This window comes from Streptomyces sp. NPDC001668 (assembly GCF_042893155.1).
Taxonomy (GTDB): domain Bacteria; phylum Actinomycetota; class Actinomycetes; order Streptomycetales; family Streptomycetaceae; genus Streptomyces.
Map to the genome: position 1 here is coordinate 57,237 of NZ_JBIAUQ010000013.1, position 111,328 is coordinate 168,564.

Annotated in this window: 110 protein-coding genes, 2 pseudogenes and 1 riboswitch (2 of these 113 only partly in view); of the genes and pseudogenes, 68 read left to right on the forward strand and 44 right to left on the reverse strand. The window is 71.3% G+C overall.

Going from position 1 to position 111,328, the window contains the following annotated elements; translation table 11 throughout:
- Nucleotides 1-181, reverse strand: partial view of a LacI family DNA-binding transcriptional regulator gene (locus ACFYZ8_RS31955; protein ID WP_359039265.1) — the beginning only. Its footprint begins 857 nt before the window's first position; 181 of the gene's 1,038 nt are visible here — the first part of the coding sequence; its start codon is at nt 179-181; its stop codon lies off the left edge, out of view.
- A 483-nt stretch (nt 182-664) separates the two neighbouring features.
- Here ACFYZ8_RS31955 and ACFYZ8_RS31960 point away from each other — a divergent pair, with 483 nt between their 5' ends.
- From ACFYZ8_RS31960 to ACFYZ8_RS32000, 9 genes are all read left to right on the forward strand, one after another.
- Nucleotides 665-2,020 (forward strand): ABC transporter substrate-binding protein, encoded by a 1,356-nt coding sequence (locus ACFYZ8_RS31960; protein ID WP_388538787.1) that lies wholly within the window; start codon nt 665-667, stop codon nt 2,018-2,020.
- Nucleotides 2,021-2,113: 93 nt separating this feature from the next.
- Nucleotides 2,114-3,109: a sugar ABC transporter permease gene (locus ACFYZ8_RS31965; protein ID WP_359039260.1), complete on the forward strand. Its 996-nt coding sequence runs from the start codon at nt 2,114-2,116 to the stop codon at nt 3,107-3,109.
- The gene (locus tag ACFYZ8_RS31970) at nt 3,106-4,008 is read left to right on the forward strand and encodes a carbohydrate ABC transporter permease (protein WP_388538788.1); all 903 of its coding nucleotides are present in this window, start codon (nt 3,106-3,108) and stop codon (nt 4,006-4,008) included. Before ACFYZ8_RS31965 ends, ACFYZ8_RS31970 begins: the two co-directional genes overlap by 4 nt.
- A gap of 56 nt (nt 4,009-4,064) precedes the next feature.
- Complete coding sequence (locus ACFYZ8_RS31975) at nt 4,065-5,570, forward strand: alpha-N-arabinofuranosidase (RefSeq protein WP_388538790.1); 1,506 nt, start codon at nt 4,065-4,067, stop codon at nt 5,568-5,570.
- 104 nt (nt 5,571-5,674) lie between these two features.
- Entirely contained in the window at nt 5,675-7,720 is a 2,046-nt protein-coding gene (locus ACFYZ8_RS31980) for an RICIN domain-containing protein (protein ID WP_388538792.1), read from the forward strand.
- A 92-nt stretch (nt 7,721-7,812) separates the two neighbouring features.
- Entirely contained in the window at nt 7,813-9,468 is a 1,656-nt protein-coding gene (gene araB / locus ACFYZ8_RS31985) for a ribulokinase (RefSeq protein ID WP_359039252.1), read from the forward strand.
- 20 nt (nt 9,469-9,488) lie between these two features.
- Nucleotides 9,489-11,009, forward strand: coding sequence for an L-arabinose isomerase (araA, locus tag ACFYZ8_RS31990; RefSeq protein WP_388538793.1), 1,521 nt, complete (start codon nt 9,489-9,491; stop codon nt 11,007-11,009).
- 28 nt (nt 11,010-11,037) lie between these two features.
- Entirely contained in the window at nt 11,038-11,766 is a 729-nt protein-coding gene (gene araD / locus ACFYZ8_RS31995) for an L-ribulose-5-phosphate 4-epimerase AraD (protein WP_359033411.1), read from the forward strand.
- A gap of 18 nt (nt 11,767-11,784) precedes the next feature.
- Entirely contained in the window at nt 11,785-12,021 is a 237-nt protein-coding gene (locus ACFYZ8_RS32000; protein WP_388538794.1) for a hypothetical protein, read from the forward strand.
- Here ACFYZ8_RS32000 and ACFYZ8_RS32005 read toward each other — a convergent pair.
- Nucleotides 12,002-12,376 (reverse strand): hypothetical protein, encoded by a 375-nt coding sequence (locus ACFYZ8_RS32005; RefSeq protein ID WP_359033406.1) that lies wholly within the window; start codon nt 12,374-12,376, stop codon nt 12,002-12,004. The two genes, ACFYZ8_RS32000 and ACFYZ8_RS32005, sit on opposite strands and share 20 nt — an antisense overlap.
- Before the next feature lie 381 nt (nt 12,377-12,757).
- On the opposite strand from ACFYZ8_RS32005, the gene ACFYZ8_RS32010 reads away from it, so the two are divergent.
- From ACFYZ8_RS32010 to ACFYZ8_RS32055, 10 genes are all read left to right on the forward strand, one after another.
- Complete coding sequence (locus ACFYZ8_RS32010; RefSeq protein ID WP_388538796.1) at nt 12,758-14,413, forward strand: FAD-dependent oxidoreductase; 1,656 nt, start codon at nt 12,758-12,760, stop codon at nt 14,411-14,413.
- Between the two features lie 146 nt (nt 14,414-14,559).
- A complete protein-coding gene (locus ACFYZ8_RS32015) occupies nt 14,560-14,925 on the forward strand; it encodes a hypothetical protein (protein ID WP_359033402.1) in 366 nt (121 codons plus the stop codon).
- Nucleotides 14,926-15,046: 121 nt separating this feature from the next.
- Nucleotides 15,047-15,739 (forward strand): class F sortase, encoded by a 693-nt coding sequence (locus ACFYZ8_RS32020; RefSeq protein WP_359033400.1) that lies wholly within the window; start codon nt 15,047-15,049, stop codon nt 15,737-15,739.
- Nucleotides 15,740-15,870: 131 nt separating this feature from the next.
- The gene (locus ACFYZ8_RS32025) at nt 15,871-17,028 is read left to right on the forward strand and encodes a SchA/CurD-like domain-containing protein (protein ID WP_388538798.1); all 1,158 of its coding nucleotides are present in this window, start codon (nt 15,871-15,873) and stop codon (nt 17,026-17,028) included.
- Nucleotides 17,029-17,097: 69 nt separating this feature from the next.
- Nucleotides 17,098-17,550: a cupin domain-containing protein gene (locus tag ACFYZ8_RS32030; protein ID WP_359033396.1), complete on the forward strand. Its 453-nt coding sequence runs from the start codon at nt 17,098-17,100 to the stop codon at nt 17,548-17,550.
- Complete coding sequence (locus ACFYZ8_RS32035) at nt 17,547-18,815, forward strand: beta-ketoacyl-[acyl-carrier-protein] synthase family protein (RefSeq protein WP_388538801.1); 1,269 nt, start codon at nt 17,547-17,549, stop codon at nt 18,813-18,815. The genes ACFYZ8_RS32030 and ACFYZ8_RS32035 overlap by 4 nt, the downstream gene beginning before the upstream one ends.
- The gene (locus ACFYZ8_RS32040; RefSeq protein ID WP_388538803.1) at nt 18,812-20,101 is read left to right on the forward strand and encodes a ketosynthase chain-length factor; all 1,290 of its coding nucleotides are present in this window, start codon (nt 18,812-18,814) and stop codon (nt 20,099-20,101) included. Before ACFYZ8_RS32035 ends, ACFYZ8_RS32040 begins: the two co-directional genes overlap by 4 nt.
- Nucleotides 20,098-20,355 (forward strand): phosphopantetheine-binding protein, encoded by a 258-nt coding sequence (locus ACFYZ8_RS32045; protein WP_388538805.1) that lies wholly within the window; start codon nt 20,098-20,100, stop codon nt 20,353-20,355. The genes ACFYZ8_RS32040 and ACFYZ8_RS32045 overlap by 4 nt, the downstream gene beginning before the upstream one ends.
- Before the next feature lies 1 nt (nt 20,356).
- Nucleotides 20,357-20,836: an SRPBCC family protein gene (locus ACFYZ8_RS32050; RefSeq protein ID WP_359033387.1), complete on the forward strand. Its 480-nt coding sequence runs from the start codon at nt 20,357-20,359 to the stop codon at nt 20,834-20,836.
- A 20-nt stretch (nt 20,837-20,856) separates the two neighbouring features.
- Nucleotides 20,857-21,189 (forward strand): TcmI family type II polyketide cyclase, encoded by a 333-nt coding sequence (locus ACFYZ8_RS32055; RefSeq protein WP_359033427.1) that lies wholly within the window; start codon nt 20,857-20,859, stop codon nt 21,187-21,189.
- Between the two features lie 64 nt (nt 21,190-21,253).
- Here ACFYZ8_RS32055 and ACFYZ8_RS32060 read toward each other — a convergent pair whose 3' ends face one another.
- From ACFYZ8_RS32060 to ACFYZ8_RS32070, 3 genes are all read right to left on the reverse strand, one after another.
- Entirely contained in the window at nt 21,254-22,282 is a 1,029-nt protein-coding gene (locus ACFYZ8_RS32060) for a methyltransferase (RefSeq protein ID WP_359033385.1), read from the reverse strand.
- A gap of 41 nt (nt 22,283-22,323) precedes the next feature.
- Nucleotides 22,324-23,400, reverse strand: coding sequence for a right-handed parallel beta-helix repeat-containing protein (locus ACFYZ8_RS32065; protein ID WP_359033383.1), 1,077 nt, complete (start codon nt 23,398-23,400; stop codon nt 22,324-22,326).
- 116 nt (nt 23,401-23,516) lie between these two features.
- Nucleotides 23,517-24,551 carry a medium chain dehydrogenase/reductase family protein gene (locus ACFYZ8_RS32070; protein WP_388538808.1) on the reverse strand — a complete coding sequence of 345 codons (1,035 nt, stop codon included), beginning with the start codon at nt 24,549-24,551 and terminating at the stop codon, nt 23,517-23,519.
- 103 nt (nt 24,552-24,654) lie between these two features.
- Here ACFYZ8_RS32070 and ACFYZ8_RS32075 point away from each other — a divergent pair, with 103 nt between their 5' ends.
- The 5 genes from ACFYZ8_RS32075 to ACFYZ8_RS32095 all read left to right on the forward strand — a co-directional run bounded on the left by ACFYZ8_RS32075 (nt 24,655) and on the right by ACFYZ8_RS32095 (nt 28,676).
- Nucleotides 24,655-25,314: a TetR/AcrR family transcriptional regulator gene (locus tag ACFYZ8_RS32075; protein ID WP_388538810.1), complete on the forward strand. Its 660-nt coding sequence runs from the start codon at nt 24,655-24,657 to the stop codon at nt 25,312-25,314.
- Between the two features lie 350 nt (nt 25,315-25,664).
- Entirely contained in the window at nt 25,665-25,868 is a 204-nt protein-coding gene (locus ACFYZ8_RS32080) for a cold-shock protein (RefSeq protein WP_359033377.1), read from the forward strand.
- A gap of 178 nt (nt 25,869-26,046) precedes the next feature.
- Nucleotides 26,047-27,516 (forward strand): DEAD/DEAH box helicase, encoded by a 1,470-nt coding sequence (locus ACFYZ8_RS32085; RefSeq protein ID WP_359033375.1) that lies wholly within the window; start codon nt 26,047-26,049, stop codon nt 27,514-27,516.
- 68 nt (nt 27,517-27,584) lie between these two features.
- Entirely contained in the window at nt 27,585-27,839 is a 255-nt protein-coding gene (locus tag ACFYZ8_RS32090; RefSeq protein ID WP_359033373.1) for a CBS domain-containing protein, read from the forward strand.
- Nucleotides 27,840-28,325: 486 nt separating this feature from the next.
- The gene (locus ACFYZ8_RS32095) at nt 28,326-28,676 is read left to right on the forward strand and encodes a MerR family transcriptional regulator (RefSeq protein ID WP_359033371.1); all 351 of its coding nucleotides are present in this window, start codon (nt 28,326-28,328) and stop codon (nt 28,674-28,676) included.
- A 49-nt stretch (nt 28,677-28,725) separates the two neighbouring features.
- On the opposite strand, the gene ACFYZ8_RS32100 is transcribed toward ACFYZ8_RS32095, so the two are convergent.
- Nucleotides 28,726-29,466, reverse strand: a complete 741-nt coding sequence (locus ACFYZ8_RS32100; protein WP_388538813.1) for a DUF4232 domain-containing protein — start codon at nt 29,464-29,466, stop codon at nt 28,726-28,728.
- 188 nt (nt 29,467-29,654) lie between these two features.
- Between ACFYZ8_RS32100 and ACFYZ8_RS32105 the strand changes: the two genes are divergently transcribed.
- Complete coding sequence (locus ACFYZ8_RS32105; RefSeq protein ID WP_388538814.1) at nt 29,655-30,977, forward strand: helix-turn-helix domain-containing protein; 1,323 nt, start codon at nt 29,655-29,657, stop codon at nt 30,975-30,977.
- 19 nt (nt 30,978-30,996) lie between these two features.
- On the opposite strand, the gene ACFYZ8_RS32110 is transcribed toward ACFYZ8_RS32105, so the two are convergent.
- Nucleotides 30,997-32,316 (reverse strand): phosphatase PAP2 family protein, encoded by a 1,320-nt coding sequence (locus ACFYZ8_RS32110; protein WP_388538816.1) that lies wholly within the window; start codon nt 32,314-32,316, stop codon nt 30,997-30,999.
- A 663-nt stretch (nt 32,317-32,979) separates the two neighbouring features.
- Between ACFYZ8_RS32110 and ACFYZ8_RS32115 the strand changes: the two genes are divergently transcribed.
- The 5 genes from ACFYZ8_RS32115 (at nt 32,980) to ACFYZ8_RS32135 (ending at nt 38,975) form a co-directional block, all read left to right on the forward strand.
- The gene (locus tag ACFYZ8_RS32115) at nt 32,980-33,183 is read left to right on the forward strand and encodes a cold-shock protein (protein WP_007383480.1); all 204 of its coding nucleotides are present in this window, start codon (nt 32,980-32,982) and stop codon (nt 33,181-33,183) included.
- 183 nt (nt 33,184-33,366) lie between these two features.
- Nucleotides 33,367-34,797 carry a DEAD/DEAH box helicase gene (locus ACFYZ8_RS32120; RefSeq protein WP_359033363.1) on the forward strand — a complete coding sequence of 477 codons (1,431 nt, stop codon included), beginning with the start codon at nt 33,367-33,369 and terminating at the stop codon, nt 34,795-34,797.
- Between the two features lie 121 nt (nt 34,798-34,918).
- Entirely contained in the window at nt 34,919-35,221 is a 303-nt protein-coding gene (locus ACFYZ8_RS32125) for an SCO5918 family protein (RefSeq protein WP_359033361.1), read from the forward strand.
- A gap of 177 nt (nt 35,222-35,398) precedes the next feature.
- Entirely contained in the window at nt 35,399-37,855 is a 2,457-nt protein-coding gene (locus ACFYZ8_RS32130; RefSeq protein ID WP_388538819.1) for a SpoIIE family protein phosphatase, read from the forward strand.
- A 28-nt stretch (nt 37,856-37,883) separates the two neighbouring features.
- Nucleotides 37,884-38,975: a DUF3533 domain-containing protein gene (locus ACFYZ8_RS32135; RefSeq protein WP_388538820.1), complete on the forward strand. Its 1,092-nt coding sequence runs from the start codon at nt 37,884-37,886 to the stop codon at nt 38,973-38,975.
- A gap of 486 nt (nt 38,976-39,461) precedes the next feature.
- On the opposite strand, the gene ACFYZ8_RS32140 is transcribed toward ACFYZ8_RS32135, so the two are convergent.
- From ACFYZ8_RS32140 to ACFYZ8_RS32150, 3 genes are all read right to left on the reverse strand, one after another.
- Nucleotides 39,462-40,700 (reverse strand): acyltransferase family protein, encoded by a 1,239-nt coding sequence (locus ACFYZ8_RS32140; protein ID WP_388538822.1) that lies wholly within the window; start codon nt 40,698-40,700, stop codon nt 39,462-39,464.
- Between the two features lie 135 nt (nt 40,701-40,835).
- On the reverse strand, nt 40,836-41,024 hold the full coding sequence (locus ACFYZ8_RS32145) for a hypothetical protein (RefSeq protein WP_389050165.1): 189 nt from the start codon (nt 41,022-41,024) through the stop codon (nt 40,836-40,838).
- Between the two features lie 251 nt (nt 41,025-41,275).
- Entirely contained in the window at nt 41,276-41,497 is a 222-nt protein-coding gene (locus tag ACFYZ8_RS32150; RefSeq protein ID WP_007383474.1) for a hypothetical protein, read from the reverse strand.
- Nucleotides 41,498-41,738: 241 nt separating this feature from the next.
- Here ACFYZ8_RS32150 and ACFYZ8_RS32155 point away from each other — a divergent pair, with 241 nt between their 5' ends.
- On the forward strand, nt 41,739-43,073 hold the full coding sequence (locus ACFYZ8_RS32155) for a hypothetical protein (RefSeq protein ID WP_388538826.1): 1,335 nt from the start codon (nt 41,739-41,741) through the stop codon (nt 43,071-43,073).
- Nucleotides 43,074-43,112: 39 nt separating this feature from the next.
- Here the strand turns inward: ACFYZ8_RS32155 and ACFYZ8_RS32160 are convergent, their stop codons facing one another.
- The 4 genes and pseudogenes from ACFYZ8_RS32160 to ACFYZ8_RS32175 all read right to left on the reverse strand — a co-directional run.
- Nucleotides 43,113-43,643 (reverse strand): TerD family protein, encoded by a 531-nt coding sequence (locus tag ACFYZ8_RS32160; RefSeq protein WP_359033349.1) that lies wholly within the window; start codon nt 43,641-43,643, stop codon nt 43,113-43,115.
- A 118-nt stretch (nt 43,644-43,761) separates the two neighbouring features.
- Entirely contained in the window at nt 43,762-44,565 is an 804-nt protein-coding gene (locus ACFYZ8_RS32165) for an inositol monophosphatase family protein (protein WP_388538828.1), read from the reverse strand.
- Between the two features lie 91 nt (nt 44,566-44,656).
- Nucleotides 44,657-45,577: pseudogene (locus tag ACFYZ8_RS32170) on the reverse strand (sensor histidine kinase); the annotation flags it as partial.
- 2 nt (nt 45,578-45,579) lie between these two features.
- Nucleotides 45,580-46,008 (reverse strand): annotated as a pseudogene (locus ACFYZ8_RS32175) (MMPL family transporter); the annotation flags it as partial.
- 239 nt (nt 46,009-46,247) lie between these two features.
- On the opposite strand from ACFYZ8_RS32175, the gene ACFYZ8_RS32180 reads away from it, so the two are divergent.
- A complete protein-coding gene (locus ACFYZ8_RS32180; RefSeq protein WP_388538829.1) occupies nt 46,248-47,861 on the forward strand; it encodes an alpha/beta hydrolase in 1,614 nt (537 codons plus the stop codon).
- Between the two features lie 52 nt (nt 47,862-47,913).
- On the opposite strand, the gene ACFYZ8_RS32185 is transcribed toward ACFYZ8_RS32180, so the two are convergent.
- Nucleotides 47,914-48,414, reverse strand: coding sequence for a signal peptide protein (locus tag ACFYZ8_RS32185; RefSeq protein WP_388538830.1), 501 nt, complete (start codon nt 48,412-48,414; stop codon nt 47,914-47,916).
- Nucleotides 48,415-48,729: 315 nt separating this feature from the next.
- Between ACFYZ8_RS32185 and ACFYZ8_RS32190 the strand changes: the two genes are divergently transcribed.
- The gene (locus tag ACFYZ8_RS32190; protein ID WP_388538832.1) at nt 48,730-51,549 is read left to right on the forward strand and encodes a hypothetical protein; all 2,820 of its coding nucleotides are present in this window, start codon (nt 48,730-48,732) and stop codon (nt 51,547-51,549) included.
- A 58-nt stretch (nt 51,550-51,607) separates the two neighbouring features.
- On the opposite strand, the gene ACFYZ8_RS32195 is transcribed toward ACFYZ8_RS32190, so the two are convergent.
- Nucleotides 51,608-52,042 carry an ATP-binding protein gene (locus ACFYZ8_RS32195; protein ID WP_359033339.1) on the reverse strand — a complete coding sequence of 145 codons (435 nt, stop codon included), beginning with the start codon at nt 52,040-52,042 and terminating at the stop codon, nt 51,608-51,610.
- A gap of 234 nt (nt 52,043-52,276) precedes the next feature.
- Here ACFYZ8_RS32195 and ACFYZ8_RS32200 point away from each other — a divergent pair, with 234 nt between their 5' ends.
- The 8 genes from ACFYZ8_RS32200 to ACFYZ8_RS32235 all read left to right on the forward strand — a co-directional run bounded on the left by ACFYZ8_RS32200 (nt 52,277) and on the right by ACFYZ8_RS32235 (nt 56,397).
- Nucleotides 52,277-53,128: a helix-turn-helix transcriptional regulator gene (locus ACFYZ8_RS32200; protein WP_359033337.1), complete on the forward strand. Its 852-nt coding sequence runs from the start codon at nt 52,277-52,279 to the stop codon at nt 53,126-53,128.
- Between the two features lie 10 nt (nt 53,129-53,138).
- Complete coding sequence (locus ACFYZ8_RS32205; protein WP_359033335.1) at nt 53,139-53,321, forward strand: DUF397 domain-containing protein; 183 nt, start codon at nt 53,139-53,141, stop codon at nt 53,319-53,321.
- 110 nt (nt 53,322-53,431) lie between these two features.
- Complete coding sequence (locus ACFYZ8_RS32210) at nt 53,432-53,659, forward strand: hypothetical protein (protein WP_359033333.1); 228 nt, start codon at nt 53,432-53,434, stop codon at nt 53,657-53,659.
- 43 nt (nt 53,660-53,702) lie between these two features.
- Nucleotides 53,703-54,161, forward strand: coding sequence for a DUF6879 family protein (locus tag ACFYZ8_RS32215; RefSeq protein ID WP_388539094.1), 459 nt, complete (start codon nt 53,703-53,705; stop codon nt 54,159-54,161).
- A 6-nt stretch (nt 54,162-54,167) separates the two neighbouring features.
- Entirely contained in the window at nt 54,168-55,019 is an 852-nt protein-coding gene (locus ACFYZ8_RS32220; protein ID WP_359033423.1) for a helix-turn-helix transcriptional regulator, read from the forward strand.
- A 273-nt stretch (nt 55,020-55,292) separates the two neighbouring features.
- The gene (locus tag ACFYZ8_RS32225) at nt 55,293-55,526 is read left to right on the forward strand and encodes a hypothetical protein (protein WP_388538835.1); all 234 of its coding nucleotides are present in this window, start codon (nt 55,293-55,295) and stop codon (nt 55,524-55,526) included.
- Between the two features lie 104 nt (nt 55,527-55,630).
- Entirely contained in the window at nt 55,631-55,855 is a 225-nt protein-coding gene (locus ACFYZ8_RS32230) for a DUF397 domain-containing protein (protein ID WP_359033329.1), read from the forward strand.
- A 74-nt stretch (nt 55,856-55,929) separates the two neighbouring features.
- A complete protein-coding gene (locus ACFYZ8_RS32235; protein ID WP_359033327.1) occupies nt 55,930-56,397 on the forward strand; it encodes a hypothetical protein in 468 nt (155 codons plus the stop codon).
- A 33-nt stretch (nt 56,398-56,430) separates the two neighbouring features.
- Here ACFYZ8_RS32235 and ACFYZ8_RS32240 read toward each other — a convergent pair whose 3' ends face one another.
- Entirely contained in the window at nt 56,431-57,033 is a 603-nt protein-coding gene (locus ACFYZ8_RS32240) for a phosphoribosylanthranilate isomerase (RefSeq protein ID WP_359033325.1), read from the reverse strand.
- Between the two features lie 127 nt (nt 57,034-57,160).
- On the opposite strand from ACFYZ8_RS32240, the gene ACFYZ8_RS32245 reads away from it, so the two are divergent.
- Complete coding sequence (locus ACFYZ8_RS32245) at nt 57,161-58,729, forward strand: carbohydrate-binding protein (RefSeq protein ID WP_388538836.1); 1,569 nt, start codon at nt 57,161-57,163, stop codon at nt 58,727-58,729.
- Nucleotides 58,730-58,784: 55 nt separating this feature from the next.
- On the opposite strand, the gene ACFYZ8_RS32250 is transcribed toward ACFYZ8_RS32245, so the two are convergent.
- The 3 genes from ACFYZ8_RS32250 to ACFYZ8_RS32260 are packed head-to-tail and all read right to left on the reverse strand — an operon-like array spanning nt 58,785 to nt 60,766.
- Entirely contained in the window at nt 58,785-59,105 is a 321-nt protein-coding gene (locus tag ACFYZ8_RS32250; protein ID WP_359033321.1) for an antibiotic biosynthesis monooxygenase, read from the reverse strand.
- Nucleotides 59,106-59,141: 36 nt separating this feature from the next.
- Complete coding sequence (locus tag ACFYZ8_RS32255; protein ID WP_388538838.1) at nt 59,142-60,140, reverse strand: CU044_5270 family protein; 999 nt, start codon at nt 60,138-60,140, stop codon at nt 59,142-59,144.
- Nucleotides 60,137-60,766: an RNA polymerase sigma factor gene (locus ACFYZ8_RS32260; RefSeq protein WP_388538840.1), complete on the reverse strand. Its 630-nt coding sequence runs from the start codon at nt 60,764-60,766 to the stop codon at nt 60,137-60,139. Before ACFYZ8_RS32260 ends, ACFYZ8_RS32255 begins: the two co-directional genes overlap by 4 nt.
- 71 nt (nt 60,767-60,837) lie before the next feature.
- Here ACFYZ8_RS32260 and ACFYZ8_RS32265 point away from each other — a divergent pair, with 71 nt between their 5' ends.
- Entirely contained in the window at nt 60,838-61,185 is a 348-nt protein-coding gene (locus ACFYZ8_RS32265; RefSeq protein WP_359033314.1) for a hypothetical protein, read from the forward strand.
- A 124-nt stretch (nt 61,186-61,309) separates the two neighbouring features.
- Here the strand turns inward: ACFYZ8_RS32265 and ACFYZ8_RS32270 are convergent, their stop codons facing one another.
- Together ACFYZ8_RS32270 and ACFYZ8_RS32275 are read right to left on the reverse strand one after the other, a co-directional pair.
- Entirely contained in the window at nt 61,310-62,404 is a 1,095-nt protein-coding gene (locus tag ACFYZ8_RS32270; protein ID WP_388538841.1) for a sugar ABC transporter substrate-binding protein, read from the reverse strand.
- Nucleotides 62,405-62,454: 50 nt separating this feature from the next.
- The gene (locus tag ACFYZ8_RS32275) at nt 62,455-63,165 is read right to left on the reverse strand and encodes a DUF4328 domain-containing protein (protein ID WP_388538843.1); all 711 of its coding nucleotides are present in this window, start codon (nt 63,163-63,165) and stop codon (nt 62,455-62,457) included.
- A gap of 139 nt (nt 63,166-63,304) precedes the next feature.
- Between ACFYZ8_RS32275 and ACFYZ8_RS32280 the strand changes: the two genes are divergently transcribed.
- Both ACFYZ8_RS32280 and ACFYZ8_RS32285 read left to right on the forward strand, forming a co-directional pair.
- Nucleotides 63,305-63,703: a luciferase family protein gene (locus tag ACFYZ8_RS32280; RefSeq protein WP_388538845.1), complete on the forward strand. Its 399-nt coding sequence runs from the start codon at nt 63,305-63,307 to the stop codon at nt 63,701-63,703.
- Nucleotides 63,704-63,710: 7 nt separating this feature from the next.
- A complete protein-coding gene (locus ACFYZ8_RS32285; protein ID WP_359033305.1) occupies nt 63,711-64,082 on the forward strand; it encodes a DUF6479 family protein in 372 nt (123 codons plus the stop codon).
- 679 nt (nt 64,083-64,761) lie between these two features.
- Here ACFYZ8_RS32285 and ACFYZ8_RS32290 read toward each other — a convergent pair.
- On the reverse strand, nt 64,762-65,214 hold the full coding sequence (locus ACFYZ8_RS32290; RefSeq protein ID WP_359033303.1) for a hypothetical protein: 453 nt from the start codon (nt 65,212-65,214) through the stop codon (nt 64,762-64,764).
- Nucleotides 65,215-65,365: 151 nt separating this feature from the next.
- Here ACFYZ8_RS32290 and ACFYZ8_RS32295 point away from each other — a divergent pair, with 151 nt between their 5' ends.
- Nucleotides 65,366-65,833: a hypothetical protein gene (locus tag ACFYZ8_RS32295; protein ID WP_388538847.1), complete on the forward strand. Its 468-nt coding sequence runs from the start codon at nt 65,366-65,368 to the stop codon at nt 65,831-65,833.
- A gap of 13 nt (nt 65,834-65,846) precedes the next feature.
- Here the strand turns inward: ACFYZ8_RS32295 and ACFYZ8_RS32300 are convergent, their stop codons facing one another.
- Entirely contained in the window at nt 65,847-66,533 is a 687-nt protein-coding gene (locus tag ACFYZ8_RS32300; RefSeq protein ID WP_388538849.1) for a DUF6445 family protein, read from the reverse strand.
- Nucleotides 66,534-66,784: 251 nt separating this feature from the next.
- On the opposite strand from ACFYZ8_RS32300, the gene ACFYZ8_RS32305 reads away from it, so the two are divergent.
- Nucleotides 66,785-67,546: a DUF4142 domain-containing protein gene (locus ACFYZ8_RS32305; protein WP_359033421.1), complete on the forward strand. Its 762-nt coding sequence runs from the start codon at nt 66,785-66,787 to the stop codon at nt 67,544-67,546.
- Nucleotides 67,547-67,554: 8 nt separating this feature from the next.
- Here the strand turns inward: ACFYZ8_RS32305 and ACFYZ8_RS32310 are convergent, their stop codons facing one another.
- Entirely contained in the window at nt 67,555-69,228 is a 1,674-nt protein-coding gene (locus ACFYZ8_RS32310) for a glycoside hydrolase family 13 protein (protein ID WP_388538850.1), read from the reverse strand.
- Between the two features lie 277 nt (nt 69,229-69,505).
- On the opposite strand from ACFYZ8_RS32310, the gene ACFYZ8_RS32315 reads away from it, so the two are divergent.
- Nucleotides 69,506-70,447 (forward strand): LAETG motif-containing sortase-dependent surface protein, encoded by a 942-nt coding sequence (locus ACFYZ8_RS32315; RefSeq protein WP_389050167.1) that lies wholly within the window; start codon nt 69,506-69,508, stop codon nt 70,445-70,447.
- 134 nt (nt 70,448-70,581) lie between these two features.
- Here ACFYZ8_RS32315 and ACFYZ8_RS32320 read toward each other — a convergent pair whose 3' ends face one another.
- On the reverse strand, nt 70,582-71,157 hold the full coding sequence (locus ACFYZ8_RS32320; RefSeq protein WP_359033293.1) for a dihydrofolate reductase family protein: 576 nt from the start codon (nt 71,155-71,157) through the stop codon (nt 70,582-70,584).
- A gap of 128 nt (nt 71,158-71,285) precedes the next feature.
- Between ACFYZ8_RS32320 and ACFYZ8_RS32325 the strand changes: the two genes are divergently transcribed.
- Entirely contained in the window at nt 71,286-71,522 is a 237-nt protein-coding gene (locus tag ACFYZ8_RS32325; RefSeq protein ID WP_359033291.1) for a hypothetical protein, read from the forward strand.
- Nucleotides 71,523-71,566: 44 nt separating this feature from the next.
- Complete coding sequence (locus ACFYZ8_RS32330) at nt 71,567-71,785, forward strand: hypothetical protein (RefSeq protein ID WP_359033289.1); 219 nt, start codon at nt 71,567-71,569, stop codon at nt 71,783-71,785.
- Nucleotides 71,786-71,862: 77 nt separating this feature from the next.
- On the opposite strand, the gene ACFYZ8_RS32335 is transcribed toward ACFYZ8_RS32330, so the two are convergent.
- Nucleotides 71,863-72,162: a hypothetical protein gene (locus ACFYZ8_RS32335; protein ID WP_388538853.1), complete on the reverse strand. Its 300-nt coding sequence runs from the start codon at nt 72,160-72,162 to the stop codon at nt 71,863-71,865.
- A gap of 149 nt (nt 72,163-72,311) precedes the next feature.
- On the opposite strand from ACFYZ8_RS32335, the gene ACFYZ8_RS32340 reads away from it, so the two are divergent.
- Complete coding sequence (locus ACFYZ8_RS32340; RefSeq protein WP_388538855.1) at nt 72,312-72,617, forward strand: hypothetical protein; 306 nt, start codon at nt 72,312-72,314, stop codon at nt 72,615-72,617.
- A 20-nt stretch (nt 72,618-72,637) separates the two neighbouring features.
- Here ACFYZ8_RS32340 and ACFYZ8_RS32345 read toward each other — a convergent pair whose 3' ends face one another.
- On the reverse strand, nt 72,638-72,985 hold the full coding sequence (locus ACFYZ8_RS32345; RefSeq protein WP_388538857.1) for an ArsR/SmtB family transcription factor: 348 nt from the start codon (nt 72,983-72,985) through the stop codon (nt 72,638-72,640).
- A gap of 81 nt (nt 72,986-73,066) precedes the next feature.
- Nucleotides 73,067-73,273: riboswitch (cobalamin riboswitch) on the forward strand.
- A 28-nt stretch (nt 73,274-73,301) separates the two neighbouring features.
- Here ACFYZ8_RS32345 and ACFYZ8_RS32350 point away from each other — a divergent pair.
- On the forward strand, nt 73,302-74,393 hold the full coding sequence (locus ACFYZ8_RS32350; RefSeq protein ID WP_359033281.1) for a HoxN/HupN/NixA family nickel/cobalt transporter: 1,092 nt from the start codon (nt 73,302-73,304) through the stop codon (nt 74,391-74,393).
- A 49-nt stretch (nt 74,394-74,442) separates the two neighbouring features.
- Here the strand turns inward: ACFYZ8_RS32350 and ACFYZ8_RS32355 are convergent, their stop codons facing one another.
- From ACFYZ8_RS32355 to ACFYZ8_RS32365, 3 genes are all read right to left on the reverse strand, one after another.
- Complete coding sequence (locus ACFYZ8_RS32355) at nt 74,443-75,405, reverse strand: nucleoside hydrolase (RefSeq protein ID WP_359033279.1); 963 nt, start codon at nt 75,403-75,405, stop codon at nt 74,443-74,445.
- A 51-nt stretch (nt 75,406-75,456) separates the two neighbouring features.
- Nucleotides 75,457-76,728 carry a threonine--tRNA ligase gene (thrS, locus tag ACFYZ8_RS32360; protein WP_388538860.1) on the reverse strand — a complete coding sequence of 424 codons (1,272 nt, stop codon included), beginning with the start codon at nt 76,726-76,728 and terminating at the stop codon, nt 75,457-75,459.
- Nucleotides 76,729-76,945: 217 nt separating this feature from the next.
- The gene (locus tag ACFYZ8_RS32365; RefSeq protein WP_359033276.1) at nt 76,946-77,332 is read right to left on the reverse strand and encodes a MerR family transcriptional regulator; all 387 of its coding nucleotides are present in this window, start codon (nt 77,330-77,332) and stop codon (nt 76,946-76,948) included.
- 62 nt (nt 77,333-77,394) lie between these two features.
- Between ACFYZ8_RS32365 and ACFYZ8_RS32370 the strand changes: the two genes are divergently transcribed.
- Complete coding sequence (locus tag ACFYZ8_RS32370) at nt 77,395-78,204, forward strand: alpha/beta hydrolase (protein WP_359033275.1); 810 nt, start codon at nt 77,395-77,397, stop codon at nt 78,202-78,204.
- The gene (locus tag ACFYZ8_RS32375; RefSeq protein ID WP_388538862.1) at nt 78,201-79,415 is read left to right on the forward strand and encodes an MFS transporter; all 1,215 of its coding nucleotides are present in this window, start codon (nt 78,201-78,203) and stop codon (nt 79,413-79,415) included. Before ACFYZ8_RS32370 ends, ACFYZ8_RS32375 begins: the two co-directional genes overlap by 4 nt.
- Before the next feature lie 92 nt (nt 79,416-79,507).
- On the opposite strand, the gene ACFYZ8_RS32380 is transcribed toward ACFYZ8_RS32375, so the two are convergent.
- Complete coding sequence (locus tag ACFYZ8_RS32380; protein WP_359033271.1) at nt 79,508-80,416, reverse strand: DMT family transporter; 909 nt, start codon at nt 80,414-80,416, stop codon at nt 79,508-79,510.
- 114 nt (nt 80,417-80,530) lie between these two features.
- Between ACFYZ8_RS32380 and ACFYZ8_RS32385 the strand changes: the two genes are divergently transcribed.
- Nucleotides 80,531-81,106, forward strand: a complete 576-nt coding sequence (locus ACFYZ8_RS32385) for a TetR/AcrR family transcriptional regulator (protein ID WP_388539098.1) — start codon at nt 80,531-80,533, stop codon at nt 81,104-81,106.
- Here ACFYZ8_RS32385 and ACFYZ8_RS32390 read toward each other — a convergent pair.
- Nucleotides 81,090-81,986: an aminoglycoside phosphotransferase family protein gene (locus tag ACFYZ8_RS32390; protein WP_388538864.1), complete on the reverse strand. Its 897-nt coding sequence runs from the start codon at nt 81,984-81,986 to the stop codon at nt 81,090-81,092. The genes ACFYZ8_RS32385 and ACFYZ8_RS32390 overlap by 17 nt on opposite strands.
- A 116-nt stretch (nt 81,987-82,102) precedes the next feature.
- On the opposite strand from ACFYZ8_RS32390, the gene ACFYZ8_RS32395 reads away from it, so the two are divergent.
- A complete protein-coding gene (locus ACFYZ8_RS32395) occupies nt 82,103-82,888 on the forward strand; it encodes a hypothetical protein (protein WP_388538865.1) in 786 nt (261 codons plus the stop codon).
- A 30-nt stretch (nt 82,889-82,918) separates the two neighbouring features.
- Here ACFYZ8_RS32395 and ACFYZ8_RS32400 read toward each other — a convergent pair whose 3' ends face one another.
- Entirely contained in the window at nt 82,919-83,809 is an 891-nt protein-coding gene (locus ACFYZ8_RS32400) for a GAF and ANTAR domain-containing protein (RefSeq protein WP_388538867.1), read from the reverse strand.
- A 212-nt stretch (nt 83,810-84,021) separates the two neighbouring features.
- Nucleotides 84,022-85,368, reverse strand: a complete 1,347-nt coding sequence (locus tag ACFYZ8_RS32405) for a tetratricopeptide repeat protein (RefSeq protein ID WP_388538869.1) — start codon at nt 85,366-85,368, stop codon at nt 84,022-84,024.
- Nucleotides 85,369-85,458: 90 nt separating this feature from the next.
- Between ACFYZ8_RS32405 and ACFYZ8_RS32410 the strand changes: the two genes are divergently transcribed.
- A complete protein-coding gene (locus ACFYZ8_RS32410; protein ID WP_359033429.1) occupies nt 85,459-85,665 on the forward strand; it encodes a hypothetical protein in 207 nt (68 codons plus the stop codon).
- A gap of 376 nt (nt 85,666-86,041) precedes the next feature.
- On the opposite strand, the gene ACFYZ8_RS32415 is transcribed toward ACFYZ8_RS32410, so the two are convergent.
- Nucleotides 86,042-86,593: a tellurite resistance TerB family protein gene (locus ACFYZ8_RS32415; RefSeq protein WP_359033259.1), complete on the reverse strand. Its 552-nt coding sequence runs from the start codon at nt 86,591-86,593 to the stop codon at nt 86,042-86,044.
- Nucleotides 86,594-86,873: 280 nt separating this feature from the next.
- Between ACFYZ8_RS32415 and ACFYZ8_RS32420 the strand changes: the two genes are divergently transcribed.
- Nucleotides 86,874-88,109, forward strand: coding sequence for an amidohydrolase (locus tag ACFYZ8_RS32420; RefSeq protein ID WP_388538871.1), 1,236 nt, complete (start codon nt 86,874-86,876; stop codon nt 88,107-88,109).
- Here the strand turns inward: ACFYZ8_RS32420 and ACFYZ8_RS32425 are convergent.
- Together ACFYZ8_RS32425 and ACFYZ8_RS32430 are read right to left on the reverse strand one after the other, a co-directional pair.
- Nucleotides 88,106-89,302, reverse strand: coding sequence for a hypothetical protein (locus ACFYZ8_RS32425; RefSeq protein WP_388538873.1), 1,197 nt, complete (start codon nt 89,300-89,302; stop codon nt 88,106-88,108). The genes ACFYZ8_RS32420 and ACFYZ8_RS32425 overlap by 4 nt on opposite strands.
- 70 nt (nt 89,303-89,372) lie before the next feature.
- The gene (locus ACFYZ8_RS32430; protein ID WP_388538875.1) at nt 89,373-90,518 is read right to left on the reverse strand and encodes a PP2C family protein-serine/threonine phosphatase; all 1,146 of its coding nucleotides are present in this window, start codon (nt 90,516-90,518) and stop codon (nt 89,373-89,375) included.
- Nucleotides 90,519-90,631: 113 nt separating this feature from the next.
- Between ACFYZ8_RS32430 and ACFYZ8_RS32435 the strand changes: the two genes are divergently transcribed.
- Nucleotides 90,632-91,060, forward strand: coding sequence for a hypothetical protein (locus ACFYZ8_RS32435; RefSeq protein WP_359033251.1), 429 nt, complete (start codon nt 90,632-90,634; stop codon nt 91,058-91,060).
- Between the two features lie 49 nt (nt 91,061-91,109).
- On the opposite strand, the gene ACFYZ8_RS32440 is transcribed toward ACFYZ8_RS32435, so the two are convergent.
- The gene (locus ACFYZ8_RS32440) at nt 91,110-91,616 is read right to left on the reverse strand and encodes an SH3 domain-containing protein (protein ID WP_388538877.1); all 507 of its coding nucleotides are present in this window, start codon (nt 91,614-91,616) and stop codon (nt 91,110-91,112) included.
- A gap of 140 nt (nt 91,617-91,756) precedes the next feature.
- Here ACFYZ8_RS32440 and ACFYZ8_RS32445 point away from each other — a divergent pair, with 140 nt between their 5' ends.
- A complete protein-coding gene (locus ACFYZ8_RS32445) occupies nt 91,757-92,587 on the forward strand; it encodes a hypothetical protein (RefSeq protein ID WP_388538878.1) in 831 nt (276 codons plus the stop codon).
- Here ACFYZ8_RS32445 and ACFYZ8_RS32450 read toward each other — a convergent pair.
- Nucleotides 92,496-93,824, reverse strand: a complete 1,329-nt coding sequence (locus tag ACFYZ8_RS32450) for a PLP-dependent aminotransferase family protein (protein WP_388538880.1) — start codon at nt 93,822-93,824, stop codon at nt 92,496-92,498. The genes ACFYZ8_RS32445 and ACFYZ8_RS32450 overlap by 92 nt on opposite strands.
- A gap of 73 nt (nt 93,825-93,897) precedes the next feature.
- Here ACFYZ8_RS32450 and ACFYZ8_RS32455 point away from each other — a divergent pair, with 73 nt between their 5' ends.
- The 3 genes from ACFYZ8_RS32455 to ACFYZ8_RS32465 are packed head-to-tail and all read left to right on the forward strand — an operon-like array spanning nt 93,898 to nt 97,541.
- Entirely contained in the window at nt 93,898-94,644 is a 747-nt protein-coding gene (locus tag ACFYZ8_RS32455; protein ID WP_388538882.1) for an alpha/beta fold hydrolase, read from the forward strand.
- Between the two features lie 10 nt (nt 94,645-94,654).
- A complete protein-coding gene (locus ACFYZ8_RS32460; protein WP_388538884.1) occupies nt 94,655-95,602 on the forward strand; it encodes an endonuclease/exonuclease/phosphatase family protein in 948 nt (315 codons plus the stop codon).
- Nucleotides 95,603-95,624: 22 nt separating this feature from the next.
- The gene (locus ACFYZ8_RS32465) at nt 95,625-97,541 is read left to right on the forward strand and encodes an FUSC family protein (protein WP_388538886.1); all 1,917 of its coding nucleotides are present in this window, start codon (nt 95,625-95,627) and stop codon (nt 97,539-97,541) included.
- Between the two features lie 47 nt (nt 97,542-97,588).
- On the opposite strand, the gene ACFYZ8_RS32470 is transcribed toward ACFYZ8_RS32465, so the two are convergent.
- A complete protein-coding gene (locus ACFYZ8_RS32470) occupies nt 97,589-99,658 on the reverse strand; it encodes a PhoX family protein (protein ID WP_388538887.1) in 2,070 nt (689 codons plus the stop codon).
- Nucleotides 99,659-99,929: 271 nt separating this feature from the next.
- Here ACFYZ8_RS32470 and ACFYZ8_RS32475 point away from each other — a divergent pair, with 271 nt between their 5' ends.
- The 3 genes from ACFYZ8_RS32475 (at nt 99,930) to ACFYZ8_RS32485 (ending at nt 104,111) form a co-directional block, all read left to right on the forward strand.
- A complete protein-coding gene (locus ACFYZ8_RS32475; protein ID WP_388538889.1) occupies nt 99,930-101,711 on the forward strand; it encodes a VWA domain-containing protein in 1,782 nt (593 codons plus the stop codon).
- 143 nt (nt 101,712-101,854) lie between these two features.
- The gene (gene metG, locus ACFYZ8_RS32480) at nt 101,855-103,564 is read left to right on the forward strand and encodes a methionine--tRNA ligase (protein WP_359033235.1); all 1,710 of its coding nucleotides are present in this window, start codon (nt 101,855-101,857) and stop codon (nt 103,562-103,564) included.
- A 70-nt stretch (nt 103,565-103,634) separates the two neighbouring features.
- On the forward strand, nt 103,635-104,111 hold the full coding sequence (locus ACFYZ8_RS32485; RefSeq protein ID WP_359033233.1) for a hypothetical protein: 477 nt from the start codon (nt 103,635-103,637) through the stop codon (nt 104,109-104,111).
- A gap of 76 nt (nt 104,112-104,187) precedes the next feature.
- On the opposite strand, the gene ACFYZ8_RS32490 is transcribed toward ACFYZ8_RS32485, so the two are convergent.
- On the reverse strand, nt 104,188-105,540 hold the full coding sequence (locus tag ACFYZ8_RS32490; protein WP_388538891.1) for a polysaccharide lyase family 1 protein: 1,353 nt from the start codon (nt 105,538-105,540) through the stop codon (nt 104,188-104,190).
- A gap of 464 nt (nt 105,541-106,004) precedes the next feature.
- Entirely contained in the window at nt 106,005-106,226 is a 222-nt protein-coding gene (locus tag ACFYZ8_RS32495) for a hypothetical protein (RefSeq protein WP_388538893.1), read from the reverse strand.
- A 93-nt stretch (nt 106,227-106,319) separates the two neighbouring features.
- On the opposite strand from ACFYZ8_RS32495, the gene ACFYZ8_RS32500 reads away from it, so the two are divergent.
- The gene (locus ACFYZ8_RS32500; RefSeq protein ID WP_388538894.1) at nt 106,320-108,278 is read left to right on the forward strand and encodes an FG-GAP-like repeat-containing protein; all 1,959 of its coding nucleotides are present in this window, start codon (nt 106,320-106,322) and stop codon (nt 108,276-108,278) included.
- A 135-nt stretch (nt 108,279-108,413) separates the two neighbouring features.
- On the opposite strand, the gene aspS is transcribed toward ACFYZ8_RS32500, so the two are convergent.
- A complete protein-coding gene (aspS, locus tag ACFYZ8_RS32505) occupies nt 108,414-110,177 on the reverse strand; it encodes an aspartate--tRNA ligase (protein WP_355750122.1) in 1,764 nt (587 codons plus the stop codon).
- 142 nt (nt 110,178-110,319) lie between these two features.
- On the opposite strand from aspS, the gene ACFYZ8_RS32510 reads away from it, so the two are divergent.
- Nucleotides 110,320-111,328: the beginning of a SpoIIE family protein phosphatase gene (locus ACFYZ8_RS32510; protein ID WP_359033228.1), read on the forward strand. Its footprint extends 1,121 nt past the window's final position; only the first 1,009 of its 2,130 coding nucleotides appear in the window; its start codon is at nt 110,320-110,322; its stop codon lies off the right edge, out of view.

Consider the following 111,328-nt stretch of genomic DNA (forward strand, 5'->3'; position numbering starts at 1 on the left):
GGCCGGAGGCGAGGTTGCGGGCCAGGATGTTGGGCTGGTAGCCGAGCTCGTCGACGGCCTTCTGCACCCGGGCCCGCATGGCCTCGGAGACCGGTGCGTAGCCGTTGACGACGTTGGAGACGGTCCGGCTGGAGACGCCGGCGAGCGCCGCGACGTCGCGGAGTGTGACGCCATTTGCCATATGCACACCTTCGTCCCGGATGTCGTTTTCAGCGCTGAAAGTTTCCTTCGAGTTACCCCTTGCAGCGCGGCAAGTTCTCGGTTAACACTTTTGCAGCGCTGCAAAGCGTAGCAGAACGGGGCCTGATCCAGCCGGGTCGGGAACCCAGGGATCGTGACGTCACCGCGTCACGGACCACATCCGTAGGAGCCGCAGTGGGAAGAGCCACGACGCAGGGGCCGGGAGCCGCACCGGCCCTGACAGGGCTTCACTCTTTACTCATGGTCGTCTGACAGCGCCCCCGCGCTGACCACCGAGCTGTCGCTCACCTCACCGACGTCACCTGCGCCCACCCTCCCGCGCCGGCCGGCGTCACCCCTCACCGGGCCGCGGTGCCCGCACACCCCGGCCCGTATACGACGGACCCGTGTGTGTCCGTCGTACCTCCGCTTTGCCTTCCCCAGCCCTGCCCTGCCCTCGGGCACCACACCCAGGAGATCGCTCATGTCCTCCACCAGCAAGCCCACGACCCGTACCCTCCGTCGGACCGCGGTCGCGGCAACCTCGGCCGCCCTCGCCGGCGTGCTCCTCGCGGCCTGCGGGTCGGGCGGCGGCAGCGGCAGCGGCTCCACCGGCGGCGGCCCGGTGCACATCAAGGTGTGGGCCTGGTACCCGCAGTTCAAGCAGGTCGTGGCCGAGTTCAACAAGACCCACAAGGACGTCCAGGTCGACTGGGTGCAGGCGGGCGTCGGCCAGGACGAGTACACCAAGCTGAAGACCGCGCTGAAGGCGGGCCAGGGCGCCCCGGACGTCGTCATGCTGGAGTTCCAGGAGCTGCCCACCATCCAGCTCACCAAGGGCCTGCTCGACATGGGCAAGTACGGCGCCAACGACGACAAGGGCAACTACGTCGACTGGGCCTGGAAGCAGGCCTCCGACGGCGACCACGTCTACGCGATCCCGGTCGACGGCGGCCCGATGGCGATGATGTACCGCGCCGACCTCTTCAAGAAGTACCACCTCAAGGTCCCGACGACCTGGGCGGAGTACAAGCAGGAGGCCGAAAAGCTGCACAAGGCCGACCCCAGCGCCTACATGACCGACTTCGGCAGCGACGAGACGGCCGCCGGCTGGCGCCAGGGCCTGACCTGGCAGGCCGGCTCCCGCCCCTACACCTACTCGGCGAGCAAGCTCCCGGACATCGGCGTCAAGCTCAACGACGACAACGCCAAGAAGGTCTACGAGTACTGGGGCGACCTGGTCAAGAACAAGCTGGTCGACACCCAGTCGTACGCCACCACGGACTTCTACAACGGCCTGAGCACCGGCAAGTACGCCACCTACATCGCGGCCGGCTGGGGTCCGGGCTACCTCTCCAGCGTCGCCGCGAAGACCTCCGGCAAGTGGCGGGTCGCCCCGCTCCCGCAGTGGACGGCGGGCGGCAACGCCCAGGGCGACTGGGGCGGTTCGAGCTTCTCGGTGACCTCGCAGACCCAGCACCCCAAGGAGGCCACCGAGGTCGCCCGGGAGCTGTTCGGCACCTCCCAGGCGGCCTGGAAGATCGGCATCGACCAGGCCTACCTCTTCCCGCTGGCCACCCCGACCCTCAACAGCGAGTACTTCAAGGACAAGAAGTACGACTTCTTCGGCGGCCAGCAGATCAACAAGGTCTTCGTGCCCGCGGCGAACGGCATCGGGGTCTTCGACTGGAGCCCGTTCCAGGACTTCGCCTACAACACCGACACCAGTGAGGTGGGCAAGGCCCTCCAGGGTCAGAACGCCTGGTCCGCCGTGAACGACAACGTCCAGGACCAGGTCACCTCCTACGCGGCCAAGCAGGGATTCAAGGTCAGCAAGTAACCGGCCCGTATCCCGCCCCCCACTGCCCCCGCCGGCGCCCGCGCGTCGCACCGCCCGCCGGCGGGGGTCCCGTAAGACGCGCAAGGAGATGTGATGAGCCTGCTCCGACAGCAGGGACCCGCGACGGCCGCGCCCCCGAGTACCGTCCGCACAAAGGGACTCCGCTCCCCTGTGACCGGATCGGGCGCGGGCCGCCGGAACGGACGGCAGTCCGCACACACCCGCCACCAGGCCATGGGTCTGCTGCTGATCACCCCGTTCGGGCTGCTCTTCGCGGCCTTCCTGGTGGCCCCGCTGGCGTACGCCTTCTGGCTGAGCCTCAGGACCTCGACCCTGGTCGGCGGTGACCACTTCAGCTGGTTCGCCAACTACCAGCAGACCTTCAGCGACCCGCACTTCCTGGCCGGTGTGCGCCGCGTGGCGGTCTTCGGCCTGGTGCAGATCCCGGTCATGCTCGGTCTCGCGCTGCTCGGCGCCCTCATCATCGACGAGGTCTCCAGCAAGCTCGCCAAGGTCTTCCGAATGACGCTGTTCATGCCGTACGCCGTCCCCGCGGTGATCGGCGCCCTGATGTGGGGCTTCCTGTACAGCCCCACCTTCGGGCCGGTGAACTCCCTCAGCCACGCGCTGGGCACCGGGAAGATCGACCTGCTGGGCCACAGCCTGATGCTGACCTCGCTCGGCAACATCGTGACCTGGCAGTGGACCGGCTACAACATGATCGTCCTGTACGCGGCACTGCAGGGCCTGCCCCGCGAGGTCTACGAGGCGGCCAAGCTCGACGGCGCCGGACAGATCCAGACGGCGCTGCGCATCAAGATCCCGATGATCTCCTCGGCCATGGTGCTCACGCTGATGTTCACCATCATCGGCACCCTGCAGTTCTTCACCGAACCGCGCGTCCTGGAGCCGACGGCGTCCTCCGTGATCACCCCGGACTACACGCCGAACCTCTACGCCTACAACCTCGCCTTCCAGTACTCGGAGTTCAACTACTCCGCCGCGATCTCCTTCTCGCTCGGAGCGGTGGTCTTCATCGGCTCCTACTTCTTCCTGTTCGCCACACGCAAAAGGAGCGGACTGAAGTGACCACCGCCGCAGCCCCCGCCCCCGCCGTCGCCGCCCCGGCGCCCCGCCGTACGTCCTCCGCCCGAGGGCGCGTCACCGTCAACGCGGTGATGGTCGCGATGATCCTGTACTTCCTGCTGCCGTTCTGGTGGCTGGTCGTCGCCGCCTCCAAGGACAACGACGCGCTGTTCTCCACGGCCGCCCTGTGGTTCCACTCGCCGGGCGCCTTCTTCACCAACATCCAGCAGCTGTTCACGTACAACGACGGCGAGTACCTGCGCTGGATGGGCAACACCGCGATCTACGCGGGCGTCAGCGGGGTCGGCGCCACCGCCGTGGCCACCTTCGCCGGGTACGCCTTCGCCAAGTACCGCTTCCCGGGCCGCAACCTGCTCTTCTCCAGCCTGCTCGGCGCCATCATGGTCCCGGCGACCGCGCTGGCCATCCCCACCTACCTGCTGCTGAGCAAGGTGGCGCTGACCAACACCATGTGGGCGGTCATCCTGCCCTCCCTGCTCAACCCGTTCGGGGTGTACCTGGTCCGGGTGTACGTGCAGGAGTCCCTGCCCGACGAGCTGCTCGAGGCGGCCCGGGTGGACGGGGCGGGTGAGCTGCGGGTGCTGTTCAACGTGGCGCTGCCGACGCTGAAGCCCGCGCTGGTGACGGTGCTGCTGTTCTCCATGGTCGGCACCTGGAACAACTTCTTCCTGCCGCTGGTGATGCTGAACAACGACAAGCTGTTCCCGCTGACCGTGGGCCTGCAGTCCTGGTACCAGGGAGCGCTGGTGCAGTCCGGCGCCAACACGCTGTTCACGCTCGTCATCGCGGGTTCCCTGGTGGCGGTCCTGCCGCTGATCGTCGCCTTCCTCCTCCTCCAGCGGTACTGGCGCGGCGGGTTGACCGTCGGAAGCCTCAAGTGACCTGACGCGCCCGCCCGTTCCCCCCTCTCCTTCGCGCACCTCCCGGAGCGACCTCCATGCTGCACGCCTCCCTGACCGTCGACCCCGCCTTCCGCGTCGCCGACGTCAATCCCCGTACCTTCGGCTCGTTCGTCGAGCACATGGGCCGCTGCGTCTACACCGGCATCTACGAGCCCGGCCATCCGCTCGCCGACGAGGACGGCCTGCGCCGTGACGTCCTGGACCTGGTGCGCGAGCTGGGTGTGACCGCCGTGCGCTATCCGGGCGGCAACTTCGTCTCCGGTTTCCGCTGGGAGGACAGCGTCGGCCCGGTCGCCGACCGGCCCACCCGCCTGGACCTGGCCTGGCACAGCACCGAGACCAACGCGTTCGGGCTGCACGAGTTCCAGCGCTGGGCCGAGAAGGCCGGCGTCGAGTCGATGATGGCCGTCAACCTCGGTACCCGGGGCGTGGCGGAGGCCCTGGACCTGCTGGAGTACTGCAACCACCCGGGCGGGACGACCTGGTCCGACCAGCGCATCAAGAACGGCGCCACCGACCCCTTCGGCATCCGCATGTGGTGCCTGGGCAACGAGATGGACGGCCCCTGGCAGACCGGCCACAAGACCGCCCAGGAGTACGGCCGTATCGCCGCCGAGACCGCCCGGGCGATGCGCATGGTCGACCCCAAGCTGGAACTGGTGGCCTGCGGCAGCTCCAGCTCCTCGATGCCGACCTTCGGCTCCTGGGAGGCCACCGTCCTGGAGGAGGCCTACGACCAGGTCGACTACATCTCCTGCCACGCCTACTACGAGGAGCTCGACGGCGACCTCGGCAGCTTCCTGGCCTCCGGGGTCGACATGGACCACTTCGTCGAGTCGGTGGTCGCCACCGCCGACCACATCCGGGCCAAGCTGGGCCGGAAGAAGCGGATCAACCTCTCCTTCGACGAGTGGAACGTCTGGTACAACACCCGTTTCGAGGCGCAGGACAAGCCCACCGACTGGGCCGTGGCGCCCCGGGTGATCGAGGACGAGTACAACGTCGCCGACGCCGTGGTGGTCGGCGGACTGCTGATCAGCCTGCTGCGCAACAGCGACCGGGTCACCGCCGCCTGTCTCGCCCAGCTCGTCAACGTCATCGCCCCCATCCGCAGCGAGGCCGGCGGCCCGAGCTGGCGGCAGACCACCTTCCACCCCTTCGCCCAGGCCGCCCGGCACGCCCGCGGCACGGTCCTGCGGGTGGAGCCGGTCGCGCCGACCTATGAGACGAAACGATTCGGCGAGGTCTCCGTCGTGGACGCCGTGGCCACCCACGACGGTGACGAACTCACCGTCTTCGCGATCAACCGGCACCAGAGCGACAACGTCGAACTCGCCCTGGACCTCAGGGCGTTCGCCGGTTACGTCCCGGTGGAGCACGCGGTCCTCAGCGACCCCGACGTGCGCGCCGTCAACACCCAGGACGACCCCGACCGGGTCCGCCCGTACACCGCCGACACCGGCTCGGTCACCGACGGACGGCTCACCGCGAGCCTGCCGCCCGTCTCCTGGAACGTCGTCCGGCTGCGCCGCGCCGGCTGACCACTCCCCCTCGGACACCCGCCGTTCCCGGTCTCCCCCTTTTTCTCCCCGGGAGCGGCGGGCCCCGCACCATCCCCTCTTCGGACATCCTCTGGGAGCCGCCCATGTCCACCACCAGGGAAGGCGCAAGACTCCGCGCCATACCCACCGCTCAGGCGATCACCCTGCTGCTGGCCCTGCTCGCAGCCGCCTTCGCCCTCGTCCTCCCCGCCTCAGGCCAGGCGCACGCGATCTCCCGCGCCTCGCAGACGATGTACACCCCGCCGTCGAACGCACCGTCGCCCGGCTCGCTCTACCCGCGCGCCATCCGCCTGCAGAACAGCGGATCGTCCAACGGCACAATGCTCGCCACCTTCGAGCAGTACAGCTCGGGCACCCCGGTCTTCCCCATCTACCGCAGCACCGACAACGGCAACAGCTGGAGCCAGATCTCCAGCATCAGCGACACCCACAACGGCTTCGGCAACCGCTACCAGCCGTTCCTGTACGAACTGCCCACCGCCATCGGCAACTTCCCGGCCGGCACGATCCTCGCCGCCGGCAACTCCATCCCGAACGACCTCTCCTCGACCGAGCTGGACCTGTACGCGAGCACCGACCACGGCGTCAGCTGGTCGTACGTCAGCTCCATCGCCCAGGGCGGCAGGGCCGACGTCACCAACGGCGAGACCCCGGTGTGGGAGCCGTTCCTGATGGTGTCCGGCTCGAAGCTGATCGTGTACTACTCCGACCAGCGTGACCCCAACCACGCCCAGAAGATCGTCCACCAGACCACCACCGACGGCATCACCTGGTCCTCCGTCGTGGACGACGTGGCCATGCCGACCTACACCAACCGCCCGGGCATGCCGGTCGTCGCGCAACTGCCCAACGGCAACTACGTGATGACGTACGAGTACGGGGGCGCATCCGAAGCCAACTTCGCGGTCTACTACAAGATCTCCTCCGACCCCGAGGCGTTCGGCTCCGTCACCGGCACCGTCCTGAGGTCCACCGACGGGTACGTGCCCACCAGCGCGCCGTACATCACCTGGCTTCCCACCGGTGGTCCCAACGGCACCCTGGCGGTCAGCGCGCAGAGCACCACCGACCTCTTCCTGAACACGCAGAACGGCGCGGCGGGCTCCTGGACGCGCATCGCCTCCACCGTCCCCCGCGGCTACAGCCGCGGCATGGTGCCCCTCGCCGACGGCCACAGCCTGGCAATCTTCAGCGCGGGCGTGGTCGTCAGCACCGGTGTCAACCCGGTCACCTACGGCACGATCGACCTGGGCGGCGGCATCTCGGACGGCGCCACCTACACGATGTCCAACGCCAACAGCCACCTGATGCTGGCCATCGCGGGCGGCTCGACCACCAACGGCGTCAACGCCACCCAGCAGAACGCCGACAACGCCACCGACCAGCAGTGGAAGTTCGTCCAGCAGACCTCCGGCTACTTCAAGATCTTCAACGTGGCCAGCGGCAAGGTCCTCGGCGTGCAGAACCAGTCCACCGCCAACGGCGCCAAGGTCCTGCAGTGGGACGACAACGGCACCCTGGACCACGAGTGGGCGATCGCCCCGAACCAGGCGGGCGGCTTCACCGCCACCAACCGGATCAGCGGCAAGTACCTGGAGATCCCCGGCGCCTCCACCACGGTCGGCACCGCCGCCGGGCAGTGGTCCGACACCGGCTGCGCCTGCCAGCGCTGGAACCTCGCCCAGACCGCCCTGCCGAACCTGGCGACCGGCCAGTACCGGCTGGTCAACAAGAACAGCGGCAAGCTCCTGGAGATCCCCGGCGCCTCCACCGCGACGGGCAAGCAGGCGGGCCAGTGGGTGAACACCGCCAACAACTGCCAGCTGTGGTCCTTCCAGTCGCAGAGCGGCGGGGCGTGGACCGTGAAGAACGTCAACAGCGGTCTGTTCCTCGACAACAACGGCTCGACCTCGGCCGGCGCGGCCGTCGTCCAGAACGCCTCCTCCACCGCGAGTTCCCAGAAGTGGACGCTCACGGACGCGGGCGGCGGCTACTACAAGCTCGTCAACTCCGGCAGCGGCCTGGTGGCGGACGTCGCCTCGGCCTCCACCGCCAACGGCGCGCTGATCGTCCAGTCGGCGGACAACGGCGCCGATGACGAACTGTGGCAGGTCGTGCGGGTCAACTGACCTGCCAGGGGGCCCGGTTCAGGCCGGGCCCCCGCTCTTCTGCCCAAGATCCCGAACAGTGACCGAAATACCGAACAAGAGAGGTGGCCGCCATGCCCGAGGAACCCTGCGTCGTAGGCGTCGACTACGGAACGCTGTCCGGCCGGGCCGTCGTCGTCCGCGTCCGCGACGGCGCGGAGCTCGCGTCGGCGGAGCACGTCTACCCGCACGCGGTCCTGGACCGCGAGCTGCCGGACGGCACCCGGCTGCCCCCGGACTGGGCCCTCCAGGTGCCCTCCGACTACCTCGACGTGCTGCGCATCGCCGTACCCGAGGCCCTCGCCCGCGCCGGAGTGGCGCCCGAGCAGGTCATCGGCATCGGCACCGACTTCACCGCCTGCACGATGGTGCCGACGCTGGCCGACGGCACGCCCCTGTGCGATCTGCCCGAGTACGCCTCCCGCCCGCACGCCTACGTCAAGCTGTGGCGCCACCACGCGGCGCAGGGCCAGGCCGACCGGATCAACGCGCTGGCGGAGGAGCGGAAGGAGCCGTGGCTGCCGCGCTACGGCGGGAAGATCTCCTCCGAGTGGGAGTTCGCCAAGGCACTTCAGGTCCTGGAGGAGGATCCGGAGGTCTACGGCCGCATCGAGCGGTGGGTGGAGGCGGCGGACTGGATCGTGTGGCGGCTGAGCGGGACGTACGTCCGCAACGCCTGCACCGCCGGTTACAAGGGCCAGTACCAGGAGGGCGTCTACCCGTCACCCGCCTATCTGGGCGCTCTGCACCCGGAGTTCGCCGGTTTCGTCACCGACAAGCTGGACCAGCCGATCGGACAGCTCGGCTCCCCCGCGGGGACGTTGACCGCCGAGGCCGCCGCCTGGACGGGGCTGCCCGAGGGCATCACGGTCTGCGTCGGCAACGTCGACGCGCATGTCACCGCCCCCGCCGCGGCGGCCGTCGAGCCCGGCCAGATGGTCGCCATCATGGGCACCTCCACCTGCCACGTCATGAGCTCCGACCAGCTCGGCACCGTGCCCGGCATGTGCGGGGTCGTCGACGGCGGCATCCTGCCGGGCCTGTGGGGCTACGAGGCCGGACAGAGCGGCGTCGGCGACATCTTCGCCTGGTTCGTCCGCACCGGCTTCCCCGCCGAGTACGCCGAGAAGGCCGCGGCGGCCGGGCAGACCGCGCACGAGTACCTGACCGAGCTGGCCGCCCGGCAGAAGGTCGGCGAGCACGGACTCGTGGCCCTGGACTGGCACAGCGGCAACCGCTCGGTACTGGTCGACCACGACCTCAGCGGCCTGATCGTCGGCCAGACCCTGTCCACCCGCCCCGAGGACATCTACCGGGCACTCCTCGAGGCCACCGCCTTCGGCACCCGCACCATCATCGACGCCTTCGAGTCCGCCGCCGTACCCGTACGGGAACTGATCATCGCGGGCGGCCTGACGAAGAACGCCCTGCTCATGCAGATCTACGCCGACGTCACCGGCCGCCCGCTCGGCGTCATCGGCTCCACCCAGGGCCCGGCGCTCGGCGCCGCGATGCACGCCGCCGTCGCCGCCGGGGCGTACCCCGACATCCGCGCCGCCGCCCACGCCATGGGCAAGGTCCACCGCGGCCTCTACCTGCCGGACCCCGAGCGGGCGGCCGCCTACGAGCGCCTCTACGCGGAGTACCGGGTGCTGCACGACTACTTCGGCCGCGGCACCAACGACGTCATGCGCCGGCTGCGCCGCCTGCGCACCGAAGCCTCCGCCTGACCCCCTCGAAAGGAACCCTCATGGAGAACAGCACCACCTACCCCTACCCGGACCAGGAGATCTGGTTTCTCACCGGCAGCCAGGGCCTGTACGGCGACGACGTGCTGAGCCAGGTCGCCAAGCAGTCCAGGAACATCGCCGAGATCCTCGGCGGCCCCGGGAAGGTCCCGGTGCGGATCGTGTGGAAGCCGGTCCTGACCGACGCCGAGTCGATCCGGCGGATGTGCCAGGAGGCGTCCGCGTCCGACACCTGCGTGGGCGTGATCGTGTGGATGCACACCTTCTCCCCGGCCAAGATGTGGATCGCCGGACTCAGCGCCCTCGACGTGCCGCTGCTGCATCTGCACACCCAGTACAACCTGTCGCTGCCCTGGCCCAGCATCGACATGGACTTCATGAACCTCAACCAGGCCGCGCACGGGGACCGCGAGTTCGGCCACATCGAGTCCCGGGTCGGCGTCGACCGCAAGATCGTCGCCGGTCACGCCACCGACCCGCGGGTGATCCGGCGGGTCGCCGCCTGGGCCCGGGCGGCTGTGGGCCGGCACGCCTCGCGCACCCTGCGCCTGGCCCGCTTCGGCGACAACATGCGCGATGTCGCGGTGACCGAGGGCGACAAGGTCGAGGCGCAGCTGCGGTTCGGGTTCTCGGTGAACACCTACGGGGTCAACGACCTGGTCGCCGTCGTCGACGCGGTCGAGGACAAGGCGGCCGCCGAACTCGCCGAGGAGTACATCGAGTCCTACTCCGTCGTGCCGGCCCTGCGCCCCGGCGGCATCCGCCACGACTCCCTCCTCTACGCGGCCCGCCAGGAACTGGGCCTGCGTACCTTCCTGACCGAGGGCGGGTTCACCGCGTTCACCACCAACTTCGAGGACCTGGGCGGCCTGCGCCAGCTCCCGGGCCTGGCCGTGCAGCGGCTGATGGCCGACGGCTACGGCTTCGGCGGCGAGGGCGACTGGAAGACCTCCGCGCTGCTGCGCACGATGAAGGTCATGGGCACCGGACTCCCCGGCGGCACCAGCTTCATGGAGGACTACACCTACCACCTGGGCCCCGGCACCCCGCGTGTCCTCGGCGCCCACATGCTGGAGGTCTGCCCGTCGATCGCCGCGGACCGGCCCAGCTGCGAGATCCACCCCCTCTCCATCGGCGGCCGCGAGGACCCGGTCCGCCTGGTCTTCAACGCGGCCGAGGGCCCCGCCGTGGTCGTCGGGCTCTCCGACCTCGGCGACCGCTTCCGGCTCACCGCCAACGCCGTCGACGTCGTCTCCCCCAGCGAACCGCTGCGCCGCCTGCCCGTGGCCCGTGCCGTGTGGAAGCCGCGCCCCTCCCTCGCGGAGTCGGCGGAGAGCTGGCTGCTGGCCGGCGCCCCGCACCACACCGTGCTCAGCTCCGCCGTCGACCTGGAGACCCTCACCGACTACGCCGCCATGACCGGCGTGGAGCTCCTCACGATCGACGAGCACACCACCACCGAGCAGTTCGGCAAGGAAATCCGCTGGAACGCCGCCTACCACCGACTCGCCCAGGCCCTGTGACCTCTCGCCGGCACGAAGGAGAACACCGATGACCACCACAGCCCGGGAGCGCCTGCGCCGGGAGGTACTGGAGGCGAACCTCGCCATTCCCCAGGTCGGTCTCGCGACCCTGACCTGGGGCAACGTCAGCGGAGTGGACCGCGAGGCGGGCGTGTTCGTGATCAAGCCGTCCGGAGTGCCCTACGAGACGCTGTCGATCGAGGACCTGGTGACGGTGCGGCTGTCCGACGGCGCCGTGGTCGAGGGCGATCTGCGCCCCTCCACCGACACCGAGACCCACCGCTGCCTCTACCGCGCCTTCCCCTCCATCGGCGGCGTCACCCACACCCACTCCACCCACGCCACCGCCTTCGCCCAGGCCCGCCGCGACATCCCCGTCCTGGGCACCACCCACGCCGACACCTTCAACGGACCCATCCCCGTCACCCGCGACCTCACCGCCGCGGAGTGCGCCGACGACTACGAGTACAACACCGGCGTCGTCATCGTCGACACCCTCGACAAGGACGACCAGAAGGCGGCCGAGGTCCCCGCCGCCCTCGTCGCCGGCCACGGCCCCTTCACCTGGGGCACCACCGCCCGCAAGTCCCTCGAACACGCGATCATCTGCGAAGCCGTCGCCGACATCGCCCTGCACACCCTGTCCCTGTCCCCGACCGCCCCACCACCCGCCCACCTCCTGGAACGCCACTACACCCGCAAACACGGCCCCGACGCCTACTACGGCAACCCGGAGGCAGCCCTCCCCCAACGGTGACCGAGGCCCCCGCGCCACATGAGCCGCGGAGCGGACGACCGCCAGGTCGTCTCGGTGGTGGACCGGCTGCTGGACACGTCCTCCGTGCAGGGGTTCCTGCGGCGTCTGGTCGACGACGCCGTCCACGTCTCCGGCGCCGACGAACTCGACCGGGGCATCGCCCTGGCCGTCCGCCAGGCGCCGTCAGTGACCGCGGCGGCGGAGCCGGGGCACCCGGTGGCGCCCCGGCTCCTGCTCACCGGTCGAAGTAGCTGAGATCGCCCACGGTCCACGCGCTGACGTCCTTGATGGCGACTCGGTACATGCCTCCCGTCTCCGGGATTCCGAGGCTGCCCTGCAGGATGCGGGCGAGGTGGAAGTGCAGATGGGTGGGCGCCTCGGCACGGTCGGGCCGGTCACCTCGGGGTTCGCCGGCGAAGACGTCGGAGAAGGGGCCGAGCCGGTCGGAGTCCTTGAGGACCTCCGCCACCCGCTCCCTCCACACGGCCTCGGGAGCCAGCCGGCCGGTGATGACGGCACCGCCGACGACCACGGTCAACGACATCTGATTGCTTCGCTCGGACTCCACCGCGGTGCAGAGGGCGACGAGCAGCTCGTCAGGGTTCGACATGAGAGCAGATCTTATTCAGTCCCGGAACCGCCGTGCGGTCCGGGCGGCAGTTTCCCGACCCAAAATCTACTTTTGTCAGACTAGACATCCTCACTCGACGTGATTACGCTTCATGTCGTAGACGGAGTTCAAATCCCTTCGGGGCCCTGGTGCCGCACGGCACCGGGGCCCCTCGACGTATATAGCGGCGTACCAGCAGCGGGGAGACGACCTGCGGGTCCAGGACGGAACCGCCCCCGGCCACCCGGCGTGCCCGCCGACTCGGGGAACCGCACGTGTTGAGCGGGTGAAGCTTGGGCCCGCGTTCGTGTCGCGGGGCATGCATGAAGCTCCCCGCCGTATCCGGACGAGTCGGCGGACACGACACGCTGGAGGCGACTTATGAACCACAAAGCGGGCCAAGCCGACCACACGGCCCTCCGGGTCCCGGTCCTCATCGTCGGCGGTTCCCTCGTCGGACTGTCGACCTCGGTGTTCCTGGGCCGGTTGGGCGTACGGCACACCCTGGTGGAACGGCACGCCGGCACCTCGATCCACCCCCGGGGCCGCGGCAACAACGTACGCACGATGGAGCTGTTCCGCACGGCCGGCGTCGAGCCGATGATCCGTCAGGCGGCCGCCACCCTGGCCGGCAACCACGGGATCCTGCAGACCCCCACCCTGGTCGGCGACGCGGGCGAGTGGCTGTTCCGGGAGATCGACCCGGGCGGCGGACTGGCCCGGTTCAGCCCCAGTTCCTGGTGCCTGTGCAGCCAGAACGACCTGGAGCCGGTACTGCTCGAACACGCCAGGCAACTCGGCGGCGACCTGCGGTACGGCACCGAACTGCTGTCGTTCGAGAGCGGGCCCTCGGGCGTCACCGCGATCCTCAAGAGCCGGGAGACCGGCGAGCACACCACCGTCCAGGCGGACTACCTCGTCGCCGCCGACGGCCCCCGCAGCCCCGTCCGCGAGCAGCTCGGCATCGGCCAGAGCGGTCCCGGCGACCTGTTCAGCAACGTCAGCATCACCTTCCGCTCCCGCGGCCTCGCCGAGGTCGTGGGCGAGCGCCGGTTCATCGTCTGCTATCTGACCGACCCGGCGGCCGACGGCGCCCTGCTGCCCGTGGACAACCGGGAGAACTGGGTCTTCCACGCCCCCTGGCACCCCGAACGCGGCGAGACACTGGAGGAGTTCACCGACGAGCGGTGCGTCGAGCACATCCGCCGCGCGGTCGGCGTCGCCGATCTCGACGTGGAGATCACCGGCCGGGCCCCCTGGCACGCCGCCCAGCGCGTCGCCCGGAGCTACCGCTCGGGACGGGTCTTCCTGGCCGGCGACTCGGCCCACGAGATGTCGCCCACCGGGGCGTTCGGCTCCAACACCGGTATCCAGGACGCGCACAACCTCGCCTGGAAGCTCGCCGCGGTCCTCGGCGGCTGGGCCGGGGAGGCGCTCCTTGACTCGTACGACGCCGAGCGCCGCCCGGTGGCGGAGGCGACCAGCGCCCGCGCCGCCGTCCGGTCGGCCGAGCACAGCCACCCCGGCTACGCGCCGCCCCCCGGCACCGGCGGCGGCCCGCAGCGCGGCATCCTCAACGTGGCCCTCGGCTACCGCTATCCGCAGGGCGCCGTCGTCGGCGCCGACCCCGCGACCCCGGTCGTCCCGGACCGCCTCGACCTGTCCGGTGAACCCGGCAGCAGGGCACCCCACCTGGCGGTGCGTCAGCAGGGTGAGCGGATCTCCACGCTGGACCTCTACGAGAGGTCGTTCGTCCTGCTCAGCGGCGCCGGGGCGGCGAGCGGCTGGCACGAGGCCGCCGTCCGCCTCGCCGGGGAGACGTCGGTCCCGCTGGCCTCGTACCGGCTGGGTGAGGGACCGGACGCCGAACTGGTCCCCGAGGGCGGAACGGACTGGTCGGCCGCCCACGGGACGACGCCCGAAGGAGCCGTACTCGTGCGGCCCGACGGGTTCGTGGCCTGGCGCTCCGCGGGGCCCGTCCCGGATGCCGGGCAGGAGCTGCGGCAGGTCCTGAGCACCCTGCTCGGGGCGGTCTGACACCCCGTTGGATCGGGCGGATTCACCCGGGTGACCGCCCCGAGTGGTGGCGGCGGCCGAACTGGCTGACGGTGGATCACGTCGGGGGCGGGCCACCTCAGCTGACGAAGCACCAGCTGCCCGGCCGCCGACGGAAGGAACGTCCCATGCACTCTGCCCGCATGATCCTGGCCACCGCGGCGGCCTCGGCCGTCCTCGCTCTCGGCGCATCCGGCGCCTACGCCGCCGCCGGCGACGACTGGGACCAGTCGGACTCCTCCTCCTACAGCAAGGAGCACAACCCGAAGCACGACCCGGAGACCTACAAGGACAAGGACAGCGAGCAGGGCGGCGGGAAGCACGACGGCGGCTCCTGGAGCGGCGACCACGAGAAGCCCAGCGGTGGCATGCACACCGGTGGCGGCGGTCTGGCCTCCCCGACGGTGACCGCGGGCGGGATCGCGATGCTGGCCGTCGCCGGCACCGGCCTGTACGCGGCACGCCGTAGGAAGCTCGCCGGAAGCATGGCCTGACCCATGCCGGACGCGATAGCCGCCGGGGCCGCCACGCGTGCGCGCCGCGTGGCGGCCCGGCCGGTCCTCCCCGTGCCCCGTCAGTCCGCTCTGCTGCCGTCCCCTGGTGAGGTGGTGTCCGATGGCAGTCCCTCCTTCTCCCCCCGCAGACAACCCGGGCCATGACGAACCGGCCCCGGCCGGGCAGGGATCCCCCAGCAAGCTGATGCTGGGCGCCGCGGCCGCCGTGGTGCTGGCCGTGGTCCTGTTCGGCGGGAACGACGACTCGGCCCCCGACGCCTCCCCACCCGCGCCGGCCGTGTCCGCGTCCGTGCGGGACGCACCGCCCGAGCAGGCGGCCGGACAGCCGGCGGGCAGGACCCTGCCGCGGTCGAGACCCGTGCGGCTGCTCATTCCGAAGATCTCCGTCGACGCCCCCTTCACGGACCTCTTCATCGGCCCCACGGGCCGCCTCGAACCTCCCCCCGGCTACGACACCAACCTCGTCGGCTGGCACGCCAAGGGCGTGTCCCCCGGAGAGGCGGGCACCGCGATCATCGCCGGGCACGTCGACACGGCCACCTCGGCCGCCGTCTTCGTGGAACTCGGGGAGCTCCGGAAGGGGGACGTCTTCCACGTCGACCGGGCCGACGGGCGCAGGGCGACCTTCACGGTCGACAGCGTCGAGACGTTCGACAAGAGCAACTTCCCCAGTCGGCGGGTGTACGCCGACACGCCCCGCGCCGAGGTCCGGCTCATCACCTGCGCGGGCGACTACGACCACACGGCAAAGGACTACACGGACAACCTCGTGGTCTTCGCCCACCTCGTCTGAGCCGGCCGGTCACCCCCACGGTGCATACGAGTCGCGCGCTTCCCGGGGCGGCCTGACGATCGAGGAACGCCGACGGCGTCCCCCGTGGCCGGCGTCCGTCCGCCTCTGCCCCCGAAGGAGTTGTGCCCAGGATGACCACCACCTCCGACCGTGTCTCTCAAGCGCCCACGCAGCAGGTGTCGCAGCGGGTCTCGCAATCCGTGTTCGACGGCTCCAGGCTCCGTGTCGTCCTGCTGGTGGACGTCTACGACGGGGCCCAGCAGCAGTTCCTGGAGGCGTACGAGAGTCTGTGCAGCCAGGTCGCCTCCGTCCCCGGACACGTCAGCGACCAGCTGTGCCAGTCCATCGAGAACCCCTCCCAGTGGCTCATCACCAGCGAGTGGGAGAGCGCCCCGCCCTTCCTCACCTGGGTCAACAGCGAGGAACACGTGCGGATGGTGGAGCCGCTGCACAGCTGCGTCCGGGACACCAGGTCGCTGCGCTTCCACATCGTCCGCGAGACCGGCGGCCCGGCGGTGCCGACCGGACCCGGGAAGCGCCGGCTCCAGGCCGCGCCCAGGATCGGTGACGGGCTCATCCGCCACGCGCTGACCTTCACGGTCAAGCCGGGCAGCGAGGCCACCGTCGCCGGGATCCTCGCCGGCTACACCTCACCGGAGCCGCGGGTCGACGACACCACCCGGCTGTGCCGCACCTCCCTGTTCATGCACGGCAACCGGGTCGTCCGGGCCATCGAGGTGCGCGGCGACCTGCTCGCCGCACTGCGCCACGTCGCCCGGCAGCCCGAGGTGCGGGCCGTCGAGGAGGCCATCAACCCCTATCTGGAGCAGGACCGGGACCTGGACGATCCCGAGTCCGCCCGGGTCTTCTTCACCCGCGCGGCACTGCCCGCCGTCCACCATGTGACGGCCGGCCAGGAGAGCCCGGAGGCGGAGCGGCACGCGCTGTACTACCCGGCCCGCGAGGGGTGCGGCATGCGGCTTGCCGAGCTGCTCGCCCGGCAGGACGAGGCGGCGGCGGACGACCCGCGCGGGCCGGTGCTGCGCAGCACCATCTTCCAGCGCGACGACGTGGTGATGCGGCTGGTCGACGTGCGCGGCGCGCTCGACAGCGACCCCGGCCCCGTGCTCGGTCTCACGGACCACGGCCGGGCATCCGAGCTGACGGAGCTCCTCGACGGCGCGGCCCTCGGTGTGGACGGCCCGGCGCTCAGGGACATCGCCCCCGCTCGTCTCCTCGCGGTCTCCCGCATGGACCTCGTCACCGACCGCCGCGCGCCCGACGCCTGAACCACCGGGTCCCCGGGCCGTGACCGGCCACGCCCTCATGTCGATGCAGCACCTGTTCGGAGGAACGTCGTGATCAAACGTCATCCCGGAGTTGTGGATCTCAGCGATGTCGCGCCCAACACCCGGCGCGGGGGCGATCTGCGCGCCATGCTCACCCCCGCCACGGTCGGCTCCACCAGCGGTTTCATGGGCGTGGCCATCGTGCAGCCCGGCGACCGCATCGCCGAGCACTACCACCCGTACTCCGAGGAGTTCATCTACGTGGTGTGCGGGCAACTGGAGGTGGACCTGGACGGTGAGCCGCACGAACTGCGGCCCGAGCAGGGGCTCCTGATCCCGACCCACATGCGGCACCGCTTCCGCAACGTGGGCAACGTGGAGGCCCGGCTGGTCTTCCATCTCGGCCCGCTGGCCCCGAGCCCGCCGCTCGGGCATGTCGACACCGAGGACGCCGACGGCGTGCCGATCCCTGAGGCGGTCCCCGCCGGCGGGGCGGCCGAGCGATCCGGGTTGCGCTCATGACCAGGCGCGTGGCGGTCACCGGCATAGGGATCGTCGCTCCGGGCGGCATCGGTGTCCCGGCGTTCTGGGATCTGCTGACCAGCGGCCGCACGGCGACCCGCGGCATCACGTTCTTCGACCCGTCCGGGCTGCGTTCGCAGATCGCCGCCGAGTGCGACTTCGACCCGGCGGCCCACGGACTGGACGCGGAGCAGATCGCCCGGTCCGACCGCTACCTCCAGTTCGCCCTGGTGGCCGGCGAGGAGGCGGTACGGGACTCCGGCCTCGACCTCGCCGCGGAGAACCCGTGGCGGGTCGGGGTCTCCCTGGGGACCGCGGTCGGCGGCACCACCCGGCTGGAACACGACTACGTCCTGGTCAGCCACGGCGGGCAGCGCTGGGACGTGGACCACCGGGAGGCCGGTCCGCATCTGCACCGGGCGTTCTCGCCCAGCACCCTCGCCTCGGCGGTGGCGGAGCGGTTCGAGGCCCGCGGACCGGTGCAGACCGTCTCCACCGGCTGCACCTCGGGCCTCGACGCCGTCGGGTACGCCTTCCACACGATCGAGGAGGGCAGGGCCGACGTGTGCATCGCGGGCGCCTCCGACTCGCCGATCTCCCCGATCACCATGGCCTGCTTCGACGCCATCAAGGCCACCTCCCCGAGCAACGACGACCCCGCCCACGCCTCACGCCCCTTCGACGCCCGGCGCAACGGGTTCGTCATGGGCGAGGGCGGCGCGGTGCTCGTCCTGGAGGAACTGGAGCACGCCCGGGCCCGGGGCGCGCACGTGTACTGCGAGATCGGCGGCTACGCCACCTTCGGCAACGCCTACCACATGACCGGTCTGACCGGTGAGGGCCTGGAGATGGCCCGGGCCATCGAGGACGCCCTCGGCCAGGCCCGGCTCGACCCCACGGCGATCGACTACGTCAACGCGCACGGGTCGGGCACCCAGCAGAACGACCGGCACGAGACGGCCGCGGTCAAGCGGGCCCTGGGCGCGCACGCCTACGACACGCCGATGAGCTCCATCAAGTCCATGGTGGGCCACTCCCTCGGCGCGATCGGGGCGATCGAGGTCGTCGCCTGCGCGCTGGCCCTGGCCCACCAGGTGGTCCCGCCCACCGCGAACTACGAGACCCCGGACCCCGAGTGCGACCTGGACTACGTGCCGCGCGTCGCCCGTGAGCGCAGGCTGCGCAGCGTGCTCTCGGTGGGCAGCGGGTTCGGCGGTTTCCAGTCCGCGGTGATCATGACCCTGCCGAGGGAGAAGACCGAATGAGCGCACCTCGTCCCCGGCGCGCGGCCGTCACCGGAATCGGCGTGGTCGCGCCCAACGGAACCAGCACCGAGGCCTTCTGGAAGGCCACCCGGGAGGGCGTCACCGTCCTGGACCGGATCACCCGTGAGGGCTGTGAGCACCTGCCGCTGCGGGTGGCGGGACAGGTCCGGGACTTCGATCCGCCGTCGGCGGTCGAGGAGCGCTACCTCGTCCAGACCGACCGGTTCACGCACTTCGCGATGGCCGCGGCCGACCTGGCCCTGGAGGACGCCGGACTCAGCCGGTCCGACACCGACACCGCGCCGTTCTCGGTGGGCGTGGTCACCGCCGCCGGTTCCGGCGGCGGTGAGTTCGGGCAGCGCGAGCTCCAGCAACTGTGGGGCAAGGGAAGCCGCTTCGTCGGGCCGTACCAGTCCATCGCCTGGTTCTACGCCGCGAGCACCGGCCAGATCTCCATCCGGCGCGGCCTCAAGGGGCCCTGCGGGGTGGTCGCCTCCGACGAGGCAGGCGGTCTGGACGCGCTGGCGCACGCGGCGCGGGCCGTGCGGCGCGGCACCGACGTGATGGTGGCCGGCGCGACCGAGGCGCCGCTGGCCCCCTACTCGATGGTCTGCCAGCTCGGGTACCAGGAGCTGAGCACCGTCGCCGAACCGGACCGCGCCTACCGTCCGTTCACCACCGCCGCCTGCGGGTTCGTGCCCGCCGAGGGCGGTGCCATGGTCGTCGTGGAGGCCGAGGAATCGGCCCGGGAACGGGGCGTGCCCGTACGGGCCACCCTGGCGGGACACGCGGCGACCTTCACCGGCGCCTCGCGCTGGGAGGAGTCCAGGGAGGGGCTGGCCCAGGCGATCCGGGGGGCCCTGGACGAGGCCGGGTGCGCGCCCGAGGAGATCGACGTGGTCTTCGCCGACGCCCTCGGGGTGCCGGCGGCGGACCGCGCAGAGGCGCTGGCGATCGCGGACGCCCTCGGCCCGCACGGCACCAAGGTGCCCGTCACGGCGCCGAAGACGGCCATCGGCCGGGCCTACGGCGCGGCGCCCGTGCTGGACGTCGCCGCCGCGGTGCTCGCGATGGAGCACGGGCTGATCCCGCCCACCCCCAACGTCTTCGACGTCTGCCACGACCTCGACCTCGTCACCGCCCGCGCGCGCGTCACCGAGGTGCGCACGGCGCTGGTCCTCAGCCGAGGACTCATGGGGTCGAACGCGGCGCTGGTGCTACGGCGCGGCGCACATCCCCCCACCCATCCCGACACCCGTCCCGACACAAGGAGAGCAAGCGCATGAGTGACCGCATCACCGTGGAAGAGCTGGCCGAGCTCATGAAGAAGGCCGCCGGGGTCACCGTCACCCCCGAGGAGCTCCAGCAGCGGTACGACTCCGGCTTCGACACCTTCGGCCTCGACTCGCTCGGGCTGCTCGGCATCGTGGGCGAGCTGGAGAACCGGTACAGCACCCCGATGCCGCCCGACGCGGAGAAGAGCAAGAGCCCCCGGCAGTTCCTCGAACTCGTCAACAGCGCGCTTCTGATGGGGGCCTGACATGACCGGACACACGCAGAACGAGATCACCATCGCGGCCCCGCTCGACCTGGTCTGGGAGATGACCAACGACGTCGAGAACTGGCCGCAGCTGTTCAGCGAGTACGCCTCCGCCGAGATCCTGTCCCGGGAGGGCGACCGGACGACGTTCCGGCTGACCATGCACCCCGACAAGGACGGCAAGGTGTGGAGCTGGGTCTCGGAGCGCGAGCCGGACCGCGACACGCTCACCGTGCGGGCACGCCGCGTCGAGACCGGCCCCTTCGCCTACATGAACATCGTGTGGCAGTACGAGAAGGTCGCCGAGGGCACCCGGATGGTGTGGACGCAGGACTTCGCGATGCGGCCGGACGCCCCGGTGGACGACGAGTGGATGACGGACAACATCAACCGGAACTCCAAGATCCAGATGGCCCTGATCCGGGACCGCATCGAGAAGGCCGCGAAAGAGCGCCGGCCCGTGCCGATGCTGTCCGACTGAGCGGGACGGAGCCCATGCCGATGCACCAGTCCCTGATCGTCGCCCGTATGGCCCCGGAGTCGGCCCTGGACATCGCCAAGGTGTTCGAGGAGTCGGACCGCGGAGAACTGCCGCACCTCGTCGGGGTCGCCCGGCGCAGCCTCTTCCAGTTCGACGACGTGTACCTGCACCTCATCGAGTCGGAGCGGGACCCCGGGCCCGCCATCGCGAAGGTGGCCGGGCACCCCGAGTTCCGGGACATCAGCGAGCGCCTCGCGGCGTACGTCACCGCGTACGACCCGGCGACCTGGCGTTCGCCGAAGGACGCGATGGCGCGCTGCTTCTACCGCTGGGAGCGGGACGCCGGCTCCTGAACCGGCCCCCGTTGAACCGCCGCCCGCCGGACGGCGGTTCAACGGAGCCCGTCCCCGGGCCCGGTCAGCCGGGGATCGTGCAGTCGAACGCGTGCAGATAGGGGTTGACCGGGCGGACGTCACCGATGACCAGCCCCGCCTGCGTCAGCCTGCCGGTCAGGGACTCGGTGGTGTGCTTGGCCCCGCCGACGTTGAGGAGCAGCAGCAGGTCCATGGCGGTGCTGAACCGCATCGAGGGCGAGTCGTCGACGAGGTTCTCGATGACCACGACCCGCGCTCCGGGCCCGCCCGCCTCGATGACGTTGCGCAGGGTGCGGGTCGTGCTGTCGTCGTCCCACTCCAGGATGTTCTTGATGACGTAGACATCGGCCCGGACCGGGACGGCCACCCGGCAGTCGCCGGGGACCAGGCGCGCCCGGTCCGCGAGCGCGCCGCCCGGGCGCAGCCGCGGATCGACGTTCTCCACCACCCGCGGCAGGTCGAGCAGCGTGCCGTGGAGCGTCGGGTACTTCTCCAGCAGGCTCGCCACCACATGCCCCTGGCCGCCGCCGATGTCGGCGACCGACGCGCACCCCGACAGGTCGAGGAACTGCGCGACGTCCCGCGCGGACTGCACGCTGGAGGTCGTCATGGCGCGGTTGAAGACGTCGGCCGACTCCGGGGCGTCCTCGTTGAGGTACTGGAAGAACTCCTTGCCGTACAGGTCCTCCACGACGTTGCGGCCGGAGCGCACCGCCTCGTCCAGCTGGGGCCACGCGTCCCAGGTCCACGGCTCGGTGCACCACAGGGCGATGGCGCGCAGGCTGTGGGGATCGTCCTCGCGCAGCAGCCGGGACATGTCGGTGTGCGCGAAGGTCCCGTCCCCCTGCTCGGCGAAGACGCCGTAGCAGGACAGGGCGCGCAGCAGCCGGCGCAGCGTCCTCGGCTCGGTCTTCACCGCGGCCGCGAGGTCCTCCACGGGCATCGGGCTGTCGTCGAGGGCGTCGGGGACGCCCAGACGGGCGGCCGCGCGGACGGCGGCCGCGCATGCCGCCCCGAACACGAGCTCCCTGAGCCGCATGGACGCCGGCGGAGTGGTCTGTACGGCCGTCATGGGCCGTCCTCCTTCTTCGAGTTGTTGGATGCCCACGGCCGTCAGCACAGCCCCGCGGGCTTGGAGGCCCGGCAGGTGTTGTGGTCGAAGGTGTTGTTGCCGGTGTCCGTGTTGACGAGATCCGCGGGGGAGTTGCCCTCGAGCACGTTGTCGGTGATCCGGTTCCGCTCGCTGGTGGTGCCCACGAAGCTCTTGAACAGGACGATGCCGCCCGACAGCGAGGAGGTGCCGGCGTTGCCGATGACGCGGTTGCGGGTCACCAGGGTGTCCTCGGCGCCGGTCAGCACGATGCCGGAGCCCTGCAGCGCATCCAGCCGCGCGGTCTTCGGGCAGGACTTGTTGTTCTTCTCGAGGGTGTTGTCGCGCACGGTCAGCGCGCCGGCCTTCGGCTTGTTCTCGTCGCCCACGACGAAGACGCCCGCGCAGTTGCCGGTGAGGTGGTTGCCCGCGACGGTGAGGTTCCTCAGGCGCCGGACGGTGATGCCGATCCGGTTGCCCTCCAGGCGGTTGTGTTCGACCACGGTTCCCCGGGTGTCCGCGGCGCCCGCCTCTTCCTTGATCGTGTTCGCCAGGAACAGGCCGGCGTCGCCGTTGTCCCGGGCGGTGTTCTTCCGGAACACCCCGCGCACCGAACGCTCCTGGGCGATGCCCCACACCCCGTTCTTCACCGCGGTCACGTTCCGCACGGTCAGACCGTCGGTCGCCATGGCGAACACCCCGGTCCCGGTGAAGCCGGTCACGGTGAGGGAGGCGACGGTGACGCCCTCGAGGTCGTGGTCCTTGGTGCCGACCACGCAGATGCCGTTGCCGTACTCGGCACAGCTGTTGGCGGCCTTCTTGGTGTCGGGCTCGATGACGGTGCTGCGGCCCATGCCGCTCAGGGTGATCCCGGGCGTGCTCACCTTGACGCTCTCGCGATAGGTGCCGGGGGTCAGCAGCACGGTGTCACCGGGCTCGGCGGCGTCCACCGCCCGCTGGATCGACTGCCCGGGGAAGACCAGGTGGGTCATCGGGGCGACGTGGGGCGTCTGGTCGGCGGCGACGGGCGGGGCGGCCCCGAACACCGCCCCGAGGATCGCCGCGGTACATGCCAGCAGGGAGATATGAAATCTCATCATATTCGGTACGGTATGACCCGAAAGGCCGGAAACAGGCTGGATAACCCATCCGGTGGCGTGTCACGGCCGGGCGGCACCCACCGCCCCTGGGAGTTGCAGCCACCTGCGCCAGGACGCTACGGGTTGATGATCACCTTCCCGGCGACGGTGCCGGACTCGGCCAGGCGCAGGGCGTCGGCGACGCGGGCCAGCGGGAGCTGGGCGGCGATCTGGGCGGTGACCTCGCCGCGCTGGAGGGCGGCGAAGACCTCGGTGAGGTCGGCGCGCAGGCGGGCCCGGAAGCGGTTCTTGGCCAGGGCGCGGCCGGCCCATATGTTGAAGAACAGGGCGCGGCGGCGGTTGGGCAGCGCGTTCCACACCCACACCCGGCCGAGCAGCTTCAGCACGGGCCACTGCTTGGAGCCCTCGGCGTCGCGGGTGGCGGCGCTGCCGTACGCGACGAGCGTGCCGCCGGGGGCGAGGAGGCGCCAGGAGTCGACGATGCCGGGGCCGCCGACGTGGTCGAAGACGGCGTGGACACCCTCGCGCGGGGCGAGTTCGCTGATCCGTGCGGCGAGGCCGTCGGCGCGGTAGTCGACGGGGACGACTCCCCGCTCGCGCAGGGCGTCGTGGTGGCGCGGGGAGGCCGTACCGATCACCTGGGCGCCCGCGGCCCGGGCGAGCTGGACCAGGACCGAGCCGACGCCGCCATTGGCGCCGTGCACGACGACCGTCTGCCCGGCGCGGACGCGGGCCTTGCGGTGCAGCATCTGCCAGGCGGTGACGCCGCTGACGACGAGGGTCTCGGCCTCCGCCGCACCGATCCCGTCGGGCACCGGCACCACGTCCGCCGCGTCGACGAGCACATGGCTGGCCCAGCCGCCGACCTTGACCAGCGCGGCGACCCGGGTGCCGGCCAGGTGCGGGTCGACGCCCTCGCCGGTCGCCTGCACGGTGCCGACGAGGTCGTAGCCGGGGACGAAGGGGAACGGCGGCTGGTCGAAGTAGCGGCCGCGGCGCATCTGCTGCTCGGCGAAGGAGACGCCGGTCGCCTCCATCCTGACCACGACCTGGCCCGGGCCGGCGGCCGGGACGGACCCGTGCCGGATCTCCAGCCCCTCGGGCTCGACCTTGCCCGGCAGGACGACCTCGACGAGTCCTTCGGTGTTCATGACGACCTCCACAGAGACGGTTGGTTACTCGGCCTCGCGTTCGTTAGAAGTTATAACTGCACGGCATCGAGAGTGTCAATAACTTCAGTGATACCCTCTAACTATGGTGAATCCGGAAGCGAAGACTCCCCGCGAGCGCTACCGCGCCCAGGTGCGGACGGAGATCAAGGACCGCGCATGGGAGCAGATCGCCACCGCGGGCGCGTCCGCGCTCTCCCTCAACGCGATCGCCAAGCAGCTCGGCATGAGCGGGCCCGCGCTGTACCGGTACTACGCCGGCCGCGACGAGCTGATCACCGAGCTCGTCAGGGACGCCTACCGCAGCCTCGCCGACACCCTCCGCGCGGCCTCCCGCCGACCCGGCGCCGACGTGGCCGCGCTGGCGCACGCCCTGCGCGCCTGGGCCCTGGAGGACCCCCAGCGCTACTTCCTCATCTTCGGTACGCCCGTCCCCGGCTACCACGCGCCCGACGACATCACCGCGATCGCGTCCGAGGTCATGGCGACACTCCTGGACGCCTTCGCCGCACTGCCGCAGAACGGCCCGGCGTCGTCGTTCGACGCCCACCTGGAAGAACACCGGGACTGGGCGGACGGCCACCCCGCCCCGACGGGGGCCCTGCGCCGGGCGCTGGCCTTCTGGACCCGGCTGCACGGCACCCTGTCCCTGGAACTCGCGGGCCACTTCGACGGGATGGGCTTCGACCCCGCGCGGTTCTACGCCGCCGAGCTGGACGAGCTGACCGGCGACGGCCCGATGTGATGTTCGTCGTGTCGGGCGCGTCCGGCGCCGGCCCCGGACGAGGACCGCGCATCTCCCGTCACAGGAGGTCACAGGGCTGCGGGCGGACGGCACGGGAGGAAGATCGCGCCCAGGGGGCGGCAATATCTGTGCCCACGAAATGAGAAATAGGTCCGGGGCCCGGCAAGTATTCCCGGAACACCGACCCGGTCAAGAATTATGGTCCGTGCGGGGCCGATCGCACCGTGCTACTGTCGATCTCAGTTGCAGGTGTGGTTGCCAGAAGGTTCATTTCCTTACGGGCTAATCAGCACGGCGACACGGAATTCACACAGGGTGGATTCTGATACCGCCTCCGAAGGAGAAATAAAATGGCATCTGGCACCGTGAAGTGGTTCAACGCGGAAAAGGGCTTCGGCTTCATCGAGCAGGACGGCGGCGGCGCCGACGTCTTCGCCCACTACTCGAACATCGCCGCCTCTGGCTTCCGTGAGCTGCTGGAAGGCCAGAAGGTGTCGTTCGACATCGCGCAGGGCCAGAAGGGCCCGACGGCCGAGAACATCGTTCCCGCCTGACGCTCGGCACCGCCGCGCATACTTCGCAGCTGGGGCCCGCACCTAGGGGTGCGGGCCCCAGCTCGCGGCATTTTTCAAGGCGCATCACACATCGCCTTCGGCTCGTTATCGCGATTCTCTGCGCCGTTCATCCGCTGCGGGAATTCCTTGATACGCGCCGCATCAAGGAAGGTTTCGCATGAATCGCACATACACAAACTCCACCCGTGGCCGCTCCAACGGTCCGCGCCGTGGTTCCAGGACGGCGTACGGGAACCGGCAGACCGTACAGGGCGAGTTCGCGCCGCCCAGGACGCTCACTCCCGCACTGCCCGCCGTCGAGACGTTCGCCGAACTCGCCATGCCCGCACAGCTGTTGGCCACGCTGGGCCATGAAGGCGTGACCGTGCCGTTCCCGATCCAGGCGGCGACCCTGCCGAACTCCCTGGCCGGCCGTGACGTCCTCGGCCGCGGCCGCACCGGCTCGGGCAAGACCCTCGCCTTCGGCCTCGCCACCCTCGCCCGTACGGCGGGACGCCGCGCCGAGCCGCGCCAGCCGCTCGCCCTCGTCCTCGTCCCCACCCGCGAGCTCGCCCAGCAGGTCACCGACGCGCTCACGCCCTACGCCCGCTCCGTGAACCTGCGGCTCGCGACCGTCGTCGGCGGCATGTCCATCGGCAGGCAGGCCGGCGCGCTGCGCGCCGGGGCCGAGGTGGTCGTCGCGACACCCGGGCGCCTCAAGGACCTCATCGACCGCGGCGACTGCCGGCTGAGCGAGGTGGCCGTCACGGTCCTCGACGAGGCCGACCAGATGGCCGACATGGGCTTCATGCCGCAGGTCACCGCCCTGCTCGACCAGGTGCGTCCGGGCGGGCAGCGGATGCTCTTCTCCGCCACCCTCGACCGCAACGTCGACCGGCTGGTGCGCACCTACCTGCACGACCCCGTCGTCCACTCGGTCGACCCCTCCGCAGGCGCCGTGACCACGATGGAGCACCACGTCCTCCACGTGCACGACGCGGACAAGCACCGGACGACCACCGAGATCGCGGCACGGGACGGCCGGGTGATCATGTTCCTCGACACCAAGCACGCCGTGGACCGGCTGACCAAGCACCTGCTGAGCAGCGGCGTCCGCGCCGCGGCCCTGCACGGCGGCAAGTCCCAGCCGCAGCGCACCCGGACGCTCGCGCACTTCAAGAGCGGTCACGTGACGGTGCTGGTGGCGACCAACGTGGCCGCCCGCGGGATCCACGTCGACAACCTCGACCTGGTCGTCAACGTCGATCCGCCCACCGACCACAAGGACTACCTGCACCGCGGCGGCCGTACGGCCCGTGCGGGCGAGTCCGGCAGCGTGGTCACCCTGGTGACACCCGACCAGCGTCGCGGCATGAGCCGGCTGATGGCCTCGGCGGGCATCACCCCCCGGATCGCCCAGGTGCGTTCGGGCGAGGCGGAGCTGAGCCGCATCACCGGCGCCCAGGCCCCTTCGGGTGTCCCGGTCGTGATCACCGCCCCGCAGCCGGAACGCCCCCGCGGCGCCTCCTCCCCGTCGTCGTCCCGAGGCCGGCGCGGCCGCCGGGGCCAGGCGGGTCAGGGCCGTCCCACCGGTGACGCGGCACGCCGCGGCGCACCGCGACGGACCGGGTACGGCTCCGCCGCCTAGGGCGGCCGGACCGACCGGCCCGCGCACCCGAACCGTTTCCCGTTTCCCGTCCCCCGCAGGAGGCACCCATGACGCCGACGCCGACCCAGACGCAGCACGTGGCCCTCGACCGGGGGGCGTCCGGACCCCGGGTCTGTGACGACATGACGGTCGAGGTGGCTCTGTCCCTCATGGCCGGTGCCCGTGTCGACCACCTCGTCCTGTGCGACGGGGACGAGCAGCGCACGGGCCTGGTCACCCTGGCCGGACTCGCCGTCCTCCGGGACAGCGCCGCCTACACGGACCAGCTCCAGCTGCGGGACGTACTGGGCCTCGCCCGCTGATCCACCCCCACAGCCCGGAGGGGCCCTGCCGACGCCCGTCGGCAGGGCCCCTCCGTCGTGGACGCCGAAAGATGTCTGCGTCCCCCGAACGCCAAAATCTCCTCTTGTCAGAGTAGACATTGGCTCCTGGCGTGGTTATTGTTTTTCCCGTAGACATGGTCAAGAGAGACCCGGCAGACACGAACTGCCGGGTAGCAGTCCCCGCAGTACCTGTTCACAAGGGTTGGTTCGTAGAAAGAACGGAGGAGCAGACGCCATCAGGATCGCCCGGCCCGTCGTTCTCGGACCGGGTACCGCAAGACCCCGGATTGGATGGTGGTCCCCGGTCACGCAGCCGCGATCCCCGCACCCCTCCCGTCACCGGGACGGGTAGCGGAAACAGAAGGTCGGCACAGCATGAGGGCCGACAGATGGTGTTGAATTCCCTTCGGGGCCCTGGTGCCGTACGGCATCGGGGCCCCTCGACGCGTTGCACGACGAGGTGACATGGCAGCAGATATCCCCCTGGGCGACCGCCTGGACGACGACGACTACCCCGCGTACACGATGGGCCGGGCGGCCGAGATGCTCGGCACGACCCCAGGCTTCCTCCGAGCGATCGGCGAGGCCCGACTGATCACCCCCCTGCGCTCGGAGGGCGGCCACCGCCGCTACTCCCGCTACCAGCTGCGGATCGCGGCACGCGCCCGCGAGCTGGTCGACAGGGGAACCCCGATCGAGGCAGCCTGCCGCATCGTCATCCTCGAGGACCAGCTCGAGGAAGCACAGCGCATCAACGCCGAGTACCGCCGCGCAGCGAACGCCACGTCCGACAACTCCGCCTCCCGCTCCGCCTGACCCGAACGGGCGGCGAGCGGGCGGGCGGGCCGCTGCGCGCGGTCTTCGCTCACCAGCTGACCGCGTCGTCCATCGACTGCTGCCAGTACGTCACCTTGAGGGAGTCGTCGACGTAGAGGCCCTTCGCGGGGAGCGAGGGGTGGGCGCCCGTGCCCACGCTCCCGCTGCCGGAGCGGCCCTGGAAGTAGACGGTCAGGGACTTCGCGGTGTGGCCGTTCGCGGCGCTGCCGTCGGTGGCGGACAGGTTCACGGAGGCGTACCCGCTCTCGCCCGGCGCGAGGGTGACGACCGCCTGGGGCTGCGAGTCCTCGATGACCGGGGGTACGGCCTGGGCCTCGCCGAAGCGGACGACCGGGTAGCCGTACAGATAGCAGCTCTTGCTGCCGGTGTTGGTCACCGTGAGCAGCATGTGGTTGACGGGGCGGGTCAGCGGGGCCGCGACCGTCTTGGTGACGGAGCCCTCGCAGGTGACCGGCTTGCCGGCGGAGGAGGGCGGCGTGGCCGCGGGGGTGTGTGCGGTGGGCGCCGCAGCGCCGCCCGCCGAGCCGCCGCCGGAGGAGGAGCCCGTGGTGGCCGCCGTCTCGGTGGAGGACGACTGGTCCGTGCCGGCCGAGGGGGCCGGGGACCCGGAGGCCGTGGCCGCAGACGAGGACGCGGAGGACGGGCTCGTGGAGGCCGCGCGGCCCTCGTCCTTCGTGCCTGTGCCGTTGTCGCACGCCGTCAGCGAGAGCGCGGCGAGGACGGTGGTCGCGGCGGCGGCGACGAGACGGACGCGGGAGGTGCTGGACATGTTCGTGTGCCCCTTCGGAGTTCGGGTGGCGGTGGTGATTGGATGACCGAAGCTTGTGAGGTGATCCGTCCCGACCGCCACGCCCAGCGGGCAGTTGGGGACACTGGAACGCCGAAACGGGCTCTGACCAGGAGGAACACAGTGACCCTGGAATGCGTGAATGGGACACGGGGGCTTGAGGGGAACGGGTGTCGGAGGCAACGGGGAACGAGCGGACCGAGGATTTCGCACAGCTGCTGCGGGAGCTCAAGGACCGCTCGGGGCTGAGTTACGGGACGCTCGCCAAGCGTCTGCACATGAGTACGTCGACGCTGCACCGCTACTGCAACGGCACCGCCGTGCCGGTCGAGTACGCCCCGGTGGAGCGCCTCGCGAGGGTCTGCAAGGCGACCCCGCAGGAACTGGTGGAGCTGCACCGGCGCTGGATCCTGGCGGACGCGACACGGGGGCGCAGGCCGGACCAGGTGACGGCGAAGGGTGCGGATGACACCAAGGCCGACGCGGCTACCGACGCCGAGGCCGAGACCGGCGCCGATACCGGGGCCGCGAACCGTGAGCCCGTCGTCATCCACGCGGCCGCCGAGGCCGAGCCGCCCCGGCGGTCCAGCCGGCTCCGTCATCGCCGTACCGCGCTGATCGCGGCCGTCGCGGTGGTCGCCGCGCTGGGTGCCGTCGCGTACGCCCTGCGGCCGACGGGAATCCGCGCCGGGGACGACACGGCGCCGACGATCGCCGGGACCTGGGACACCGGCGCCGGGCGGTCCTCCGCCGCCCCCTCCCCCGACGCGAGCCGGCCCAAGGCCTCCACCTCGGCGACCGGCACTCCGACCCGGACGTCCGGTACCGAGGGCGCCGGGGCCGCTCCCCCGAAGGGCGAGGGCGGACAGGACCCGGGCAGCGCCACCACCGGCGCCGTCCCGCTCACCGTGGGCGTCCGCCCGTACGTGTACGAGGATCCGTGCAGTCAGCACTTCCTCGTCGACAGCGAGCCCGAGCAGGTCGGCCCGCCGGCCACCGAGCAGGACGCGCGGCGCTGGGCCGCCGCGTACGGGGCGGTCTCCGGGGGCGAGCAGCGGATCGCGCTCACCGTGCAGGGCACCGGTGAGGAGACCGTCGTCCTGAACGCCCTGCACGTCCGCTTCCTCACCAAGGGCGCGCCGCTCGCCTGGAACGACTACTCGATGGGCGTCGGCTGCGGCGGCGGTGTCGGCACCAAGTCCTTCGACATCGACCTGGACAACGGCAGCCCCGCGGTCACCGCGAAGAACGGCCAGCGCGACTTCCCGTACAAGGTCAGCGAGTCCGACCCGGAGGTCTTCTACATCACCGCCCGCACCACGGCGCACGACGTGCGCTGGGACCTCAGCCTGGACTGGTCGAGCGGCAGCCGCAGCGGCACCGTCCACCTCGACGACGACGGCAGGCCGTTCCGTACCAGCGCGAACCTGGGCCGCCCGGGCTACGACTATCCGCTGGGCGGCAGCGAGTGGATCGAGCGGGTGGGCGGTTGATCCGGGGGTCCGCCGCGGGTCACAGCAGTTCGGGCTGCGGCTGCGGCTGCCGGGACGGCGCGGGCGCCCGCTCCCAGCGGGCGACGGTGCGCGTGTAGCCGTAGATCACCGAGACCATCGCCAGCAGGAGAAGCGGTCCGGCGAGCCAGGGGTACTCGGCCATCCGTACCGGCAGGAAGCGGTACGACACCAGCAGCGCGACGAAGACCGCCGTGCCGTAGGCGGTCAGCCGGAGTCCTGACCGGTCCCAGCCGCGGTCGTACGAGCGCAGTCCCGCCTCGATGGTGAGGGTGAAGACCACGCCGGCGACGAGGTCCACGCCGTAGTGGTAGCCGAAGCCCAGCGTGGCGCAGAGCGTGGCGATCAGCCAGAAGGCGCCCGCGTACCGCAGGAGCCGGGGGCCCTTGCGGGAGTGGATGAAGATCGCGGTGGCCCACGCCGTGTGCAGGCTGGGCATGCAGTTGCGCGGGGTGACCTCGTCGAACGGTATGGAGTGGGGGGTGGAGACCGTCGGCGGTGTCTGCGGCCACAGGTTCGCCACCGCCCAGTGCCCGTCGCTCGGTATCTGCGGCGACCACAGGGCGATCGACGCCCAGTGGTCGGTCCCGGTGCCGTAGGCGAAGACCGGCCCGACCACCGGGAAGAGCATGTAGATGCCGGGGCCGAGCAGCCCGATCAGCAGGAAGGTGCGCACCAGGTGGTGGCGCGGGAAGCGGCGCTCGGCCGCCACGTTGCGCAGCTGGTACAGCGCGACGACCACCGCGGCCACCGCGAGCTGGCCGTAGATGGTGTCGAGGAAGTTGAAGCCGACCGCTCCGGTGGCCGTGATGACCCGGCCCATCAGCCACGACGGATTGCCCAGGGCGTGATCCGCCATCGCGAGGTAGGGGTCGAGGACCTGCGGCCGGCTCTTCGCGGTGATGAGGAGCCAGGTGTCACCGGCCTTGCGGCCGGCGATCAGCAGCAGGCCCAGCCCGACGCCCTTCAGCAGCAGGACGCGTTCGGGTCCGGTGCGACGGGTGAGGGCGAGGACCGCGCAGCCCAGGATCACCCACAGGGCGCCGTTGCCGAAGGGGTGGCCGGGTGCCGCGTGGATGTCGAACACCCACCTGATCAGCGCGATGACGAGGTCGACGCCGATCGCGGCACCGAGCGCGAGGAACCGCTGCCGCCAGGTGAACACCACCATCATCAGGGCCAGGCCCGCGTACAGCAGGGGGCCCGACTTGGGCGGGCAGACCAGTTCTCGCACGTTGGTGGTGAGCGGTCCCGGCACGCCGTAACGACGCGCGGTGACCTCCAGCGCGATGAAGAAGCCGAGCGCTACGACAGCCGCCACGGCCCAGAGTCTCGCCCGCGGATGAATCTGCGGTGGCATATGTATCAATTTCGGCCAATTTCACTAGATGCTCGTCAAGGAACCGCCCGCCCGACTGAGAAAGAGGGAGGGATCGCGGTCCGGGTTCCTGTGTCCCCCCTGAGCAGCCCGGCTCACCGAAGATGCAGGGTATGACACGGCGGCCCGCCGGAACACCGGGCGGTGGCCGTCCGTTCGACACCAGGACGGAGGATGCGTCGTAGGTCACGGTGGGGAGCGGGGGGCTTTTCCGGATCTTCGCCGGGCGGTCAGAAGTCTGCTGTCGTGACGGCACATATGGGCGTGGATCGGCGCCAGGGTTGCGAGCCGCCACCGGCACTTGAGGGCGGTCGGCAGCCCGAGGGCGGGGGCGGGCACCGCGGCAGCCGAAAGAATAACTGTCGTGGCCGCAACAGATTCCTGCGCGGAGCGCGGAGAAGTTTTCGGACCGGCCGCCACGAGGGTTCCGGGCGACGTAGATCCGCCCACCTACCGTGTGTTACCGTGAAAAAAGTTGCAGTTTTGGTTTCCGGAGAATTTAGAAGTTCACCGGCGTCTTTCCGGATCTTCCGGAGGGGAGTCCATCGCGGCGACTCGGGGTCCGTACAGTGCGGGTCCCGGCACTGCCCCCTAGGGAGATTCAATATGGCATCTGGCACCGTGAAGTGGTTCAACGCGGAAAAGGGCTTCGGCTTCATCGAGCAGGACGGCGGCGGCGCTGACGTGTTCGCGCACTACTCGAACATCGCCACCTCCGGCTTCCGCGAGCTTCAGGAAGGCCAGAAGGTTACCTTCGACGTCACGCAGGGCCAGAAGGGCCCGCAGGCCGAGAACATCGTTCCCGCCTGACGCTGACGCGTCTTCACGGCTGGGGCCCGCACTCTTGGGGTGCGGGCCCTGTCCCATTCTCCCGAAGAATCTGCGTTCTTCGTTTCTCCCCGGCTCTTTCTTGCGAATTCTCGTGCGGTTTCGCCGCGCCCCGGAGGAATTCCTCGACACGTGCCGCACGCATCGAGGAAGGGTTCCCCTCCCATGAACCGCACCCGCCGTACCGGGAACACCGGGAACAGCACGTCCCGCCACCGCTCCCGCGGCGCGAGCCCCCAGCGCTCCCGCCCCGCCGCCGCTCCTCGCGGCGAGTTCACCCTCCCCACCACCGTCACCGAGGCCCTGCCTCCGGTGGAGGCCTTCGCCGACCTCGACCTGCCCGAGCGTCTGCAGGCCGCACTCCTGGCCGAGGGTGTGACCACGCCCTTCCCCATCCAGGCGGCGACCCTGCCGAACTCCCTGGCCGGCCGTGACGTCCTCGGCCGCGGCCGCACCGGCTCGGGCAAGACCCTCGCCTTCGGCCTGCCGCTGCTGGCCCGCCTGGACGGACAGCGCGCCGAGCCCCGGCAGCCGCTCGCCCTGGTCCTCGTCCCGACCCGCGAACTGGCCCAGCAGGTCACCGACGCGCTCACCCCCTACGCGAAGGCGCTGCGCCTGCGCGCGGCCACCGTCGTCGGCGGCATGTCGATCGGCCGGCAGGCGTCCGCGCTGCGGGCCGGCGCCGAGGTCCTGGTGGCCACCCCCGGCCGGCTCAAGGACCTCATCGAGCGCGGCGACTGCAGCCTGAGCCAGGTGACGATGACCGTCCTGGACGAGGCCGACCAGATGACCGACATGGGCTTCATGCCGCAGGTCACCGCCCTGCTCGACCAGGTACGCCCGGACGGCCAGCGGATGCTGTTCTCCGCCACCCTCGACCGCAACATCGACCTGCTGGTGCGCCGCTACCTGCACGACCCGGTGGTGCACTCCGTCGACCCGTCCGCGGGCACCGTCACCACCATGGAGCACCACCTCCTGCACGTCCGCGACGACGACAAGCACGCCACCGCCACCGAGATCGCCGCCCGCGACGGCCGCGTGATCATGTTCCTGGACACCAAGCACGCGGCCGAGCGCCTGGCCAAGCACCTGCTGTCGGTGGGCGTGCTGGCCTCGGCGCTGCACGGCGGCAAGTCCCAGCCGCAGCGCACCCGCACCCTGGGCCAGTTCAAGGACGGCCAGGTGACGGTCCTGGTGGCCACCAACGTCGCGGCCCGCGGCATCCACGTCGACGACGTCGACCTGGTCGTCAACTTCGACCCGCCGGCCGACCACAAGGACTACCTGCACCGCGGCGGCCGTACCGCACGCGCCGGCGAGTCCGGCACCGTCGTCACGCTGGTCCTGCCGCACCAGCGGCGCTCGGTGGACCGTCTGATGTCCGACGCCGGCGTCAGCGCGCGCACCACCCGGGTCCGCCCGGGCGAGGCCGAGCTGAACCGCATCACCGGCGCCCGCACCCCCTCCGGAGTGCCCGTCACGCTCCCCGCCCCCGCGCCCGCCGAGGCCCCCAAGCGCTCCGGGTCCGCGGGACGGGGCCGCAGCGGCCGCCCCGGGCGGGGCCGCCGCCGCTCCACCCCCACCAGCCGATAGCCGTACCACCCACTGACGGGCCGGCGGCCGCTCCGCCGGGGTACCCGTCGCGAAGGAGACGAACAGGGCCGCACCCTGACCGTCCTCACCGTCACGTCCCGACCGCCCCCGTGGAGGCACCATGCGCATCGTCATCGCACGTTTCCCCTTCGACCTGACCATGAGCGAGGTCGAGAGGTCGATGGACGGCGTCCAGCCCGAACCCGCCACCGGCCTGTGTGTGACCGTCGGCCCCCACGTCTACCCGGTCAAGCAGGTCGGCCAGGTCATCACCCGGCAGGACCGCCGCGACTTCACCGCCAACGAGGTGGGCCGCGCCCTGACCCGGCTCGGTTTCACCTGCCACGAGGTCCAGCCGCCCCGCCAGGAGGCCTTCAACGACCCGGCGGCCTCCCTTCCCTGGGCCGACAGCCCGCTGGGCTGACCTCCCCCTGCCTCTCCCTGCCGGGCGCTGCGCGCGGGACGGGACGGGACACTGGGATCATCCGTTCCGTTCCCCGCCCCCGCCGCCCCGTGCAAGACTGCGGCTCCCCACGGCAGTGCCGCCGTGTTCCTCCTGTCATCGCTTGAGCGGGGAGCTGCGCGGCGGGACGCTGGGAGCATGGACAGCAGGGGCGGCACACCCGGAGGCACCGTGGAGGGACGCGTACCCGAGGACCTGGCGGTCGTCGTCGACGCGGGCGGGACGATCACGGTGTGGAGCGCCGGGGCGCGTGAGCTGCTCGGATACGAGGCCGAGGAGGTCGTGGGACGTCCCGCGGCCGGACTGCTCGCCGCCGACCTGCCGGAGTCCGCTCGCCGCCACGTGGCCGTGGGCCGGCGCTGGGCCACCGAGGTCGCGCTGCGGCACCGCGGCGGCGGCCGGGTCGTCGTACGGCTGAAGGCGACACCGCTCACCGACGGCGACGGCGCGCGGCCGTGGCTGGTGACCACCGCCGCCCCGGAGCACATGGCCGGGCCCGCCGAACCGGACGCGGAGGCCCTGTGGGACCTCACGCTCGCGCAGCTGCCCGTGCCGGTGGCGGTCTACGACACCGAGGCCCGGCTGGTGTCGGCCAACGAGGTCATGACCCGGGTGATGGGCCGCAGCGTGGCCGAGATGCGCGGCCTGACCCTGTGGGAGATCGAGCCGACCCCGCCCTTCGACGAGTACGACCGTCTCCAGCGGCAGGTGCTGCGCACGGGTGAGCCGGTCTTCCACGAGAACTACGGACAGGCCCCCGGCGAGGTCCGCGGCCACGCCTGGTCGATGTTCCTGTCCCCGCTGAAGGACGGGAGCGGGACGGTACGGGGCATGTCCGCGGCCGTCTTCGACACCACCGAGCAGTACTGGGCCCGCCGCCGCCTCGCCGTCCTCAACGACGCCAGCCTGCGCATCGGCAGCACCCTGGACGTGGCCCGGACCGCCGACGAGCTGGCCGAGGTGGCCGTGTCGGGCTTCGCGGACTTCGTCACCGTGGACCTGCTGGAGTCGGTGGCGCTCGGCGAGGAACCGGAGCCGGTGCCGCCGGACCGGCCGGTCACCGTACGCCGTACCGCGCAGCGGTCGGTCCTCGGTGGCTGCCCCGAGTCGGTGGTCCCCACCGGCGAGCGGACGTTCTACCCGGTGGACACACCCCCGATGCGGGCCCTGATCGCCGGCCGCGGCACCCGGCCGGGGCCCTTGGCTCCGGGGATGCGGGAGTGGGTGGCCTCCTCCCCGGCCCGTGCCGAGTCCGTGGCCGCGTACTCGATCCACTCGGTGATGATGGTGCCGCTGCGGGCCCGTGGGGTCACCCTGGGCCTGGTGCACTTCCTGCGGCACCGTACGACGGAGTCCTTCAGCGAGGACGACCTGCTGCTCGCGGAGGAGATCGTCGCCAGGGCGGCGGTGAGCGTGGACAACGCCCGCCGCTACACCCACGAACGCCGCACCGCGCTCACCCTCCAGCGCAGCCTCCTGCCCGACCGACCGCCGGACCTCGCGGCCATGGAGGTGGCGTACCGCTATCTCCCGGCGGGCTCCGGCGCGGACGTGGGCGGGGACTGGTTCGACGTCATCCCGCTGTCCGGCGCCCGGGTCGCGCTGGTCGTCGGGGACGTGGTCGGCCACGGCGTCCACGCCTCGGCGACGATGGGCCGGCTGCGGACCGCCGTACGGACCCTCGCGGACGTGGACCTCGCTCCCGACGAACTCCTCACCCAGCTCGACGACCTGGTGGTCAGGCTGGACCGGGAGGTGGGCCCGGAGACCCGCGACGGCGGCACGTCGGAGGCCGCGCCCGCGGGCGAGGTGGGGGCCACCTGCGTCTACGCCGTCTACGACCCGGTCTCCCGGCGCTGCACGATGGCCCGCGCCGGCCATCCCCCGCCGGCCGTGGTCACCCCCGACGGCGAGGTCCGCTTCCTGGACCTGCCGACCGGGCCGCCGCTCGGCCTCGGCGGTCTGCCCTTCGAGTCCGTCGAGGTGGAGCTGGAGGAGGGCAGCCTGCTCGCCCTCTACACCGACGGCCTGGTCGAGGCCGCCGACCGCGACATCGAGGTCGGCCTGAACCTGCTGCGCGGGGCGCTCGCCGACAAGGCGGGCCCGCTGGAGGACACCTGCGACGAGGTCCTGCGCACGGTCCTGCCGGTGCGCCCGGCCGACGACATCGTCCTGATGCTGGCCCGCACCTCGGCCCTGGACACCGCGAGGGTCCGCACCTGGGACCTCCCGCGCGACCCGGCGGCGGTGGCCCGGGCCCGGAAGTCGGCGAGCGAACAGGTGACGGCGTGGGGCCTGGGGGACGCGGCCTTCGCGACGGAACTGATCGTCAGCGAGCTCGTCACGAACGCCGTCCGCTACGGCGACGATCCCGTCGTCCTGCGGCTGATCCGTGACTCGGCGCTGATCTGCGAGGTCTCCGACGGCAGCAGTACCGCTCCGCACCTGCGGCGGGCCCGGGTGTTCGACGAGGGCGGGCGGGGGCTGCTGCTGGTCGCGCAGATGGCGGAGCGCTGGGGGAGCCGGCAGACGGCCACCGGGAAGACGATCTGGGCGGAGCTGGGGTTACCGGAGGAACAGCAAACGGAACGGTGAGTTCACCCACCTGTGCGACGATGCGCCCGTGAACGCACCCCCCAGCCCTTCCGCCGGCGGATCCTCCACGGAGCCGGCCCCCAAGTCCCATGGTTTCGCGGCGGAGTTCAAGGACGCCGTGACGTTCCGGGCCTTCGGCCTGGTCCTCGGCGGCCTGCTGGTCCAACTGGCCTTCATCGTCTCGTACGTGGGCGCCTTCCACTCCCCCACCCCGCACCGGATCCCGGTGGCGGTGGTGGCACCCCAGCAGGCCTCCGCGAAGATCGTCGCTCAGCTGAACGCGCTGGCCGGCGAGCCGGTGAAGGCAACAGCGGCCTCAAATCAGGCTGTTGCCCGCGACTGGGTCATGACCCGCCGCACGGACGCGGCCTTCCTCTTCGACCCGCAGGGCACCGAGGACACCCTGCTCGTCGCCTCGGCGGGCGGCCCGTCGGTCTCCCAGACGGCCACCCAGATCGCCCAGAAGATCGAGGCATCGGAGAAGCGCCGGATCACGGTGACGGACATCCGCTCCCCCAACCCCGGCGACGGCCGCGGAATGACGTCCTTCTACCTGGTCCTGGGCTGGGTGATCGGCGGCTACCTCACCGCGACGATCATGGGCATGGCGTCCGGCTCCCGCCCGGCGAACCGCCCCCGCACCCTGATCCGCCTCGCGGCCCTGATCCCGTACGCCGTCGTCTCGGGCCTGGCCGGAGCGGTGATCGTGGGCCCGGTGTTCGACGCGCTGGGCGGCCACTTCTGGGCTCTGAGCGCGATCGGGGCCCTGACGGTCATGGCCTCGGCGGCGACGGCGCTCGCGTTGCAGACCCTGCTGGGCCTGCTCGGCACGGGACTCGTCGTCCTCCTCTTCGTGGTCCTCGGCAACCCGAGCTCCGGCGGCGTCTACCCTGCCCCCCTCCTCCCCGCCTTCTGGAGCGCGATCGGCCAGGCCCTGCCGCCGGGCGCGGGAACGACCCTGGTCCGCAACACGGTGTACTTCTCCGGCCACGCGACAGGTTCGGCGCTGTGGGTCCTGGGGGCGTACGCGGTGGGCGGGGCGGTGCTGGCCTGGGGGGCGTCCTGGTGGCGGGAGGGACGGAGGGCTGACGCGGGGGCGGGGGCTCCGGTGGCTGTCTGACGGGGGGTACGGCGTTCCGCACGGGGCCGTGTGTGCCCGGTCCCCGTGCGGGGCGCCGGCCGTCCGAGCTCTCTCCGTCGGTTGACGAGTTCGGACTGTCTCGCACCTCGTCCACGAGGCGAATGATCCTCGCCCGCGTCCCGGAGGCGTCTTTGGAGGACGTCGTCGCCGTCGAGCGGCTGGTCGGGTATCCGATGCCCGAGCTGTTGAAGCGGATGTATCTCGAAGTCGCCAACGGTGGGTTCGGGAGGTGGGCGGCGGTGTCCCTGCCTACGGCGGATTCACCGGCCCCGACGACGTCCTCCAGCCGGGAATCGTCCCTCTCATGGACCGCGGCTGCGGCATGTGGGACTGGGACCCCAACCTGTGCTGCATCCGGCACGCCCCCGCACCGATCGGCCGATCACTCGCGCAGTGGCTCACCGACTGGTTGCGGCTGACTCCTCCCCTTGCGAGCCCTCGGTGATGTGACCGGCGGCGGCTCCCCTACGCCACAGCCGGCGCCGGCTGTGGCGGCCTCGGTGTATGGGCCCTTCGCAGGAACGGCCTCTCGACGGCGTAGTACGACAGCAGTGCCATCAGCAGGGTCAGGACGACCGTCGCGGCCAGTCGGCCCTCCTGTACGCCGAGGGACGCGAGGAGGCGTACGACCGGGTAGTGCCAGAGGTAGATGCCGTAGCTGAGGTTGCGGCCCACCCAGGCGAGGGGAGCCAGGGCCAGGAGTCGGGACAGGGTGGTTCCGGGGTGGAGTTCGAGGGCCGTGACCAGGGTGGCGGAGAGGGCGGCCACCGCGAGGAAGCCGATCGTGTACCAGGTCGCGGTCCACGGGCCGAGGTCCTCGGTGACCGGGACCTGCCAGGCGACGAGGCCCAGCAGGGCCAGGGCCGGCCAGGCGAGGCGGGTGGACCAGGTGCGCAGGAGGGCGAGGCGCGGGTCGTCGGCGCGCAGACGGGCCAGGGCTACGGCGACCAGGGCGCCGGCGAGCAGTTGGTCGGCGCGGGTGTCGGTGCCGTTGTAGATGCGGTGGGCGGCTTCCGGGTTCCACAGGACGCAGCGCCACAGGAGAGGCAGCACGCACAGGGCCGCGGTGCACAGCAGGACCGTACGGGCCCGGAACCGTCGTAGGAGAACCAGCAGCACCAGGGGCCAGAGCAGGTAGAACTGCTCCTCCACGCCGAGCGACCAGGTGTGCGCGAGCGGGCTGGTGAGGTCGGAGTAGGGGCCGGACTCCATGGCCCGCACGACATTGGTGAGGAACGCCGCCGACAGGCCCGCGGCCTGGAGCGAACCGTCGAAGCCCCACAGGTTCGTGGTCGAGGCCAGCAGCACGCAGACCGCGCACAGGGCCAGCAGGGCGGGGACGAGCCGCAGCCAGCGGCGGCGGTAGAAGGACATCAGGGAGATGCCGCCGCGGCGGACGTACTCGGCGATCAGCAGGCGGGTGATGACGAAACCGCTGATGGTGAAGAACACGTCCACGGCGACCGCGCCGCCCGGCAGCGCCTCGGGCTCCACGTGGTGGACGATGACCAGCGCGACCGCGAGGGTGCGCAGTCCGTCCAGACCGCTCACCCGGCCGGTGCGGGAGACCGCGGACGGAAAACCCCGGCTCGCACGGCGTGCGCCCGGGGCCGGGGGTCTGTGGGCGCCGACCGCCGTGTCCGCTTTGCCCTGTCCTTCCCGGTCCGTTTCCGCAACGCCTGTCGAGTCCGTTGTCTTCGCCATGGAAGAGATCTCTGCTCACCTGCCCGCTGAATCGAGTAATCCCGGTGCGCCTAACCGGAATCCACGCTCGCATTCCTGTCTGGGTGCGGGCTGTGTCGAATCACCGCCGGGCCACAGCCCACGCACAGGGCGGGGTCAGAGGGCGGGTACGGGGTGGGTGAGCTGGGGCGTACCGCTGCCGCGGACGGTGTTCACGCTGCTGGCGGCGGGCACGGCGAAGGTACGGCCGGCGGACGACCACGGCGGTCGGCCGTCCATGTCCGGGCCCCTGGCCGGCGCGTACGGCGCGAGCCAGGGGGCGGCCCGATCCGGAAGCAGGTCCACTCGGTGGTCCGCGTTCCGAACGGCGACGACCACGGAAAGGAACTCATCGGGCAGCACTGACCGACCCCACCGCGCGGTGAGGCGGGCTAGGCCGCTTCCGGCCGCGGGAAGGTCTCGTCCTCGTCGTCCCCGAAGTCCGGGGCCTGGAAGGGGTTCGTGGTGGGGGGCGGCAGGACCGCCGAGGTGCGCTGGGGCTGCCCTTCGGGGGCGGAGAACAGCGAGGTCAGATCGATGAGAGGGAGTCCTTTCTCCTACAGCTTGGTCATCTTCGAGTACGGACTCAGGATCCGCATCTGCGACGAGCCGAAATCGACGAGCACCGCGATTCCGTCCTCGACGCCGATCACCCGGCCGAGACCGTACATGTCGTGTGTGACCTGGTCACCCACGGCGAAGTGCTTGGGTGCGGGTGCGACCGGCGCCTTGAAGGGGCTGGTGGGCAAGTGACGCTTCTGTGCAGCAGGCTTTGTCATCCTCCTCAGTATGCGCCTACGGCCGCCCGGCCCGCGCCGTCCGTCCAGGACCGATACGAACACGCAACGGGCGGGTGCGGCGCAGCGCCTCGCCGCGCGCCCCTCCCCGCCTCCCCCACTGATCAAGAAGTGGGTAAGAACTCCCTGGCCACGCGCAACTTTCGCCTCCGTGGCGGCGTCCAACTCGCGCCCGGCCGGGATCACTGCGCCGGGATCCTTCTGTCCCATGTGGGGGATGTCGATGAGTTCTGTTTCCGTCGGGCGTGTGGTTGCGGGGGCCCTGGTCCTCGCCGGGCTCGGGAGCGGGGTCGCGTACGCCGACGACGCGGCGCCGAGCGACGGGCTGGAGATACAGGCGCCGTACGAGCAGGCGGTCGTCGTGGCGCCCGGTGACGGCGGTGCGGCGCAGTACCGGTCGATGGCGCTGGGGCTTCAGCACTACAACAGCGACTTCACCGTGACCGACGGGCGGCTGACCGTCGACGCCTCCGGGCTCGCCGGGGTCGCCGAGATCGCCTGGCCCGACACCTGCACGCCGGACGAGGCCGGCACGGTCGCCGTCTGCGACACCGGTGACGTGCCGGTCCGCTACAGCCCGCAGGTACAGCTGAAGGTGCGGGCCCTGCCCGGTGCCGCCGTGGGCGCGCAGGGCGCGATCGAGTACTCCGCGACCGCCACCGGCGGCCCGGACGGCACGCTGACCGCCCCGGAGTACTCCGCGGAGACCTTCGTGACCGTCGGCTCCGGTCCCGACCTCGGCGTCACCGCCCCGCAGGACCTCACCGGCGTCACGCCCGGCACCGGCCTCACGGTGCCGTTCTCCGTCACCAACACCGGCAACGAGACCGCCCACGGCTTCACCGTGCAGATGTGGGCGACGTACGGCCTCGGCGTCAGCACCCGCTACCCGCAGTGCGCCTACACCGACCCGGACGACGCCGACGCCCAGTACCCGGCGATGACACATGTGACCTGCGCCTTCGACACCGACGTGGCACCCGGCGCCGCCGTGGAGCTGCCCGAGCCGCTGCGGCTCGCCGTCACCGACCACGCGCTGCACGAGCGGTTCGACTACGAGGTCGAGCCCGCGGACGGCGTCACCGACCTCGACAGCTCGGACAACGGCCGCGCCGTGCACATCGACGCCGACAACACCGCCGACTTCGCCGTGCACGGCACCGAGGTGAGCGGCGCGCAGGGCGAGACCGTCGCCGCCGGTTTCCGCTTCGTCAACCGCGGTCCCGCCTGGGTCGCCGACGTCGCCTCGGGTGACCCGGTCCCCGCGATCGACTACTACCTCCCGCCGGGCACCACCGCCACGTCCGTGCCCAGCACCTGCCGGACCGGCGCGCCCTCCGCCGGCGACCCGGCCGTCCCGCACTACGTGTGCACCCTGCCGACCTGGACCAGGCCCGACCTGAAGGCCGGCTTCCCGTTCCGGCTGCGCGTCGACCAGGTGATCCCCGGCGCCACGGGCCGGGTCGTCGTCCGTCCCTACGACGGCAGCGCGGCCTTCGCCTTCGACCCGGACACGAAGAACAACACGGCCAAGGTCGTCGTCAACCCGGCCGACTGACGGCGGTGACGGGGCTGAGGGTGCCGCGGGCCGGCCCCCTCAGCCCCGTATGCTGCCCATCTCCGCCATGAAACCCGTGGGGTTGCTGTCGAAGCCCCGGATCAGCTCCCTGATGTGCCAGGCGCCGGACGGGTCCCGGGTGAACTCCGCGATCGTCGCGGCCGTGGCGTCCGCGACGCCCGCGAAGTCGTCGGCCAGCAGCCTGCGGTAGTCCTCGACGACGAGCACCCCGGCGTGGGTGAGGTCGCCGAAGGTGCGCGGGCCGCCGTCCTGGTGGATGGCGACGCCGACCACCACCCGCCCGTAGGCGGAGGACAGGCGCTCGAACTCCAGCTCCATCACCTCGACGAACCCGAGGCCGAGACCGGTCTCGCTGTGCCGGGTCATGGTGATGGTGCCGTCCGGCGAGCGGCTCTCGGTGTGCACGACGTACTCCGGCCGCCCGTACGGGTCGCCCGCGGCGTAGGTCGCGGCGACGATGTCGAGGTGCCGGGCCGGTTCCCCGAAGGGGCTCGGGTCCCACCTGAGCCGCACCTGCACCTTGCCAAGACCCGCGCCGTCGGCATGCATCAAGCCGCTCCCCGTCCAAGCTCCCCCGGGACCCTCCCGCTTGCTGAAGTATGTGCTCCTGTCGGCCTCTTGATGCCTCACTGACGGTCATCTCCTGGTCAGATCCGGTCGGGGGCCGTCAGCCGGCCTCGGCCCCCGACCTGCGCCAGAGGTCGGCCGTCTCCTCGGCGGCGCCCGGCGCCACCAGCAGCAACGGCTGGTTGTGGGAGGGCAGTTCGGGCAGGGCGACCGCTCCCGCCTCCCGCGCGATGAGCAGCGCGGGGAGTCCGTCGACCGCGTGGAAGCCGCCGATCGCCGCCGCGGTCGCCCGGCCGGCCGCGACCTGCGCGAGGGAGAGCGCCGTCGATCCCATCAGGCGCACCGTGCAGTGCCGGTCGGCGAGTTCGGCGAGGAGGGCGTCCATGCCGGGCCAGTGGGCGTGCGCGGCCCACTCGGTGAGGAAGACATGGCCGGTGAGGGTGGTGTGGGCGGCCGCGTGCGTGCGGACGCCGTTCAGGTAGGCGCCGCGGCCCCGGACCGCGGTGAAGGTCTCGTCGCGCCACGGGTCCGCCACCACACCGAGCAGCGGGCTGCCGTCGGGGGCGGCCAGGCCCAGCGAGAAGGAGCACCAGCCCAGTCCGTGGGCGTAGTTGGTGGTGCCGTCGACCGGGTCGATCACCCAGTGCGGGGCGCCGGCGGAGCCCTCCGTCGTGCCGTACTCCTCGCCGACGATCCCGTGGTCGGGGAAGGCCCGCCCGAGCACCTCGCGGGTGTGGGTCTCCACCGCCTCGTCGGTGGCGGTCACGATGTCCGCGGGGCCGTCCTTCTCCCGCACCTCGGCACCCGGGTCGCGCGGGCGCCGGATCGTCTTCGACGCCCAGGCCGCGAGGTCCTTCGCGACCTCCAGCGCCCGGTCGAGGTCCACGTCAGCCACGTCAGCCATGCCGGCCACAGTACGGGCACGGGCCCGGCGGCCGGCAACCTCCCGGTGAACCCCGGATGGCCCCTGTCCTACGGCCGGCACCCCCAGCACCTCACACCGTGTCCTGCCCGCTCACCGAAGGCTGGAGCGGCAGGGCCGTGCTCACCTCGAAGCCGCCCTCCGGGCGGTGTCCCGCCCGCAGTTCCCCGCCGATGGAGTGGGCGCGCTCGCGCATGCCCATCACGCCGAACCCCTTCGCGGACTCGGGGGCGGCCGGGGCGGGCGGGCCCTCGTCGGTGACGGTGATGAGGAGGCGGGGGCCGGCGTAGACGAAGCGGACGTGCGCGGTCTGGGTGGCGGCGTGCTTGGTGACGTTGGTGAGCGCCTCCTGCACGATCCGGAACGCGGTCAGGTCCACGCCCGGGGAGAGGGGCTGCGGCTCTCCCTCCGTGGTGACGGTGACCGTGATCCCGGCGGAGGCGCACGAGGAGACCAGTTCGGGCAGCCGGGCGAGACCCGGGGCGGGTTCCAGCGGGGCGCCCTCGTCGTCGGTCTGCCGCAGCAGGCCCAGCGTGGCCTTCAGTTCGCGCAGTGCGGAGGACGTGGTGCCGGTGAGGTCGTGCAAGATCTGCTGGGTCTGCCGCGGGTTGGCGAGCGCGAGGTGTTCGGCGGTGCCGGCCTGGGCGTTCGCGAGGGCCAGGTGGTGGGCCACGACGTCATGCAGCTCCCGGGCGATCCGCATGCGCTCCTCGGTGACCCGGAGCCGGGCCTCCTCCTCCCGGGTGCGCTCGGCGTGCTCGGCGCGGGCCTGGGTGGCCGCGAGGTAGGCGCGCCGCAGCCGGGTCATGGTGCCGGCGGCGAGGGGGAGGAGCAGCCAGAAGACCGGGCCGATGGTCCGCAGGAGCAGCGACATGTGGTCCATGGAGTCGGAGACGGCCGCCGCGAGCGTCAGCATCACCGTGGTCGCAAGGCCGTAGACGCGGATGGTGCGCCGGCCGGTGAGGACGGACAGCCAGTACAGGGACGCCATGACGTGCTCGCGTCGGTGAGGTCGGCTGCGGCCACCTTGTAGGTGACGGTGGCGTACGCCGTCGTGCCGTCCTTGCTCACCGCCTTCGCCTGGAAGGGGTTCACGGCGGACGCGACCTGCGAGCCGTCGGCGAGGTCGGTCACCGTGTCCTCGACGGCCCTCCGGTTGCCGGCCGCGGTGACCTTCTCACCGTGCGGCGCGACGAAGACCACCCGCGCGGTCGCGCCGTCCGCCGTGACGCCCGGGAAGCGCTCCTCCATGAGGTCGAACGCCTTCTGGGACTCGATGCCGGGCATCGAGAACCCCTCGTCGGCGGCGCCGGGCGCCTTCAGCGCGCCGAGCCCGACGGCGGCCAGGACGGCCGCCCAGACCAGGGCGACGTACCAGCGTCGCCGGAAGGCCAGGCGGCCCACGCGGTAAAGGAAAGCAGCCACGGCGGAGGTCTCCCCATCTGGTGCCGAACGGTCCCTCCAGGCTGTCGGGACGAGGGCCGCCCAGTCGTCGTGCGCCTGCCGACAATCCCCTGTACTCAGAACGCAGTACACGGCGGTCCACGGGTAGGCCGCCGGGACGACGGCGGGCACGCGGGAACCGGTACGCGTGTTTTTCGGTGTTCCTTCTGTGAGACCACCCGTTCTTTGAGGCTTGACCAGCCCAAGGGGGAACAAAAGCAGTGAAGTTGAGACGACTCAGACTCGCCGGAGCCGCGGTGAGCGCGCTCGCCGTGGCCTGGACCGCGTCCCCGGTGTCGGCGGCCGCGCAGGACACACCGACCGTGCCGGCTCCGACCGTGCCGACCCTGACCTGGTCGGACTGCCAGGGCGGCTTCCAGTGCGCGAACGCCCAGGTGCCCCTGGACTACCGCGATCCGCAGGGCAGGACCCTCACCCTGGCCGTCATACGCAAGCCCGCCGCCGACGCCTCCCACCGCAAGGGCACCCTGTTCCTGCAGCCCGGCGGCCCCGGCAACTCCGGTGTGGACTTCGTCCGCAACAACTACGCCGACCTGCCGGCCGCCCTGCGCGACGACTTCGACGTGTTCGGCTACGACGTGCGGGGCGTCGGCCGCAGCTCCCAGGTCGTGTGCTGGGACGACCCGACCTACACCCGGGCCGTCACCGCCGCCAAGGGCGTGCCCGGCCCCGACGCCTACGAGCCCGCCGTCCGGCAGGCCGCCGACTTCGACCAGGCCTGCCAGGACAACGCCGGCGACCTGCTGCCGTACGTCGGCACCCAGTACGTGGCCCGGGACATCGACCTGCTGCGTCAGGCGCTCGGCGAGAAGCAACTGACCTACTACGGGCGCTCGTTCGGCTCCTACATCGGTACGGTCTACGCCGCGATGTTCCCGAAGCGGGTCCGCGCCCTCGCGCTCGACGGCGCCTACGACCCGGAGCACTACACCAACAAGCCCTACGCCTACGACCGGCCGCAGTACCTCGCCCTGGACGGGGCGATGAGCCGCTTCCTGGACTGGTGCGAGGCCGACCAGGCGACCTGCGGCTTCGGCGACGGCGACCCGCGCGGGGCGTTCGAGAAGCTGAAGGCCGACCTGGACGCCAACCCGGTGCCCACGGCCAACGGGGGCCAGGCCAACGGCTACACCCTCGTCTACCGGCTGATGTTCAACATCAACGAGGGCAAGGTCATCTGGCCGTCGTTCGGCGAAGCTCTGCGCAAGGCGCAGCTGCGCGACAACACCTCGTTCCTGCTGCGGCCGCCGTCCCCGGCCAGCTTCGACTTCCTCAACCCGAACGTCGTGGTCGAGTGCGTCGACAAGAAGTACCCGGCCGACGCGGCGCTGCTGAAGCGCCAGGTCACCACCAACGCCAGGCTGGCCCCGCTGCTGGGCCCGGCGATGGCCTACGGCCCGCCCACCTACGACCACCAGCACGCCACCGCGTGCGTCCAGTGGAAGGGCGAGCACACCAGCCGCTACGCCGGGAATTTCCGTGCGAAGGGCTCCGCGCCGATCCTCGTCATCGGCAACACCGGTGACCCGGACACCCCGTACCAGGACGCCGTGGCGCTCTCCCGTGAGCTCGACAACGGCCGGCTGCTCACCTTCGAGGCGGAGGGGCACACCGCCTTCAACCGCAGTGCGTGCGCGACGGACGCGATCACGAACTACCTGGTGGATCTGAAGGTCCCGGCCCGCGGCGCGAGTTGCGCGGACGAGACCCAGCCGCCGTCGTCCACCCCGACGGTGGCCCCGCCCGGCACGACGCTGACGGAACTCCGCAACGGCGTGAACGAGCGGGTCGACCGCATCGGCTCGCTGCGCTGACCGCATGACCGGGGGCCCGGGTCTCAGGCGAGACCCGGGCCCCCGCGTGTGCCTAGTTGTAGAGCGCGATCCTCGGGAGCACGGTCCCCTGGGCCGCAGGGTCGGTGACCGTGATCCGGTAGACCTGGGTGAGGGTCCCGCCCGCGTGCAGGGTGCGCTGGGCGCCCGTCAGATCGGTGAAGAGCGTGCCGGTCCGGCTCGCGGTCCCGACCGTCCGCCAGCAGCCGTGCGCGGTGCGCTGCTCGACCACGACGTCCGACGGCGCGAGGAAGGGACCGGCGTCCGGCGACTCCAGCAGGAGCTGCGGGGCGACGGTCCGGTCCGCGGAGCTGTCGTTGCGATAGGTGACGGTGACCTGGTGCTGCCGGCCGTCGGCCACGAGGGCGCTGGTGGGCAGGTCCACGAAATCGATCGGTGCGGCGGGCTGTTCGGCCCGGACGGCCGCCGTCGTGGTCGTGGAGGCGGGCGCGGCGACCGCCGGGCCCGCCGCCGCCAGACCGGCGAGGGTCATGGCCGCGGCGACGAAAGCCACCTTGAGACGAGTGCTGTTCATCAACACGTTCGCTGTTCCTTGTGGTTTGTGGGGGATTTCGTCAAAGGAGACCCCGGCCGAAGGAAATTCGTTGGTAGATTCTCGTGGATATTTCGTGAATACCGCCCGGTAGATCACCCACGACACCCAATACGGCCATAGCGGACTGATAACTTCCGCGTCACCGGCCTGGGGGAGCGTAGAGCCGGTACCCCCCACCCGTTTCTCTGAATGACCGGACGGAATTCCTTGCGTACTTTCCGTGAAAGCCCCGGCGGAAGACACCGCTGGCGCGTACCGAAAAGCCGGCGGGGCCGGATAGCCGCGGCCGGCGCGATGTCCGTGCTCTCGCTGGCCCTCATCGCCCCGCTGGCCTCGGCGGCCCTGACCGACCCCGCCGACCCGACGCCCGCCCCGAAGGCGGACCACGTCACCGACACCTCCCAACTCCCTTCCGGCTGGCAGAAGTCCGGCGACCGGATCGTCACCTACGACGGTGACGGCACCGGACTGCACGTCCTGGTCGCCGACGCGGCCGACGCCTACAAGTGGCACACCGCGGCCACTCTGTCCGAGCCGGGCATCGACACCGACCAGTGGATCGGCCAGACCTGTGTCACCGGGTCCGGCGACCGGGCCGTCGTGGTCTATGCGCCCCGGCAGGCCGTCAACGACCAACAGGGCTTCCAGCAGGGCGCGTTCGCGGCCGTGGTCGACCTGGCGGACGGCACCGTCACCAAGCTGCCCGAGCTGGTCTCCCTCGCCTACTTCAACCCCGGCTGCGGCGACGGCGAACAGGCCGTCCTGACCCGGCCGCAGGGCTCCGGCACCCAACTGCTCACCGTCGACGCCCGAAAGGGGCAACTGGTCCGGCAGCAGACCGTCGCCGGTCAGCTCACCTCCGCCGTGCCCTTCGGCGACAGGATCGCGGCAGCCCTGGGCGACTCGGTGGTCTCGGTGGACGCCAAGGGCGCCACCAGCACCCTGGCCAGGACCGGCGGCACGCCCTTCCGGCTGGTGCCGGACGCGCACAGCGGGCTCGCCTACCAGGTCCCGGCCGGGAAGAAGGTGCAGGTCCGCCGGGTCACCTCCACGGGCTCCGACCGGCTCCTCGGCACCGGCGCGCTCGGCGCCCTCGCGGTGCGCGGGAACGGTGGCCGGGTCTTCGTGACCGGCACGGACGCCGAGGACGCCGTGAAGAACCCGCCGAAGAGCTGGCGGACGCTGGACGTGCCCGCCGCCGCCGAGGTGTCCACCACCGGCGGCCTCGCGCTGACCTCCGTCGGGAACGGCGCCGAGGCGGCCGGTGGCAGGAAGGCCGCGCCGGACATCGCTCAGCCCGTCGGGATCGGCGCGGTGCTGCCCGGCAGCGACAGCACCGTCGACTTCACGGTGAAGCCGAAGATCTCGCGGAAGTCGCAGGGCGCCGAGCAGTCCCCGGCGCTGTCCGACGGTGTGCACACGGACAGCGTCACGCCGGCCGACGACGACCCCTCGACCTCCACCACCGACCCCGACCGCGCCTGCGCCGTCACCCGCAACGACCCGAAGCTCCAGTCGCTCCAGCCCTCGGCCGCGCAGGTCGAGTGGGCGACGGACCTCGCCGTGCAGGGCAAGCTGGACGTGCGCCGGCGCAGCGGCTGGAACGGCAGCGAACTCCCGTCGTACACCCCGCAGGGCCTGTTCCCCTCCACCGCGCTCAAGGGCGGCGGCCGGGTGCCCGCGCAGATCATGCTCGGGGTGCTCTCCCAGGAGTCCAACCTGCTCCAGGCGAGCTCCCGGGCGGCCGCGGGCGAGAGCGGCAACTTCACGCAGGGTGGCTACTACGGCAACGCCGGCAGCGTCCACACCGTCAACTGGTCGGCCGCCGACTGCGGTTACGGCATCGCCCAGGTGACCGACGGCATGGCCGGGTCGGCCACCAAATACACCGCCGAGCAGCAGCAGGCGATCGCCGTGGACTACGCGGCCAACATCGCCGCAGGTCTGGAGAACCTCCAGGGCCAGTGGAACCAGCTGTACGACAAGGGCCTGCTCGTCAACGGCGGCGACCCGAAGTACCTGGAGAACTGGTGGCTCGCGCTGTGGGCCTACAACAGCGGCTTCAACCTGCCCAGTTCCACCGACGCGAGCGCCCCGTGGGGTCTGGGCTGGTTCAACAACCCGGCCAACGGCCTCTACCCGGCCGACCGGAAGATGTTCCTCTCCTCCGGCTACGACGACGCCCGCAACCCCAACCTGTGGACGTACCCGGAGCGGGTGCTCGGCTGGGCGGCCTACTCCCAGCAGAAGACGGACCCGGCGACCGGGGCGACGGTGAGGGCGTTCACCGTCGGCGACTGGCCCGCGGGCGCGCCGGCCGCCGAGCCCGCGCACGACGTGTTCTGCGAGCCCACCGTCAACGACTGCGACATCAGCAAGCCGCACAAGGTCGAGGGGTCCAGCCAGCCCGAGGGGCCGTGTCAGCGGGACGACTTCAAGTGCTGGTGGAACCAGCCGGTGAGCTGGACCGACTGCACGGCCACCTGTGGCACGGAGGTACTGAAGTACGCCGTGACCGACCCCGAGCCGAAGGTCGCCGCCCCGCATCCGGCGGCCTGCGCCTCCACGCTCCCGGCGAACGCCCTGATCGTGGACGACGTGCCGAACACGGTGAAGTTCCGGGTGGGTTCCGCCAACCCCTGCGCGGGTGAGCGCAATTGGATCAGCCGGGGCACGCTGACGTTCACCTTCGGCTCGGCACAGCAGAACGGTGCGACGGTCTACCCCTCGAAGATCGACTTCCACCAGCTGGGGGCCGGCTTCGGCGGGCACTTCTGGCTCACCCACACCCGGGTGCCGTCGTACACCGACTCGGTGGTCACGGGCACCTGGACGCCGGACCGGAAGGTGCTCGGGTCGGCGGAGGTGCTGGTGCACCTGCCCGACCACGAGGCGAACACGCCGTCGGCGAAGTACCGCATCGACCTCGGTGACGGGACGGTGGTCGAGAAGACGATCTCGCAGGACACGGGTGGGAAGAACGCCTGGGTGTCCCTGGGGTCGTACGAGTTCAAGGGCACGCCGAGTGTGTCGCTGGGCTCGGCGACGGCGGACGGTACGGGGGACGCGTCGATCGCTTGGGACGCGTTGGCGTTCGTGCCCCAGCAGAAGTAACACACCGGGGCCGGCCACGATGGGCCGCAGGCGGTACCTGCGGCACCATCGTGGCCGGTCACCCGGACGTCTCGAACCAGAGCAGCTTCCCGGCACGGCGGTCGAGCGGACCGTCCGCGAGGGACCAGGCACCCCAGCGGTCCGCGTACTCCCGTACGAGGTGCAGGCCGCGCCCGTCGGCGGAGTCCGGCGGGACGTGCTCCGAGGGCAGTGCGCCGAAGAGGGCGGGAACGTGGGGGTGGCTGTCCCACACGCCGACGCGCAGGCGTCCGTCCGCGAGGGCGGTCAGGCGGAGGGAGGCGGGGCCGCGGGTGTGCCGGTAGGTGTTGGTGACCAGTTCAGAGGTCAAGAGCTCGACGGTGTCGAGGAGTTCTGGTCGGCGATGACTGTCGAGCACGGCTCGTACGGTCATACGTGCGACACGTGCCGCGCGGGGGTCATGGGGCAGGCGGAGGGCGTACACCCAGGTGTCGTACGGGGCTACGGTGACCATGAACGGCTCCTACGGCGAGGGGACTTGGCGTGCTCAGCGATCCGGTCGGGCGGTGGCAGTGCCGCGCGGCATCAGCGGGCGCGGTGCGCTTCCGGCTTACTGCCGGGGGGTTGAGCGGCTTGGGTTCCACCATAGACTGGGCGTACTGAAGGTTTTGCAGAATCGAGCAAAACGTTCAGATATGCCCCTCGTGTGGGTGACCCATACGTCAGGTGTACGGAACGGAGCGAGGACATGGCACCGAGGCCCGCCCTCACGGCACGTCGTGCCCGCATCGGCGCGGAACTGCGGCGGTTGCGGGAAGGCTCTGGGATGACCGCCGCCCAGGCTGCCCGGTCGCTGGGCACGACCGTGGGTCAGATCAGCAACATCGAGGCCAACCGCTTCGGCATCAGCGCAGACCGCGTCCACACCCTCGCCCACATCTACGGCTGCACGGACCAGCCTCTCGTCGATGCCCTCGCCACCATGGCCGCCGACCGTACGCGTGGCTGGTGGGAGGAGTACCGAGACACCTTGCCGCCCCGTCTCCTCGACCTGGCCGAGTTGGAGCACCACGCTACGGCGCTGCGCGTGGCTCAGGTCATCAACATCCCCGGCCTGCTCCAGACCCCGGAACACGCCCGTGCACTCTTCCGCGCAGCGATTCCGGCTCTGCGCCCGCACGAGATCGAGCACCGCATCTCCCACCGCATCAAGCGGCAAGCCCTTCTCTACCGCGATCAGCCTCCGCCGTACACGGCGATCGTCCACGAGGCCGCCCTGCGCATGCAGTTCGGCGGCCGTGAAGTGGCCAGGGCCCAACTGGAGCACCTGACCAAGATGAGCGAACTACCGCAGGTCACCTTTCGCGTGATCCCCTTCGACGGCACCGCGTTCCCCACCACAGGTCACGCCGTCGACTACTTCCACGGCCTGGTCCCCGCACTCGACACCGTCGAGGTGGACACCGCACACGGGAGCGAACTCGTCCATGCGACAGGACGATTGGAGATGTACCGTCACGTCCTGGACCGCATGGAGGCCGTCAGCCTGGCCCCCGCCCTCTCACTCGACCTCGTCCATCGCATCGCCCACGACATCTGAGGGAAGAGCCGTGACCGAACTGACCTGGCAGAAGTCGACGTACAGCGAACAAGGCTCCGCCTGCGTCGAGATAGCCCCCACTCCGACCGCGATCCACATCCGCGACTCCAAGAACCTTGCCGGTCCCCACCTCGCTCTCCGGCCCACCGCCTGGGCGGAATTCGTCTCGTACGCGGCACACGTGGGGCGCTGAGCGCAGGCACCAGGCGTGCATCCGCGTGCAAGTTCTCGCAAGTTCCTCGCCTCTGCCCTGGCGTTGGGCACAAGCTCGAGCACGGATGCGCAACGACCAGGAAGGCAGCGATGGCTCTGATCAAGCTTGGCCAGGACCCCGACAGCCCGGACGGCAAGTCGCCCACCATCTACCTCGACGACGAGAAGGACACCTACCTGGTGCAGGGCTGGAAGGTGGTCGACGAAGCCCGGCGTGCGCAGTTGGGCCTTCCCGGCCACGAGGACGTGGTCGAGATCCCGAAGCGCATGGTGCGGTTCTTCCCGGAGGTGAACGACGGTGTCGGCGCCGACTCTTGAGGACCGGCTACGGAGCTGCACCCGCCGCGCCGTCCACCTGGAGATGCGTGACGCGTACATGAGCTCGGACCCCAGGTTCATCGCCTGGCAGAACGGTGTCCGTGACGACCCCGCCGACCGCGACCCCGAGCGTCGGCCGTGGCTACGGCTGATCGCCGACGTCGTGGCCCAGGGGGTCGAAGTACACAGAGCCAGGATCGTGTCGGAGCCCGTGTCGGACTACATCCGCTTCGAACACCACCTGACCGACCCCAACGTGCACGTAGGTGAGCATGTGCGCTGGTTGCCCCGCCGACGCGCGTCGGGGCTGGCTCTGCCCGGTAACGACTTCTGGCTCTTCGACGACAGCTCGGTCGTCTTCCACCACTTCACCGGTGAGGGCGAACTCGCTCCGGAGGACGAGGAGTTCACGGAAGATCCGGCTGTCGTGAAGCTGTGCGCGGATGCGTTCGAAGCCGTCTGGGCACTGGCGGTGCCCCACTCGGACTATCGGCCCGCCTGATCCACAATCCCCGGTGTGACGTCATCCAGCGTTCAGCAGGCACGCCAGTCCCTCGGTCGGCGTCTTCGCGAGATCCGCAAGGACGCGGGCCTGACTGCCCGGGAGCTGGCCAGGCAAGCCGACTGGCACGAGTCGAAGTGCTCACGGCTTGAGAACGGGCACGCCTCTCCGTCCGACGCGGACATCCGGACGTACACGACGCTCTGCGCCGCCCCGGAACAGACTGCCGATCTGATCGCCACGGCACGTGGCATCGATGGTGCGTACGTCCAGTGGCGGCGCATGGAGCGGGCGGGCCTCAAACGCGTCCAACAGTCCGTTGCGCCGCTCTTCGAGCGCACCCGCCGCTTTCGCATTTACCAGTCCTGGGTGATCCCGGGCCTTCTGCAGTCGGCCGCGTACACCCGCGCCGTACTGAGCACGGTGGCCCACCTCCGGGACGTGCCCGACGACATCGACGACGCGGTGGCCGTCCGCATGGACCGACAGCGCATTCTGCACTCCGGCGACCACCGGTTCGCCGTGCTCGTCGAGGAATGGGTCCTGCGTACGGTCATCGGCGACAGCGACATCATGGCGGGTGCACTCGGCCACCTGATCTCTGTCGCATCGCTGCCCTCGGTCAGCCTGGGCGTCATCCCGCTCGGCACACCACGTGGCGCCGGGTGGCCTGTCGAGTCGTTCACGATGTATGACGACGAACAGGTCAATGTGGAACTCGTCTCTGCGCATCTGACGGTCACCCAACCCGGAGAAATGGCTGAGTACGCCACAACGTTCACCGAGTTGTCCGCACTTGCCGTCTACGGAACGCGAGCCAGATCGCTCATCACAGCTGCCATCGACACCATCGGGTGATCACCGCGCAAGTTCACGCAAGGCCGTGGAGGGAGCAGTCGGTATCTCCCTACGGTCATTGCACCGAGAGCGGACAGCCGGGGAGGCCGCAATGTCGCAGAAACCGCAGGGCTATGACCTGACCGAATGGGCGGCCGAACCCTCCGCCGTGCCGTGCTGTGACGCATGTCTGTCCCTCGTCAACGCGAGACAGAACGCCCGATCCACCGGTGACTACAGCGCTGTCTCCGACCGTAACGTGGAGCTGCGAGCGCACCAGGCAAAGGTCCACTGATGGACATGCAGACATGGCGGGACAGCCGTAAGCAAGCGGACCAGGCCACCTACGCACTCCGCGAAGCACTGGCCGCCGTCGGCGTTCCCGAACGGATCCAGCGGCATCTGCGGCCGGTGGTCACTCATCACGGCCGACCACTCGTGCACGTGGGTCTGCTCCGGGCCGAGCACGCCGCGCAGATAGCGGAAGTACTCCGTGTCAGAACCGACTCTCAGCAGGCCGGGCCGTGACTCCGAAGGTCAGGTGCCTGCCTCTCTTCCCTTTGAACTCCCGTCCGACCCGGGCGGCGGCGGTCACTCATGACCGCGATCAGCTGAGCAGGAAGGTGGCAGTGATGCTGGACGGAAGCGGACTGTACGCGCTCGACATCAGCGGGGTCTCGTTCGTGCAAGCGTGCGGCGGCCCCTGCACCGAAGGGTGCGTGACCCTGGCCCGGATCGCTGACGACGCCTGGGCCCTCGGTGACAGCAAGCGGCCGGATGCCGAGCCGCTGCGGTTCACCACGGCGGAGCTGGACGCGGCCGGAATCGACCCGGCTCGGTTCGGTCTGCCCGCCTGACTCACCCGGCCGGTCCCGGTTCCCGGAGGCAACTCGGGACCGGCCTCCCCCTTCGCCCGCAGAGGGACGTACTCGTGCACCACCACGGCTACCTGTGGATCGGACCGAAAGAGCGCTTCGACCAGGAGGCCCTACGGCGACCCGCGTACCCCGAGCCACCCCCGGCGGGCAGCAGACCGGAGCTGATCCAGCGCTACCGGGAGATCGCAGCCGAGTTCCCCACCTCGGATCTGCCGCCCCTGGAGACCGCGCACTGGCTCGTCAAGCCCCGCCCCCTGGTACGCGGTACCTGGCAGGAGGCCAAAGAAGCCGCGTCCTGGCTCGCTGATCAACTGGCCCAACATACGCACCGGTTCGCCTCGGCGTACGACCGCGACACATACCGTCTGACCGCGCTCGCCGACTCCGCCGCCGTACGGCTCGACACCGGAGCCGACCTGTCGTACGGCTTCTACCTCGAGCGCCCCCACTACCTGCACGTGGCCATCGTGACCTGCTCCCCGAACCGTTTCGCACCCGAACTCACCTGTCCTTTGCGGTAGTTCAAAAGGCCAGGAAGCCTGCTGCATGCCCGCTCACTCCGCCCGCGCCGCCTCCACGAACGCCGTGATCAGGGCCGGGTCCTTGACGCCCCGGCTCGCCTCCACGCCGCTGGAGACGTCGACGCCCCAGGGGCGGGTGACGTCCACCGCCTCGCGCACGTTCTCGGGCGTCAGGCCGCCGGCCAGCAGCCACTTCTCCCCGGCGCCCGCCACCTGCTTCCTCGACCAGTCCCACGCGATGCCGGAGCCCGGGACGGGGGCGTCGAGCAGCAGCATGTCCTCGCCGAACTCCCCGCAGCGCGGCACGGTGTCGCCGAAGGCGGCCGCGCGGATCAGCGTCCGGCCGTCCTTCGCGAGGTCGGCGTAGTAGTCGCGGTCGTCGGGGCCGTGCAGCTGGACCGCCCCGATGCCCGACTCGGCGGCCACCGAGCGGACGTACTCCAGGGGTTCGCGGCGGAACACGCCCACCGTCAGGACGCTCTCGGGGACCCTGGCGGCCAGCCTCGCCGCCGTGGCGGGGTCGATGCGGCGCGGGCTGTCGGAGAAGACGAAGCCGATCGCGTCGGCGCCGGCCTCCACGGCCGTGTCGACGTCCTGCTCGGTACTCAGGCCGCAGATCTTCACGAAGAGCGTCATGCCGCCCACCGTATCCAATTCGTATGTGTGAACAGCGATCACATACACAACCGTTGACGCGACCATGGCAAGCGCTTACCGTCCGAAGAATACGGGCCCCCGTCGCCGCACACCATGGAGACGAACGATGCACTTGAGACCAGTCATCACGTCCGTCGGCCTCATCGCCGGCACGCTCGTCGCACTCTCCGGCACCACCGCCCAGGCCGCCACCACCCGCTACGAGGCGGAAACATCGCCCGCCATCTGCACCGGAGCCGTCGAGACCGAGTACGCCGGCTACTCCGGCAGCGGTTTCTGCAACGGCACCAACGCCACCGGCGCCTACGCCCAGTTCACCGTGTCCGCACCCGCATCGGGCACGGCGACCCTGAGCGTCCGCTTCGCCAACGGCACCACCACAGCCCGCCCCGCGGACATCATCGTGAACGGCACGACCGCCTCGTCGGCGTCCTTCGAGTCCACCTCCACCTGGACCGGCTGGACCACCAAGACGCTCACCGTCCCGGTGAACGCGGGCAGCAACACGATCCGGCTCAACCCGACCAGCGCGAACGGCCTGCCCAACGTCGACTACCTGGACGCCGAGACGTCCGGCACGACGACCCCGCCGTCGAGCAGCGCCCTGTACGTGTCGCCGAGCGGCACCGACGGCGCGGCCGGCACCGTGACCGCGCCCACCACCCTCACTTCGGCCATCAGCCGTATCTCCGCCGGCGGCACGATCTACATGCGCGGGGGGACGTACGCCTACTCCTCGACGGTGACCATCCCGGCCGGCAACAACGGCACCTCGGCCGCCCGCACCACGCTCTCCGCCTACCCGGGCGAGACGCCGGTGCTCAACTTCTCGGCGCAGACCGAGAGTTCCACCAACCGCGGGATCCAGCTCAACGCCAACTACTGGAAGATCTACGGCCTGGTCGTCGAGCGGGCCGGTGACAACGGCATCTACGTCGGCGGCAGCAACAACGTCGTCGAGCGCACGGTGACCCGCTTCAACCGCGACACCGGACTCCAGCTGGGCCGGATCGCCTCCTCGACCCCGGCGAGCCAGTGGCCCGCCAACAACCTGATCCTGAGCGCCGAGTCCCACGACAACGCCGACTCCGACGGCGAGGACGCCGACGGCTTCGCCGCGAAGCTCACCACCGGCACCGGGAACGTGTTCCGCTACGCCGTCTCGCACAACAACATCGACGACGGCTGGGACCTCTACACCAAGACCGACACCGGCGCGATCGGCCCGGTGACCATCGAGTACTCGCTGTCCTACAACAACGGCACCCTCAGCGACGGCTCACAGGCCGGCAACGGCGACCGCAACGGCTTCAAGCTCGGCGGCGACGACATCGCGGTCAACCACGTGGTGCAGCACTCCCTCGCCTACCACAACGGCCACCACGGGTTCACGTACAACAGCAACCCCGGCTCGATGACCATCACCAGCAACGTCTCCATCGGCAACACCGAGCGCAACTTCAACTTCGAGACCGGCACCTCGGTCTTCCGCGGCAACACCTCGTGCGACAGCGGCGGCAACGACCGGTACGCCGGTGACGCCGACAGCTCCAACCAGTTCTGGTCCGGCACCAACGGCTCCCGCTGCGCCACCTACGCGGGCGCCCTGGGCTGGTCCTACGCCTCCAACGGCAGCCTGGTCGTCACCTTCGGCGGCAAGCAGGTCACGCTGTAGGGCACGGCGGGGACCCCGGGCCCGGTGATCCGGGCCCGGGGTCCCCTTCCTTCTTCTACTGCTTGGGCGCGGCCTGCTGGACGACCTCGAAGCTCCACAGCGTCGAGCCGGAGGCGGCGGGCTTGGGACGGCCCTGTTCGCCGCCGCCCCCGTGCGAGGCCTGCGACATCCCGGTCATCCACTTCTGGAAGTCCTCCTCGCTGCGCCAGCGCGTGTACACGAGGTAGGTGTCGGTGCCCTCGACGGGACGCAGCAGCTCGAACCACTCGAAGCCGTCCGAGTTCTCGACGGTCCCCGCCCGGGAGGCGAACCGCTTCTCCAGCGTCTCGCGCTGCTCCTCGGGGACCGTGAGTACGTTGATCTTGACAATGCTCATGGCCGCCATTGTGCGCCCCCGGACATCAGAAGGACGTCAGCGGGCCACGGCCCGGGCGGGCACCTCACCCTGCTTGTCGACGACGGCGGTCTCCATCACGGCGCTGGTGCCGGCGAGGGCCTCGGTGGTGATGCCCCGGTCCGGATCGGTGATGTAGAAGCGGGAGCCGAGCAGGGCGAGGGTCTGCTTGTCGAAGATCCACTCGTCGCGGGTCGCGAAACCGGTGTCGTCGAGGGTGATGGCGATGCCGTGCCGGCCGGCCGCGTCCACGGCGTCCGGGATCACCCGCACTCCGGGCAGTCTCGCGGCCGCCCGGTAGAACGCGGCGGCGTTGGCGGGCGGCATGACCGCGCCGCCGATCAGGTCGCCGATCAGCGAGAACACCGCCTGGTCCCGCGACTCGCCCTCGACCGGCCTGGCCTCCTTGTAGAGCCGGGCGAGCAGGGCAGCGGGGTCGGTGGGCAGCGAGGCCAGCCACCGGTAGGTCGGGTGGAGGACCCCCTCGGGGACCGGATCCGTGCTCTCGATCGGACCCAGCCGGCCGGGCATGATCGCGTCCTTGCCGCTGGACCGGAGCCATCCGGTGACCCGCACGGGTTCGGGGTCCTGGGAGGTCCACCTCTCCTCGGTGTGCAGGGCGCCGAGCCGCACGGGGCCGGAGAAGCTGCCCGTGTTCGACCGCTCCAGCGTCCTGACGTACACGAACTGGTCGTCCCGCACCCGGATCGCGTCGCTCGCCATGGCGGCCGTGGCGATCCGGTTCAAGGTGAGGGAGGCGCCGGCGGCGGTCGCCGACGGGGCGGAACCGGCGGCCGGGGCACGGCCGTCCACGGAGAGGGTCACGAGCAGGGCGCCGGCCAGGGCCGCGGAGGCCAGCGGCACCAGTACGGCGGGCCGCAGGAACCGGCTCCCGCGAGTCGTGGCCGCCGTGTCGTGATCGATCTGCTGCATCAGTACGTCCTTGAAGTGACGGTGGCGCTCCGGCGGGAGGTCCCATTCCGCCGGGGTCGACAGCAGTTCCTCGGCCTCGCTCATCGGGTCTCCTCCCGCAGGAACAGGGCCGCGAGCGCGGCCTCACTCTCCATCTCTCCGTGGGCCGGGGGCGGTTCCGCCTCCGCGCTCAGCCGGGCGAGCCGGGCACGGGCCCGCGACAGCCGGGAGCGGACGGTGCCGACCGGGACGCCCAGGGCCTCGGCGGCCTGGCGGTAGTCGAGGCCCGCCGACACGCACAGCGCGAACACCTCGCGGTCCTGCCTGCCCAGCCCGCTCAGGGCACGGTGCACCACCGCGAGCCGCCGGGCGTCGTCGATCCGGCCGGCGGTCTCCTCGGCGAAGTCCTCGACCGGGCGCGGCTGCGGACTGCGCGCGAGGAAGGCGAGCCGGCGCCGCAGGCCCCGGTTGGCGTTGTGCGCCTTGTGCGTGGCGATGCCCAGCAGCCAGGGCTTGAGCGAGCCGCCCTCCGGCTCCACGGTCCCTCTCGTCCGCCAGGCGGCGAGGAACGTCTCGGACATCGCCTCCTCGGCCTCCGCCCAGTTCCCGGTCAGCCGCAGGGCGTGGTTGTAGACCGCCCGCGCGTAAAGGTCGTACAACTCCCCGAAGGCCGCCCGGTCACCGGCCCGTATCCGCGCCCGCTCCGGTTCCGCCGCTTCTGTTTCCCTCACACCCGTAACGCTCCGCACCCCGGTCCCGGGTTCCTGTGTCCTGCACCACACGCAGCGCTTACTCTGCGGCCATGGAACAGCGCGAGGTCATGCAGAACGTCGTCGGTATCCTCACCGAGGCTCTGGAGATGCGGCGGCAGGTGCGCGAGCACCCCGACCAGCAGGTCTCCCTGACCGGGGCCGTTTCCGCGCTGCTCGTGGAGACCCTCCCACAGATCCACCTCCCCGCGGACGCCAGTGGGCACGCGGCGGCGGACGCCGTGGTCGAGCAGCTGGGGCCCGCCATCGCGAGCATCGCCCACTGCTTCGCGTTCGCCTTCGTGCAGCTGGCCGAGGCCCATGACGCGGGCCGCACCGACAGCTCCGCGGAGGTGCTGCGCCGCATCTCGCTCCAGCTCGCGGGCGGCGCCCAGACGTAGCCGCGCGTCCCGTCGGGTGGATGCCGGGTGGGTGCCGGGTGGGTGCCGGCCACCGCTCTCGCCGTACGACGCGTGCGCACCGGCCCCTGAGTGACCACGTGAGGTACGGCTGCTTGAGGTACGGCTACTTGAGACCGATCGCCGCGCAGTCCGCCGCGTACTGGGCGGTGCAGATCTGCTTCACGGTGTACACACCGTCCTTGATCACCGTCTGCTGGATGTTGTCCTTGGTCAGGGCGACCACCGGCACCAGCACGGACGGGATGTCCTTCTGGGTGGGGCTGTCGACCTTGTCGGTGACCAGCGCGTCGAACTGCAGGTCGCGGCCCTGGATCTTGTACACCGCGATCTGCGCCGCGTTGGTCGCCTCCAGCAGGAACGACTTGTACACGGTCATGTACTGCTCGCCCGACACGACCCGCTGCACCGCGGCGAGGCTCGCGTCCTGCCCGGTCACCGGCGGGATCCTGGTGGCCCCCGCCTCCTTGAGCTCGTCGATGACCGCGCCCGCCATGTCGTCGTTGGCCGAGTAGACGGCGGCGATGTTGTTCAGGCCGAGGGAGGCGATCGCCGCCTTCATGTTGGCCTTGGCGACCGACGGCAGCCACTCCCGGGTGTCGTACTGCTTGGCGATGACGACCTTGCTGTTGAGCTCGTCCAGCGCGCCCCTCTTGAAGAGGGCGGTGTTGGGGTCGGCGGGCGAGCCGTTCATCATCACGATCTTGCTGGTCTCGGCCTTGTCGCCGAGGGCCTCGACGATGGCCCGGCCCTGCACCTCGCCGACGAGTTCGTTGTCGTGCGAGACGTAGGCGTCGATCGGGCCCTGGGCGAGCCGGTCGTAGGCGACCACGGGTATGCCCGCGTCCTTGGCCTTCTGGACGTCCGGCTCGATCGCCTCGGCGTCGACCGCGTCCACCAGGATCACGTCCACCTTGTCGGCGATCATCTGCCGGAACTGCTCGCTCTGCCGCTTCGCGCTCGCCCCGGCGTTGGCGTAACTGACCTTGCCCTTGCCGTGGGTGAGGGTCGCCACCTCGTTCTTGATGAGGGGGTAGTCGAACCGGTCGAAGCGGGTGGTGTCCCGGTCGGGCAGCAGCAGACCCAGCGTGATGTCGTCACCCTTCTTGGGGCTCACCGCGGTGTTGCTGCTGCCCACCCCGCAGGAGGTGAGCAGAAGGGCCGACACGCAGACGGCCATGACAGGGGGGATGCGACGCATGGCGATCCTGTGGGTGGGGGGCTGTCACGTAGGCGCAACAGTAAGTGCCCTCAATCCCGATCAAACGCCCTGACCGTTTCCTTCAAGGGATCACCACCCGGCGTTCGCAACTGGGCGTCGATGCTCACAAGTTGTCCGTCGGTCAGCGCGCGCACCATGAGGATCCCGGCGACGGCCGCGCCGACCACGGCGAGGTCGGCGACCAGCAGGGTGGTCACGCCGTGGTAGGCGCGGGCGATGACGTCGTCCGTGTCGCCGTCGTACGTCAGGCCGACTCCGGTGACCATGCCGACCAGCCACAGCCCCCACCACACGTTCACCACGGCGGGCAGCTTCCGGCCCGGGGCGCTCCTGCGGTGGATGTCGGCGACGATGCCGCGCGGGAACCACAGGTTGACGACCGGCACGATCCAGGAGGCGTAGACCCAGATCCCGGCGTGGCGCGGGGGTTCGCCGGACAGGGCCCGCGCGCTGTCCCGCATCCGCCACAGCCAGCCGATGAACAGGGCCGCGCACAGCAGCACGAGGAGGTCTCCGGCGGTGCTGACCAGGTGGTACGAGTTCTCCAGGGCGTTCAGCGGCCGGTGCCGGCCCTCGCCCTGGTCCGGCGGCCCCGACGCGGGCTCCCCCGCCACGGCCAGCCGGACGTGCCACACGGTGCGCAGCGCCCAGGCGGCCCCGGCGAGCCCGAGGCCGGCGACGGCGAGGCGGGCGGAGCCGCGCACGGTGCGCGGGTCGGGGCCGACGGTGTTCTCACTCACGGGGTCCCCCTTCGGAAGGATCACTCGCCCCCTCATCGTCGCGAACCCCTCGACCGGTTCACCGCCCGGCTTCTCGGTGCCCCGGTTACATTTCGCTCAACCTCTGGTTGCGGGGCGGTGAGCGGGCGACGATGGGGCCATGACACTGGCCGAGCGTGCCCTGGAGCGCCTGGAGGCGTGGTCCGACCTCAGCGTGGGCCTGCCCAGCTGCGGAGCGGGGCTGGCGCTGCGTTCCGTACACAGCGAGATCGCGCACTTCCACCCGGGGCGGGACGTGGACCTGCATCTCACCGAGTCGGCCATCCGCAGGTTCCACGACGACCTCCAGGAGTCGACCGCGGTCCGGCTGCTGCCGGGCTCCCGCTGGGTCACCGTCCACCTCGACTGCGAGACCGACGTCGACCTGCTGATGAGCCTGGTCAGCGTGGCGCTCAAGGCCCACCAGGCGGGTCCGGACCCCGTCGGCCCGGCCGCGTGCAACTTCCACCGGGTCACGGTGGTTCCCCGGGACGCCGCTTTCGTGCCGATTCGGCGATAATCGGATTATGAGTACCGCGACGTTTGTCCTGGCGGCCTCGTCGAGCGAAGTACTCAACGTGATCGCCGCCTTTGCCGGTGGGTTGTTCATCGCCGGCGCGCTGGTGTGGGCCGTGCAGTTCGGCATGCGGGTCCAGGACCGGGAGCTTCCACGGCCGCTCAGTGAGGAGCAGCCGCACCTTCCGGAGACCGGGCCGATCCGTGAGATCCGGGAGATGCGGGAGCCGGACGAGCTGCCGGCCGCCGTGGAGGGGCAGGAACGGCTGATGCCGTACCAGCTCCATCACTCGGGAACCCGACGAGGAAAGGACCAGCACCGCAAACGCTGGCTGCCCGGCTCCAGCGGCGGCTTCGGCAGCGGCGGCCTCGGCCACGTGTGACGCCCCTCCGGGGCGGGCCATCGGTCCGGTCCGTCGATGCTGCTCGGCGCCCCAAGTCACGTGGGCCACGAGCCGCCTACCTGCGCCCGGGCGGGTTGGGCGAGCCTGGGCCTCCCACCCGCACGCCCGCCCGAAGAACGGCCAACGCGGCTGGGCTCGGTCTACGGACGGTGGTGAGATCGGCGCGCCGGAGAGCGCGCCGTGGCCCAGGAGCCGGCGAAGCTGCTGCGCCCGACCTGCCCCCTAAGAGCGCGCCGAGACGGTGCGCCCAGGACCAGCTGCGCCGACGATACGGCCACAGGCATCCGCCCAGTCCTACGAGACCGCCGCGCAGAGCCCCGCGACCGGCCTGCCCAGCCGCAGAAGCCCTGCCGGGACCTCCGGCACGGAATGCGGCCCCGCACCGCGAGCCCGGTCTCCGCGCTGTGCGCCTGCACCGGATCCGGCCGCACTCCGTCGATCAGCCAGGTGATCCTCGTACCCCCACCACCCGGCCAGAGGGCGAGGGCGCGGGCCAAGTCGGCCGTCCGGTCCACGGGGGCCGAGCGGCCGGGTGGGTGATCCCCGTACCTCCACCGCCCGCCCGGAGAGCCTGGGCCGGGGCCCCCGTCGGGCCGAGCTCACCCGGTCGGACAGTCCGAACGGCGCCCCCCGCCGGCACCGCCCGCGCCGGATGGCGTCAGGCCCGCTTCTCCGGCCGGTACACCGCCAGGGACCAGATCACGAAGAAGGCGATGCCGATCATGATGACCGACCAGAACGGCGCGTAGGGCAGGAAGAGGAACTGGGCGATCATGCTCAGCGAGGCCAGGAAGATGCCGGTCATCCGGGCCCAGGACGCGCCCCTGAGGATGAACGCGCCGGTGACGGCCGCGACCGCGCCCAGGCAGAGCAGGATCACACCCCAGCCGGTGAGGTTGACCTTGTAGACGTAGTCGCCGACGCGGGTCCAGACGTCGTCCTTCGCGAGCAGGGAGATGCCCTGGAAGATCGACAGGATGCCGTGCATCAGCATCAGCACACCGGCGAAGACGACACCGCCGGCGGCCCACGCGGTCTCGGTCGGCGTGGGGCCGAGCCCTGGCGCCGGCGTCGAGGACCTGCCCTGTGTGGCGTGCGGTTGCTGCGTCATGACCGTGTCCCACCTTTCGTGGTCGATGTGCTTCGACCATCCGGCGCGGCGGGCCCGTCCACCACGGGAGTGAGCCGTTCGGGTGACGCCGGGCATGCGGCCGTACCGCGCGAGGCCTTCACTGGAAGGACCTGCACCGGGAGGCGACGAGATGACCCGCTGGACGACGGCCACGCTGCTGGGGGCCCTCACCCTCACGAGCGTCACCGGCCTGACCGCCTGCTCCGACGACGACAGCCCCTCCTCCGTGGCGAGCAAGGTCGCGTCGGCCGCCTCCCGGGCCGGGGACGCGGTGTCGTCGGCGACGGCGGAGGCGGGCAGACGGTTCGACGACATCAAGAACGGCGTCGACGCCAAGGACGACGTACGGCTCGGTACGCCCGCCACCGCCGCGGACGGCCGTACGACAGTCCGGGTCACCGCCGCCAACTCCGCGGACTCGGCGAAGTCCTTCGCCGTCCAGGTCGACTTCACCGACAAGAACGGCAAGCTGGTGGACGCGGTCGTGGTGACGGTGTCCGACGTCCCGGCGGGCGGCTCGGGGAAGGGCACCGCCCGCAGTACGCACGACCTGCCGGGGGGCGTGAAGGCGAAGGTGTCGCGGGCGGTCCGCTACTGACCGGCCGCGCGGGTCACGCCATCCAGAAGAAGACGGCCGTCATCCGCTTGTCCTCCAGCGTGCTGCCGCAGTACCCGGTCGCGCTGTGCACGAGGTTGGCGTTGTAGAGGAGCAGCCGGTTGTACCGGTGCGGTACCCGGACGTCCTCCTCGAAGGCGTCCGGCGCCACGAACCGGGTGCCGAGGGCCTCGACGAGGTTGTTGTGCGGGGCCTGCACGACGTTGCCGCCGAGCCGGCCGCCGGGCAGGGACTGCCGGTAGAAACTGGTGCCGCAGTCCTTGGGGACGTCCGGGTTGAGATACAGCACGGCGGCGTACCGGCACAGCGCCCGGGAGTCGGTGTGCGGCCGGGGCTCGCTCTCGCCCTCCCCGACGACCTGGACGCAGTTGTGGTTGAGGGTCCCGCCGCCGGGCGCCTGCTGCACCCACAGCCGCCCGGCCCCGGTCGCCTGCCTCACCAGCCGCTCCACCCGGCCGAGTTCGGCGGGTTCGAGCCCGGGCATGGTCCGCAGTCCCGGCCAGGTCTCCGAGGTGTACGGGTACCCCCGCACCCAGTCGTCCTTGGCGAGACAGCGTTGCCGTACGGCGTCCACGTCCGGGAGCACGTCGTCGATCACCCAGTAGTCGCGGCCCTTGGTGGGCTTGCGGTAGGGGAGGACGGGCAGGGGCCGGGGCCGCTGCGCCCGTTGTGGCATGGACATGCAGCGAATCTAGGTCCGGGGCCGGTCAGGTCTCTCCCGCGTTTTCCCCCGGACTTCCCCGTGAACCGGTCAACGAACGGTCAACCGGCGTTCGGGGAAACCGTCCTGACGGGGCGGGTGTGAGCCCGGTCATCCCCCGCGGGAGGTGATGAACAACTACGGCCCCGTGTGCGTACTCCTGTGCGTCCGACCCGCCTCCTGGCGGGGAACCCTACTGGGCAGGAGGCACGGTGCCACTCTCGCGCAACGCGATGGGAACGCTGTTCGTCGGCGGAGCCCTCACATTGACCCTTGGCGCACTCGCCTATCCGTCGATGCTCGGAGTGAGCAACGCGTCCACCGCACAGGACAGAGTCATCGCCCAGACGCAGTGGGGTCCACTGACCGAACTGGACCGGGACTTCGTCGTCAAGGTGCGGGCGGCGGGGCTGTGGGAGTACCCACTCGGCCAGGTCGCCCTCCAGAAGGGGACGACCCCGGAGGTGAAGGAGGCCGGACGGCACCTCATCGACGGGCACGCGGCCCTGGACGCCGCCTGCCGCAAGATCGCCCCGATGCTCAACATCACCATCCCGAACGTGGCGAGCCCGCAGCAGGTCGGCTTCGTGAACACGATCGAGTCGAGCAACGGCCAGCAGTTCGACACGAACTTCGCCAACATCCTGCGGGTGACGCACGGTTCGATCTTCAACACGATCTCGAAGGTCCGCTCCACCACCAAGAACTCACTGGTGCGGTCGCTGGCCGACATGGCCAACGACACGGTGCTCGACCACATGACGGTCATGGAGAAGACCGGCTTCGTCAACTTCGACCAGGCCCTCTTCATGCAGACCACCCCGCCGAAGCTGCCCGACACCGACCTCACCCCGCCGGCGCCGCAGCCCGGCGCCCCGATGGTCGTGCTCACCCCGCCGCCGAACCCGACGTCCACGCCGCTCGCGGTCCCGGGCGAGAACGCGAACGGCGCCACCCCGGCCGCGGGCGCGACCCCGACACCGACCATCGGCTGAACCCGGCCCTAGCCGAGCCAGACCGTCGTGTCCGGTCCCAGCAGCCCGTCCTCCAACGGGCTGCTGGTCAGCAGCACCTCCCCGGCCGGCAGCGGGGCCGCCGTGTCCGACAGGTTGGTGACACACCGCCAGCCCTCGTGGCGGACGAAGTCCAGCACGCCGGCCGGGCCCGCCTCCGTCCAGGTGAGCTCCTCACCCTGGAGGAGCTTGCGGCGCAGGCGCAGGGCGGTGCGGTACAGCTCCAGCGTGGAGCCCTCGACACCGTCCTGGGCCTCGACGGCGTACTCGGCGAACCACTCCGGCTGCGGCAGCCAGGCACCGGCCCCGCCGAAGCCGTACGACGGACCGCTCCGCGTCCACGGCAGCGGCACCCGGCACCCGTCGCGCCCCTTGCGGACCCGGCCCGTCTGCTCCCAGATCGGGTCCTGGAGCACCTCGAAGGGCAGGTCGGCGACCTCGGGCAGACCGAGTTCCTCGCCCTGGTAGACGTACGACGATCCCGGCAGCGCCAGCATCAGCAGCGTGGCCGCGCGAGCGCGCCGCAGGCCCCGGGCGAGGTCGATCGCGGGCGCGTGGCCGCCGGACAGCAGCCAGGCGTTCTCGTCGGTGCCCGGCGGCAGGACGAGGCGGGAGGCATGCCGTACGACGTCGTGGTTGGAGAGCACCCAGGTGGCCGAGGCGTGGGCCGCGCGGGCGGTGGCGAGGGACTCGGTGATGGCCTGGCGCAGCTCGCCGGCGTCCCAGGCGGTCTGGAGGTACTCGAAGTTGAAGGCCTGGCCGAGTTCGTCCGCGCGGGCGTACAGCGCGCGGCGCGGGCCCGGGACCCAGGCCTCGGCGACGGCCGTACGCGGCGGGGTGTAGGAATCGAGGATGGTGCGCCAGTCGCGGTAGATCTCGTGGACCTCGTCGCGGTCCCAGTAGGGGTGGCTGCCCGGCTCCAGCCGGTCCAGGGCCTCCTCGGCGACGCCGGGCAGGTCCCCGAGGTCACGCAGGGGCTCGGTCAGGTCCTTGGCCAGGGCGTGGGCCACGTCCACGCGGAAGCCGTCGACCCCGCGGTCGGACCAGAAGCGCAGGGTGGTGCGGAAGTCCTCGCGGACCTCGGGGTGCGACCAGTCCAGGTCGGGCTGCTCGGGGGCGAACAGATGCAGGTACCACTGCCCGTCGGGGACCCGCCGCCAGGCGCTGCCGCCGAAGACGGACTGCCAGTCGGTGGGCGGGAGTTCGCCGTGCGCCCCGCGCCCGTCACGGAAGACGTACCGCTCCCGGGCCGCCGATCCGGGGTCGGCGGCGAGGGCCTCCTGGAACCAGACGTGCTGGTGGGAGGTGTGGTTCGGGACGAGGTCGACGATCACTTTCAGGCCGAGCCGGTGGGCCTCGGCGACCATGGCGTCGAAGTCGTCGAGGGTGCCCAGGCGCGGGTCGACGTTCCGGTAGTCGGTGACGTCGTAGCCGCCGTCGGCGAGTTCGGAGGGGTAGAAGGGGCTCAGCCACAGGGCGTCGGCGCCGAGGGCGGCCAGGTGGGTGAGGCGCTGGGTGACGCCCCTGAGGTCCCCGAGGCCGTCACCGTCGGCGTCGGCGAAACTGCGGGGATAGACCTGGTAGACGACGGCCTGCCGCCACCAGTCGGGGTCGTTGCCGGAGAGGTCGGGCGAGGGGTCGGGCGTGGTGGTGCGGGCGGTCACGCGGGCTCCTCTGCAATGCGGGTGCGATGAAATTCAGGAAGGCGACAAAGGGGATATCTGTCCACCTCTCCAGAAAAGTGAACCTGGGTTTTCCGGAGTTGATCGTTCCTGGTGTGTCGAAATTGTGATGGCCGCCGAACCGGCCATGTATCACCGCAGGTTGACAGCATTCCGCAAGGAGATCCACGATGTGTGAACACCGTGGCGCATGTGACCAATGGGCCCAGTGTTTCTGATGCTTGCTGTTACCACTCACTCTCATCCTGACGGGATACGTATGTCCATAGCGAGACGTGTCACCATGCGGCGCCTGTTGGGGACGGGCGCCGCGACGCTCGCCTTCTCCGCCGCCCTCGCCTCCGTCGCCTCCGCCTCCGACTGCCCCGGCGGCAAGGGCTGGGACAACGGCGGCAGCTACAAGCCCGGTACGGGCGCCGGCTCCAAGACCGAGACCGACCGCTGCGAGTTCTCCCTCGACGGCAAGAACTTCGCCTCGGTCAAGGTCGACGACCTGAACCTGAAGCCGACCGAGGACGGCAAGGTCCACGTCAAGGTCCGCGCGGCGGGCGACGCGTCCACCTGCACCGCCTCCCTCGCGTCCTACCGTGCCCACGGCCCCACCTTCGCCACCTCCGGTGAGCAGGTCTTCCACGACTTCGACACCGTGACCGTCAAGGCCGGCTCCGTCGACTCCCTCGACATCTCGATCCCGGACCTCGGCTGCTACGCGCAGATCGACCTCTACCGGGGCAACACGAAGTTCGACGGCAAGCTCGACGCCAACGACGGCTTCACGCACGGCGACCTCCCCAAGGGCCCGGACCACCCGGTCATCAAGGACAAGCTGATCGCGGCCTGGAACGGCGGCACGAAGGACTGCACGACCACGCAGACCACGCCCCCGGCGACCCCGCCGGCCTCGGAGAGCACGCCCCCGGCCTCGGAGTCGACCCCGCCGGCCTCCGAGTCCACCCCGCCGGCGTCCGAGAGCACGCCCCCGGCGTCCGAGACCCCGGGCACCGGCACCCCGACCCCCTCGGCCTCGGAGTCCACCACGTCTCCGGCCGCCCCCACGCCGAACGGCGGCGGCGGTGACAACCTCGCCGAGACCGGCGCCAGCAGCAACACCCCGCTGATCGCGGGCGGTGCGGCGGTGCTGCTCGCGGGTGGCGCGGGCATCGTGCTCGCCACGCGTCGCCGCAAGGCCTCGCGCGCCTGACCCTTTCCACCGCCTTTCCACTGACAGGGCCGTCCCATCCTTCGGGGTGCGGGCGGCCCTTTCGGTGTCTGCCGCGTCTTCTGCGTCTGTCGCGTCTTCTGACTGCGTCTGCCGCGTCTTCTGCGCCCGGGCCGTCAGTGCAGGGTGGGCCGGTAGACGAGCTCCTGGATGTTCCCGTCGAGCGTCCGGCTCTCCAGCAGCTCCAGGTCGAAGTCGGCCGCGCCCCGGAAGACCGGGTCGAGGCCGCTCCGGCCGGTGATGACGGGGAAGACCGTCACCTGCACCCGGTCGACCAGACCCGCGGCCATCAGGGCCCGGTTCATCGCCAGGCTGCCGTGCGAACGCAACGGCACCTCGGACTCCTTCTTGAGCCGGGCGACGACGTCCACGGCGTCACCGCTCACGACGGTCGCGTCCGGCCAGCCGAGAGTGTCCTCCAGGGTCCGCGAGACCACCGTCGTCGGCAGGTTCCGCATCCGGGTGACCCAGGGGTCCCGTACGTCGTCCCCCTCGCTGCTCTCGGCCAGCATCCGCGCGAACGCCCGGTAGGTGGTGGCCCCGAAGACCATCCGCTGCTCCGCGCCGTACAGGGCGTCGCGGTGCTCCAGCAGCTCGGGGCCCTGCTTGCCCCAGTAGCCGCTCCAGTCGCCGCCGGCGGCGCCGTAGCCGTCGAGGCTGGAGAAGACGTCGAAGGTGTAGGTGGCGGTCATGTCGCTCTCCGGTCCTCTGGATGGATTCTCGTCACGCGGTAGACCCGGGCCGCCTGCGGAACTCATCGCCGCGCCCCGTATCCGGCGGGCCATGGCCCAGAAAATCGAACACATGATTGAATCCAGGCATGCGATCGTTCCCCGACGACCTCGCCCGGGCCCAGCGCGAGTGGAGTGCCACCTACCGGCAGCTCGCCGAGCACCCCGGCCGCACGGAGCTGCGCCGACGCCTGCACCGGCTGTCGGCCCAGGTGTTCTTCCATCCCCACTGGCAGCGCGGGCGCCCCCGTCCCGCCGAGTGGTGGGAGCTGCGTGACCTGGCCCGCGCGGGCACCGGGAACACGGCCGAACGGCTCGACCGATGACGGACCGAAATGCGGGACCGTACGCCCCGGACGATCCTGAAGACATGTCCGGACCGATCCGCGTGATCGTGCACCCCCCGTCCCCCACCGGCGGCCGCCGCGTACGCGTGGACGGCGAGATCCTGGGCCTCGCCCACAACCTGACCGACGTCGCGGAGTTCCTCCGCCGCGCCGGACTGGAGATCGACGCGGCGGAGGTGGCCCAGGTGGCGTGGATCGACTGGCGGGGCGGGGGGCCGGAGCAGTGGGGGGCGCAGGGCTGACGGGCGGCGTGGTCAGTGGCCTCGCCCAGTGCCACGGCTGATCGAGGGCGAGCAGCGCCGCTCCTGCGAGGGGCCCCTCAGCCGAGGAGTCCGCGGATCGCCGCCGCGAGGTTGAACACGGCCGGCATGAGGAAGACGGCGCCGGCGCCGATCCACACGCAACCCGCGGTGCGGTGCCCCCGGCTGGGGGGCGATGGCGGGATGAGCCGGTCGGTGGTCCTCATCGTCTCGCTCGGGGCCGGCGCGTTGCGTCCGGTGCGGCGCTGCCGTCGGCCCAGCCAGATGAAGACGGTCGCGGCCATGGCCGTGAAGGCGGCGAGTTGAAGATGCTCACCCGGTGTGTCGGCACCGGCGAGCGTCACGACCAGGTACGACAAGACACCCCTCCCCAAAGATCACGACGCATGGATCAGGTGGATCACCTCACCATCGCACGATCGTGTCAGGCGAGTTGCGGCGAACCCTCTGGACGGAGCCCGGCGCACCCCGCCGCCGGGCTCCCCCCACGCCCCTGTAGCTTCACGGCATGCCCATGATGTCCGACGTGGTTCTCGGCGCCCTCGGTGTCCTCGCCACGCTGCTGGCCGTGATCAACACCGTGCAGGTCTTCCTCGGCCGCCAACTCGTCAGGCCGTCGGCGAGCAGGCGCCGGGCTCCCCAGCTGCGGGCGGAGTCGGCCGCCGCGGCCGTCACCATGTGCGGAGTGGCCATGGGGTCCTTCGGCATCCTCGCGGGCGGCCTGTGGCCCCTCCCGGGCGCGGTGCTCACCGTGTGCGGCTGGTTCGCGCTCACAAGGGCCCGTCGCCGGTTCGGCGTTCCCCCGCGGAGCTAGCGGACCGGCACCTGCTTCCCTCACGACACCTGCTTCAACAGCCCCCGTACCTCGTCGTCCACCACCGAATACCGCACCACCCGCCCCTCCTTCTCCCCCGCGACGACCCCCGCCGCCCGCAGCAGCCGCAACGCCTGCGACACGGCCGGGTCGTTCATGCCCGTGGCGATCGCGAGGTCGGAGACCGCCAGGGGGCCGGTGCGGTGCAGGGCGAGGAGCAGGGACAGCCGATTGGGGTCGGCGAGGAGGGCGAAACGGTCGGACCAGGTGCGGACGTGTCCCGGGTCGCCGATCGCGGCGATGGCGTCGCACACCCGGTGCCCGTCGATGGTGCGGCGGTCGGCTCGGTCGGCCGGGACGAGGTGCATGGGGCACATCCTCGCAGGCGGTCGTATGTGATCTTCCATACCTGCGCAGGTGTGCAGCTATGCAGGAACCCCCGCCCCCGCCTACGGTGGTCGGGCCGTGGTGCTCGGGAAGCCGGTGACGACCCCTCAAAGGTCCATTCCGGTGCGGCCCTCGCCACTGTGATCGGGGAGTTTCCCTCCCACGTCCCTCGCGGGACAGCCACTGGCCGTCACCATCAGGCCGGGAAGGCGGGCAGGGAAACGCACGACCCGTAAGCCAGGAGACCGGCCACGGCAGCTCACGCGTTCATCCACGAGGTGCTGGAGTGACCACCGTATGACCGATCCTGCCCTGCCCGAGGTCTCCGCTTCGTTCCGCTGGCGGCGCGAGGACACGGTCAAGACGGCCGGCCTGATGGCCGCCATAGCCGCGCTGCACGTCCTCGCCTTCGGCATCCTGTTCCTGCTCGTCGTCCCGGGCCACTACGAGGTCGGCGACAAGGCCTTCGGTATCGGCCTCGGCATCACCGCCTACACGCTCGGTATGCGGCACGCCTTCGACGCGGACCACATCGCCGCGATCGACAACACCACCCGCAAGCTGATGGCCGACGGCAAGCGGCCGGTGTCGGTGGGGTTCTGGTTCGCGCTCGGGCACTCCAGCGTCGTGGTCGTGCTCGCCGCGCTCATCGCGGGCGGCACCCAGCTCGCCGGCAAGGTCATGAACGAGGGCTCCAGCACCCACCAGGTCCTGGGCTTCCTCGGTACGACGATCTCCGGGACGTTCCTCTACCTCATCGCCGCCCTCAACCTGGTCGCCCTGCTGGGCATCCTGAAGGTCTTCCGGGCGATGCGGGCGGGGTCGTACGACGAGAAGGAGCTGGAGCAGCATCTCGACTCGCGCGGCTTCATGAACCGGATCCTCGGGCGGCTCACCAAGTCCATCACCCGGCCGGGGCAGATGTTCCCGCTGGGCTTCCTGTTCGGGCTCGGCTTCGACACCGCCACCGAGGTCACGCTGATGGTGATGGCCGGGTCGGGCGCGGCGGCCGGACTCCCCTGGTACGCGATCCTCTGCCTTCCCCTCCTCTTCGCGGCCGGCATGAGCCTGTTCGACACCCTCGACGGCACCTTCATGAACTTCGCCTACCAGTGGGCCTTCTCCAACCCCGTCCGCAAGGTCTTCTACAACCTCGCCATCACCGGCTTGTCCATCGCGGTCGCCTTCTTCATCGGCACGATCGAGCTCGTCGGCGTCCTGCACGACAAGTTCGACCTCACCGACGCCCTCACCACCTGGATCGCCGACATCGACCTCGACAACGTCGGCTACGTCATCGTCGGCCTGTTCGTGGTGGTGTGGGCGGCGGCGATCGCCTACTGGCGGCTCGCGAAGGTGGAACAGCGCTGGGGCGTCAGCGGTTCCTGAGCCACCCGGGTGGGGACCCGGGCGGGCACCCGGGCGGGGCCTCGGGTGGCTAGACCCCCTCCACCGCCGTCAGCCACAGCTTCACGTACCGCTCCACGTCCACGCCCAACCCCACGTCCACGAGGGTCACTTCGCGCTCGCCCTCGTGGATCTCGGACTCGCCGGGACGACGGCGGCGGTCGACGACGGTCTGGCCGCGGGTCGGGCCGGGGGCCAGGCTCACCTCCACCGGCAGCAGCTCGGTGGTCAGGCCGTCCGGGTCGACGACCGCGCACACCGCGCCCGCGTCGCCGAGGCCACCCATGGGGGTGGGGTCGCCGGAGGTGGCGGGGTCGCGGTGGGCGAGCAGTTCGCCCGCCATGCGCAGGGACGGCTCCGGACTCCGGCGCAGCCGCTGGACGTCGGCGGCCGGCACCAGGACCCGCTCGAAGACGTCCAGGCCGTACATCGTGATCGGCACCCCGGCGGTGAGCAGCACGGCGGCCGCCTCGGGGTCGTGCCAGACGTTGAACTCCGCGACCGGCGTGGCGTTCCCGGTCGCCACCGCGCCGCCCATGAACACGATCCGCTCGATGTTCCGCACCACTTCGGGGTGGGTGCGCAGGAGCAGCGCGATGTTGGTGAGCGGCGCGGTCGGGACGAGCGTCACGGGGGTGGGCGAGGCGAGGATCTCCCGCCGGAGCAGCGTCACCGCGTCCACGTCCACCGCCACCCTGGTCGGCGCGGGCAGCCCGAGGTCCCCCATGCCGTCGAGCCCGTGCACATGCTGTGCGGTGCGCACGGGCTCGATCAGCGGCCGCTCGGCACCCCGGGCGACCGGGATGTCCCCCGCCCCGGCCTGCTCGAGCACGGTCAGCGTGTTGCGGACGACGCCGTCGACGTCGGTGTTCCCGGCGACACAGGTGACCGCGCGCAGGTCGATGCCGGGATGCCGTACGGCGAACAGCAGGGCCAGGGCGTCGTCGACACCGGTGTCGCAGTCGATGATCACCGGGATGGGCTGACCGGTCACGGCGGGGGTCCTTTCGTCACTGGCGTACGTCGCTGACGTACGGGACCGACCTTACGCAGCCGCCCAGAGTTCGGCCCCGCGATCACCGTCCCGGGCGCCGATCCTCTCCAGCAGCTCGCCGACCGGCACGGCTCCCGGCCTACGGCCGTCCCGCAGCCGTACGGCCGCACAGTCCGCGCCGGCCTCCCGCTCGCCGATCACCGCCTGGTACGGCACCAGGCGCGCGGCACGGATCCGGGCGCCGAGGGTGCCGTCGCCGGGGCCGGCGAGTTCGGCCCGGATGCCGCGCGCTTCGGCCCGCCGTACGACGTCCAGGGCCCGCTCCTCCTGCGCCTCGGACACCGGCAGGACCACCAGCTGCACGGGGGCGAGCCACACCGGGAACGCGCCGCCGTGCGCCTCGACGAGATGCGCGACCGCCCGTTCCACGCTGCCGATGATGCTGCGGTGGACCATCACCGGGCGGTGTCTGGCGCCGTCGGGGCCGATGTAGTGGAGGTCGAAGCGTTCGGGCTGGTGGAAGTCGATCTGGACGGTGGAGAGGGTGGACTCGCGGCCGGCGGGGTCGGTGATCTGCACGTCGATCTTGGGACCGTAGAAGGCCGCCTCGCCCTCCACGGACTCGAACTCGGCGCCGTCCAGGACCTCTTCGAGGAGGGCGGTGGCGCGGCGCCAGAGTTCCGGGTCGGGGACGTACTTGCCGTCGCCGTCGCCGTCGCCGCTCGGCAGGGACAGCCGGTACCGGCTCGCCCGGATGCCGAGGTCGTCGTAGGCGCGCCGGATGAGGCCGAGGGCGGCGCGGGCCTCGTCCACGGCCTGCTCCGGGGTGCAGAAGATGTGGGCGTCGTTGAGCTGGATGGAACGGACGCGGGTGAGACCACCGAGGACACCGGACAGCTCGGACCGGTACATGCCGCCCAACTCCGCGATCCTGAGCGGGAGTTCACGATAACTGTGCGCCCTCGACCGGTAGATGAGCGCGTGGTGCGGGCAGAGGCTGGGCCGCAGGACCACCTCCTCGCCGCCCAGCCGCATCGGCGGGAACATGTCCTCGCTGTAGTGGTCCCAGTGCCCGGAGATCTCGTACAGCTCCCGCTTCCCGAGCACGGGCGAGTACACGTGCCGGTACCCGGCGGCCCGCTCCGCCTCCCTGACGTACTCCTCCAGGACATGCCGTACGACGGCCCCGTCGGGCAGCCAGTACGGCAGCCCCGCGCCCATCAGCGGGTCGGTGTCGAACAGGCCGAGCTCACGGCCGAGTCGGCGGTGGTCGTGCTGGGGATCGCTGGGGTTCAGGGGGTGCATGGGGTGCATGGGGTGCATGGGGTTCTCCTCGCGGCGGGGGGCGAGGAACCGACGGGAACGACAAAACCCCGGGGCACTCGCCCCGGGGCTTCGGACTGCGTCAGCTGTCAGCGCGCCGGGACCTGCTCCGGCGTCGTCGTGATCGACGGGAGGGGGATGACGATGGCTCGGTCGCGCTGCATGGGGTGAGGGTAGGGGGTGGGGTGGGGGTGGGGCGAGGGGTTTTCCGTACGTGTCACACCCCCGGTCGGCTGTTCGCCTGCGAGGGGGCCGGCGGAGCTGCGTCGAGTACGGTGTCCAGCATGGCGCGTGATGCCTGAAGGGCCTCGATCTCCTGTGTCATCCGCCGCCGTTCGCCTTCGAGCCGGCGGACCAGGTCCGGACACGTGGGGACCAGGTGGTTGCTGTCGTCGGCAACACAGGGCAGGACTTGAGCGATCACCGTGGTGGAGAGGCCGGCCGTCAGGAGGCTGCGGATACGGCGCACCGTCTCCACGTCTGCGTCGCTGTACTCCCGGTATCCGCTGGGACGTCGGGCCGGGGCGAGCAGCCCCTGCTGTTCGTAGTAGCGCAGGAGTCGTTCGTGCACTCCAGTCCGCTGGACCATCTCCTTCATACGCATGGGACGCTGCCTCTCCCGGCGACTTGACTCTGACACCGGTGTCGGAGTTTAGCGTCGGATCCATGAGTGCTGAGCAGGCCGTTCTCGAACGGAATCTTGATGTGTACGTGCAGGGCAGCGGCCCTGCCCTGCTGCTGGCGCACGGTGCCGGCGGCGGTATCGAAGGCAACTTCGGGCTGGTGCTCGACGATCTGGCGCGGGATCACACGCTGATCGGTCCGCACTACCCAGGAGCGGGCGGCACACCGGTCGCAACGGAACCGCTCGATCCCGACGAGCTCGCAGACGCCCTTGTCGCCTCCGCTGTGGCACGCGGGCACGAGACGTTCGCCATCCTCGGAGAGTCCCTGGGAACCGCCCTCGCGGTGCGCGCCGCGACCCGCCATCCCGAACGGGTGACAGGACTGGTGCTCACGGCAGGGTTTCCCGTGGCCGATCCGGTCCTCGCACACGCCTCCCGGCTGATCGCCCTTCTCGGCAAGGCGGGCGAGTGGGAGGAGGTGGCCCGGCTGGCTTTCCTGGCGTGCCTGTCCGAGAGCCAGTTGAACGGGCTGTCGCCGGCCGACGTGGAGGAGGCGGTGGCGCAGGTGGAGGCCTCGATGCCTCCCGGCATGCTCGACCACTTCGACCTTGTCTCCCGCGTGGACGTCCGCGGCGACCTCACCGACGTGGCGGCCCCCGCCCTCGTGTTCGCGCCGACGGGAGACCGGCTGGTGCTCCCGGAGAGTTCCCGCCGCCTCGCTGCGGGAATCCAGGGGGCCACGCTGATCGAACTGCCCGGAGCAGGGCACATCCTCGACGCGGACAACCGGGCGCTCTGGCTCGGCCACGTACGCCGTTTCCTCGCGTCTCCCGGCCCTGTTTCCGCATGACCGCTACGGACGCGCAGGGCCGGGCCGTCGCGCCGTGCGATCCCGTGGGAAAGCACCGCGGCGGCCTGGCCGTCCTTGCCCTGGCCACCTTCATCGTGGTCACCACGGAGATGCTCCCTGTCGGTCTGCTGTCCGCGATCAGTACGAGTCTGGAGGTGTCCGAGTCCCAGACGGGGACGCTGCTCACCGCCTATGCCTTCACGGTGGCAGTGACGGCGACCGCGTTGACTTCCTGGACCGCGAGCTGGCCGAGGAAGCGTCTTCTTCTCACGGTCGTGGGGATCTTCGCCGCGGGAGCGGTCCTCTCCGGCGCGGCGACGAATTTCGCGCTGCTGGCTGTCGCACGGCTCGTCTGCGGTGCCGCGCACGGCGTGTTCTGGTCCATCGTGGCCGGTTACGCCGCGGCCCTCGCCCCTCCGGAACGACCGGGCCGGGCAACGGCGGTCGTCTTCGCCGGAAACTCCGGAGCACTGGTCCTCGGCGTCCCCCTGACCGCTGCGCTGGGCGACGCCGTGGGCTGGCGAGCAGCCTTCTGGCTGGTGGCCTTCGCCGCGCTGCTGACGCTGGCAGTGGCCATGCGGGTGCTTCCTCCGGTTCCAGGAAATCCACCAGGAGCCGGCCGAGGCCCTCATGCACTGCGCCTGCCTGGTCTCCTTCCGCTGGTGATGACCACGATGGTGCTCGTGCTTGGCCACTTCACGCTGTACAGCTATGTCACCCCACTGCTCCACAGCATGGGGATACCGGCCGGCGCCGGAGTGAGCGCACTCCTGGCGACGTACGGCGCAACAGGGATCGGCGGCACGTGGCTTGCGGGTCTCTGGGTGGACCGCGCGCCGTCCGCCGCCATATTCGGAACCACTGGAGCGATGGCGCTGGCGATCGGCCTGTTGGCATGCGGAGCTTCGCTGACGCCCGTCGCCGTCGCGGCTGTCGCCGTCTGGGGGATGGCCTTCGCAGCCGCACCGGTGTGCTTGCAGGCGACAGTTCTGCGCATCGCCAGCCCGGCTCGCGACACAGCCTCGTCCTGGTACGTCGCCGCCTTCAATCTGGGAATCGGTGGAGGTGCCCTGGCTGGTGGCGCTGCGCTTGCCATCGCCGGAGTCCGAGCGCTCGGCTGGGTGGCGCTCGCAGCGGTCTCCCTGGCCGCGGCGACAGCGTGGCGCTCAAGCAGACACTGGCCCACGCAGGACCGGAACGTCGCGCTCTGACGTCGACGGGACATGAGTTGCGCAGACCGGGGTGGTCGGGCAGCGGTCCCTGGTCGTCCAGAGGATGAGCAGGAGTCGCGGGAGCTCGGATCTCAGCACGAAACGCGGGACCCGGTGCCCCCCGCTTCCCCTCCACGCGTGCCCACCCCCCGCACCACCGCCACCGCCCCGAGCGCGGCCGTCAGGCCCAGCGCGGTCTGGGGGGTGAAGGGTTCGTCGAACATCAGGGTGCCCCAGACGGCGGTGACCGGGGCCATGAGGAACATGAGGGTGTTGACCTCGGTGACTCCGGAGCGCTGCAGGACGAGCCAGTACAGGCCGTAGCCGCCGAAGGTGGACAGGGTCACGAGCCAGATCGTGGCCAGCCAGAAGGATCCGGTGGCGGGCGGGGTCGCGGTGCCGGTCGTCAACGCCGCGGCTGTGAAGACGAGGGCGCTGGTGGCGCAGTGGACGGTCATCGACACGGCCGGGGTCACCGGGGTGCGGGAGCGCCGGTCGAGGAAGGTGGCCGCGACCAGCGAGAGCATGCCGGCGAAGGGGACGAGGTAGGTCCACCAGGCCACGCCCGTGGTCGAGGCGGCGTCGGCCATGGTGACCAGGGCGACTCCGCCGAGGCCCAGGCACAGGCCCAGCCACTGCCGGGCCGACACGTACTCGCGCAGCAGCGGACCGGCGAGTGCTCCCGCGACCAGCGGCTGGGTGCCGTCGATCAGGGCCGTCGTACCGCTGGAGACGCCGAGCTGGATGGCGTAGTAGACGGTGAGCAGGTAGCCGCTCTGGGAGAGCAGCCCGATCAGGGCCTGCCGTGCGAGGTCGCGGGGTGTCAGGGTGCGCCATGCGGCCGGGCCCCGGTGCGCGGCGAACGCTGCCAGGACGGCCGCCAGTGGCAGGAACCGCCACATCAGGAGCGTCATCGCACCGGCGTCCTGCGTGCCCAGCTTGGCGCCGACGAATCCCGAGCTCCAGCACACGACGAAGGCGGCGGAGAGCAGGACGTTCATGAAGGTCACCACCCGTGACTAAACAGATCTGTATACGTCCTTGCCGTGACCACTATACAGATCGGTATAGTCGGGAGGGTGGGAGACAGTACACAGCGGGTACGGCGGATCACCATGACCCCGGGCGCCCGCCGCGCCCTCTCGGCGGCGTCCCGGCTGTTCTACGAGCGCGGCATCCACGCGGTCGGCGTGGACCTGATCGCCGCCGAGGCCGGGGTGACCAAGAAGACGCTCTACGACCGGTTCGGCTCCAAGGAGCAGATCGTCGTGGAGTACCTCGCCGACCGGGACGAGCGCTGGCGGACGTATCTCATGGAGCGCCTCGAGGCGGCGGGGCCGGGGGCCGTCGACCGGGTCCGTGCGGTCTTCGAGGCCTCTCGGGAGTGGATGGACGACAACAGCCCCAAGGGGTGCGCCATGGTCAACGCCCACGCCGAGATCAGCGATCCCGCCCACCCGGCGTACGCGATCATCACCGAGCAGAAACGGTGGATGCTCCGCCTCTTCACCGAACTGGCCCCCGACCACGCCCGTACCCTGATGCTGCTCCACGAGGGCGCGCTGGTCGCCCACGGGCTGCGCAGCTTCCCCGATCCGATCGGGTTCGCGTGCGGGGAGGCGACGGGGCTCGTCGGACGGGACCGGTCGCAGGGCAGAGCCGACCGGGACGACGTCACTCCATCGACGTGAGAAGGCGGTCGAGTGTCCGGCGCCCCAGTTCGCTCATCGTCGGATTGCTCTCGACGTAGTACCAGACGAGACCCATCGCCTGCTCGAACGCCCAGGCCTTGCCGCGCTCCCATTCCAGATCGTCACAGTCCAGTGCCCGCCGGAGCACTTCGCGCGGACCTGGCCGCAACAGATGCCAGGCGCTGACCAGATCCAGTGCGGGGTCGGCCGGGCCGTACCCGCCCGTGTCGAGTACGCCGCCGAGCCGGTCCCCCGCGACCAGGACGTTGCCGGGGATCAGGTCGCCATGGCTCATCACGTCGGCACCCTTGCGGGGCAGTTCCCGAAAGCGGGCCCACAGCCGACGCAGCCGGGGCATGTCGAGCAGCCCCTCGCTCTCCTCGAAGCACCTCGCCATCCAGTCGTCGTGGTGAGCGAGAACACCGCCACGGCCCTCGCCGCCGAAGGGGCGCCCTCGCGTCTCGGCCTTCCGCAGGGCCGCGATGAAGACCGCGAGATCCTCGGCGAAGGCGTACGACCCGCTCGGGTCGGCATCCGAGGCGACCGTTCCCGGCAGCCATGTCTGGACCGACCACGGCATGGGGTAACCCGCTCCGGGCGCTCCCAGGGCGACGGGTTCCGGAACGGGAAACGGGGATGTCCGCGCCAGCTCCGCACTCGCCCGGGCTTCCTGTTCCAGTACCGCCAGCACCTCGCCGGCGTCGGCCTGCCGCAGGGGGAAGCGCGCCGAAAGGTCGTCCCCGATACGGAAGATGGCGTTGACCGTCCCGGCCGACGGCAGGGGCCGGATCGTCCTGCCACTCCACCGGGGGAACTGTTCCCGGACCAGAGCGGCAACGGTTTCGGCCGTCACGTCCACTTGGTCAGCGTGCATGGTCATCCCAGGAAGCAGACCAGAACGACCCGGACGACGGCCAGTGATTATCGGCTGTCCGCGCTTAACCCATACGGCCCGGACCGCTGGTGACCTCCGTGAACCCGGTGATCACTTGAAGCATGACCCCGCCCCGCGCCGCCCGCGTCGCCACCCCCGTCCTCGTCCTGTCCGGGCTCCTCGCCGCCACCGGCTGTTCCGCGCTCTCCACTCCTCCCACCGCTCCGAAGCCGCCCATCACCCGGCCCAGCAGCGCGCCTCCGCCGTCTCCGAAGGCGTCTCCCGCCGCGTCCTCGGCCCTCACCGAGGCCATGGCGCAGGCCGCGCTCGTCACCGACGCGGATCTCGGGGAGCCGTGGACGCCGGCCCAGGGCGTGGCCACCTGGCACGACGGGGTGCTGAAGGCGAAGGCCGACCGGCGGGGGTGCCAGCGGCTGCTGGACGCGCTGTACGCGGACGAGCTGTTCGGGGCCGACGCCCAGCCGCGGGCGGTCGTCGGGATGGACGACGAGTGGAACCAGGCGCAGATGCGGTACCAGGTGCTCGCGCGGCCGCCGGCGGAGATCGACAGGACGCTCGCCTGGCTCAGGAGCCTTCCGCGCACCTGCGCGCAGTTCGCGGCCACCACGATCACCGGGGCCGTCCTGGGGGTGCAGGTCACCGACCTGCCGTTGCCGGAGGCAGGGGACGACCGGCAGGGGCTGCGGGTGCTGCTGACCGGGCAGTCGCAGGACGGCGAACCGACGACGCTCACGCTCGATGTCGCCGCGCTCCGGGTGGGGGACGACGCGATCAGTGTGACCAACGGCGGCTTCGGCGACGTACTGACGGACGCCACGCAGGCCGCCGTACAGCTGGGCGCCGAGCGGCTGACGGAGGTGCGGCGGCGGGGGCGGGTGCAGGTCTGAACGGGGGCGGACCCCGGTGAGTCGAGTCGCTCAGTCCCGGTCGAACCGCTTGCGGTGCCGGACCACGTCGTGCGCCACCTCGAGCGCGGTGCGGTTGTGCGAGAAGGCGTGCGCGCGCAGCCGGGCCAGCGCCTCGTCCGAGTCCACCCCGAGCTGCACCATGATCATGCCGACGGCCTGGTACACCTCGTCGTGCGCGGTGCCCAGGCCGCTGAGCCAGGGGTCGTCGTCCCCGGGGCCGTTCTCCTCCCCCCGGGGCAGGGACATCAGCGCCACCGTCATGACACCGGCCACGAGTTCGGCGACGCGCAGCTCACGCCGGGTGAGTTCGCCGGGGTCGTCCCGGTAGAGGTCGAGGGTGCCGACGCACACGGTGTCGTTGCCGAGGGGCATGGAGTACACCGCCCGTATCCCGGCGGCGGTGGCCTGCTGGGCGAAGACCGGCCAGCGGCCCTGGTCCCGGCCGGACGTCAGATCGGTGGCGAACACGGCGGCGCCCGACCCCGCGGCCGATGTGCAGGGCCCGTCGCCCAGGGTGGCCTGGATGTCCGACAGGTGCGCGGCCCGGTCGCTGCTGGCGCTCAGCTGGACCGGCATGCCGTCGCTGCGCAGCGACACACTCGCACCGGTCACCGGCAGCAGCTCGACGGCGGCCACGCACAGCTTGCCGAGGATCTCGGCGGGGGTGGCACCCCGCACCTCCGCCGCGATCACATCGGAGGCCCGCAGGTGGTGGGGGTCGTCCCGGGCCTGGTGGTCCTGACCGGCTCCGGGCCGCCCGGCCTCGTCCCCGCGTCCGGACCCACGCTCCCTCTCGGCCTCCCGCTGACTCCCGGCGCCGGCTTCACCGCCCGCCCTGGGGAACGGACCTGGCTCGTCGCCGTGGGCGTCGCCGGGATCCTCCCTGGGCCGCACGGTCACCGCCTCCTTGGGTCAGCGCGGGGCTGTCCGCCGTCGGTCCCCGAGCAGGCTCACCGTGAGCCGGGGGCGCCGCTCGTGGCGTGGCCGCCCAGGGGCACCGCCCGGCTACCCCTCGTCCACCGGGCGAAACGCCCGGGATCCCTACGGCGGACCAGCGCCGGCACAGCCCCCACGATGACGATGACGATCAGCGCCGTCCCGCGTCCGGATCGTCACAGAGGGGGCTGCGCGGGTGCGGGTCCGAGGGTGGTGGTGCCGGGGGCCGTACGGTGTCCCAGGCCCGTCCGGTACGCGTCCAGCGCCGCCTCGACCCGTCCCGTACGGCGCAGCAGATCGCCCAGCAGCCGGCACAGGTCGGCCAGGTCACCGGCGGCGCCCGCCCGTTCCAGGAGGCTCAGGGCGCGGACGTAGTGCTCCTCGGCGGCCTCGGTGTCGCGGGCGTCCTCGGCGATGATCCCGAGGAGCCGGTGGGCGGCGGCGGAGTGCAGTGCGCCGCGTTCGGAGCTGAGGTCGCTGAGCACGTCGTGGAGCAGGGCGGCGGCCTCGTCGGACTTGCCGCGCCGGTGCAGCACGTCGGCGAGCTCGACGGCGGCCTGGCTGGAGTACAGGGCGGCCCGCTTGGCGGAGAGCATGGTGAGGGCCTGCCTCAACTCGGCTTCGGCGCGCTCCAGTTCGCCGTTCTGGGCGTAGACGTAGCCGCGCATCCAGTGGCAGTTGGCGAGTTCGGTGCGGAGCTGGAGCTGCCGGTACAGTTCGGCGGCCTTGGCGAGGGAGGCGTCGGCCTCGGCGAGGCGGCCCTCGGCGAGCAGGGTGCGGGCGACGGAGCGGTGCATCCGGGCGACGAGCGCGGGGTCGGCGGAGCGCGGGGCGAGGGCGAGGGCGAGTTCGGCGGCCTGGGCGGCGCGGGCGTGGGCGCCCATGTCCATGTAGGGGCCGATGACGCTCGCGTAGAGGAGGAGCAGGGCGTCGGGGTCGTGCAGGCCACCGCGGTTGAGCTCGTCGATGGCGGACTCCAACAGGTAGACGGAGTAGCGCAGTTCACCGGTGAGGTAGTGGGCGAGGGCGCGTCCGCGCAGCGCGGGGACCCGGGCGGGCAGCGGGACGTCGTCGCCGAGGGCCTGCTCGGACCGCTCGAAGTACTGGCGTGCGGCGGCGAGTTCGCCGGTCTCCACGGCGCACTCCCCGAGTCCGAGCAGGGCGGCGGCCCGCACCTCGGCGAGGTCGAGCGCGTCGGCCTCGGCGAGGAGACGGGAGTACTGGGCGGCGGACTCCTCGGCCTCCCCGGTGGCGAGGGTGCGCTGGGCCCCGGTGAGGCGCAGCCGCAGGTCGGTGACGAGATGGGCCGGGCGGCCGGTCGCCAGTTCCTCGAAACCGACGCCGAGGCGGTCGGCGAGATGCCGCAGGGCGTCGTCGGAGGGCCGTACCCGGCCCGACTCCAGGGTGGAGATGTAGGCCGGTGTGTAGGCGGGTTCCGCCAGCTGTTTCTGCGTCAGCCCGCGTTCGACCCGCAACTGTTGCACCCGTCGCCCGATGACGCCCGGGTCGTCCCGCTCCGACATGGCCAACTCCCCCAGCGCCTCTTGCCGTTCGGCTCGCGCAGCCCCTAGGTTAAACGGCGTATTAACCCTGCTTAATACACCGTCACCGCCATGGGTACTCACCGCCACCGCTGCGAGGTCGCCGTGCTCGAACGCACCAGCACCACCGCGCGCTACGCCAGGGGTTTCGCCGCCGCGGTCGTGGCCGTGGCCACGCTGGTCCTGGCGGCCAACGCGGGGCCGGCGAAGGCGTCGGGGGAGCGGCCGGCCGAGCGGGCGGACCAGGTCCAGCAGGTCACCGGGCACACCTCGGAATGAGACCGGCCAAGGCCGTCACGTCCCGTCCGTCTCCGGGCCGAGCATCATGTCCTTGCGGCGGGGTGCCGTGCGGCTGCTTGTGGAGACGGTTGGCGTAGTCGCGGCTCTTGACCTCGTAGTCGTTGCCCGGGTTGGAGGGCGAGAGCGTGGGTCCAGTGGGCCCTCGGGGAGCTGCGGATCCAGCTGACGTGCGACGTCCTTGGCCGTGACCTGATGGCGCGGGCGGGGGCTCATCGTCATGACGAACGTCCCGTCACTGATCTCCGGGTCCGTGAAGCCGGGCGGCGGTGTGAAGTGCTCACGCAGCTCGCGCAGGTGTTGACAGACCGCCTGCTCGGTCATACCGCCGCCCCCTTCGAAGTCGTGGAGCACCTGCTCAGAGCTGGAACTCCGCCGGGTTCACCCCCAGGGCCGCGCACGCCTCCCTGAGGATCGACTGCTCCGCCTGGGAGAAGTGGCCGTCGGCGCCGGCGATGACGATGCCCGTCTGGATCACCGCGCGCGCCTCGGTGGGCTTCTTGGCGGCCTTGGCGATCTCCTGGAGCGCCTCGGCCTTGCCCTGCGGGAAGTTGCGGGTGAGCTGGTCCACATGCTTGTGGAAGCGGGTGCGCAGCTGCTCCGGCGGGAAGTTCTGCAGCACGTCGTTGCCGAGGATCAGGGACTCCATCTGCTGCATCTCGGCCGCGTCCACCTGGCCGTCGGCGGCCGCGACCAGGGCGCACATCGCCATGCTGGCGTCCCGGTAGGCGCCGCTCTTCAGCTCGGTCTTCAGGGAGCCGAGCTGGGTCTTGAGCACGCCGACGAGCTGGGCGCGCGAACCCCCGCGCGAGCTGCCGTGCCCGGCCCCACCGGTGGTCGTGCCGCGCCCGCCCTGAGCCTGCTGCTGCAGGTTCTTGGCCTGGTCCTTGAGCCGGTCGAACAGTGCCATTGACGTCACCTCGGTACTCGTCTGAGTGATCTCATCCGGTCAACGGACACGCCCGGGTAAAGGTTCCACCAAGTCACCTCGGCAGATCTCCCGGTACCCGGCGTCCGGAACGTACGGCCGGGGAAGACCTTGCGCGGCACGCCCGCGCGGGGCCTGAGCGATCCGTCCCACAGGGCGACCCGGCCCACAGGGCGACCCGTCCCGTCCGGTCGCCCGCCCCGCCGCGGTCCCCGCCTTCTGATCCCCGCCCCCTGCCGCGGCCGCCGCCTACGCTGCCCGCATGACGTCTGCCGCCGCCCGTACCGCTCTGGAGCTCACCGCCGACCTCCCGGTTCCCGGCCTGGAGGACTTCTACCGGGACCTGCACCGCCACCCCGAGCCCTCGTTCCAGGAGCACCGCACCGCGGCCCGGCTCGCCGAGCGGCTGAAGGCGGCCGGCTTCGAGACGGCCGAGGGCGTCGGCGGCACCGGTGTCGTGGGCGTGCTCCGCAACGGCGACGGGCCCACCGTCCTGCTGCGCGCCGACATGGACGCGCTGCCGGTCGAGGAGCGGACCGGGCTGCCGTACGCCTCCGAGACGCCCGGGATGATGCACGCCTGCGGGCACGACCTGCATGTGACCTGGCTCGCGGGGGCGGCGCGGGCGCTCGCGGACGGCCGGGACGCCTGGTCCGGGACGCTGCTCCTGGTGGGCCAGCCCGCCGAGGAGACCGGCGGCGGGGCGGCCGCGATGGTCGCCGACGGGCTCTACGAGCGTGTCCCGCGCCCGGACGTGCTGCTCGGGCAGCACGCGGTACCGGGACCCGCCGGGCTGTACCCGCACGTGCCCGGCCTGATCATGTCGGCGACGACGGACGTCGAGATCGTGGTGCACGGCCGGGGCGGGCACGGCTCGCGCCCCGAGACGACGGTCGACCCGGTCGTCACGGCCGCGTACCTGGTCACGCGGCTCCAGACGGTCGTCGGCCGGGAGATCAAGCCGAGCGAGCCGGCCGTGCTGACCGTGGGCCGGATCGAGGCGGGCACGGCGGCGAACATCATCCCGGCCACCGCCCGTATCTCCCTCAACCTGCGCACCCGGTCCGAGGCGGTCCGGGACCGGATGCTGGCCGCGATCCGCCGGATCGCCGAGGGCGAGTGCCATGCGGCGGGCTGTCCGCGCGGGCCGGAGGTGACCGTGGGCGGCTCGTTCCCGGTCACGGTCAACGACCCGGAGACCGACGACCGGATCGCCGCCGTGCACCGGGAGGTCTTCGGCGACGCCACCGTCTTCGACTCCGGGCCGGCGATGGGCAGCGAGGACTTCTCCCTGCTCGCGCTCGGCGAACTCCCTTACTCCTACTGGTTCGTGACCTCCACCCCGGCCGCGGTGTGGGACGCGGCACCCGGCGAGGACCTGATGGAGAAGTTCGACGCGGTCCCGAGCAACCACAGCCCGCACTTCGCCCCCGATCTGTCGACGGTGGCCCCGGGGGTGCGGACACTGGTGTCGGGGGCGCTGGCGTACCTCCGCTAGAACGGCGTCGCCTGCAACTCCCGCAGCTGCTTGCGCACGTTCTCCAGGGCGCCGGGGCGGCGGCCCGGGACGCGGACGCGCAACTGCGCGAGCAGCGTGCCCAGTTCCTGGGCCCGGGACTTGTCGCGCACCTGGCCCCACTGGTGGTGGGCCCGGTCGACGGCCTTCTCCACGTCCGGCGAGTCCGGGGCCTGCCCCGCGGCCAGCCGGGTCTCGGCCACCGTCAGCCAGATGCGGCAGCTGCGCGCCGAGTCCCTGGCGAACATCGCGAGATCCGCCCGGACCTCGGACCAGTGCAGGGCCTGCTCGGAGGCGGGGCCATGGGCGCCGGCGGCGGCCTGTTCATGTGCGCCGGCGACGGCTTCGGCGTCCTCGTGCCGACCGGCCTGGACAGCGGCGGCGATGTAGGCGTGGGGGTCCATCGGCTGCCGCTGAGGAGGCTGTGCCGGAACGGGTTGTGCCGGAACGGGTTGTGCCGGAACCGCTTGTGCCGGAACGGGTTGTGCCGCAACCACCGGCCGGTACGGGGTTCTGGGGGCCGGACTGCCGGGTGCGGCCACCGGCACCGGCGGCACGGTCAGCACCAGGTCCCCGTACGCCTCGCTGCCCAGCCGCCCGAACGCCTGCTGGTGCAGCTCCGGTTCGGCGGGCCGGTACCCGCTGCGCAGAATCGTCGCGATCGTCTTCATGTACGCCGGCACCGCGACCGAACGGCGGGACGGCGGTGGCGCGATCCGCCCGAACACCGCGTTGTTGCGGCCGGAGTCGAGCGCGTTCGTCCGCAGCCACCCCCAGGTGTCGGCGTCGGCGTGCAGGTCGAGGAAGAGGGTCGTCGACCCCGGGGAGCGCAGCCGGAACTCCTCGCGGATCCACTGCCAGGGCAGCGCGGTGTAGCGCACGGTGGCCGGTGTGGTGCGGGCCAGCGCGAGGTGGGGCAGGTGCTGGCGGCGGTCCAGGGCGAGTTGGCCGGCGATGAACACGGTGAGCGGGCCCGGGGTGGCCGCGACGGCGCGCAGCCGGGTCAGGACGGCCTGCGGTTCCAGCGGGTCGGCGAGCTCGACGACGTTGGCGGTGTCGGTGCCGGAGAGCACGGCCGGCGGCACGGCCGCGAGGACGGGAAGCACGGACGCCGCGTCCACCAGACGGCTCTTGCCCACCGGTGAGGCGGCGAGCAGCAGCACGGTCCCGGGCATCGGTCCCTCCCCATCCCCCGTCGATCACTTACGGCAGCACGGTAACCGGTGCGGCTGCGAACGGGGGTTCTCAGGACGGCAAACGTCCCATTCCTGCCCGCTCGTCGGCCCTGCGCACCGCGAAGACGGTGGTGTCGTCGAGCAGCCGTCCGCCGCAGTGCCTCAGGGTGCCGTCCCGCACGAGACCGACCAGGCGGCGGGGTTCGACGGCTCCCGGGTCGGCGGTGAGGGCGCGGGCCACCTCGCCGGCGAGGGCGTAGAACTCCCCGGCGGGGTCCCGGGCCTCGGTGACGCCGTCGCTGGTCAGCAGGAGGGTCTCGGCGGGGCCGAGGGGGATCCGGTGGACGGGCGGCGGGCCGTCGGCGGACAGCGCGGCGAGGCCGAGCGGGAGTCCGTCGGCGGCGAGCAGCGGGCGTACCCCCGACGGGCCGACCACCAGCGGCGGTTCATGGCCGAAGACCATGGCCTCGACCATTCCGGTGTCGGCCTCGGGAAAGCCCAGCAGGACGGCGGTGGCGAAGCGGTCGCCGTCGTCGCGGCCGAGCGCGGTGATGTGCCCGCCGTGCCGGTGCACCCGGATCTCCAGCCGTTCGGCGACCGTCGCGAGCTCGGCTTCGTGGTACGCCGCCTCACGGAAGGTGCCCAGCAGCGCGGCGGCCGCCTCGACCGCGCCGAGCCCCTTGCCCTGGACGTCCCCGACGAGCACGCGGGTGCCGTGCGGGCCGGGCTGGATGTCGTAGAAGTCGCCGCCGACGCGAGCTTCGGTGTCCGCCGCGAGATACACCTCCGCGTGCTCCAGGCCGCCCCACACGGGCGGGAGCGGGCGCAGCACGGTACGGCGGGTGGTGTCGGCGACGTCCCGCATGTGCAGCATGCTGCGCTCGCCGCGCAGCCGGACCGCGCAGGCCAGGACGGCGAGGATGCCGCCGACTGCGACCAGGATGAAGTCGGGCAGTCCCGACTGGTACTGGTGCGGCCAGGAGCTGTCGGCGACGACGTAGGTGCCCAGGGCGAGCGCGGCGAAGGCGGCGGTGCCGGGGACACCGCAGATCGCGGCCGCGATGCCGGGGACCAGCACGACCCAGGAGATCATCCGGAACTCGGCGGCCGTGTTGTAGTCGATCGCGGTGATCGCGGCGAGCAGCAGGAGGGGCGGCACCCAGGCCACACCGCGGCCGCGGACGCGGAGCACCTGCCCCCGGCCGACACCGCTCATGGGCTCAGCGAAACACGGGGGCTCCCGCGCCGCCATTCGACTTGCCAGGGCCCCTTCCCAGGTGTGCTCTGGAAGGCGGGGGCGTATCGGGGTGAAGAGTAAGGAGTGCTCTCATGGCTCACGCGGCACCCGCGGGCGGGTTCGCCCGGACACCCGATGTCTTCAGTGCCAAGGTGCATCTGGCCGCCAGGTACGGCATCCCGGTCGTGCTGGGGCTGGTCTACGGCTACTGGGCCGCGGCGAACCGCCGTGACGGCGGCCCGATCACCGGCTGGAACGTGCTGTTCGGCTGTGTCACGGCGGTCGCGTTCATCGTGCTGTGCATCGCCGTGGCCACGTTCGCCCCGCTGCTGAAGCGGGAGCTCCACTCGGCCGTGAAGTCCGGCTTCGCCGGGGCGGCCGTCGGGTTCCTGTACAGCCAGACCGGAGAGAGCGTGCTGCGCTCGACGGCCCTGGGCCTCGCGGTCGCGGCGGGAATCTTCGTCGTGTTCTTCTACCGCTACTACACACACGAGGACGGCGAGGGCAACCGGATCCGCTAGCGGACGCGCGTGGACCCCGGCCGGATGCGGCCGGGGTCCACGGCTTCCCTCATCCCACGCTCCAGCTCCAGGATCCCGAGACGCTCCAGGACACGGAGCCGGAGGCCGCCCACGAGTCGGAACCGGCGTCCCAGCTCGGGTCGTTCCAGTCGGCGTTGTTCCAGTTGCCGTCCCGCCACTGCGGGCAGGGTTCCGCGCAGGTGGGCACGGACCGCCGGCCGGTGTCGACGAACTCGGCGCTGACCCAGCCCTGGGCACCGGTGAACCAGTACCAGTACGGGTTGCCGTTGACGCTCTGTCCGCGGACCATGCACTCCACCCGGTCCTGACTGCCCGGTGCGAGCCGGTCGACGACGGCGGAGTGGGTGGTGGGCGCCGCCCGCACGTTGAGCGCGGTGCGGGAGACGATGGTGCCCCAGATCGGACCGCCGCGACCGTGGCCTTCGGCGTACGCGGGCGGGGCTGCCGCCGCGAAGGAGCCCGCCGCCGGGACGGCGAGCGTCGCGCCGGTGAGCATGGCCACGGCCAGGGTCCGCAGGGCCGTAGTGGTGCGCATGGATCGGCCTCCTTCTGCCCTGATCTCCCCCTGCTCTCCCCTGATCCATGAGACACCCGTTCGGGTGAACCCTCCACCGGAGGGCGGAATCCCCAGCTCCACGGCTCGCGCGGCCGCCCGCGGGCGTCTTGCCTGGAGAGGTGACCTCCCGTGTCCGTGACGCCCTGTCGGCCGCCCTGATCGCCCTGGCCTGCCTCCTCGTGCCCTTCGGGGCGCTCGCGGCCTGGGCGGCGTACGGCCTCACCGACACCGGCCGGTACGTCACGGCGATGGCACCGCTGGCCGCCGACTCCGCCGTGCGGGACAGCGTGGCGGACGCGGTGGCGGGCGAAGTCGACGGCCCGGTACGGCCCCTGGTCCGCTCCCTGACCCGGACCCGGGCCTTCGGCACCGCGTGGGACGCGGGCAACCGGGCGGTCCACGAAGCCGTGTTGAGGGCCGTCCGGGACGGCGGCCACCACGAGGTGACCGTCGACATCGCCCCGATCGCCGCCCGGGTGGAGCACCGGGCCGTCCTGCCCCGCACCGAGGTCGCCGTGCTCCCGGCCTCCGCACTCGACCGACTCCGGAAGGGCTACGACGTGCTCGAAGTCGCCGGTTTCTGGCTGCCCGTCACGGCCGCCGCCCTCGCCGCCGCCGGCATCACGGTCGCCGCCTGCCGCCGCCGCGCCCTCACCGCGACCGCCCTCGGCACGGCGCTCGGCGGCGCGCTGCTCGGCCTCGCCGTCGCCGTGGGCCGCCATCTCACCCTGACCGACCTGCCCGACCCGGTGCGCCGCCCGGCCGCGGGCGCCGTCTACGACGCCCTGACGGGCACCTTGCGCACGGTCTCCTGGCTGCTGGTGGCCGTCGGCCTGACCGTGGCACTGAGCTGCTGGCTCACCGGCCGGTACGGCTCGCCGCGAGGCCGGCGAGGGTCCGCAGCGCCCGTTCCAGATCCGGCACAGCAGCCGACGCGAGCCCAAGCCTGACCGCGTCCGGGGTGCGGTTCGGGTCGACGGCGAAGGACGGCCCCGGCGAGAGGGCGATCCCGAGCGCCGCGGCGGCGGCCGTGAAGGTGTCCGCCCGCCAGGGGACCGGGAGGTGCCACCAGGCGTAGTAGGCGCGCGGATCGGACCGTACGGCGAACCCCTGAAGGCACTCGGCCAGCACCCGCTGCCTGCGCGCCGCGTCGGCCCGCTTCGCCTCGACGAGCCGCGCCACGATCCCGTCGGCCGTCCACCGCGTCCCCGCCTCCAGCGCGAACCGCCCCGCACTCCACCCACCGGACCGCACCGCGTCCGCCACCGCCTCCACCCGCTCCTCGGGTACGACGAGGAAGCCGACGGTGAGGCCGGGCGCCACCCGCTTGGACAGGCCGTCCACGACGTGGGTGAGGGCGGGGGCGTGCGCGGCGAAGGGGTCGTCGGCCTCCGCCAGGAAGGACCAGATGCGGTCCTCCACGACCGGGATGCCCAAGTCGCTCACGGTGGCGGCGAGTTGGCGCCTGCGGCCGGTGCTCATGGTGACGGACGTCGGATTGTGCAGGGTCGGCTGGACGTAGAGGGCCGACAGGGAAGCCGTGCGGTGGGCGGCGGCCACCGACTCGGGGCGTACGCCGTCCTCGTCGGTGGCCAGCGGCACCAGCGTGATGCCGAGCCGGGCCGCGATGTCCATGACCACGGGGTACGTCAGTTCCTCGACGCCGACCCGGCCGCCCGGCCGCACCAGGGAGGCGAGGGCGGCGGCGACGGACTGGCGGGCGTTGCCCGTGAAGAGGATCCGGGCCGGGTCGGGCCGCCACCCGGGGGTGGTGAGGAGAGCGGCGACGGCCTCGCGGGCGGCCGGTGTGCCGGTGGCGGCGGCCGGGCGGAGCGCCCCGGTCAGGACGTCGGGGCGCAGCAGGGGCGCGAGGGTGTCGCCGAGCAGCTCGGACTGGCCTTCCACGGACGGGTAGTTGAGCTCCAGGTTGACCGGAGTGCCCGCGTCCTCGATGAGCCCCCGGCCGGGCCGCACGGGCGCGGTGGCCCTCACGAAGGTGCCGCGCCCGACCTCCCCGACGACCAGTCCGCGCCGGACGAGTTCGCCGTACGCCCGCTCCGCCGTCGACGCGGCGATCCCGTGCCGGCGCGCGAACTTCCGCTGCGGGGGCAGGCGTTCGCCCGGGCGGAGCCTTCCGGTGGTGATGTCGGCGGCTATGCGGTCGGCGATGCGCCGGTAGTCGTGCACGAGACCCCCTGTGATTGCACTGACGGCAAAGATTTTATTGCACCGAGAAGTTGGCCCGCCTAGGGTCGGCCGCATGACGGCGATCCCCCTGGTCCTGGTCCACGGCCACCCCTTCGACCACACGATGTGGCGCCCGCAGATCGAGGCGTTCTCCGCCTCCCGCCGCGTCCTCGCCCCGGACCTGCGCGGCTACGGCGCCGCGCCGGTGTCCGCCCCGGTCGGGCCCTTCGAGGACTTCGCCCGGGACATCGAGGCCCTGCTGGACGGACTCGACGTGCCGGCCTGCGTGCTGGCGGGCCTGTCCATGGGCGGCCAGATCGTCATGGACTGCTACCGGCGCTTCCCCGAGCGGATCCGGGGCCTGGTCCTCGCGGACACCTTCCCGGCGGCGGAGCGTCCCGAGGGCGTGAAGGCCCGGCACGCGATGGCGGACCGGCTGCTGCGCGAGGGCATGCGCGGGTACGCCGACGAGGTGCTGGACAAGATGGTCGCCCCGTACGCCTCCCCCGAGGTCAAGGCGCACGTCCACCACATGATGACGGCCACCCGCCCCGAGTCCGCGGCGGCGGCCCTGCGCGCCCGCGCCGCCCGCCCCGACTACCACGAGCTGCTCACCCGGGTCACGGTCCCGGCACTGGTGCTGGTGGGCGCCGACGACACCTACACCCCGGTCTCCGACGCCGAGGCGATGCACGCGGCGCTCCCCGAGTCGGAGCTGCACGTCGTCGAGGGGGCGGCGCACCTGCCGAACCTGGAACGGGCGGGGGAGTTCAACGCCGTGCTCGGACAGTTCCTGGCGAAGGTCGACGCCCGCTCGTAGGCTCGGGACGGTGACCCGCCGAAGACTCGGTATCCGCACCGCCGCCCTGCTCTTCGCCGCCGTGAGCGTGATCCTCGGCTGCCGGCTCGCCGACACGGACGGCGTCACCCCCGTCCCCCAGCTCCTCGCCTTCCTGCCCTGGCTGCTGGCGCCCGCCGGAGCGGGCCTGGCCCTCGCCCTGCTCACCCGCTGGTGGCCGGGGACGATCTGGGCGGCCGTCGTCCTCGGGCTGCTGGCCTGGTTCATCGCCCCCTACGGACACGGGGACGAGCCGGACGGCCGGGTGCTCGCCTCCCTGCGCGTCCTCACCTCGAACGTCGAGTTCGGCCGGGCCGCCGACGCCCTCGTCACCGCCGTCCGCGAGGAGAAACCGGACGTCGTGTTCGTCGAGGAGTGCGAGTACGGCTGCTCGGCGACGCTGCGCCGGTCCCTGTCCGGGGACTACCCGTACCGGCGGTCCGTGGAGGGCGCCGGCTCCACGGGGTCCGTCGTCCTCAGCCGCTTCCCGCTGAAGCCGGCCGCCGGGATCCCGGCCACCATGGGCATGCCGGGAGCCGTCGCCGACGTGCGCGGTCACGCCGTACGCCTGCAACTCGCGCACCCGATGCCCCCACTTCCCGGCCAACTCGACGTATGGCGCCGCGAGTTGGGCAAGCTCAGAGACTTCGCCGCCTCCGCCGGGGCCGCCCCGACCGTCCTGGCGGGCGACTTCAACGCCTCCCAGGACCACGCGGCCTTCCGCGCGATCCTCGACACCGGGCTCCGCGACGCGGCCCGCCTCGCGGGATCCGGGCGCACCCCGACCTGGCCGGCCCGCACCGCCCCGGCGATCGGCGCGCAGATCGACCACGTGCTGGTGTCGGCGGACTTCTCGGCGGGCGACGCCCGCTTCCTGGACCTGGCGGACACCGACCACCGCGCCCTGCTGGTGGACCTCGCACTGCACGGGGCCGGTTGACCCGGGCGCTCATAATGACCCCATGTCCCGCATCGGCCTCACCCCGCCCGACTGGCTGGTCCGGAACCTCCAACCCCAGCAGGCCCCCGTCAACCGGCCCGCCGTGGCCCGCGCGGCGATCGCGATGACCCTCCCGCTGGCCGTCGGCCTCGCCGCCGGCCGGCCGGCGTACGGGGCGATCGCCTCCATGGGCGCCCTGTCCGGGGTCATCGGCGACACCGCCGACGCGTACCGCATGCGCATCCTCAACATCGCCGTCCCCCAGCTCTTCGGCGCGGCCGGCGTCACACTCGGTGCGCTGGTGTACGGCCACGGCTGGGCCGCCGTGGCGGTGGTCACCGCCGTCGCCCTCGTCTCCGGGATGATCTCGACGATCGGCGCGGTCGCCTCGGTCTCGGGACTCCTCCTCCTGCTGAACTCCGTGGTGGGGGCGGGCCTGCCGATGCCGGGCGAGTGGTGGCTGGCCCCGCTGCTGATGACCGGCGGCGGCCTCCTCGTCCTGCTGCTCGCCCTGCTCGCCTGGCCGCTCAGGTCCGGGGTGCCGGAACGGGCGGCGGTCGCGGCCGCCTACCGGACCGTCGCCGACCTCATGGAGGCCTGCGGGCGCTCGCGCTACGACGAGGCACGGCACGCCGTCACCCAGTCCCTGAACCAGTCGTACGACCTCGTCCTCGCCCGGCGCGCCCGGCACCACGGCCGCAGCCCCGAACTGACCCGCCTGCTGGCCCAGTTGAACGCGATCACCCCGGTGGTGGAGGCGGCCCCGGCGGCCCACCTGTCGGGCCGGCCGCTCGCACCGGAGATCCCGGCGGCCATCCGCCATCTCGCGCAGGCCGTCGAGACGGGCTACACCGGCCCGACAGGACTGGGTCTCCCGGTCCCCGTGACGGAGACGGCCCGCGCCGTCGACCACGCACTGCGCCACGCGGCCGAGGTCGTCGCCGTACCGGACGTGGACCCGCGCGGCATCGACGACCGCCTGGGCCGCCCCGCCACACTCGGCGTCCGGGCCGCCCACGCGGCGAGAAACGTGGCCCTGTCGGCGGCCTCCTGGCGCTACGGCCTCCGCCTGGCCCTGTGCATCGGCCTGGCCCAGGCCCTCGTCTCGATCGTCCCCGTGCCCCGCTCCTACTGGGTGGCCCTGACGATCACCTTCGTCCTGAAGCCCGACTTCGGCTCGGTGTTCTCCCGGGCGCTGCTGCGGGCGCTCGGCACGGTGGCCGGGCTGGTGGTCGCGGCGGCGGTGCTCTCTCAGGTGCCGCGCGGATGGTGGGATGTGCCGGCCATGCTTCTGCTGGCCCCGCTGATCCCTGCCCTGACCCCGCGCGGCTACGGCTACCAGACGGCCGCGATCACCCCGGTGATCCTCCTGCTGTCGGACGTCCTCAACCACCAGGGCACGGCCCTGCTGGCACCCCGGCTGCTGGACTCCCTGATCGGCTGCGGGATCGCCCTGGTCGCGGGTTACCTGCTGTGGCCGGAGAGCTGGCACACACGGGTCGGCGACCGCCTGGCCGACGCCGTGGCCGACACGGCGCGGTACGTGGAGTCCGCGTTCGGGGATTCGGCGGCGGGGGCCCGAACGCGCCGCCGCCTCTACCGCGACCTGTCCGTCATCCGCACGGAGTTCCAGCGAGCCCTGACCGAGCCGCCGCCCATGGGACGCAGGGCGGCGGCGTGGTGGCCGCTGGTGGTGGCGGTGGAACGGATCGTGGACGCTACGACGGCGGCGCGGGTGCGGGTGCGGCACGGGGCGGCTCCGCCGTCCGCCGCGGAGGTGGAGCAGGTGGTGCTTCAACTCCGGGAGCTGGCGGACGGCTTGCGCGAGGCGGAGTCCCTGTACGCGGTCCGCACAGACCTGACAGGTCCGGCGGGAAGCGTCTTGGAGCCCCTGCGGCAAGAGGTGGCAGCCGCGAGAGCGATCACTGCACCCACCTAGGGGCGCGGGGAACTGCGCGACAAGCCCCCAGCGTCCCGCAGCCGCCGCTACAAGCCGATGCCACCCCCATCCTTGCGCCATACGGCAACAACAGCAGGCCGCACGATCTTGCCGACCCCGTCAGGCCACGCACTCGCCGGCTTCTCCACCGTCGCCCCGCTGATCTCCCCCGGATGCTGCACGGCAACCAGCACACGCCGCCCCTGCACCAGCGGCCCACACGTCTCGGCCCCCGTCGGCACCGTGAGGAACTGCTTCAGCTCACCCCGCCGTTCCCCCTTGGTCGCGACCCCGAACAGTCCGTCGTGCGACCCGAGCTGGTTCCCGTCCGTGGAGATCCACAGGTTGCCGTGCGGGTCGAAGGCCACGTTGTCGGGGCAGGAGATGGGGCTGACGGCGTCCTTCGGGAACCCGGCGAAGTAGGTGGCCGGGTCCTCCGGGTCACCGGCGACGAGGAACAGCGTCCAGGCGAACCTCGTGCTGTCGGCCCGGTTCCATCGCTCGGTGAGTTCGAGGATGTGCCCGTGCTTGTTGGCGTTGCGGGGGTTGGCCTCGTCGGCGGGGGCGTTGGTGCCGATGCCGCGGTTGGTGTTGTTCGTCAGCGCGACGTACACCTTGCCGGAGTGCGGGTTGGGCTCGATGTCCTCGGGCCGGTCCATCTTGGTCGCGCCGGCCTTGTCGCCCGCGAGCCGGGTGAAGACGCACACCTCCTCGGCGCTCATGCCCTCGACGTGCGACACGGCGCCCTTCGCCGTGGCGGTGACCAGCGGAATCCACTCCCCGCTGCCGTCGAACTCGCCGTCGGCGGGCAGCTTCCCGGTGCCGTCGATCTCGAGGGCGGGGGAGTCGCCGGTGAGCCGGGCGACGTACAGGGTCCCCTCGTCGAGCAGGGAGAGGTTGTGCTCCCGCACGGCCCTGCCGCTGCCGTGCCTCATCCGCTTGCTGCCGACGAACTTGTAGAAGTAGTCGAACCGTTCGTCGTCCCCGGAGTACACGACAGGACGGCCGTCGCGGGTGAGACGTACGGTCGCGCCCTCGTGCTTGAACCGGCCGAGCGCGGTGTGCTTGCGGGGCGCGGAGGAGGGGTCGTACGGGTCGAGCTCGACGACGTACCCGAAGCGGTGCACCTCGTTGGGCTCCTGGGCGACGTCGAACCGCTTGTCGAACCTCTCCCACTTGCGCTCGCTGGCGCCCGTCCCGATGCCGTACCGCTTGTCCGTCGCCCGGCTCGCATGGGCGAAGTACTGGTTGAAGTTCTCCTCGCCGTGCAGGGTGGTGCCCCACGGGGTCGTACCGCCGGAGCAGTTGTTGAGCGTGCCGAGGACCTTGCGGCCGGTCGGGTCGGCGGAGGTCTTCAGGAGGGCCGACCCGGCGGCGGGGCCGGTCAGCCGGAACTCGGTGGTGGCGGTGACGCGCCGGTTCAGGTGGTGCCGGGGTACGACGGTGAGCGCGCCGTTCTTCTTGTTCTCCTCCACGACGACGGCGGACAGGCCGTGCGCCGCCCAGGCGATCTCGACCTGCTCGCGGGTGGGGTTCGCGGCGTCGTACCCGCGGAACATCAGCACTTCGTCGGTGTACTCGTGGTTGGCGACGAGCACCTGCCGGCCGCGCTCGCCCGGGAGGGGGAGCAGCGCGAGGAAGTCGTTGTTGTACCCGAACTGGCCGGCCTGGGCGGCGGCGGTCTGCCGGTCCGGGTCGAAGGCGGGGGCGCCGCGCAGGATGGGCTCGCCCCAGCGGACGACGACGTTCTGCGAGTAGCCGGCCGGGATGGTCACGGTGTCGGCGGTGTTGGGCGCGACGGGGGTGAACCGGAGGCCGCGGGCGGCCCTGCCCTCGGGGTTGCGCCCGGTCGGTGTCCGCGGGGCGGCTTCGGCCGACGGGGCCGTGACGACGGTGCCCGCGGTGCCGGCCGCGGCGGCGACGGTCACGACGGCGGCGGCACGCATCATCGAGCGGCGGCTGAGCGCGGTCGCGATGACATCGCCGACGTACGGGTTGGTGGAGGTGTTGGGCGCCGGGTGGAAACAGGCGTCACCACACCGGAAGCGGCAGGTCAGGGCGGACCGACCGCCAGGATGCGACTCCGACTTCGTGATCAGCGGCAGCTGTGTACGCACTTTGCTCTCCCCTTGCTTCCCCTTGAATCTCGCTTGACGGACGGTAGGTGCGTGTCCGTGCGGGAGCGGGGCGGGGCGGTGAACGGTGGATGAACCGGGGGTGGACGTAGCGGAGTTGACGTCTCGCGGGGGTGAAGTCCGGAAGTAGGTCTTGACGCCTCGGGTTCCGGTCACCTGCCCCTGCCCAAGATCGCAATCCGGGGCCGCTAACCTTACGTGTCCGTCCTGGCCAGGGATTGACGGGCTACAACTCATGCGAAGGGTTGCGCACATGGGCATTCTCACTCTCCTGCGGAACGCGTTCGGCGGCCGATCACGCAAGGGCGCTGCCACCGAGGCAGAGGGTGCGGTTCCTTCGCAGGAGGCGACGGAACCGAAGCTCCCGTCCCCCGCGACCGAGCCGACCGCTCCTACCTCGGCGACGGCCACGGTCCCCGAGCCCCGCACCACCACACTCTCCACCGAGTCCGAGCACGAGCTGGTCGCGGCCGCCTTCGACAAGGTGACGGTCCCCAAGCAGGGGGCTTCCGCGGAGAAGGCGGACGTGCGAGCGACGGAACCGGTGACCGGGACCGGGAAGCCGACGGCACAGTCCGAGGCGTCCGACCAGCAGCAGGCCGCCGACGAGCCGACGTCCGCGTCTGCGGTGCACGACGAGGAGCGAGCCGCTGAGACGGCTGACGCCGGGGCATCCGCGGAGGTGCCGGCCGCTGGGAAGAGCGCTTCCGAGGAGCCGGTCGCTCAGGAGCCGACCGCTGAGAAGCAGGACGCCAAGGAACCGGACGCCGTGGCCGTCCCCGAGGAGCCCGCCTCCGAGGAGCCGCTGGCTGAGCAGGCGGCCACTGAGAAGCCGGACGCCGTGACCGCCCCCGAGGAGCCCACCTCCGAGAAGCCCGCGCCTGAGGCACCCGCCCCCGAGGCGCCCGCCGCTGAAGAACCGGCGTCCGAGAAGCCCGCCGCGGAGAAGCCGGACGCCGGGGCCGTCCCCGAGGAGCCCGCCTCCGAGGAGCCGCTGGCTGAGCAGGCGGCCACTGAGAAGCCGGACGCCGTGACCGCCCCCGAGGAGCCCGCCTCCGAGAAGGCCGCGTCTGAGGCACCCGCCTCCCCAGAGCCCACCCCCGAGGCGCCGGCCGCCGAAGAACCGGCGTCCGAGAAGCCCGCCGCAGACGCGGAACCGGCCGCGGAAGCCGAGGAAACCGCTGAAGAGCCGGCCGCAGCCGAGGAAGCGAAGACGGAGCCGGCGGTCGAGCCTGAGCCGGAAGCCACCGCGGAGCCCAAGGCCGCCGTGGAACCGGCGGCTGCCGAGCCCGAAGCGGCCCCGGAGCCCGAGACGGTCGTACCGGCGGAGTCCGACCCGCAGCCGACCGCCGCCGAGGTCACCGGCGAGGTCACCGGCGAGGACCCCCCCGAGAGCACAAGGACCGTTCCCGCCACCCTCCGCACGGCCTACGACGCCGCCGGAGCCACCCTCTCCACCCACAACCTCACCGGCACCACCGCCACGACCTACCTCGTCCTGGACCGCTCCGCGAGCATGCGCCCGTACTACAAGGACGGCTCCGCCCAGGCCCTCGGTGAGCAGACCCTCGCCCTCGCCGCCCACCTGGACCCGGCCGCGAAGGTCCACGTCGTCTTCTTCTCCACCGAACTCGACGGCACCGGCGAGCTCACCCTCACCGACCACGAGAACAAGATCGACGAACTCCACGCCGGCCTCGGCCGCATGGGCCGTACCAGCTACCACGCGGCCGTCGAGGAAGTCCTCGCGCACCACACCAAGGAGTCCCCCGACACCCCCGCCCTGGTCGTCTTCCAGACCGACGGCGCCCCGGACGCGAAGACCCCCGCCACCCAGGCCCTCACGGAGGCGGCGAAGACCCACCCCACCGTCTTCTTCTCCTTCGTCGCCTTCGGTGACCCGGAGAACAAGGCCTTCGACTACCTCCGCAAGCTCAAGCTCGCGAACACGTCCCACTTCCTCGCGGGCGAGACCCCGAAGGAACTCACGGACGCGGAGATCTACGAGGGCATCCTGGCGAACTGGCGCCCGTAACCTCCGAAGATCACCACAGAGCACCACCGGGCCGCCCGCTTCCCACCCCGTGAAAAGGGAAGCGGGCGGCCCACCCATGTCGGATACGATTTCAAGACTCGCGAAGCGACTCACCCGCACGACCAACCTGGGAGCAGCCCCCGATGGCTCGACACCTCATCACCAGCGCCCTTCCGTACATCAACGGGATCAAGCACCTGGGCAACATGGTGGGGTCCATGCTCCCGGCGGACGTGTACTCCCGTTACCTGCGCCAGCGCGGCCACGAGGTCCTGTACATCTGCGCGACGGACGAGCACGGCACCCCGGCGGAGCTGGCCGCGAAGGAGCAGGGGCTGCCGGTCGACGAGTTCTGCGCGCAGGCGCACGACGCGCAGAAGGCGGTCTACGACGGCTTCGCGCTGGCCTTCGACTACTTCGGCCGCAGCTCCAGCGAGCAGAACGTCGAGATCACCCAGCACTTCGCCCGCCGCCTGAACGAGAACGGGTTCATCGAGGAGCGGGCGATCCGCCAGGTCTACAGCCCCACCGACGGCCGCTTCCTCCCGGACCGCTACGTCGAGGGCACCTGCCCCCACTGCGGCTACGACAAGGCCCGCGGCGACCAGTGCGAGAACTGCACCCGCGTCCTGGACCCGACGGACCTGATCAACCCGCGCAGCGCCATCTCCGGCTCCACCGACCTGGAGGTCCGCGAGACCAAGCACCTCTTCCTGCTCCAGTCCAAGCTCCAGCACGAGGTCGAGGAGTGGGTCTCCCGGCACGAGGCCGACTGGCCGCAGCTGGCCTCCTCCATCGCCCGCAAGTGGCTGACCGAGGGCCTGCACGACCGTGCGATCACCCGCGACCTGGACTGGGGTGTGCCGGTACCGTCCGACACCTGGCCGGAGCTCGCGGCCGAGGGCAAGGTCTTCTACGTCTGGTTCGACGCCCCGATCGAGTACATCGGCGCGACGAAGGAGTGGGCGGACCTGGACCCGGAGAACCGGGACTGGAAGGCGTGGTGGTACGACGTCGACACCGAGGTCCGCTACACCGAGTTCATGGCGAAGGACAACGTCCCCTTCCACACGGTGATGTTCCCGGCCACCGAGCTCGGTGTCCGCGAGCCGTGGAAGAAGGTCGACTACGTCAAGGCCTTCAACTGGCTGACGTACTACGGCGGGAAGTTCTCCACCAGCCAGAAGCGCGGTGTCTTCACCGACCAGGCCCTGGACATCCTGCCCGCGGACTACTGGCGCTACTTCCTGATCGCCAACGCCCCCGAGTCGGACGACTCGTCCTTCACCTGGGAGCACTTCACGGCGACGGTGAACAAGGACCTCGCCGACACCCTCGGCAACTTCGTCAACCGCGTCCTGTCCTTCTCGAAGAAGCGCTTCGGCGAGGAGGTCCCGGCGGGCGGTGAGCCGGGTGAGGCGGAGACCCGGCTGGGCGAGGAGATCGCGCGGCTGCTGGCCGAGTACGAGTCCCAGATGGAGGCGCTCCAGTTCCGCAAGGCGGCGGCGGCGCTGCGTGCCCTGTGGTCGGCGGGCAACTCCTACCTGGAGGAGAAGGCCCCCTGGTTGCAGATCAAGACGGACCAGGACGGCGCGGCCCTGACCCTGCGCACCGCGATGAACCTGATCCACCTGTACGCGGTGGTCTCGGAACCGTTCATCCCGGCGACGTCGTCCGCCATGCGCCAGGCGTTCGCCCTGAAGGACGACACCGCGACCTGGATCACCGCCGACGAGGCCCGCGCCCTCACCGCCCTCGCCCCCGGCGTCCCCTTCACCGTCCCCCCGGTCCTCTTCGCCAAGCTGACGGACGAGGACCTGGAGACGTACAAGGAGCGCTTCGGCGGCGAATAGATCGCCCGAGGACACCGATCGGAAGGACCCCGCTACTGCCGTGTCCGCGCCAAGCCGTATGGTTTGCGCCATGGCCGTGCCCGGTGTCATTCCTGTCGCCTACGAGCCGAGGCACCGCACCGAGACGATCGGGCGGTATGCGGAGGGTCAGTTCCTGGCGTCGATCACGTACGCCTTCCCCGAGGGGTTCCGCCTCGAGGAGGGCTGGGAAGAGCAGAAACGTCTGTACGCGGTCCTGCACACCTTCGATGCGGAGGGCAATTACCGCGACTCGGACATCTGGTGCGCCGGGACCTGGGGGGAGCAGCAGCGCGACCCGGGCGGCGAGGCCTCGCCCCTCACCCGCGCCCAGGTCCACCGCGCGACCCTGCTGCGCAGCCTCCCCCGCCGCTCCTACACGGACATCGCGATCCGCCCCTTCAGCGTCACCCATGAGGGCGTCCGCTTCGGACTGGTGATCCGCGAGGACGAGGGCGAGCAGTGGGCGGAGCTCTACCCGGACCGCCTCGCCTTCGCGGAGCCGTGGGACGGGACCTACGACACCTGAGCGGTGCGGCCGGGTACCGCCTCGGTACGCGAGGGCCGGGGGCTCGTGGTCACCCGGCCCTCGCGTGTCTGTGGTGCTACTGGAGCACGCCCGCGCCGGTCGTCGTGGCCAGCGACGTCGGCAGGTTCTTCACCGCGGCGGCCCCCGACTCCAGGCCCGCCGTCAGGGTCGGGGTCCAGTTGACGGTCGTCTTCAGGTCCTTCGAGGACGCGGCGTTGTAGGCGGCGACCAGGTCCGTGACCGTGCCGTTGACCTCGTTGCCGGAGCCCTTGATCGCGCCCGTGCCGTCGCCGCTCAGGAGCTTCGACACCTTCACCGTGGACGGGACCTTCCAGTAGTTGTCCGCGGCGACGACCTGCGCCTTGGCGCGGGAGTTGATGCTGTACTGCAGCGCGTAGCCGTTCAGGGTCGTGACGTCGTAGAAGTTGTTGTAGATGTGGATCTGACCCACGCGGGACAGCGGCGCCCGCTGGACGATGCCCTTCCACACGTTGTGGTGGATGGAGACCCGCAGCTTGCCGCCCGGTTCGCTGTCGCTGCTGCCGATCAGCATCGTCTTGTCGTGGCTGGTGAACTGGTTGCGGGAGACGGTCACCAGGTCCGAGCTCTTGGTGATGTCCAGCTCCCCGTCGTGGATCTGGTACTCACGGCCGAAGTACTTCGGGTTCGCGGAGTCCAGGTGCGGTGCGTCCGTGAACGAGTTGTGGTCCGCCCACACGTGCGTGGCGCCGCGCAGGGTCACCGAGTCGTAGTTGGAGTTCCAGTTGCCGTCGTCGCCGTCGGTCGGGTCCCACTGCGGGAAGCAGTCCTCGGTGGCGGAGAAGGCGAGGTTGCGGACGATGACGTTGTCCACGTTCTGGATCTGGAGCATGCCGCCGGAGATGCCGGCCTTCGTGCCCGGCACCCCCACGATCGTGGTGTTCGCCGGCACCTTGAAGACGATGTTCGCGGCCTGCTTCTTCTGCGCGGCGGCCCGCGCGGTCTCCTGCGTGCCCGACGGCAGCTTCGAACGGCCGTAGGTCGCGGGGTCGAACGCCTTCAGGTACGACGTCAGCGAATAGCCCGTTCCGGCCGCGTAGTTGGCGCACGTCAGCTTCTTGCCGGCGTCGTCGGTGTTGGCGTCGATGGTGCCCTTGACCTTGATGATCCGCGGGGTGGTCTCGGACGCCGAGCCCAGCGCCTTCACGAGCTGCGCCCGGGTGGAGACGGTGAAGGTGTGCGCCGAGTCGGCCTTCGCGCCACCGGTGGTGCCCGTGCCGGAGGCCGCCCAGCCGTCCTTCGCGGCGAGCGTCTGGTGGAACAGGTCGACCGGCTGGGCGTTCGCGTTCATCACGACCACACCGGCACCCACGCCCGCGGCCACGACGGCGGCGGAGGCGATCAGGGTGCGGCGCTTGCGGAGCGAACGGCGGTGGGAGGCAGAGGCCACGGGGGATTCCTTACGAGCGGGGGTGGGACGTGTGTGTTTCGTGGAGCGCGAGTGAAGGCGCTTCCGTCCTCAAGTAGCCGCCGGGTTCAAGGGGGTTGCCGCGATCGGGAAGAAATTTCGACTCCCGGGCCCGCCCGCCGTGTCCGGTCCTGACGCTGATAGCGTCCGATCACTTGTGCGAGGGCGAGGGCCCTCGCGGGGAGGGAAACCCACATGGGCAGATACGCCCTGTCGCGCCGCCGTCTGGCGGTCGCGATCTCCTCGGTGACTCTGGCCCTGGCGGGCGGCGCCGTGCTTCCGACGACGGCGGCCGTGGCGGCCCCGGCCGTCCCGTGGACCTCGGCCACCGCCGTCACCGGCGCCGACACCGACACGTACGTCAAGGACCTGGTGACCGCCGCCGACGGATCCGCCGTCGCGGTGTGGAACCAGTTCGCGGACACGGACAGCACCGAGCGCAAGCTCTACGCCGCGGTCCGCCCCGCCGGCAGCGACACCTGGGGCACGCCGGCCCTGCTCACCACCACCCCGGACGAGGCGGGCGGCGTCAAACTGCACGCCTCCGCCGACGGCACGGTCACCGCGGTGTGGACGGAGTTCCCGGACGAGACCTCGCCCGGCGCCGGACCCTTCGACAGCCGGGTCGTCACCTCCGTGCTCTCCGCCGACCAAGCGAAGTGGTCCACGCCCGTCGAACTCGTCGGCACCGACACGGCCTGGGGCGATGGCGGCATCGACCTCGCCGAGGCACGGACGGCACGCTCACCGCGGTCTGGAGCGTGCGCACCGGCTCCGGCAGCTCTCCGTGGGAGGTGTATGCCCGCACCCGCGCCGCCGACGGCACCTGGTCGGCGCCCACACAGCTCAGCGACACGGTCGCGGACGGCGCCGACAGCGCCCACGCGCCGAGCGTCGCCGTCACCTCCGACGGCACTGTCGTCGTGGTGTGGAAGCAGACCGACGGCCCGTCCGCCTCGGTGCGCACGGTCTCGCGCGCGCCCGGCGCCACCACGTGGACCGCGCCCGCCGCCGCGACCCCGGCCTACCAGTCGATCAGCGACCCCGAGGTCAGCGCGGCCGACGACGGCACCGTGACCGTCGCGTACGAGGGCACCGACGAGTCCGAGAACCAGTCGATCCTCACCGCCGCGCGGTCCGCCGCCGGCGCCTGGGCCGCCCCCGAGACGGTCACCGCCACCGACGACCTCGCCGGCACTCCCGAGCCGCTCATCGCGCCCGACGGCGACGTCACCCTCGTCTGGGTCGACTACACCACCACCTTCGGCACCCGCACCGCCACCCGCGACGCCGCCACCGGCACCTGGTCTGGCGTGCAGACGCTGTCCACGTCGTACGTGCCCGAGTCCTGGGACGCCGCCATCGCCGACGACGGCACCGTGCACGCCCTGTGGCCGCAGACCGTCAGCGGCAAGCGCGCGCTGGTGGAGTCGGTGCGCAGCGACGGTGCGTGGAGCAGCCCGGCCGCCCTGCCGGGGTCGTCGTTCGCCTACGTCCTCGGCCAGGTCAGCGTCGGTGAGGACGGCAGTGCCGACGCCGTCTGGTCCGGCGCCACTAGCGACTCCGCCAACTGGCACCTGTTCGGCAGCCGTACCGCCTGGCCCGCGCTCGCCGTCAGCGGTTCGACCGTCCCGGCGACAGCCCCGCTCAAGGGCACCACCACCACGAGCAACGCCTGGGCGCCCACCTGGACGCTGAGCAGGCCCACCTCGTCCTGGTCCGTGACCCTCACCGACACGGCCGGCCGGACCGTCCGCACCCTCACCGGCTCGACGACCGGCCTGAGCGCCACCGCGAGCTGGAACGGCCGTACGGCAGCCGGTGGTTACGCCCCCAACGGCCCCCTGACCTGGACCCTCAGGGCCACCCAGGAGGGCGCGGCCTCGGCCGTGAAGCTCGCCTCCGGCACGGTCACCGTCACCGGCGGCGCGGCCGTCGCCCGTGACTTCGGCGGCGCCTCGGCCACCCCCGACGGCACGGGCGACCTCCTCACCCTCAACTCCTCGGGCGCGCTCACCTTCCAGATGGGCAAGGCCTCCACGGGAGCCTTCTCGGCCAAGGCCAGCGGCAGCGGCTGGCCCACCACCATCAAGGCGATCCCCTTCGGCGACCTAAGCGGCGACCGCTGCAACGACGTCCTGGTCCGGCTGAGCAGCGGCGCCCTGCGCCTGTACAAGCCCGGCTGCGGGTCGGCGGTCAAGCCGTCGACGCCGTACACCTCACTCGGCACCAGCGGCTGGAACCAGTACGACGTCCTGACCTCGCCCGGGGACCTCAGCGGCGACGGCCGCCCGGACCTCGTCGCGCGCAACGCCTCCACCGGCACGGTCTACCTCTACAAGGGCACCAGCACCGGCAAGCTCGCCGCCCGGGTGAAGCTCTACGACAACTGGAAGGGCTACAAGAAGATCGTCGGCGCCGGCGACCTCAACGGCGACGGCATCGGCGACCTGCTCGCCCAGGACGCGTCCAACATCCTCTACCGCTACGACGGCACCGGCAGCGGCGCCTTCAAGCCTCGCGTGAAGCTCTTCACCAACTGGGGTGGCTCCTACAACGTCGTCGTCGGCGTCGGGGACATCACCGGCGACGGCAGAGCGGACCTCGTCTCCCGCGACACCGGCGGAGCGCTGTGGCGCAACAACGGTGACGGCAAGGGCTCGTTCGGGGCACGGGTGAAGATCTCGACCGGCTGGCAGGGCTACAAGTCCCTGTCCTAGCGAAGGGGTCCGCCGCTCGGCGCACGGGGGCTCACCCGCCGGGGCGGTGCCGCCGCCACCGGTCGACGCTGCCTGTGATGCGGGAAGGGCTCGGAACCGGTGCCGGTTCCGAGCCCTTCTCCTCCTGCCTGAGTCCTACTTCGGCTGCGGCTTGCGCACCGACAGGTGCAGCTCCCTCAGCCGGGCCTCCTCCAGCTCCGTCGGCGCGCCCATCATCAGGTCCTGGGCGTTGCCGTTGAGCGGGAAGGAGATCGTCTCGCGGATGTTGGGCTCGTCCGCGAGGAGCATGACGATGCGGTCGACGCCGGGGGCGATGCCGCCGTGCGGCGGGGCGCCGAAGCGGAACGCGCGCAGCATGCCGGCGAACTTCTCCTCGACGGTCTCGCGGTCGTAGCCGGCGATCTCGAAGGCCTTGAGCATGATGTCGGGCTCGTGGTTCCGGATCGCGCCGGACGACAGCTCGACGCCGTTGCAGACGATGTCGTACTGCCAGCCCAGGATGTCCAGCGGGTCCTGGGTCTCCAGGGCCTCCAGACCGCCCTGCGGCATGGAGAACGGGTTGTGCGAGAAGTCGATCGCGCCGGTCTCCTCGTCCTTCTCGTACATCGGGAAGTCGACGATCCAGCAGAACCGGAAGACGTTCTCCTCGAAGTGCCCGGCACGCTTGGCGGCCTCGACGCGGACCGCGCCCATGATCTTCGAGACCTCGTCGAACTCGCCCGCGCCGAAGAACACGGCGTGACCGGCGGCCAGCGACAGGCGCTTGGTCAGCTCGGCGACGTTCTCCTCGGTGAGGAACTTCGCGATCGGGCCGGACAGCGAGCCGTCCTCGGCCACCCGCACCCAGGCCAGGCCCTTGGCGCCCTGCGAGACCGCGTAGTCACCGAGCTGGTCGAAGAACTTCCGCGGCTGAGCGGAGACGTCCGGCACCGCGAGCGCCCGCACGTGCTTGCCGGCGAACGCCTTGAACTCCGAGCCCTCGAAGACGTCGGTGATGTCGACGAGCTCCAGCTGGGCGCGCAGGTCCGGCTTGTCGGAGCCGTACTTCAGCATCGCCTCGCGGAACGGGATCCGCGGGAAGGGAGACGTGACGTGACGGCCGTTGCCGAACTCCTCGAACAGCTCGGTCATGAGCTTCTCGATCGGCTGGAAGACGTCCTCCTGCTCGACGAAGCTCATCTCCACGTCGAGCTGGTAGAACTCGCCCGGCGAACGGTCCGCGCGCGCGTCCTCGTCACGGAAGCAGGGCGCGATCTGGAAGTAGCGGTCGAAGCCGGAGATCATCAGCAGCTGCTTGAACTGCTGCGGCGCCTGCGGGAGGGCGTAGAACTTGCCCGGGTTCAGGCGGGAGGGGACCACGAAGTCACGGGCGCCCTCGGGGGAGGTCGCCGACAGGATCGGGGTGGCCATCTCGTTGAAGCCGAGGGCGACCATCTTCGAGCGGATCGAGGCGATCACCGACGACCGCAGCATGATGTTCTTGTGCATGCGCTCGCGCCGCAGGTCGAGGAAGCGGTACTCCAGGCGCCGCTCCTCGTTGACCCCGTCCTCGGTGTTGATCGTGAACGGCAGCGGGGCGGCCGCGCCGAGCAGCTCGACCTCGCCGACCTCGACCTCGATCTCACCGGTGGGCAGGTCCGCGTTGACGTTCTCGGTGCCGCGGGAGACGACCTTGCCGTCGACGCGGACCGTGGACTCCTTGGTCAGCTTGTCGAGGGCCTCGTACGCGGGCGTGCCCGGGCGGGCGACCAGCTGCGTGATGCCGTAGTGATCGCGCAGATCGATGAAGAGGATGCCGCCCAGGTCGCGCCGATTGTGCAGCCAGCCACTCAGTCGGACGTCGGTGCCGACGTCAGAGGAGCGGAGCTCGCCGCAGGTGTGGGACCTGTACCGATGCATCGTCGTTCATCCAGCCTTCGCGGATCGGGGGGTGTTTCACGTGAAACACCCCCAGCCTACCGGGGACCTCGGGAGCGCCTCCCCATCATTACGACTCGGCCAACAGTGGCACTCCCGGATCTCCTGTTCTTAAAGTGGGGCAATGCGCACTGGTGAGCCCCTGCCCGCCGTGGGGGACGTCCTCACCGCCCTCGCGACCGGCCTGTGGCACTGGGACACCGCCACCGAACTGGTCACGGTCGATGCCGAGGCAGCCCGGCTGCTCGGGTTGCCCCGCGAACCGGCCACCCTCACGGAAGCCCAGGCCAGGGCCCGTCTGCACCCGGTCGACTGGAACGAGATCATCAGCGTCGTCGGGCTCGCGGTCGCCGAGGACACACTCGCCGAGGTCCGGATCCGGATCATGGACGAGCGGGGCCTGGTGGTCCGTACCGTACGCAGCCGCTCCAAGCCGTCGTACGACGCGGACAAGAAGTCGTTCCGGCTGATCGGCACCCTCCAGGAGGTCACCGAGCCGACCCCCGGCACGCCCGCAGGACGCACCGCGGTCACCGGCGACTGGCGGCGCTCCCGCGAGGCCTTCCTGCTCGACGCGGGCCGCGCCCTGGCCGAGGCACGCTCCACCGCCGAGGTGCTGCGGGTGGCCGCGGGCCTGTCGATGCCGGGCTTCAGCCCCGACGGTCTGGCCGTCTTCGGCGTCGAGGGCGACCGTCTGACGATCATCGGCCACCACGGCCAGCAGCCGGGTGACGAGAGCCCCTTCTCCCACATGTCCCTGGAGACCGACTATCCGGCGGCCGAGGTGGTCCGCACCGGCCGGGCCGTGTATCTCTCCAGCCCCGAGGCCTACCGCTCCCGCTACCCGGTCACCTGGCCGCTCGCCCAGCGCTTCGACCGCCAGTCCTGGGCGTTCCTGCCTCTGACGGTGGCCGGCCGCACCATGGGCGCGTGGATGGCGGGCTTCGCCTACCCGGTCGCCTTCACCCCGGACGAGCGCTCGGTCCTGACGACGGTGGCCCGGATGCTGGCCCAGGCCCTGTCCCGCGCGGGCCTCGCCGAATCGGAACGCGAGCTGACCGACGGCCTCCAGCGCTCGATGCTCCCCACCCTCGGCCCCGAGATACCCGGCATGACCGTCGCCGCCCGCTACG

Coding starts and splice junctions, on each gene's coding strand:
- ACFYZ8_RS31960 (WP_388538787.1), top strand. CDS start 665: ATGTCCTCCACCAGCAAGCCCACGACCCGTACCCTCCGTCGGACCGCG.
- ACFYZ8_RS31965 (WP_359039260.1), top strand. CDS start 2,114: ATGAGCCTGCTCCGACAGCAGGGACCCGCGACGGCCGCGCCCCCGAGT.
- ACFYZ8_RS31975 (WP_388538790.1), top strand. CDS start 4,065: ATGCTGCACGCCTCCCTGACCGTCGACCCCGCCTTCCGCGTCGCCGAC.
- ACFYZ8_RS31980 (WP_388538792.1), top strand. CDS start 5,675: ATGTCCACCACCAGGGAAGGCGCAAGACTCCGCGCCATACCCACCGCT.
- araB (WP_359039252.1), top strand. CDS start 7,813: ATGCCCGAGGAACCCTGCGTCGTAGGCGTCGACTACGGAACGCTGTCC.
- araA (WP_388538793.1), top strand. CDS start 9,489: ATGGAGAACAGCACCACCTACCCCTACCCGGACCAGGAGATCTGGTTT.
- araD (WP_359033411.1), top strand. CDS start 11,038: ATGACCACCACAGCCCGGGAGCGCCTGCGCCGGGAGGTACTGGAGGCG.
- ACFYZ8_RS32000 (WP_388538794.1), top strand. CDS start 11,785: ATGAGCCGCGGAGCGGACGACCGCCAGGTCGTCTCGGTGGTGGACCGG.
- ACFYZ8_RS32005 (WP_359033406.1), bottom strand. CDS start 12,376: ATGTCGAACCCTGACGAGCTGCTCGTCGCCCTCTGCACCGCGGTGGAG.
- ACFYZ8_RS32010 (WP_388538796.1), top strand. CDS start 12,758: ATGAACCACAAAGCGGGCCAAGCCGACCACACGGCCCTCCGGGTCCCG.
- ACFYZ8_RS32015 (WP_359033402.1), top strand. CDS start 14,560: ATGCACTCTGCCCGCATGATCCTGGCCACCGCGGCGGCCTCGGCCGTC.
- ACFYZ8_RS32020 (WP_359033400.1), top strand. CDS start 15,047: ATGGCAGTCCCTCCTTCTCCCCCCGCAGACAACCCGGGCCATGACGAA.
- ACFYZ8_RS32025 (WP_388538798.1), top strand. CDS start 15,871: ATGACCACCACCTCCGACCGTGTCTCTCAAGCGCCCACGCAGCAGGTG.
- ACFYZ8_RS32035 (WP_388538801.1), top strand. CDS start 17,547: ATGACCAGGCGCGTGGCGGTCACCGGCATAGGGATCGTCGCTCCGGGC.
- ACFYZ8_RS32040 (WP_388538803.1), top strand. CDS start 18,812: ATGAGCGCACCTCGTCCCCGGCGCGCGGCCGTCACCGGAATCGGCGTG.
- ACFYZ8_RS32045 (WP_388538805.1), top strand. CDS start 20,098: ATGAGTGACCGCATCACCGTGGAAGAGCTGGCCGAGCTCATGAAGAAG.
- ACFYZ8_RS32050 (WP_359033387.1), top strand. CDS start 20,357: ATGACCGGACACACGCAGAACGAGATCACCATCGCGGCCCCGCTCGAC.
- ACFYZ8_RS32055 (WP_359033427.1), top strand. CDS start 20,857: ATGCACCAGTCCCTGATCGTCGCCCGTATGGCCCCGGAGTCGGCCCTG.
- ACFYZ8_RS32060 (WP_359033385.1), bottom strand. CDS start 22,282: ATGACGGCCGTACAGACCACTCCGCCGGCGTCCATGCGGCTCAGGGAG.
- ACFYZ8_RS32065 (WP_359033383.1), bottom strand. CDS start 23,400: ATGATGAGATTTCATATCTCCCTGCTGGCATGTACCGCGGCGATCCTC.
- ACFYZ8_RS32070 (WP_388538808.1), bottom strand. CDS start 24,551: ATGAACACCGAAGGACTCGTCGAGGTCGTCCTGCCGGGCAAGGTCGAG.
- ACFYZ8_RS32075 (WP_388538810.1), top strand. CDS start 24,655: ATGGTGAATCCGGAAGCGAAGACTCCCCGCGAGCGCTACCGCGCCCAG.
- ACFYZ8_RS32080 (WP_359033377.1), top strand. CDS start 25,665: ATGGCATCTGGCACCGTGAAGTGGTTCAACGCGGAAAAGGGCTTCGGC.
- ACFYZ8_RS32085 (WP_359033375.1), top strand. CDS start 26,047: ATGAATCGCACATACACAAACTCCACCCGTGGCCGCTCCAACGGTCCG.
- ACFYZ8_RS32090 (WP_359033373.1), top strand. CDS start 27,585: ATGACGCCGACGCCGACCCAGACGCAGCACGTGGCCCTCGACCGGGGG.
- ACFYZ8_RS32095 (WP_359033371.1), top strand. CDS start 28,326: ATGGCAGCAGATATCCCCCTGGGCGACCGCCTGGACGACGACGACTAC.
- ACFYZ8_RS32100 (WP_388538813.1), bottom strand. CDS start 29,466: ATGTCCAGCACCTCCCGCGTCCGTCTCGTCGCCGCCGCCGCGACCACC.
- ACFYZ8_RS32115 (WP_007383480.1), top strand. CDS start 32,980: ATGGCATCTGGCACCGTGAAGTGGTTCAACGCGGAAAAGGGCTTCGGC.
- ACFYZ8_RS32120 (WP_359033363.1), top strand. CDS start 33,367: ATGAACCGCACCCGCCGTACCGGGAACACCGGGAACAGCACGTCCCGC.
- ACFYZ8_RS32125 (WP_359033361.1), top strand. CDS start 34,919: ATGCGCATCGTCATCGCACGTTTCCCCTTCGACCTGACCATGAGCGAG.
- ACFYZ8_RS32130 (WP_388538819.1), top strand. CDS start 35,399: ATGGACAGCAGGGGCGGCACACCCGGAGGCACCGTGGAGGGACGCGTA.
- ACFYZ8_RS32140 (WP_388538822.1), bottom strand. CDS start 40,700: ATGGCGAAGACAACGGACTCGACAGGCGTTGCGGAAACGGACCGGGAA.
- ACFYZ8_RS32150 (WP_007383474.1), bottom strand. CDS start 41,497: ATGACAAAGCCTGCTGCACAGAAGCGTCACTTGCCCACCAGCCCCTTC.
- ACFYZ8_RS32155 (WP_388538826.1), top strand. CDS start 41,739: ATGAGTTCTGTTTCCGTCGGGCGTGTGGTTGCGGGGGCCCTGGTCCTC.
- ACFYZ8_RS32160 (WP_359033349.1), bottom strand. CDS start 43,643: ATGCATGCCGACGGCGCGGGTCTTGGCAAGGTGCAGGTGCGGCTCAGG.
- ACFYZ8_RS32165 (WP_388538828.1), bottom strand. CDS start 44,565: ATGGCTGACGTGGCTGACGTGGACCTCGACCGGGCGCTGGAGGTCGCG.
- ACFYZ8_RS32185 (WP_388538830.1), bottom strand. CDS start 48,414: ATGAACAGCACTCGTCTCAAGGTGGCTTTCGTCGCCGCGGCCATGACC.
- ACFYZ8_RS32190 (WP_388538832.1), top strand. CDS start 48,730: ATGTCCGTGCTCTCGCTGGCCCTCATCGCCCCGCTGGCCTCGGCGGCC.
- ACFYZ8_RS32195 (WP_359033339.1), bottom strand. CDS start 52,042: ATGGTCACCGTAGCCCCGTACGACACCTGGGTGTACGCCCTCCGCCTG.
- ACFYZ8_RS32200 (WP_359033337.1), top strand. CDS start 52,277: ATGGCACCGAGGCCCGCCCTCACGGCACGTCGTGCCCGCATCGGCGCG.
- ACFYZ8_RS32210 (WP_359033333.1), top strand. CDS start 53,432: ATGGCTCTGATCAAGCTTGGCCAGGACCCCGACAGCCCGGACGGCAAG.
- ACFYZ8_RS32215 (WP_388539094.1), top strand. CDS start 53,703: ATGCGTGACGCGTACATGAGCTCGGACCCCAGGTTCATCGCCTGGCAG.
- ACFYZ8_RS32225 (WP_388538835.1), top strand. CDS start 55,293: ATGGACATGCAGACATGGCGGGACAGCCGTAAGCAAGCGGACCAGGCC.
- ACFYZ8_RS32230 (WP_359033329.1), top strand. CDS start 55,631: ATGCTGGACGGAAGCGGACTGTACGCGCTCGACATCAGCGGGGTCTCG.
- ACFYZ8_RS32240 (WP_359033325.1), bottom strand. CDS start 57,033: ATGACGCTCTTCGTGAAGATCTGCGGCCTGAGTACCGAGCAGGACGTC.
- ACFYZ8_RS32245 (WP_388538836.1), top strand. CDS start 57,161: ATGCACTTGAGACCAGTCATCACGTCCGTCGGCCTCATCGCCGGCACG.
- ACFYZ8_RS32250 (WP_359033321.1), bottom strand. CDS start 59,105: ATGAGCATTGTCAAGATCAACGTACTCACGGTCCCCGAGGAGCAGCGC.
- ACFYZ8_RS32255 (WP_388538838.1), bottom strand. CDS start 60,140: ATGAGCGAGGCCGAGGAACTGCTGTCGACCCCGGCGGAATGGGACCTC.
- ACFYZ8_RS32265 (WP_359033314.1), top strand. CDS start 60,838: ATGGAACAGCGCGAGGTCATGCAGAACGTCGTCGGTATCCTCACCGAG.
- ACFYZ8_RS32270 (WP_388538841.1), bottom strand. CDS start 62,404: ATGCGTCGCATCCCCCCTGTCATGGCCGTCTGCGTGTCGGCCCTTCTG.
- ACFYZ8_RS32280 (WP_388538845.1), top strand. CDS start 63,305: ATGACACTGGCCGAGCGTGCCCTGGAGCGCCTGGAGGCGTGGTCCGAC.
- ACFYZ8_RS32285 (WP_359033305.1), top strand. CDS start 63,711: ATGAGTACCGCGACGTTTGTCCTGGCGGCCTCGTCGAGCGAAGTACTC.
- ACFYZ8_RS32290 (WP_359033303.1), bottom strand. CDS start 65,214: ATGACGCAGCAACCGCACGCCACACAGGGCAGGTCCTCGACGCCGGCG.
- ACFYZ8_RS32295 (WP_388538847.1), top strand. CDS start 65,366: ATGACCCGCTGGACGACGGCCACGCTGCTGGGGGCCCTCACCCTCACG.
- ACFYZ8_RS32300 (WP_388538849.1), bottom strand. CDS start 66,533: ATGTCCATGCCACAACGGGCGCAGCGGCCCCGGCCCCTGCCCGTCCTC.
- ACFYZ8_RS32305 (WP_359033421.1), top strand. CDS start 66,785: ATGGGAACGCTGTTCGTCGGCGGAGCCCTCACATTGACCCTTGGCGCA.
- ACFYZ8_RS32315 (WP_389050167.1), top strand. CDS start 69,506: ATGTCCATAGCGAGACGTGTCACCATGCGGCGCCTGTTGGGGACGGGC.
- ACFYZ8_RS32320 (WP_359033293.1), bottom strand. CDS start 71,157: ATGACCGCCACCTACACCTTCGACGTCTTCTCCAGCCTCGACGGCTAC.
- ACFYZ8_RS32325 (WP_359033291.1), top strand. CDS start 71,286: ATGCGATCGTTCCCCGACGACCTCGCCCGGGCCCAGCGCGAGTGGAGT.
- ACFYZ8_RS32330 (WP_359033289.1), top strand. CDS start 71,567: ATGTCCGGACCGATCCGCGTGATCGTGCACCCCCCGTCCCCCACCGGC.
- ACFYZ8_RS32340 (WP_388538855.1), top strand. CDS start 72,312: ATGCCCATGATGTCCGACGTGGTTCTCGGCGCCCTCGGTGTCCTCGCC.
- ACFYZ8_RS32345 (WP_388538857.1), bottom strand. CDS start 72,985: ATGCACCTCGTCCCGGCCGACCGAGCCGACCGCCGCACCATCGACGGG.
- ACFYZ8_RS32350 (WP_359033281.1), top strand. CDS start 73,302: ATGACCGATCCTGCCCTGCCCGAGGTCTCCGCTTCGTTCCGCTGGCGG.
- thrS (WP_388538860.1), bottom strand. CDS start 76,728: ATGCACCCCATGCACCCCATGCACCCCCTGAACCCCAGCGATCCCCAG.
- ACFYZ8_RS32365 (WP_359033276.1), bottom strand. CDS start 77,332: ATGCGTATGAAGGAGATGGTCCAGCGGACTGGAGTGCACGAACGACTC.
- ACFYZ8_RS32370 (WP_359033275.1), top strand. CDS start 77,395: ATGAGTGCTGAGCAGGCCGTTCTCGAACGGAATCTTGATGTGTACGTG.
- ACFYZ8_RS32375 (WP_388538862.1), top strand. CDS start 78,201: ATGACCGCTACGGACGCGCAGGGCCGGGCCGTCGCGCCGTGCGATCCC.
- ACFYZ8_RS32380 (WP_359033271.1), bottom strand. CDS start 80,416: ATGAACGTCCTGCTCTCCGCCGCCTTCGTCGTGTGCTGGAGCTCGGGA.
- ACFYZ8_RS32385 (WP_388539098.1), top strand. CDS start 80,531: ATGACCCCGGGCGCCCGCCGCGCCCTCTCGGCGGCGTCCCGGCTGTTC.
- ACFYZ8_RS32390 (WP_388538864.1), bottom strand. CDS start 81,986: ATGACCATGCACGCTGACCAAGTGGACGTGACGGCCGAAACCGTTGCC.
- ACFYZ8_RS32395 (WP_388538865.1), top strand. CDS start 82,103: ATGACCCCGCCCCGCGCCGCCCGCGTCGCCACCCCCGTCCTCGTCCTG.
- ACFYZ8_RS32405 (WP_388538869.1), bottom strand. CDS start 85,368: ATGTCGGAGCGGGACGACCCGGGCGTCATCGGGCGACGGGTGCAACAG.
- ACFYZ8_RS32410 (WP_359033429.1), top strand. CDS start 85,459: ATGGGTACTCACCGCCACCGCTGCGAGGTCGCCGTGCTCGAACGCACC.
- ACFYZ8_RS32415 (WP_359033259.1), bottom strand. CDS start 86,593: ATGGCACTGTTCGACCGGCTCAAGGACCAGGCCAAGAACCTGCAGCAG.
- ACFYZ8_RS32420 (WP_388538871.1), top strand. CDS start 86,874: ATGACGTCTGCCGCCGCCCGTACCGCTCTGGAGCTCACCGCCGACCTC.
- ACFYZ8_RS32425 (WP_388538873.1), bottom strand. CDS start 89,302: ATGCCCGGGACCGTGCTGCTGCTCGCCGCCTCACCGGTGGGCAAGAGC.
- ACFYZ8_RS32430 (WP_388538875.1), bottom strand. CDS start 90,518: ATGAGCGGTGTCGGCCGGGGGCAGGTGCTCCGCGTCCGCGGCCGCGGT.
- ACFYZ8_RS32435 (WP_359033251.1), top strand. CDS start 90,632: ATGGCTCACGCGGCACCCGCGGGCGGGTTCGCCCGGACACCCGATGTC.
- ACFYZ8_RS32440 (WP_388538877.1), bottom strand. CDS start 91,616: ATGCGCACCACTACGGCCCTGCGGACCCTGGCCGTGGCCATGCTCACC.
- ACFYZ8_RS32455 (WP_388538882.1), top strand. CDS start 93,898: ATGACGGCGATCCCCCTGGTCCTGGTCCACGGCCACCCCTTCGACCAC.
- ACFYZ8_RS32465 (WP_388538886.1), top strand. CDS start 95,625: ATGTCCCGCATCGGCCTCACCCCGCCCGACTGGCTGGTCCGGAACCTC.
- ACFYZ8_RS32475 (WP_388538889.1), top strand. CDS start 99,930: ATGGGCATTCTCACTCTCCTGCGGAACGCGTTCGGCGGCCGATCACGC.
- metG (WP_359033235.1), top strand. CDS start 101,855: ATGGCTCGACACCTCATCACCAGCGCCCTTCCGTACATCAACGGGATC.
- ACFYZ8_RS32485 (WP_359033233.1), top strand. CDS start 103,635: ATGGCCGTGCCCGGTGTCATTCCTGTCGCCTACGAGCCGAGGCACCGC.
- aspS (WP_355750122.1), bottom strand. CDS start 110,177: ATGCATCGGTACAGGTCCCACACCTGCGGCGAGCTCCGCTCCTCTGAC.